Genomic DNA, 100,287 nt, shown 5'->3' on the forward strand with positions numbered 1-100,287 from the left:
CAGCGTTCAATCTGAGCCATGATCAAACTCTTCAGTTTAAAATCAATAGTACATATAGTGTACCAATCTTGGCTCATCAATTACTGACAAAAATTTGCTCAAATAAACTTCGAGTAATTTCTACCATCAATCAATGAAAATAATTTCGATCAATCAATCAGTAAAAATCCACACAAGTTGTTCTTCATAATCTCTTAATGATCTTCTTGTTGGTTCGTCACCAGCAAGCTAGGTCGGCTATATTACTCTTTATTTCTAAAGAGTCAACCGGTAATTCAAATTATTTTAAACTTATCAAATAAAACCTAACTTAATCAATTCAACCAAGTCATTGTTTTATCAGAAGTTTTAATCTTCATCACCGCCGATGGATGTGCATTCTACAGCATTTCACATCCGTTGCAACACCCTTTTCCATTTATTTTTAATTTTTCATTACGTTTGTTTATTTATTCTACTAAATCAGTGTGTTTTACTTAAAAAAGTGTTTTTAGCGTACAGAAAGCATGCAATACGCCACAGGCACCCATATGATAAACATTAAAATTGGCATAACACCGTGCACTTCTTCAGGTTTTCTATACAACCATTGAATAAATGGAATGGCGATACCAAATAATGTCGCCATCAATAGCACATCAACGAATCCACCTTTCAGCAGTTGCCACATCAAGACTGGCACACTCATCATTAAGCCAATTATCAATAAAACACAGTATTCGTATTTTCTGAGCTGCCATAGTGTGAATCCTTGAATGATCCAGAATCGCTCTGCATATTCAAAATTTGATTTTAAGTCCATTTTTATCACGCCTAGATTGAATAAACTCAGTGCAATATAGATGGCACACATCAATTGGAATAATTGTGAAGCAGTGAAATCAAGGCTCATGATGTTCCAACTATCCACCTGTGTGGCGAACCAATACAAAATCACGACCGCAGTAACCGAAATACCGATACTGACAATACGGTGGGTTAGAAATCTTTTATGAAATGCCTGACGAATAATGAGTTTATTTTGGTTGAGCCAGAGTGGGCTATATTTCTGTATCAGAAATAAGCTAGGTACTTGCAGCTTTATTGGTTTTAATTTTCTGCCGAGCAGCCAAAATTTTATTGCCGCTATACAGATGAAAGTAGACAACAGTACCGCAACGAGTTGAGCGTCCAATATCGCTAGGCTCAAAATGGGCAAATATGTCAAAAGACAGACTAAACCGAAATATTGATTCTGTTGTAAAAACAGCATTTGTATGATTAATAAATTAAAGATCCAAAGAAGCATCAATACACTCATACCAATGGAAGGCAAAAATTCATACTCTACCCAAACATATAGAAGCGCTAAAACAAATGGCAGTATCAGCAAGAAGCTTAAACTGCCTAAAAATTTGATTTCCACTGCAAATCGACTTTTGAGTGTGATGGGCAATAGCGCTAGATAGCGATACCCTTCTCCACCACTCAAAGCTTTACGCTGTATCGCACACCAAAATACATTTAAGGCAAGAAAGCCTGTCCAAATAAACACATTCGTGATTATTGATTTGCAATAAACCATATCAATAATGGGCTGCACTAAAGATAAGAGCAGTCCGAATAGCATTGGTCCGAGAATTAATGTGATTAAAATAAGTAAATGCTTTTGCCGTGCAACTGCGTCTGCTGTGGTCTTGACATAAAATGTCCATCGATATTTCAAAAGCGTTTTTATGATTGTTCGCTGCCCAACATGTCTTTGTTTATTCATGCCGCCTGCTCATTGGACTTTAGCCGATCTAGCTCGATGATTTTTGCTGCAAGACTGTCTCTAAATACTGGATCATGGCAAGACAATAGAATCAATTTCGATTGACTCTGCTGTAAAAGTATACTTGTTAATTCAGCCAAGGCATTTTGATCTAAGCCATTGCTCGGTTCATCCAAAATCAGTAAAGGTGCCGAAGTCATTAAGGCTGCGACCAATAAAAACTTTTTGGTTGTACCAAAAGACATTTCAGCAAACGGCGTGGCTAAATAGTTTTCTAAATTAAATTTTTCAATGAAGATTTGATACTGCTCATGTGCTATCCCTCGAATATCACACATTAAATTCAGAAACTCCTGCCCTTGTAAAAAATCATAAATAGGGCTTTTATCTGGCACATAGGCCACAAGTTTCTTGTATTCATTGTTGTGAGGGGCATATGGCTGATCATTAATCAAAATATTGCCTGTATCGAAATCCAATATCCCCGCAATCATCGCAAGTAAGGTGGACTTCCCTACTCCATTCTCAGCAACAACAGCGACAATTCCGAATTCGCTTAACTCTAAATTTAAATTTGAAAATATACGTTTTCCCGCAAAAGATTTGGACAGTTGCTGCAAACTCAAAGAAACCATCATGATGTTCCTGATTTATTATCTTAAGTTATTGATTTATTTTTAATCTATCTTCACATATCTTGGATCAGAATTAAATACCATCTTTAATCGACAAATTTAATTTTTTAAGTGTCATTCACTATCTAAATACGCCAAAATCATCTTCGATAATTCTACTTTAAGCTGCTGTTCTGTAATTAAAAAACTATTATTGCTCACATAGCGCATCATGGTAAATAAAGTACTGTTAATGATCACAAAAGAGCGATGTTTCAGCGTTTCAAAGTTCCAATGTGAATAATAACGATTAAATAAATACATCCCAACTTCAAAAAAATGCTTTTCCAAAACCTGAGAGGCATCTGAATGACTGTATTGATGCCAATGTTTCAAGATTTCAATGAAGAAGCCGCGATCAGCTTTCAACATATCAAAGCCAAACTGAATACAAAGTGGGATCACCTCATAAATACTGTGCAGCTCTTGCTCCACGACTATATTTTTTAGTGCTAACCCCAATTGTTCTGATTTTCTGAGCAGTAACTCTTCTACGATTTGTTCTTTATTTTCAAAATATTGATAAATTGACCCAACGCTCACGCCAGATTTTTCCGCAATTTTGGGCGTCGTCAGCTCCAGTAAACCTTGTTCTGCAATACACAACTGCGCAGCTTGCAAAATGTTTCCCACGATCATTTTCGCGCGTTGTTGTTGTGGTCTTTTTCTCATTCTATTGCTCTCCAATGCGATAGTGTTATGCGAATTGAATGCGAATAAATATTCATATTAGTGTGGTATGAAACAATAACATTGAAGATCAAAACATGACCACTCACTTCAATACCCGGCTGTCTTCATTTCAGGCCACGCAGCAATCTAATCTGCTGAGTTTTCTGCTGTCTCATTTGACGGGTCAAGCTGCACAGCCGAATTACCCTCAATATCTTGCCCTCAATAAAGCCCTGCAATGTAGTGATCCACAGATGGAAAAAGTGCTCACGTGGATGATGCAGAACCCTAAACAGCATCGTGAATATTTTGAAATCGCTTTATTTAAAGGTGTAGAGCAACTTCCCTTTTCTATTCCCGAACTCGAACATTTTTTTAAGCATGTTGAACAAATACCGCCCTGGCTAGAGCCAGAAAAAATACAGCAAGCCCTTGAGTTCACCCATCGCCTCGGGATTAACAATGGCTTTATTTTGCGCGACCTTTCACTCATGGTCGGTTATCTCTTCCCCGGTTTCAATCAGCCGCTCATGCTGACGGGTGCTTTAAATAAACAAGCCGGTACACGTCTGGCTGAAACCACTAAATGGTGGGTAGATATCACTGAAGAACGCGGACTCGAACGTTTGCATGCAGGATTTACATCGACGATTTATGTGCGTTTTATTCATGCTTTGGTACGGCATCAACTCCAAAAAGGCAAAGACTGGGATTTTGCAACGTGGGGGGCGCCGATGAATCAATTTGACTTGGCGATGACCAATCTTGCCTTTAGCAGTGTGGTGCTTTTGGGCATTCGCGCTTTAGGGATTTTCCCATCAAAACAAGAAACTGAAAGCTTTTTGCATTTTTGGCGCTATGTCGGCTGGTTGATGGGTATTGATGAAAAATGGTTAATTGAAAAAGAATCTGACGGTTGGAAACTGCTGTATTGGATGCAATTTGTACACCCCCAATCCGATGCAAGCAGTATGGCTCTCGGTGCCAGTCTTTCTAAAGAACCTTTTGAAAGACAGTACAAATACCTCCGACCGCTTCAGCAAAAACTGGCTTATCGACAACATCTGGAGCTGACACAATTTTTTATTGGCAAAAAACGCATGCATAAATTAGGGCTCAAACCCCAGTCCGCCGCATGGTTTGCCTATTATTTATTAGCTAGAAATCTCGTCCTGTATTCAGGTGCTAAGCATGTCCCGAGTTTAAATCAAAAATTACAGCAAAAAGGCCGTGCGATTCAAAAACTCGGTTTAGCACTGTATCAAAGTAAGGCCAAACAACTGGCAAGTATGCACCAATAAAAAAAGCAGAGCGATCGCTCTGCTTTTTGGATGACAAATGTCCGGACTTAGAACTTCATCGAAATACGTGCCCAATAATTGCGACCAATATTATTAAACTGTTGATCGGTCGCTAAACCTGTCCCTGCATCACCCAGTTTATTTAGATGTTCGGTATAGGTTTTATTCAGGAGATTATCTACACCCACAGATACATCTACACCCTCATCAATATGATAAGTACCATTTAAAGACAGTGTGCCAAAACCTGCACTTTCTTTCAGGTCATAACCCACGATATTGCCTTGGTGCGCACTAATACGATTTTGCCCATCAACCACACGCCAAAACGCTCCCAAAGTATAATTATCTTGGATATAACGTAAGTTGATACGTGCTTCTAAAGGTGAGATTTGCGGTAATGGCTTGCCATCTGTGGTGTTTTTACCCCACGCATACATTGCGCTAACATCGGCTTGAATATGATCGCTAAATTGATAGCCAATCCCCGCTTCAGCTCCCGCAATGGTGGCATCGACATTTTTCGCACCCGCACTAAAGGTTGAACCATGATCATGCTCACCTGTATTTGGATGATCGTGATAACTCATCAAAATAAAGTCTTGAATCAGTCCCGCATAGGCAGACGCCCATGAACTGAATGCGCCATGTTCATGTTGATAGCCCACATCTAACTGCAAGGTTTTTTCAGGCTCGACGCCATTAAAGGTGTTTGTTGTGCCTGCATTACCGTGTTTAGGACTAAATAACTCCCAATAATCAGGCATGCGTTCCACATAGCCTAGACCGATATAGGTTTTACCATTGTCATGTTCAGGGTGTTTATTTTCAAAACGAATAAAAGCACTTGGCAATGTTTCATTCAGCTCCGTGTTATAGCCACTCGCTTTCGAAGCGGCACGCTCATCTTTCACTTGCACTTGATCGAGACGAAGACCTGAAACCAACTTATTGTTGTCACTCAATTGATAACTGACTTCTCCAAAACCGCCATAGGACTGAAACTTCATATCTGTTTCACGTGCTTTGTCTTTATAGCTATTGCGCATCCCTTTGCGAATACTATGTTCATTGTTCTGTGTGTCAATGCCTGTGACAAAGTCAATCTTATCCCATTCATGTGTCACAGCCATACGTGCATTTAATGTTCTGCGAGCAACATTCGATGCCATTGGCATATTCATCATGCCACTTGGTTGAAACTCACGTAAGCTGAAGTTATCCATGACATGATCATTAAAACTATAGTTGACCTGTGCTTCGATTTTTTTAATCACCTCTGTGACATTTTTTTTCTCGACACGAAGGCCTAAGCTTTCACGGGCAAATTGCGAACCATCCATTGAACGGCCTGCGTATACCGCCTCACCATCGGCTTTACCTCCAGTAAGTTCTACCCATGTATCTTCGTTTGGCGTCCAACCAAGAGCCAAATCTGTATTCCACCGCTCCCAGTCTGACGGCACAGTATTACCATCTCCGTCTTGGTAGCTATCCGCAACAGAACGACTGGCATTCAAACGGACATATTTTTTCTCATCACCGACTGCCGCTTCGACATTGTGATCTAAACGACCATAAGAACCGATCATCACACTGGCTTGACCACGGTAGTTTTTATCAGCATCGAATTGTTCAGGTTTTCGTTCAAACAAGACTGTTGCAGCAGAACCTGTATTGGCATATTGAACCGTTTGAGGGCCTTTAATCACTGAAATTCGGTCATAACTTTCAGGGGAAATATAAGACGTTGGTGCATCCATACGACTTGGACACGCCCCGAGATTTTCTGTGCCATCGGTCAAAATTTTAATGCGTGAACCAAACATGCCACGGAAGGTTGGATCTGCATTGGTTCCCCCATTTTTAATGGCACTAAACCCCACAATGCTTTTTAAATAATCGGCCCCATCACTGGCAGGTATCGGTTGAATCGGCTGTTTGGGGTTGGCACGAACAATCAGGCCATTGGCATCATTCCCCTGATGTGACGTCACCACAATCGGTGCCAAAGTCTGAACGGCATTGGTTTCCGTCATCTCTACTGACATCTCGTCAGCCATCACCGTAGTTGAATAGCAGGTAACACAAATTGCAGCCGCAAGAGGCTGTAGAAAAAATTTAGGCTGAGCCATGTTTATCTCACAAAATACATAAATAAAGGCGTACCTGAGTCCTCAAAGACCCAAGTTTAAAAAACGTCGGATTTATGCAGCGAGTGGCGGGGCTCGACCTTGCGGAAGTAAAAAGAGTTGTTGAAGAACAAACCAGACATGCTTGAAAGCTTTTTGAAAAGCAATTAAACAAACTTGAATTCGATCAAGCACTTCTTTTACATCAAGTTCAGGGGGCAAAACCAAATTGCCATAGACTGTACAATACTGACATTGATGACTGGCATCATGTTCATGGGCAGTATGATCGACTTGAACTTGCTCAGCGTGAGCGGAAGATGAATGGTGTGAATGTGCGGTATGTTCAGCATGAACATTGGGAAGTAAAAGTGCACGCGTAATGGTTTCGCAGACCGGAGCAACTTGATATTGCTTGGGCAACAATGGCTGTAAAAAAACAGCAATCTGCAAAAAAACGGCTGCAAAGGACAGCAGCACTCCACTACGAAACAATACAGGCAAACCCTAACATTTGTCTGACGCAAGTATAACAAAGCCCAATCGAAATTGGGCTTGTCTCAGGTATTTTTTAACCGCGATCAATTAACGTTTAACTGCGACTTTATCTTTTTGACGTTGGCGAACCAACTTTTCCACTTTGTCACGTGCACGTTGACGTTTCAAAGGCGATAGATAGTCGACGAATAACTTACCATTTAAGTGATCCATTTCATGTTGGATACAAACTGCGAGAAGTCCGTCCGCTTCCACTTCAAATGATTGACCTTCAAGGTTAATTGCCTGAATTTTTACACGTGACGGGCGCTCAACTTTATCGTATATTTGAGGCACTGATAAACAGCCTTCTTCATAGGGCTGCGTCTCTTGCGTCAATGGCGTAATTTTGGGGTTAATAAACACCATGGGTTGATCTTTTTCTTCAGATAAATCCATGACTATCAGCTGAATATGGTGATCTACCTGTGTTGCTGCCAGGCCAATTCCCGGTGCTTCATACATAGTTTCAAACATGTCGGCTGCTAACTGACGAATTTCATCAGTAACTTCTTCGACTGGTTTTGCAATGGTACGAAGACGGGGATCGGGGAAACTTAAAATAGGTAATAAGGCCATACGACGTCCTCACTTATGCCATTGATCAAAAAACAAAATGAAGGAATGCTTCATCAAAAAATTGTGTGTAATATCGTTATTATAACGCAGTTACATACATAATTTTAGGAATTATGATAATGAAAAAGGTTTTGAAGGGCATGCCAACTTTTAGTGCCTTGGGGTTTAAAAAACAATTATTGGCACTTACAGTCTGTGTAAGTGTGGGGATGGGAATGGTCAGTGTTGCAGAAGCTGCCCCTGCTCGTAACGTCAATCCACCGTCATTGAAGGCAGGTGCGCCTCAAGTTTATGTGGTGAAAAAAGGCGATACGTTGTGGGATATTTCCAAGCGTTTCTTAAAAAATCCTGTGCGCTGGCCTGAAATCTGGGCGAGCAATAAACACGTGAAAAATCCACACTGGATTTTCCCAGGTGACCGCCTACTCATGTGTACCTACAATGGCCGCCCAATCATCGGCAAGGATGAAGGTGATGGCTGTGAAGGTATTATTCGTCGCTATACAGGTGGCACTAAACTTCAACCACAAGTTCGTGTTGAATCCCTAAATAGTGCGATTCCGGTTATTCCATTGGAATATATTAAGCAATGGCTTGAGCGCAGCATGATTGTTGCCGCTGATTCTGTTGAAGGTACACCTTACATTTTAGGTACAGCTGATCAACGTGTATTAGCTGCCAAAGGCCAAACAGTTTATGCACGCGGCCAAGGCATGCAAGTCGGTCAACGTTATGCTGTTTATCGTGAAGGCGAACCGTACATCTTTACCGATGCAAACGGCAAAAAATACAACGCAGGTTTAGAACTGACTCAAGTCGCTTCAGGTGTTGCCGTTCGTGGTGAAAATGACATTACCACTTTAGAACTGACCGATACTTATAATGCCGAAGTTCGTCGTGGTGATCGTGTTCTTCCTGAATATGACCCAATGCTGCCAACGCTGTTCTATCCAACCAATGCTGAAAATGTCACTGCTGGCGGTAGTGTTGTCCGTGTCATGGGTTCTATTGGTACCGCAGCGGTTCACAGTGTGGTGACGATAGACCGTGGTAGCTTGCAAGGCGTTCAATCTGGTCAAGTCTTTAGCGTGAACCAAAAAGGTGAAATCGTGACTGATCCAAAAACCAAAGAACGTGTTCAACTTCCAGGACAACGTATTGGTAACATCATGGTATTCAAAACATTTGATAACCTAAGCTATGCTTATGTACTTGAAAGCGAATTACCAATCAAAGTAGGTGCAACGATTCAGCCACCACTGATGGATGACTAAGACCAAATCCATAAAAATGAGGCTGTATTTCAGCCTCATTTTTTATTATCCAACAACGATATCACTGATCATTTTAAACCATAAAAAGAAGACAGATTCAAAGGTCTCATTATGCTCAACTCATTGACTGACTTGCATTTAGATTACATTCGCCTGTGGTTTGTGGTGCAACACTCACTTCGTAGTTTCTATAAAATTCAGCAGCACTATCCTGCCCTACACCACGCCCTTAAGCCTGATCAAATCACCACATGGCAAAAATTAGGACTGCATAAAAATCATTTACAGCGCTTTGAAGAATTTCATAGTCCAAGTGGACAGCTTAGCTTTGAAAAATGTCTCAAGGATATTCAACAATACAGTGACTTTGTACTGATTCCTGAAGACCTGAACTATCCTCAACAGCTGTTACCTTATAGCGACAAGCCGCCCATTCTATTTGGGCAAGGTAATGCCCAAGCCTTGATGCAACCCCAAATTGCGATTGTGGGTAGCCGCAAACCTAGTCCCCAAGGTCGACAAATTGCTTATGATTTTGCTTATTATCTAAGTGAGCAAGGGTTCTACATCAATAGCGGTTTAGCACAAGGAATTGATGAAGCGGCACATCGCGCTGCCATACAACACCACAGAACCATTGCCGTGATGGGTACAGGTTTAGATCAAACTTATCCGACCGCACATCAGAGTTTAAGACAAGAAATCATCCAACATGGGGGAACCGTAATCAGTGAGTTTCTTCCACACACGCCCCCATTGCAACACCATTTTCCACATCGAAATCGTATCGTCAGTGGGCTCAGTCTTGGTGTCATCGTGGCGGAAGCGGCATTAAAAAGTGGTTCACTGATCACGGCTCAACGCGCTGCCGAACAAGGCAAATCTATTTTTGCCATTCCAGGCCATATTTATAGTGAGTCACATCAAGGTTGCCATCAACTCATACGCGAAGGTGCAATTTTGATTGATCATCCACAACAGGTCATTGAAGACTTGGCATTGGCTACACAATGGCAATCGCAGGCTGCTAAAACCTTAACAACCACCGAAATAGCGACACCCGAAACAGCAATACCGGACACCCCGCCACCCGAACCTATCCCAGAACATTTAATTGCGCTGTATCGGCAGCTTGATTGGGTCGGCCAAGGCCTTGATCAATTGTCCATTCAACTCAAAATTGATACCGCGACATTGACCAGTCAACTGATGGAATTAGAGTTAATGGGCCATGCCACACAACAAGCCGGACACTACCTACGTTGTCGAATGGGTAAATTAGGTTCACAATAGTCCTTTGTCGAATCAGATAAGGTCTATAGAAATGATTACCACCTCTGTTGCAGAAGCAGCTTCCTGTCTTAAAAAAGGTCAGGTTCTCGCATATCCTACAGAGGCTGTTTGGGGATTGGGCTGTGATCCCTACAATGAGCAAGCCTTTCTCGAAATTTTGCGCTTAAAACAACGTCCCATTGAAAAAGGTGTGATTTTGTTGGCTGCCAATGTCGCTCAAGTTGAACACCTGCTCCAAGGCTTAACAGAAGATATGCGTCAGCAAGTCATTGCGACATGGACCAACCGTAAACCCAATGAACGTGCAACCACATGGTTATTACCGGCTGGCGACCATATTCCAACATGGATTAAAGGCAATCATCCAAAAGTCGCAGTCCGTGTGACGACCCACTCTTTATGTGTGGCTTTATGCCAAGCTTTTAATGGCTTTATTGTGTCTACCAGTGCCAATCCTGCGGGATTAACCCCTGCACGTTCCTTACAAGAAGCCAATCAGTATTTTACCAATGAACTCAATTACTTAAATGGTGATCTCGGTCTAAGCCAAGAACCAAGCAAAATTATTGATGCTGAAACAGGTGAAATCATCCGCGCATAAGCTCGGATGCCTCTCTACACCTGCCTTTCGGAAAAATACAGACAAAAAAAAGCTCAGCCATATAGGGATGGCTGAGCATAAAAAAGGATGTGTATAAAATCACATCCAGAGGGTCTTACAATCTCTGGGTAAATATCAAGTAATTATTTAAAATTAAGAATTACTTCATCATTTACGACAAAAGTATTATGTAATATTTTTTTAAATTTAACAAATAGATTTTTTATATAAATAAAACCACTGACAAGCACTTTATTTGTGATTTTATAACCACTTAGTCAAAATATGTATCTATTTTTGATTGATTTTTAAGACGAGCATTTGTTTTTTTAATTTAGTTTTACACTCAAAAATTCATTTTCAAAAGATTTACTCTATAAAAAAATAAGTTTGTTTGCTTATTTTTTAATCAATACTTCTCATAAATTTTCAACTTTTTACTAGATTTACTTACGCTGCGCCAAGATCACCCCGGTAATCGCCATCACTGTGCCGACGGTATGATAAAACATCCACTGCTCAGCCAACCAGAAATAGGCAATAATCGCGGTAAATACCGGCATCAAATTCATAAAAATACTGGTGCGATTCGGCCCGAGATGTTGCACAGCCAACATCCATACCAACGGTGCAATCAATGATGGAAAAATTGCCGCATAAAATACACTTGGCGCATTCGCAGGATTAATCGCATCAATGCCTAAATACAACACGAATGGCAAGTGATATAAAACGGCAAAGAAAATTTGTACATATAAACTCAACAGTAGCGGAAGTTTCAATTGCCATTTTTTTAAAAACACCCCATAAAAGGCATAGAAAAACACTGCGAAGATCATGAGGATATCGCCGAAATGTCCGCCCATATTCAGTAATTGACTGAAATCGCCTTGCGCAATGACAAACAATAGCCCCGTAAATGAAATCGCACAGCCCAAGATGGCATAGCGATTAGGCACATCTTTCAGTATGAAAAATGCAACGGCAATCGTAAAAACAGGGATAAAGGCATTGATGATGCCCATATTGGTCGCCGTCGTATAATGCGCAGCGGTATAGCCCAAGCCTTGATATAACACCATGCCAAAAGCACTCAGCACAGCCAATTGCTGCCAATGCTGCTTGATCAGCTGTCTTTGCTGCCAAACGGTTTTCAGCATAAAGGGGGTTAGGATCAAAAATGCAATAAACCATCGATAAAAACTGATACTGACTGGTGAAATATAATCAGTTACATAGCGGGTGACGGTAATATTTAACGACCATATAAATACTGCGATCAGAGGCAAACAAATTGCAAATTTCGCCCAACGCGCTTGAAGCAACATGTCTGACTCCTCAATAGATTGTGCAAAGATTGGTCTAGGTATTTTGAGTGATGTCTGTTTTAATTGAAATACATGATTTCAGACATTTATATTGTAGTTCAGACATCGACACCTAGGCATATATGACATCAGCACCGATTGAACAACAAATCGAGCTTTTTGAAGCGCACTACACCACATTAGATACGGTCTATCCGCACAGTTGTCTTTGGGGTGATTTTAATTTTTGTCTCGATGGTATTTTCGAATATGAGATACAAGGGCAACACCATCTCTCACCTGCCAGTTATGGGGTGTGGATTCCCCCACATACAGAACATTGCTCAGTCGCGATTGATGAGCAACCTATTCATTATGTGGCAATCCGACTGGCACCTGATCTCTGCATAAATTTCCCCAAGCAGACGGAAGTATTTAGCATCCAGCCTTTCTTTCGTTTGTTGGTGCAAGAAATTTTGGCCTTTCCTACAGAGCAACATACCACACCACCCTATCGACACCTACTACAGGTCTTATTCGACCAGTTAAAAACTGCACCCAAACATCAACATTATTTACCGCAAAGCCATGATGCGGTGTTAAAGCCGATCTTGGCGCAGCTTGCAGATGTAGATCATTTTAGTTTGAGCCTACAACGATGCTTATCCAATGTTGGTTTGAGTGGGCGTCAGTTACTGCGGCTGAGTCAGAACGAACTGCAAATGAGCCTTTCTGAATGGCGAAACCGTGCAAAAATTATTTATGCCATTCAACAACTCCGTGCTGGTCAGTCTATTAAAGCTCTCAGCTATGAATTGGGCTATCAACACAGCTCAAGCTTTATTGAGTTTTTTAAACGCTATACAGGAAAAACCCCAAACCAACACCGTGCCACTAGTTAAATGCCAAGCACTCAAGCAAGCATCAGCTCGAATTCTGCAAACTACTACAAAAATTATGCGAAAAGCCTATCGATAAAAGCTTGCTGTTCACCAGATTTCCCTTTAAAACAAGGATGAAAGGCACAACTTCAATTAGGAACGAATATGTCAGCTTCAGTTTACGATATCCCGGTAAAAACCATCCAAGGTGATGACACCACACTCAATCAATACCAAGGCAAGGTTTTATTATTGGTCAATGTGGCCTCTAAATGTGGGCTAACACCGCAATATGAAGGCCTAGAAAAACTCTATACAGAAAAGAAATCACAAGGTTTTGAAGTCTTAGGTTTTCCTGCCAATAACTTTTTAGAACAAGAACCTGGTTCTGAAGCGGAAATTCAAGAATTTTGCTCGATCAACTACAAGGTCGATTTCCCACTTTTTGCAAAAATTTCTGTTGCAGGCGCGGATAAACACCCACTTTATCAAACCTTAACCCAAGCCATTCCTGAACGCATTGGTGAAGGCCCATGGTGGGATGATTTAGTTGAATACGGTTTAACACCAAATCCAAAGCCTGAAGTGCTCTGGAACTTTGAAAAATTCCTCGTGAATAAACAAGGTGAAGTTGTGGCTCGATTTGCACCTGACATCAAGGCAGATGATGCACGTATTGTCGATGCCATTAATGCTGAATTAGCCAAATAATTCGCCAATATCTCAATCTCTCAGTTAAGATTATTTTGATTTTAACTGAGATTGATCATTTTAAATTATCACAATAATAGTTATCAATTATCACATAATGATAATTTGCATAGTTTATCCATTATTTTAACATTTCACATATACATTGTTCAAAGTTTCCCTGTAAATACTCATTATGATGAGTCTTATCAAATCACATCCAGCAGTAAACTGGTGAACTTATGAATACATTAATGAAAGCTATCGTTTTATCTATTTCGACAGCACTTGTTGCTGCTCCAGCAATGGCTGCACCGCAAAATAGCCAACAACATGCACCTGCGCATAATCAAAATACGAAAGCTCAACAGCACACTAAACAAAACACACCAGTAAAAAACCAAAGCCAGAACAAGAAAAAAGCCGTAAATCCTTCACATGATTGGCGTTCTGGACAAAAAGTACCTTCTGAATACCGTGGTCATAGCTACAAAGTAGACCATACCAAATACAAAAAATTGTCTAAACCAGGCAAAAACCAACAATGGATTAAAGTGAATGGCGACTACATTTTAATGAATGCCGTCAGCCACGCCATTATCAAAATCATTGCGGGTTAAACCCACCAAAACATCAAAAGAGGGCAAATGCCCTCTTTTTTTTGTTCAAGCGATTATTTTGTTATTGCTTTGCAACAATCTATTTTTAATCCACATTCTGCCCCTATATTCAAAGCATAGACTTAACACATAGTGATGATTGAATGAAAAAGCTCGTGCAGAATGCCCTTCTCCCTTTTGCCATTTTTAGTGGTGTTTTGGTGCTGATCGGTTGTGACCCTGCAACAGCACCTGAGCAAGACATTCAAACTACCACTGAAGAAGTTGAATTATCCAATACGGCTTCCTCTGAGCATCATGAAGCAACTGAAACAGAATCAGCGGCTCAGCAACAAAATCTAAAAAGCGGCAATATGTTTTACATTGTCCGTGATGTCGCCGACATGCAATTGAAAGCGGGCAGCTATGTTGAGCAATTGAAACAAACCCAAAGCGATATTGAAACGGCAGTCAATAGCCAAGACCCGATTCAACTACAAAAAGCAGCCGATCAGCTGCAACAACAATTGAAAGGTTTTAATCAGGCACTCAGTGGACTGAACCTAAAAAGTACTGAAATCAATGATATTCGCAGCAATTTACAAGCTGCCAATCAGCAAGTTTTGGCTTCACCCTTTTTAAATGGTCAAATGGATTTAACTCAAGTCGATATTCAGAAAATTAAAAATCAAATGGGTAATATCCAACTGGAGATGGTTAAACTTGCCAGCATGATCATTTCAGATCATTCAGCTCAAGAAAAAACATCAGAAAGCTAATTTTCTCTTAGCTCTAAACATGCAAGACAGACCTTTCAATCATACTGAATCGGTCTGTCTTGATTTTGCTCTATGTTATGTTGCCTGTGGGATTTTGCATTAAAGCCGCATATCAATCACGATACGGCCATCAATTTTACCTTTTTCCATACGATCAAAAATATCGTTGATATTTTCGAGCGGTTCAACATGAATATGTGCTCTGACTTTACCGCGCGCAGCGATATCTAGTGCTTCTTTTAAATCCAGACGTGTCCCAACAATTGAACCACGTACCGTAATTCCCTCCAGCACCATATTAAAGATCGACAAGTCAAAAGTTCCGGGTGGCAAACCATTTAAGACCATGGTACCTCCACGACGGACAATGGCAACAGCCTGCTCAAAGGCCTTCGGAGAAACCGCCGTCACCAAGACACCATGACAGCCTTCACCCGTTGCCTGCAACACTGCTTCTTTTACATCGGTTTTTAAGGCATTAATGCCGACATCGGCACCGAGATTTTTAGCCAATTCAAGTTTTGAGTCATCAACATCAATCGCTACGACATTAAAGCCCATTGTTTTGGCATATTGCACTGCCACATGACCTAGACCACCAATACCGGAAATGGCGACCCAATCCCCAGTTTTGGCCTCGGTCATTTTCAATCCTTTATAAACAGTGACACCAGCACATAGAATAGGTGAGATTTCTAATAGATCGACACCTTCAGGAATCACACCGACGTAATCACCATCTGCTAAGCAATATTCTGCAAAGCTGCCGTTGACTGAATAGCCTGAGTTCTGTTGTTGTTTACATAAGGTTTCCCAGCCCGCATAGCAATGATCACAATGCCCACACGCTGAATATAACCAAGGAATCCCGACGATATCACCAACTTTTAAATGTTCAATTCCTTCACCAATTTCAACTACTTCACCGACACCTTCATGTCCAGGGATAAAAGGTAAGGTTGGCTGAACAGGCCAATCGCCATGCATGGCATGTAAGTCGGTATGACAGACACCTGTCGCGATAATTTTGACCAAGACTTTGCCCGGCGTGACTTTAGGAATTTCGACTTGTTGTATTTGTAGTGGTTGATTAAATGCAGTCACTACGGCTGCTTTCATTGTTGCCATATTTATTCTCTCCATCTTATAAGTGTTGAGATTATTTTTTAAACAACCTAGCTCTACTATAGAGGAAGAATAAATTGGTCGGCGTGATGAATTTGTAAGCAATTCTCTCGGTTTGCTACTTCTTGTGATTCAGTACCTGATGATCGGTTGATCGACCACACATCACAAAGTGCCATGCTGTAAATTCACAATATTTTTTAATCTAAAACTTCCCACATAGTGTTAAGAACCGATATTCAAATATTTGAAACGCATAGAATTTTTAAGCATAGAAAATCTCCCAACCAGAAAATAAACAACTGCCTCTTTTTCCTATTTTAAGATTGAGCAAACTCATAGGTATTACAGTTTTTATCTTGTCCAAGTGCACGTTGCACATCTTGCTTAAAACGGGCTTGGGCAAAATGAAATTTGGCTGGCAGAAACAGGGTAATTCGAGTTTTGTCAGCTCCCATTCCCTCCACCAACATTTTATGTAGAAAAGCGCCATTTTCTGTACGCGCCATCAGCGTGCCCTGCTCTAAATGTTCTTCCAGTCGATTGTCAGTATACACATAAGCTTCTGCTGAGGTGAACGCCACACAGTGGTTATAGGCTTGTCTTAGGTTGCGAAAAGCGGATAAATAGGGAATTTCAAGTTCTGTACTGATGCCATTATCCACTGATTCCGCTACCAATGCGGCTTCAGTCGCGACATTCGGTGTGGTGACATATTGGCTTTGGCAGGCAAGCAGCGGCGTTGCCAGCAATAAGCAGAAACATAATCGAAGTGTATACATAAAAAGTCCTGACCTATTTTGTTGTTATTGGCAGTGCAAAAATTGTAGCAAAAGCCCGTAGCTGCTTTAATATGTAATATAAGGTCTACAGATTTTTTCATCCACTATGCAACTGATTATTTTCACCGGTGTACAAGCATCGGGTAAATCCACATTTTATATGTTGAATTTATATCACAGTCATTTGCGTATTAATCTTGATATGCTGAAAACCCGACATCGTGAAAATATAATTTTTGAAGCTGGTTTGGTGTCTAAAACCAAAATGGTAATTGATAACACCAACCCGACACGTATGGATCGTACGCGGTATATTCAACGTACGCGAGATGCTGGCTTTGATGTAATTGCTTATTATTTTGACACTGATTTGGCCAGTACTTTAGAACGTAATAGCTATAGAGAAGGTAAAGCCAATATTCCCGAAGTTGGAGTTCGAGCCACCTATAAGAAATTAGAAATTCCCTGCTATGAAGAAGGTTTTACTGAAATTTTTAAGCTTAAAATTATTGCAAATGGCGAGTTCTCAATCTTACCGATGAACCCATAACCGCATAAACCAGTTACTCAGCTTGTTGCTGCTGTTGCCATGTTTTAAACGCAGCTTGCATGGCTTGTCGTTCATACGGTTTCACCAAGCGACTTTCCAAAGAACTAAAATCACCTCTATAGGTTTCAGCCACCATCTCTTTTGCCAGTTCTTGAATACTGACACGACCACGATGCTCATATTGCTGCACTTCTTCATGCGTCAATTCCACATCCCAACAAGACACCACCGAACTCATATCGACCGCAATACTTAAATAATAGTGATCAAAGTCTTGGTAAAGTTCCCAAAAGTGAGGTTCAAAAGCGATGAGATTCATAAGGCAGTGTTAGGCAGTTGAATTGAATGAGAATAAATCAAAATATGAATAAAATATATGCAACTTTAGATTGATCAGTTTTTTCAAATACTTTAGGCATAAAAAAACCACCCTTTCGGGTGGCTCTTTCAATCTCAAACCGTGTCTTATTGAGCGCGGTTTTTGATTTTGCGGATGGTTTCCAACTGAGCAGCAGTTTCTGCAAGAGCAGCCAATGCAGCAGCAGCGTCCAAATCGCTCTTTTGATTTGCTAACAATTGTTCAGCTTGTTTACGAGCTTCAATAATTGCTGCTTCATCAAGGTTGTCAGCACGTACTGCAGTGTCTGCAAGTACTGTAACAACGTGCGGTTGAACTTCAAGTACACCACCTGATACATAGATCAATTCTTCTGTACCATTTTCAAGCAGAACGCGGATTGCGCCCGGCTTGAGCAAAGTTACTAGTGGTGCATGGCCAGGCATAATACCCAACTCACCGCCAGCACCTTTAGCAATTAGCATAGTTACAGTGCCTGAGTACAAAGACTCTTTAACACTTACAACGTCACATTGCATCGTTGACATGAGAATCTCCTAAATTAGGTAACTAATTAAAGTTTCTCAGCTTTAGCAATCACTTCGTCAATACCACCAACCATGTAGAACGCTTGTTCTGGGATGTGATCGTATTCACCAGCTAGAAGACCTTTAAAGCCACGAATCGTTTCTTTAAGCGGTACAAGTTTACCAGGCGCACCAGTAAACACTTCAGCTACGTGGAACGGTTGAGAGAAGAAACGTTGGATCTTACGTGCACGGTATACAGTAAGTTTGTCTTCTTCTGCCAATTCGTCCATACCAAGAATTGCGATAATGTCTTTCAATTCTTTGTAACGTTGAAGAACGTTTTGAACTGAACGAGCGATTTCGTAATGCTCAGTACCCACTACAAGTGGATCTAACTGACGTGAAGTAGAGTCAAGTGGATCGATCGCTGGGTAAATACCAGAAGATGCGATGTCACGGCTCAATACAACAGTCGCGTCCAAGTGAGCGAAGGTAGTCGCAGGCGATGGGTCAGTTAAGTCATCGGCAGGTACGTATACCGCTTGGATTGACGTAATAGAACCAGACTTAGTAGACGTAATACGTTCTTGAAGAACACCCATCTCTTCTGCAAGAGTCGGTTGGTAACCTACTGCAGATGGCATACGACCTAGAAGTGCTGATACTTCAGTACCCGCTAGTGTATAACGATAGATGTTGTCAACGAACAATAGAACGTCACGGCCTTTACCGTTTTCGTCTTTTTCGTCACGGAAGTACTCAGCCATAGTCAAACCAGTCAACGCTACGCGTAAACGGTTACCTGGTGGCTCATTCATCTGACCGTAGACCATTGCTACTTTGTCTAGAACGTTAGAGTCTTTCATTTCGTGATAGAAGTCGTTACCTTCACGAGTACGTTCACCAACACCAGCAAACACAGATAAACCTGAGTGAGCTTTCGCGATGTTGTTGATCAACTCCATCATGTTTACAGTTTTACCAACACCGGCACCACCGAACAGACCAACTTTACCACCTTTAGCGAACGGGCAAAGTAAGTCAATGACTTTAATACCAGTTTCTAAAAGGTCAGTAGAAGCCGCTTGTTCTGCATAAGAAGGCGCTTGACGGTGAATTGGTAAACGAGCTTCAGTACCAACAGGACCAGCTTCGTCGATAGGGCGACCAAGAACGTCCATGATACGACCTAAACATGCAGTACCTACAGGTACAGAGATAGGCGCGCCAGTGTTAGTTACAGTAAGACCACGCTTAAGGCCTTCAGTAGAACCCATTGCAATAGTACGAACTACGCCATCACCAAGTTGCTGCTGAACTTCTAATGTAGTTTCAGTACCATCAACATGGAGAGCGTCATAGATCTTAGGAACGCTGTTACGTTCAAACTCGACGTCGATAACCGCGCCGATGATCTGAATGATACGACCGCTACTCATTGCTGTCTCCTCAATTCAAACTAATAATGTTAAACGGCAGCGGCACCACCAACGATCTCAGAGATTTCCTGAGTAATCGCGGCTTGACGCAGCTTGTTATAAATAAGTTGTAGGCTCTTGATCAATTCACCCGCGTTATCAGTTGCAGCTTTCATTGCAACCATACGAGCAGACTGTTCACATGCGATGTTTTCAATCACACCTTGATAAACCATAGACTCAATGTAACGAACCAATAAACCATTTAACAGCTCTTCAGCTTCTGGTTCATAGATATAGTCCCAACCGTATTGACGGTTTAGACCTTCGCTTTCCTCAGCAGCTGCTAAAGGAACAAGCTGTTCGATTTTTTGGTTTTGAGTCATGGCGTTGACAAAGCCGTTTGACACTAGATAAATACGATCTAACTCGCCTTTATCAAACGCGTCTAACATCACCTGTACAGAACCAGTTAACTGTTCAAGACTCGGAGCATCACCTACGTTTGTAGTTGCACCAAGAACTTTACCGCCGTAGTTTTTAAAAAACGAAACCGCTTTTTGACCAATTAAAGCAAATTGAACTTCAATTGACTGCTCTTGTTGCTGTTGTACGTGTTTTACCACTTTTTTGAACAAGTTAATGTTCAAACCACCAGCAAGGCCACGATCTGAAGAAACAATGATATAGCCAACGCGCTTTACAGGACGTTCAACCATATAACGGTGTTTGTATTCAGGGTTCGCTTGTACCAAATGAGCAATTACACGGTGCATATTTTCGGCATACGGACGGCCTTGAGCCATGCGCTCTTGCGCACGACGCATCTTAGAAGCTGCTACCATCTGCATCGCGCGAGTAATTTTCTGCGTGCTTTTGATACTAGCTACTTTGGCGCGAATTTCTTTTAAATTTGCCATACGCTTAACCTAGTATTCGAAAGCCCTTTCGAGCTTCCGAAGGTTGATCCGTGAACCAAACCAAAACCAGATTCAACACAGTTGAATCTTAGTAAGTTTGAGTCGCTTTAAAGCTTTCAATACCTGCTTTGATTGCTGCTTCGATTTCTTTATCGTAAGCACCAGTCTCGTCAATTTTTTGCATTAACGCAGCATTTTCTGAACGGAAGTAAGAGATCAACGCAGCATCAAATGCAACGATTTTCTTCACTTCTACGTCAGCCATGTAGCCTTCGTTAGATGCATAAATTGAAACAGCTTGGTCAGCAATTGAGTATGGAGCATATTGTTTTTGCTTCATAAGCTCAGTTACACGTTGACCATGTTCAAGCTGTTTACGAGTTGCTTCGTCAAGGTCAGAAGCGAACTGAGCAAACGCAGCTAATTCACGGTATTGCGCAAGAGCGGTACGGATACCACCTGACAATTTTTTGATGATCTTAGTTTGAGCAGAACCACCAACACGTGATACAGAGATACCCGCGTTCACAGCAGGACGAATACCTGCGTTGAATAATGATGTTTCTAAGAAGATCTGACCGTCAGTAATCGAAATTACGTTTGTAGGTACGAATGCAGATACGTCACCGGCTTGAGTTTCAATAATCGGTAATGCAGTTAATGAACCAGTTTGGCCTTTAACTTCACCGTTAGTGAATTTCTCAACGTAGTCAGCAGATACACGTGAAGCACGTTCAAGTAAACGTGAGTGTAGATAGAATACGTCACCAGGATATGCTTCACGACCTGGTGGACGACGTAGAAGCAATGAAATTTGACGGTAAGCAACAGCTTGTTTAGACAAGTCATCATAAATGATAAGCGCGTCTTCACCGCGGTCACGGAAGTACTCACCCATTGTACAACCAGCATACGGAGCAAGATACTGCATCGCTGCAGGATCAGCTGCAGCAGCTGCTACAACAGTTGTGTACGCCATAGCGCCAGTTTCTTCTAGCTTGCGCACAACGTTAGCGATAGTCGATTGTTTTTGACCAATTGCTACGTATACACATTTAATGCCAGAATTTTTCTGAGCGATGATCGCATCGATCGCCATAGCTGTTTTACCAGTTTGACGGTCACCGATGATCAACTCACGTTGACCACGACCAACAGGGATCATTGTATCTACTGATTTATAACCAGTTTGTACAGGTTGATCCACTGATTGACGCCAAATTACGCCTGGTGCTACTTTTTCAACAGCATCAGTAAGTTTTGCGTCAATAGGGCCTTTACCATCAATTGGGTTACCAAGAGCATCTACTACACGGCCTAAAAGTTCTGGACCAACCGGAACTTCTAATACACGACCTGTGCAACGAGCTTTTTGACCTTCTTGAAGGCTTAAGTAGTTACCTAAGACAACGGCACCCACTGAATCCTGTTCTAGGTTCAGTGCCATACCAAATAAGCCGCCGTCGAATTCGATCATTTCACCGTACATTGCATCAGCAAGGCCGTGAATGCGCACAATACCGTCGGAAACCATAACAATGGTCCCTTCGTTCTTAGCGGTCGCGCTGGTGTCCAGATCGCCGATACGCTGTTTAATGAGCGCACTGATCTCGGATGGATTCAGTTGTTGCATTGCGCTATACCTCAATCTTTTTAAAGTTCAGTCTTCGAGCTGTTAAGCAAGAAGACGAGTCCGCATTTTTTCAAGCTTGTTAAGCGCAGAATCATCTATCACTTGGTCGCCTGCACGAATAACTACACCCGCGATTAACGCTGGGTTAACTTCTACAGAAACATTTACGGCAGCTTCGAATTTTTTCTCTAATGCATGCGCAAGTAATTGTTCTTGTACAGAAGTCAATGGGAATGCAGATTCAATCACTACATCCACAGTATTGTTATTCTGTGATTTGAGCTGTTCGTATTCTTCTGAAATTTCAGGAAGAAGTGCCAGACGGTCATTATCGGCAAGCAATGTCAAAAAGTTTGACACTGCTGCAGTCTGGTCTTCACCTAAAACTTTTGCGAAAACACTTACCTGCTCAGCAGGAGTAAGCTCAGGGCGATTTAGATAAGCTGAAAATGCTTCGTCTTGCACCGCAGCACTGAGCAAATTCAATGCATTTGACCAAGCGTCAGTTGCATTTTGCTCAGAAGCGTAAGCAAATGCTGCTTTAGCGTATGGGCGTGCCAACGTCAAGAGTTCAGCCATAATCCGCCTCTCTTAAAGTTTAGCAGCCAGCTGAGTCAGCATGGCATTGTGAGCTTCTGCGTCAACTTGCTGGTTCAGAATTTTTTCTGCGCCAGTAACTGCAAGAGCAGCAACTTGTTGACGTAATTCTTCGCGAGCAGCATTGATTTCAGTATCAACAGCTTCTTTAGCTTGTTGACGAATACGCTCACCTTCAGCCGCAGCTTGAGTACGCGCTTCTTCTACCAATTGCGCACCACGACGGTTCGCTTGTTCGATCAATTGAGCCGCTTGTGCTTTAGCCGCGTCTAATTCAGCTTTCACTTGTGCTTGCGCATCCGCAAGGTCAGCTTTTGCTTTTTCAGCAGCGTTTAAGCCATCAGCGATTTTACGCTGACGCTCACTAATCGCATTGATTAGTGGTGGCCATACAAACTTCATGCAGAATGCGACAAAAATCGCAAATGCAATCGCTTGGCCAATCAATGTGAGGTTGATATTCATTGCTATTCCTCAATAGTTTAATTTAGGAATTAAGCTGATTAACCTACAAATGGATTAGCGAAGATGAAGAACAAGCCAATACCAACACCGATCATAGGCACAGCATCAAGAAGACCTGCGATTAAGAACATACGAGTTTGAAGTTGTGGAGCCAATTCTGGTTGACGAGCAACAGCTTCTAAGAAACGGCCGCCTAGAAGACCAAAACCAATCGCAGTACCTAAAGCACCAAAAGCGATCAAGATAGCAGATGCAATTGCAACTAGACCTAAAGTGAGTTCCATGATAATTCCTCAGAGGTTAGGTTTATACCAAATTAAGTTAAAAAATTGTGTGCCCAACCACCCTTTGACAGTTGAGCAATACCATTAATGCTTTTCGCTAGCCATACTCATATATACGATAGTCAACATCATGAAAATGAATGCTTGTAACGTAATAACAAGAATATGGAAGATCGCCCAAGGCACAGACAACGCCCACTGGATCCAGAACGGTAGTAATGCGATCAAGATGAAGATCAACTCACCCGCATACATGTTACCGAACAGTCGAAGAGCCAATGAGATTGGACGTGCAATAAAAGTTACTAATTCAAGAATAATGTTTACTGGAATAAGTAATGCTTTTAAAACTGGGTTACTTGGGTTAAATGGGTTAAGTGCAAATTCTGCACCGAATCCGACAAGACCTTTCTCACGGATACTATAGAAAATAGTTAACGCAAATACTGATAATGCCATACCCAAGGTAATGTTAGGATCAGTAGATGGAACGATTTTGAAGTAAACGTGGTGAGGATCCATACCAAACACGTTAGCACCGATCAATTGAGCTGTATAAGGAATCCAGTCAACAGGGATCAAGTCCATCAAGTTCATGAGGAAAATCCACACGAAGATGGTCAACGCTAACGGCGCGATTAAGCGCGATTTGCCATGGAAAGTGTCACGGACACTTGAGTCAACGAACTCGATAATCATTTCGATTGCAGACTGGAACTTGGTCGGAACACCAGAGTTTGCAGCTTTCGCTACAACCCAGAACAACAAACAGAAAACAATACCAAGGCCAATAGACCAACCCATTGAATCCAAGTGAATAGCAGTGAACCCCATCTCTTGAGCTTCTTTAGCAGTCTCAGCTAACTTCCAAGTACCATCTGGCATTTTGCCATAGGTCAAGTTAGTCAAGTGATGCTGAATGTACTCGGTCGAAGTAAGGGCATGTTCTTCAGCAGCCATAAATCACACCTGGTCAATGTCAAAACTAATAGAGAAAACGAATATCGCGTGCTGCCTGATATCTCGTTACTCTCCAAAAAACTTTTCAATTTTTTGTTGTGTTTACACTCGTTTTTTTAAGCGTGTTGCCCAAAAAGGAGCGACCCACGACATACTTTGTACGAGCATAAAACCACAAAACAATGCCACCGCTGACAACGGCTTGACATTGATCAAAATCAAAATGAATCCAACAATCACGATTGCAAACTTGCCCATTAAGCCACGATACATGTTTGACAGCACCTGTTTAGAGGCACGGGCACCAGCCGCACGAAACGACTGCCATGAAAAGTAGCTACTTGCTAGCCAACATACCAACGCACCCAAAGCTGCACTATATGCTGTGATTGTGTCTTTAAGGACCCAACCAATCAGGGCTGAAACAGGAATCATTACTGCTTGTAAGATGACTAAAGCTTTCGCTAATCGTCGATCAATCATGCGACTAGTTCGACTCATTTTTGTTCACTCACAGCAATTCTGCTTGACAAGTTTAACTGATGATTATTTTTAATCGCAGGCATTATAGAGTTACACCCCTTAACTTGCAATCTTTTCCCGACCTTAGTCGTGTTTTTTTAAATTGGCAAACTGCTTTCAAACTAATCAATAGTTGTTTATTTTTTACTTTACTTTCGTGCATTTAGTGTGCATTTCAGGGTTTCATCAGCCAACATCTTCCATGCTGTTACAAAATCCCCTGCCCCACTCATCGTTTCGTCCACCGGCTGAAAGACGATGCCACCGAGCTTTTGATACTGATTTTGGCTGGCATGTGCTTCTGCAAGTAAGCATATTTTTGGCTGCGCGCGATGGTCTTTCAGGTATTTGATTTGTGCCAATGTCGGTGCGACATGTGGATCATCGGTCAACGCACCGGTAAATTTCAAATTCAGTGAGCGCTCAAGATATTGATAGGCATCGTGGTAAGACCAGTAAGGCTGAGCACGGCTCGACACATCTGTTTTTTGGGCTGTGATCAAGAGTTTCTGCGCAAATGCACGCGCATTAGCCCAATATTTTTCACGATGTTCTGGAAACTGTTGTGAACGTAAAGCAGCAATAAAAAAGCCGATTCGAACCGCATTGTTTGGTTCAAGCCAGACATGTGTATCGATTGTGCCTTTTAATGCATTGCCACGAACATCCCGCAAAGGCAACGCACTGATAATGCCTGAGTCTAAAATAGCGATACTTTTGCCACTTTCATCCAACATTTTTGCTAAAGGTGCTTCGTGTGCATGGCCTAACCATAAAACCAAGTTGGCATCTTGCACGGTTTTACGGTGTGCAGGCGTCAAGCTCACATCATGTCCAGATTGATGGTCAAGCAGTAGTTTGGGCTGCTCTACGCCCTTAAGTACATCCTTCGCGATTAAATAAATCGGTTGTGTAGAAACAACGAGACCTTGCGCCCAGCTCATCACACTGAATAAAGCCAAACTACAAAAAAGAAATACACGGGACATGGGGAGAGAGCACCATAAAATGAATAGTGTTATAATATAACAAAATCGTAAAAAAACCTACGTCTGTTCGTAAGTCCTTACGCTTCATGTTAAGATTTAAAGTCTTTTTCTTTATACAGTTTCGTACTCGAGGTTGGCTATGAGCGCATGTTCACACGAACATCATAATGCTTTGCATGGTGTACACGATCATCATAATGTCGAACAGCGCCTTGCTGAAGCTGAGAGTCTCTGTAGTGCGACGGGTGCTCGACTTACGCCCTTGCGTAAAGAAGTATTGGAACTGATCTTAAATGCAACGGGGCCAATGGGCGCTTATGACCTTTTGGCTAAAATCAAAAGTGAGTCTGACCGACCTGCAGCGCCACCGACGGTATACCGTACGCTGGATTTTCTGCTTGAAAAAGGTTTGATTCACCGTCTAACGTCGATTAATGCGTACATCCCGTGTTGTCATCCGCGCGAAGGACATCAAGCCGCATTCCTGATTTGCACCGATTGTAAAATAGTCAAAGAAGCATCTGCTCAAGGCTTGATGGCGCAACTCGATGAATTGTCTGCATCCGATGGCTTTACTGCACATCACAGTATTATTGAAATTTCAGGGATCTGTCAGCAGTGCCGCAGCAAACACTAAATATGAAGCCCATTGTGGCTTTAGAGCATGTTCATGTCCGAATCGATGAACGTGACATTTTAAAAAATGTAGATTTCGCCTTACACGAAAAAGAAATTGTCACCTTGATTGGTCCTAACGGTGCAGGCAAATCCACGCTCATCAAAGTGTTATTGGGTATTGTAAAACCTGTATCTGGTAAAGTGATCAGCATACAAAAATTAAAATTCTCATATGTGCCACAAAAATTTAATCCATCACACAGCTTACCGCTACGTGTGTGTGATTTATTGGCATTAGAAAAATGTGATGCCAGCATTAAGCAAGAAATTATTCGTGATACAGGCATTGCCAAGTTACAACAATCTAAAGTTCAGCAACTATCGGGCGGCGAACGTCAACGTGTATTGATTGCACGGGCTTTATTGCGTCAACCGAATGTATTGGTTCTGGATGAACCTATGCAAGGTCTAGATATCCAGTCTGAAGCGGAACTGTATGACTACGTGCGTAGCCTGCCTAAAAAATATGGCTGTGCAGTTTTGATGGTCTCTCATGATTTACAGTGGGTCATGCAAGGAACACATCGTGTGGTTTGCCTGAACAAACATATTTGTTGCAGTGGCTTGCCTGAAAATGTACAGCAACATCCTGAATATCAAGCGATCTTTGGAACAAATCGTGTGTTCTATCAACACCATCATGATCACTGTGCGCATGGCGATAGTGCAACGCCTTGCCAGCATGACTCTCGTCCCCATATTCACCCTGAACCGGAAGCATAATCCATGATGGAATGGCTACAACTCCTTTTGCCAGCATGGATCATGGGCACTTTGCTGGTGTTCCTGACTGCACCCCTCGGCTGCTTGATGCTTTGGCGTCGCATGTCTTTTTTTGCAGACACCATGGCGCATGGCACTTTACTCGGTGTCGCCATTGCCGGTGCGATGAGTCTACCGCTTTGGACAGGCGTTACATTGATTGCACTTTTATTAGTTGCAATCTTATGGGTGTTACACGATCCACGCTTGCCCAATGACGCCTTGCTCGCGCTATGTTCAGCAACACTCCTGTGCTCTGGCTTACTCTTCATACAACATTTGCCAAGTTTAAGACCTGAGTTACTCAGCTATTTATTTGGTGATTTACTCACCATTTCTTGGTCAGATTTGCCTGTCTTTGCAGTGGTGATCATTGTGGCACTGACAGTGCTGTATAAAAGTTGGCAATCGCAGATTCAGATTGCCATTGACCCCGACATTGCGGTCAGTGAAGGTGTCAGCGCTAAATGGCAACGTCTGATTTTTATGTTATTACTGGCATTATTTACCGTATTGGCTTTACGTGCTGTCGGCTCATTGCTGATGGGTGCATTGTTAGTGATTCCTGCATTAACCGCTCGTTTATTGGCAAATTCCCCGAAACAAATGGTGCTGTGGTCTTTCATCATTGCCCAAGTCGGTGTGACCGTGGGGTTATGGTCAAGTGCTGGTTTAAACACCTCTACAGGACTGACTATTGTATTAACCATGGCGCTGCTCTTTGCCCTGATTTTTATTATGCAAAAATTTAAGAAAGTGGCTTAAGTAGCAACGTTCATTGTTCAATTCGCGACATATCAAAAAAAAGCCATGCAGTTGCATGGCTTTTTTTGCACGTCAAATACAATGTTCAGAATCATCTCACTGGATTTATTGATGCACCAAACTCAATAAACTCGCAGCACAAGCAAATAATACCGCAAAAGCTCGATTCAAATATTTTTGTTGTTTGGGTGATTTTAACAACCGCAGCACTTTTGCAGCGAGACCGGTATACCCCGCCATGACAATCAAATCGATGCTAATCATTGTTGCAGCCATGATGACATATTGAATCCATTGGGGTTTGGATAAATCTAAAAACTGCGGCAAAACCGCCAACAAAAATACAATCGCTTTAGGGTTGCTCATATTGACCAAAAAGCCATGTACAACTAATTTTAAACGTGATTTATTTGGTAAATCTTGTTGGATTTCAATTGACTCTGTTGGCGCTGTCCACTGTAAATAAGCCAAATACAATAAATAGCCCACACCAAACCATTTCACGATCAGAAATGCCCATGGTGTCGTCGCAAATAAGAACCCTGCCCCAGCTGCAACAATGACTATCTGAACCAAAAGTGCCAATTGCAGGCCGATGGCATTCCAATACCCATGCTTAAACCCATAATTCAAACCACTCGACATAGACGCAATTGCACCTGCACCTGGGGAAACACTAATCACCCAACATGCCAACATATATGCAATCCAGATTTGATAGGACATCATTAGCTCAAGTTTGAAATGGGTCTGTATTATATGACATTTACTCTATTTTCATGACAATAATGCACGCTAAAAGGCCAAATGAAGGCTACACTCTCAGCGCTGCTTAAGGCACAATACACACAGCCACTCAGAAATTATAATTTTTAGGAGCCATGAATGTCTGCTCAATCTGTAATTTTGCCATTACCCTCAGATCATGCTCGTTTTATTGTTTTACGTTTAAAAGAGTTAACGATTAGCGAATTAAAAGAACAACTTGAAGACTTATTTAACACTCGTGATCGTCTGATTACCCAACATCCTAATGCACAGATTAAAACGGCTGTGGCTTTTGGACCAGAACTTTGGGCGCAACTTTACAGTCAAGCTCCGGCAGGCTTTAAACAACTTGATCCAATTCAAGGTTCATTTAACATGCCTGTAGTGCCAGCAGATGTGCTGATTCACATTGCGGCACAGCGTACAGATATTTGCTTTGCTTTAAGCCAAGCTTTCTTTGATGGCATTCAAGATAAAGTTGAGGTTTTAGATGAGCGTGTTTGCTTCCGTAATTTCGATGGCCGTGACTTAACTGGCTTTATTGATGGTACTGAAAACCCTCAATTTCCAGATGACCGTGCTGAAACAGCATTATTAGCAGAAGATGCGGGTATTTTTGCTGATGGTTCTTTTGTCTTTGCACAGCGTTATGCACATAACTTAGATAAATGGAAAAAGTTAAAGGTAGATGCTCAGGAACATGTCATTGGGCGCACCAAACTTGAATCGATTGAGTTAGATGAAAACGAACAACCTGAAAACTCACATGTATCACGTACAGTTGTTGAAGATGATGAAGGTGAAGAACTCGCAATTTTGCGTCATTCATTGCCTTATGGCGATGGCCGTGGCGATCAAGGCTTGTTCTTTGTGGCATATACCAATGATTTAAGCATTATCGACAGCATGCTGGTTCGCATGTTCGGTACGAGCGGTGACGGTATTCACGACCGCTTACTACATTTTGTAACGCCAATGGACGGAGCGTATTACTTTGCGCCGAGTGAAGAGTTGCTGGAAGAAATTTTAGAAGGGTAAATTTTGAAAATGCAAAGAGTAGATTTTCCTACTCTTTGCAACAAAATTTATTTATTCATAGTACTTAATTCTGCAGTGGAAAGACCAATATTTTCACACCCCTGCGTAGCTGAAACACATTTTAACGTATTACTTAAATCAACTTTAAAGACACTCGATTTACCACCTTGTGCATATTTTATATTTGCTAAATATGTAAAAATTCCTTTTTTAGAATTAAACGTAAATTGATCTCCTTGCAACAAATCCACCCCTTTACCATTAGCATTGTTATCTTCTGAAGCTAAAACAGGAACTGTTAAGAAATTGTTGCTATTAAAATTATAAACGAAAGTATTAACAATAAAGCTTCTAAAAGGCGTTTTTACATAATCAATATTAAAATCCTCTCGAACACGAAATGCCACAATATTTTTATCACGATATAAGATATTTATATCAACATTAGATTTTAATGGAACTGTTGACTTATAAACATCGAAGACTTTATTTTGATTAAAAATTTGTACTCCAAATTTTTTCAATGTGTACTTTCTCCCATTTTTATTTTTATCAACATCACCAAAATCAGTTAATCTTATTTTTTTATTAGTAGAAACTATACTATATGTTCCATATTTATCTATAAAATCGATAGGTGATTTTATTTGTATAGCTTCTTGAGTTGGATCATTCCAACTATTATTTATTTTTGCATATCCACATCCAAAAAAAGAATTAATAATTAAAAATAAGGAAATTTTTTTTATATATTTCATATTATGCCTTTTAGGGGTTAGTCGAACTAATAAGGTAAATTTGCATTAATAAAAGGTATTGGATCAATTCTCCCGGTTAAACCAATACCTAATAAAGGAGCACTCCTTGCTTCAAAATGTAAATGGGCGCCATTTGCTATAGTTGTCATCTTATTAGCATTACCTGTAGCACCCGACTTTCCAATAACCTCTCCAACATCTACTAGATTACTTGTATCTACATCACTAACTGACAAATGATTTTAAAAATTATCAGCTGTATGTTAAGACGTATGTTTGGCACCAGCGGCGATGGTATTCACGACCGTTTACTTCACTTTGTCACGCCTATGGATGGCGCGTATTACTTTGCGCCGAGTGAGGGGTTATTGGAAGAAGTGCTGGAAGGGTGATTAAATGAAGCCGACGAAAGTCGGCTTTTATATAATAACTACTTAAACTGATATATGATTTTTTTAGAATTTTGATAATACGTCATTATTGAATTATTATCTATTTCTACTCTATTGTTTAAATATATAAATTTTTCATCAACTAACTTATTATTTTTAACTTGCATAACTCTTAAATTTGGTCCACTTTCATCTTCAAAAGGTGAAATTATTAATTGAAATCGACCTCTATCTAGAACCATACTTGGTCCATCCGATAGGTTTACGAAGTCATACTTTTTAAACAGTTCTTTTGTTTCTATTAAATTTAGACCAGAGCACTCTTTTGTCTTTTTTGAAATACATTTCAAATGCACATCAGAATCATATTTTTTTGATACTATATTTTTTTCACTACCTATAATTTCAGGATCTTTTTTTATTTTTTTAAAACTATCATTTTCAAATATATAACATTCATTTTCAACATTTATATTATTATCATCACTAGCATAAGTAGTTCCAGAAATACAAATTTCATTTGAGGATTTAGAGAACTTAATTTCAGGATTTTCATTACTTAAAACTTCCAACCTAGAATCCACAAAATTACCAACTATTTGTTGCAAAGGGTATATTTTTCCTTTTGATGAATCTATGACAACAATTGCTTTTACATTTCTACTGTCACCTTTACCGGTATATCTATCTTCATTTAATATTATAAGTATTTTGTCATTTGAAAAATTAGCTGTGCTAGCTAATTTTTGATTATAAATTTTTATTTTTTCATTAGTACAAAAATTTACTTTAATTTTTTCTACATTACATGAACTAACATTCTCAGATTTTAGACTATCTTTAATAAATGATGATTCCTCTCTCGAATAAGAACAACTAGAATTTAATAATCCAAAAATTAAGAAAAGGAACAATTTGGTTAATTTCATTTTTAAAACCTATTTTGATGAATGATATGCTTTAATTTTTTCAAAAATTTCTTTTACCTTAGCTGTTGAATGTGAATTAGCTCTATTTGTACCAGATTGGTGATAGCCTACCGAACCATCAGAAATAACGCCAAATTTATTCTTACTACCTTTAGGTAAAGCTATTGAAGCCCATTCTCTAGAGGCATCTATCATAGCTTTTTCAACTGTTGAGCTACCACTGTGTATAAGATTGTAAATTTCAGTTCGTCCTCTTAATAAATGTTCCTTAAAAACTCTTTCCTGCATATTCGCATCGTAAAGTTCATCACCAGTGAGATTCATTCTCTTTCTTGCAGCGTCTAATGTTGATGGAATTGTTTGATATTTTCCGGTTGCAAATCTTCGCCTATTGTCTTGCCAACTATAGTTTTTTGAAGCTAGTAACAATTGATTAATTGTTTTTCCTGTAATTGTGCCTGGTAAATCATTCATTTTCCCATATTTGACTCTTTTCCCTTCAGGTGCTCCTGCATTCCAAGCCTCATAACTTCCTTCACCACTAGCAATTGCATTTCCCAACTCCACAACCAATTCATCAATTGTTTTATCAGAAGTTTTTAAATTATTACTTGTCGCAGTTAATACACCTGAACAACTTAAAATCGATACTAAATTTATTTTTTTTACTAATTCAACTAATGGACCACCATTCAATTCTGCGACACTCTTTTTGAAAAAAAGGTCATTAAAATATGGCTGAGAGAACCTCGTAACATCATAGTGCACCCAAGTTGTTGCTCCAGAACCGCCGTTATTAAAAACTTTAGGTTCAAGATATATTTTATCAGTTTGTCTTTGCTCTGAAGCTCCCATCTTAATTTCCATTATATTTTTTCTAATGAATTCCATATCTAATAATTCTTTGGTTCTTACTCCGTCCTTCTTTATATGTATATCTAGTGCTAGCCCCATATGGTTGACACTCGTTCTTTTATGCTGCTTATTATTTTCAATACATCTATATCCTGATTCGATGTATGCCACTTCTAATCCACTTGATTTAAATTCATTTTTTAAATAAAAGTTTAAAGATTTTAATATCCAAATTAGAGATCTATGTATTCCTGGATATTCATTAGCAACATTACTACCAGAAGTAACTCCTTTACGATTATTACCATAACCAGAACATTTCCCACATTTACATGAAGCTTTTGCCATAAATCCTGCAACTGGATATTCTGTATAGAACTTATCTAAAGCCAATAATAAGCTTCCACAAATTTTCCCCGTTTCAGGAACCCCCATATAATCCCTCTGAAACTGTTTGATACAAGCTTCAGTTAAAGGAGTAAATTTATCAGTAGGTAAAGCACCGCCAAAGCCAGCTAAACGGATATTAATTTCTCGTATTAATTCACTTTGCCCACTTGAAATACATTGAGGCGATGACTTGCATAAATTTGATGTATCAGATTTGGGAGTACCTCCATCCTGACTTCGGTCCTCTTTCATTTCAATTTTAATAACTTCAGTTAAAGCTTTTTTCCCATCCTCATACCATTCATTAAGCTTTTCCAATGCCTTATTTTTATAATCATCTAACTTAGATTCTGATGATTGATTAGCTTTCTTTTCATCATGTTTAGGTGGTGCTGATTTTTGAGACTTGGTCTTCTCTGGCTGCTTTTTAATCGGCTGCGGTTTCTTATCCTGACTGCTTTTATTGCCTGTTGCTGGCGTATTAACTGGCAATTTAATAATTTGGCCTATGCTAATTTTATTTTTATTTTCAAGGTTATTTAGAACGTCTAATGCCCTAACTGTAGTCTGATACTTTTGTGCAATCGAAGTTAAGGTGTCTCCTTTCTGAACTATATGCGTCTTGCGCTTATAACCACCTTGTTTACCATTATTTTCTAAAGTTTTTAAATCTATAAGCAATTTTGGACTAATTACCTTAACTAACATTCGATCTTTTGACAGAGTAAAAGATTTGACTTTTTTCATACCATCATCAAATAGATTTTTCACATATACATCTAAAACCGTTCCTTTGTCCCGCTGAATTTCATAAAAACAGCCCTTTGAATTAGTGATACCTTTTACAACATGCTGATCTGTTTTCTGATTTCTAACTTGATAGTGAATCTTAGGTATTGGGTTACCAAGAGCATCTAGAATTTGTACTGTTACTAAAGCTTTATTAGACATATTTTTATACCTTAATTATTATTTTGATCAATGAGTTCATCTACATCATAACCATCAATACTTAACCCCCATTCATCATCCATACCTACTAAGATTTGAAGCTTTGAAGGATCAGCCGTTGAAATCTTTCCAGTTCGACCATGCTCATCAATCCCACCGCTGATCACTGCGTTCGTCTCAGGTATAAAAGCTTTGAAACTAAGCTGGCTAAAATCACTCTGCCAAAATAAGTCATACACATCTAATCTATTACTATAAATCGAAGCATTCGGCAGCTGAGGCACTTCATAACTGACTTTACTTCCCCCCACAAAACAATGCTGCCCAGCCTTACTCTCAAATTTACCGCCTGTTGTAGAAAATATGCCATCGCCATTAATTTTTAACTGTGAACCGCCTGCCGTTAGCACAATCTCTTTCGGACTGGTCAATTCAATTTTATCTTCAGTGGAAATAAGCTTAATCACTTTACGGGCTATCGCCTCAATCGCATCATCCTGTGCCTGCAACTCTACTTTGCCCTTAGCCGCATAAGCACTTAGGCCTTTTTGCGCCGCAAATAGGCTTATTTTATCTTGCGCATGATGCACAATATTTTTTTGTGCACTCACATTCACTGAACCTTGTGCACTCTCAGCAATATCCTGCGATGCCTGCATGACAATATCTTCAGGTGTGGTCATTGCAATGCCGTTGGGTGAAGCCAATAACATTAAAGCTTGCCTAAACAGCTTGCCCTGTTCCTGCTGTTTTGGGTCTGAAGAACTTTCTAAATTTTGGCTATAGCTCTCCATAAAGCCTTTCACATGCGCTAAGGCCTTTGTTGGCGTAAAAATTTCTGGCTTGCCAAAGCCACCGCCAATGATCATTTCATCTGGATTGATCTTAATGTCTTCAACAATTTTGCCAATTTCTTTCAACGATTTCAGTGGATCATCTTTGAGCTGTTTTTTAATTTGCGCGACCCGATCCTTCAGCTGATCGGCACCATGTTCTTCAAGCTTTTCAATCACGCCCTTCAAGTTATCAAAAGCTTCCTCAGCATCTTCAAAATAGGCTTTGAACTGCTTCACCGTGCCTTTCACATCTTTAGTAATCGCGCCGATATCTTGAATAAAACCTTTGCAATTTTTTAAAGCATTCAGCGGATCTTCTGCCAAGTCATTTTTAAATAAACCGACTGTTGTGATTAAGGCTTCTGAAGTACTTTTAAGTTCTAAGGACTGAATCAGTTTTGGCAAACGACCTATAACATTCAACGCATCTGTTTGTTGCTTCACGGCAATACTGCTGAGCATTTTCATGCTTTCCTGACCTTGACTCAGCAACGCCTGCGCTTTGGCCGCTTCCAAGTGGTCCGCAATGGCATTTTCCTGCGCATAAGTACTAATCAACATGCCACGACCCGCTCGAACAGCGCCAAAGGCATCCGTGCGTAGTTCAAAACCTTCGCCACGACCATTGCTTTGTTCTTTATCTTTAGGATGACTCAGATTACCTAAATTCAGCTGTGTCGCTGCATGACTACTCTGTAATTGGGTACTGATTTGCCCAGTTGTGTCATCAAAGCGTAGTTGGTTAAAGCCTGCTCCCGCAACTTCTTGTGAACGGATACCACTGAGTTTTTTGGTTTCAGGAAGCTGACCTTTGAGGTCAAACATGGTCTGAGATCGCTCAGCCTCATGTATTCGTCCTACTACAAAGGGACGATCCACATCACCCTCAAAAAAGTCGATGACCACGATCTCACCAATACGAGGATGGAAACGTGCCCCATAACCTTCACCCGCCCATGGAGTCAGTACATCGACCCAAGCCGAGTCACTGTCATTATCATTACTCCCTGCTCCACCATCATGACTGTGATCATCACTGCGGGTGAACGTAAACCGAACTTTGATACGCCCCCAAGCATCGACATAAATACTTTCACCTTCTGGACCGACCACTTTAGCCCGCTGTGGAAACGCAGGTGGCCGGTGTAATAAAGGATCATATTCAGGCACCACAGAAATTTGCCGACGGACCACATACAGCTCATTGGCCTGCCGTTCATCCCCTAAAGATAGCCAACGGCTCGCGGCAAGTAACTTTTCTAATTGAACCAAAATATCTTTGGGTAAATTATTTTGGTTATAAAATGCTTTGCCCAATATGAGAAATTCACGATCTGTCGTTTGATGTTGATCGATTTCAGGATGATTTTCTAATTCAAACCAATACCCCACTTGCGCATCCCGCACACTACTGCTGGCGGTAAAATATTTGGCTTGAAGTTCCTGATATTGATTGAGTTGCCGATTCAACTGATCCAATTGCTGTGTATTTGAAGTGGTTGCCTGATCTGCACCTTTAAGGTCGGTTGTCCAAGCCGAACTCATGGTCCACGCCTGCTCTAAACTTAAGGTTTCATTGTGCTGTTGCTCACTCTGTGCATGGGCGCTTAAGAGCGGATTACTTTGGTCTTGTGCCAATTGTTGAGCTTGCCAACGCTGCGTCTGAATCGTGGTCGATTGTAAAAAACGTTCTGCCACAAAACTGGTGATCGTGTCCAAGCGTTCCGTGGCATGACTCCGATGAAAGCGAATTTTTTTCCGTTCCAAAGCACTATAAGCTTGATTCGTATCAATTAAACGCAGCTGCTGTGCTTGCATCGGTGCAGCCGAAAATGCGACAAATAACTCAGCTTCATCAATTAACCAATTGATCCCTTCACTACGCCACAGTCGAGTCAGAAATTCGTAGTCACTCTCATTGGCTTGCATAGTAAATGGCCGAACATCATAGTTTCGAGTCAATCCATCCATGTTGAGGCTCAAGCTCGCGGCAAATAATGCGCTTTTTTGCTGCCACTCAGTAAATAGCACTTCGGTAATTTCACGCACCGACTTATTCATAAATACACGGCTATTACGGCGCTTATGCCAAAGTGCTGTCGCATCTTCAATAATGAGTTTATATACCGTCAGCGAACCATCACTTTGACCTTGGCTAGCCCCCGTAATTACACCAGTCAGGCGACTGAGTTGTCCCAAATCTGTCACTTGATCGACAGCCACTCGGCCACCGATAAACTGCTTTAAAGCCAGATGAGCATTGGTCGAGAGACAAATAATTTCCGCACGAAAGCCTTGATTGATACGGTGTTGACCCTCAATCCGTTGAATAAAAACTTCTGTGTTTAATGATTCATTTGAAAAATGAATATGTAGCGCACGTTTCTGTACGCTAAAGCCAAAGTTTTCCACCATGGCGTGAATATTTTTAAGCATTGTTATAAGGAAAATATTTTTTATAAACTTCGCATTTTAGAAAATGATTATTTTTTCGTCCACCTTGTTTTGTAAGTAAATTGTTGAATTCTTCTTTTTGGCTTTTGCATCACTTTAGGATTCAAGAGAATAGGAACGTCAATACTGGATCAATTTTGCTGATCTAACTTTTCGCAGCCGCTGAGATGCTGCTACACTCAAAATGCAACCTATTAAAAATTTTAAGCTCCATGATCACAATTGAATCCAAACTACCTGCACAAGGTGTGACTATTTTTAGCGTCATGAGCGCAATGGCGCAGCGTCTAAATGCACTGAATTTATCTCAAGGTTTTCCTGATTTCCCTGCACCTCCTGCACTGTTAAATGCGCTAAGTGATGCGACGCAACAAGGTTGTAACCAATATGCACCCGGCGATGGACTGATGCATTTGCGTGAGCAATTGGTCCAACTGTTTGCCCAACGCGACCAATTAAATATTGACCCTCACACCGAAGTGATCATTACCCCGGGTGCAACCATTGGTATTTTTAGTGCCATTCAAGCCGTGGTTCATGCGGATGATGAAGTGATTATTTTTGATCCGAGCTATGACAGTTATGCGCCCAGTGTAAAATTGGTTGGGGCTCATCCCATTCACATTGCCTTAGAGACGCCACATTTTACTGTGGATTGGAATCGTGTTGCCGCTGTGATTAACGATAAAACCCGGATGATTATTGTCAATACACCGCATAATCCAACAGGTGCTGTTTGGGGGCGTGAGGACTGGCTCAACTTGATCGAACTGATTCGAGATAAAAATATTATTGTGCTATCGGATGAGGTCTATGAGCATTTAATTTTTGATGGTCGTCAGCATCTATCTGCTTTGTCATTTCCTGAGCTGCGTGAACGCAGTTTTGTCGTGGGCTCATTTGGTAAAACCTTTCACGTCACAGGTTGGAAAACCGGTTATTGCATTGCAGCGCCAGCCTTGATGCAAGTGTTTCGCCAAATCTATCAATTTGCAAATTTCTGCGGTGTTACGCCCGTACAAATGGCATTGGCTAACTTTATGGCAGAACATCCTGAGCACATTGCTGAATTGGCCGATTTTTACCAAGCCAAGCGTGACCGTTTCAATGCGGGCTTAAGCCACTCTAGATTTGAGTTGATTCCATCGGCAGGTACCTATTTCCAAAACCTTGATTACAGTGCCATACGCCCAGATTTAAGCGATGTGGAAATGTGTCAGTTGTTGGCAGAACAACATAAAATCGTGGCGATTCCTGTCTCGGCATTCTATCAAAAACCGCCGGAAAATTTACGATTATTACGTTTCTGTTTTGCCAAACAAGATGCCACCTTAGATCGAGCTGCAGAGATTCTCTCCGCGGTTTAAAGCCGTATCTGCCCAAACGTTTTTTTAAAACAGACATGTAGAAATAATGAAGCCTTGGTTACTCAAAAACTAAGGCTTTTTTGAATGCCAACATGATAGTGTTATCAGTAACTTAAAATCATAAAAAGCCGCGTCTAGGACCTGAGCATGTCAAAACAACAGTCCCTCGTTACTCAGCAAAATTTATGGAAAACGTTTTTAGTTTTTCTGGTGCCTTTGATCGCCACCAATATTTTGCAGAATTTATCTGGGACCATTAACACCGTTTTTGTCGGTCAGATGCTTGGGGTGCATGCCATTGCAGCGGTTGCGGTATTTTTCCCGATCTTGTTCTGTTTAATGGCTTTTGTGATTGGACTCTCGGCAGGTGCAACCGTGTTGATAGGGCAAGCTTGGGGCGCGCAGAATCTTGAAAAAGTTCGTACTGTGGTGGGTTCCACTCTGTTTATGACCTTGATTGGTGGCAGCATCATTGCCTTTTTAGGGGTGATATTTGCCAAGCCCATTTTATTGGCCTTAGGCACAGCCCCAGACGTGATGCATTTATCTTTGCCTTATGTGCAATGGATGCTTGCCGGTAGCCCACTGCTCTTTATTTATATTATTTATACCTCGATTTTGCGTGGGGTCGGTGACAGTACAACACCGCTGATTGCATCGGGTATGACCATTGGTTCAGGGCTGATCATTACACCAGTACTAATTGCAGGAAAATTTGGATTTCCAAGTTTAGGTATTATTGCCCCTGCCATTGCCAGTCATATCGGCTTTTTAATTGCCTTGGTGTTTTTATATTTCTATTTAAAAAGGAAAGATCACCCGCTCAAACTCGACTTCGAGTTGATTCGTCATATTCGCCATCAACATGATCTCAGCAAAATTATCTTAAAACTAGGCATTCCTACGGGTATTCAGATGGTCACGACCTCTGTGGCCGGTCTCGTGATTGTCGGTTTAGTGAACCGCCATGGGGCTGATGCCACTGCTGCATATGGCGCGGTCAATCAGGTTTTGAACTATATCCAATTCCCGGCCTTGTCCATCGCGATTGCGGCTTCTATTTTTGCAGCACAAGCCATCGGTTCAGGTCATTCTGAATTAATTAATCGTGTGAAACGTACGGCCATCGGGATGAATTTCATTATTACTGGTATCTTGGTGGCATTGGGCTATTTGTTCTCTAAATATTTAATGGCGCTGTTTATTACAGATCCTGAAGTTGTGGTTCTCGGTCAAGAATTGCTGTTCATTGTGCTTTGGTCGATTTTATTTTTTGGTGCCAGTGCGATTTTTGCTTCCATTATGCGGGCCAGTGGAACGGTGACCGTGCCGATGATTATTAATATTATGGCGATTATTTGCATTGAAGTGCCGTGTGCCTACCTATTTAGTGAATGGTGGGGCTTAAAAGGCATTTGGTATGCCTATGCTTTGGCTTTTGTCAGCTTATGTATTTTACAAGGGCTGTATTACCAACTGGTATGGAGACGAAAAACCATCAAAGTATTGCTATAAAGTTTGCTAATAGCGTTCAATGCCAATCCGCAGCTTTGCATTTTAATATGAAAAATCTTGTACAGATCCATGCATAAAGTTTGCCGTTAAACTGCTGTTTATTTTTCAACATTTGGTTTTATATCCTGTTGATTTATCTACACTTAAAATACAATATAATTAAAAGTTGCATATTTTCAAACAATTATGGTTTGGCATAGATTTTGTTCTTATTCCTTTTATCTTTTAAGAATAATTGGAATGAGAAATTATTATGTCTAAACGTCAAATAAAGCTTGGGGCTTTTATTCCAACCACCTCACAGCATGTCGCGGGTTGGCGCCACCCTGAATCTCGCCCACAAGATCATCTCAATATTGATTATGCAATTGAACTGGCAAAAACCGCAGAACGTGGTCTATTTGATGCCTACTTTCTTGCCGATGGTCTGTCTGTCCGTTGGAGTTCTGCTGTCGAAGGTGAGAAAGGTTTGGGCGATAAAGGCGTCGGCTTTGAACCCGTCACATTGTTTGCAGCCCTGTCTGCTGTGACGCAAAATATTGGCTTTATTGCCACAGCGTCCACGACTTATGAAGACCCCTACATTTTGGCGCGAAAATTCGCTTCTTTAGATCATATTTCTAAAGGTCGTGCTGCGTGGAATGTAGTAACGACAGCCTCTGCCGATGCCGCAAAAAACTTTAACATTCAGCAGCACCCTGAACCCAAAGAGCGTTACGAACGTGCCGATGAATTTATTGAGGTGACTCAAAAACTTTGGGACTCATGGGAGGATGATACCTTCCATTACAACAAAGAAACTGGGCAATTTTTTGATGCCCGAAAACAACATCAGCCCAATCATCAGGGCCAATACTATCAGGTACTGGGTGCTCTCAACGTCTCTCGCCCACCGCAAGGCTATCCCGTGATTGTACAAGCGGGACAGTCTGAAGATGGTCGTGAACTGGCCGCCAAATATGCCGAAGTGATTTTTACAGCACAGCAGAACTTAGCAGATGCGCAAGCCTTTTATCGTGATGTCAAAAACCGCTTAGTGAAATATGGCCGCCATGCAGATGACCTGAAAATTATGCCGGGGGTTTCGATTTTTGTTGCCAAGACAGCACAAGAAGCCCAAGAAAAATATGACTTTTTAAATAGTTTAATTCACCCAGAAGTGGGTTTAAGTTTATTGTCTGCTTTGGCAGGTGGCATTAATCTGGCCAAATTTGATCTAGATGCCCCTTTCCCGAAAATAGAAGATGCAGACATTAATTTCTCCAGTCGTCAGCAGATGATGATTGATATTGCCCGGAAGCACAATTTTAGTATTCGTCAGCTCTATCAATATATCGCTTCAGCCCGTGGACATTGGACCTTGATCGGCACGCCTGAACAAGTCGTAGACCAACTGCAGGAATGGTTTGAGAATGACGCTGCCGATGGTTTTAATATCCTACCGCCAACAACACCTGCGGGGTTAAATGACTTTGTCGATCTCATCGTTCCTGAACTGCAACGTCGTGGTCTATTCCGAACGGCTTATGAAGGCAAGACCTTACGAGAAAACTTAGGTTTAAAACGACCTGAAAACCAATATGTTTTAGAAAAAAGACATACCTCCCAAGCCTCATAAACCAACGTTTAATAAAACTGAAAAACAAATGCCTCAACAGGGGCATTTTTATGGACTGATATTGATCCAACTTAAGCGATGATCATACTGACCTATATTTGATAAGCCTAAAAAAAGCCCTGAATTCAGGGCTTTGAAAAGTTTAGGTGATGGTCAATTCAGACTTACCATGCAAATTTATAATCGGCAAATCGGTGAGATAAAGGTTCAAGCAACTGATCTTTTACTGGATCACTAAAGTCAGTCAAAATGTCATTTTTAATATTGGTCAGACGGACATCTTCGCGTTTACGCGGATGGGCTAAATGAATATCTACAATACGTTTAATTCGTCCCGGATGCGGCTGCATGACCACTACCCGATCACCCAAAAATACCGCTTCTTCGACATCATGGGTGACAATAATCATGGTGATTTTTTCACTTTGCCAGATTCGCTGTAATTCATCCTGTAAATTTTGCCGCGTCAATGCATCGAGTGCGCCAAAGGGTTCATCGAGTAATAAAATCTGTGGTCGATTCACCAAACTCCGGGCAATCGCCACACGTTGATTCATCCCACCAGACAACTGCGAAGGATAAGCATCTTTAAATTGGGTTAATTTGACCAACTCCAGATGCTCATCAATCAATACATCTTCTTCTGCACGGCTAAACTGACTTTTATGCAAGGCAATCCGTACATTTTCTCTTACCGTCAACCATGGAAACAGGCGATGATCTTGAAACACGATACCACGTTCCAAACTCGTGCCCTGTATAGGCTGACCATCAACCAAAATCTGGCCCTGAAACTGACGCTCTAGACCAACCAACAACCGTAATAATGTGGATTTTCCGCAGCCACTACTTCCCACAATACTGATGAACTCACCCGGCTGAATATTCAGGTTAATGTCCTCAAGTACGGTTAAGTCTTCTTGCTTTTGTGTGGGATAATGTTTCGTTAGCTGCTGAATAGAAACCGAACCAGCTTGTTCTACGCTCATATCATTATTCTCTATTTGTGCTGACAAACTTTGCTGGACTAAACCTTAGAGTTTAGCCAGTGACACTTCCGTCGATTTAATTAACACCACTACCTCTGAACCTACTTTTAAGTCTAAATCCTTCACCGAACGCGTCGTGATCACGGACGTAAAAAAGCCCGCTTTGGTTTCCACATCAATTTCTGAAACCACTGGACCTTCTACGATTTCATTAATCACGCCTTTGAATTGGTTTCGCACATTTACTGAAGTAATCGCCATTTTAATTATGCCTTTTGTTATTTAGAGAGCTTTACTATAAAACAGTTCAATCACTTGCTATATCTTGATTTATCCTTTAGTTATCCCGATTTTATTTATCTTAAAATCAGATAAATAATCCACGCATGAATTTATCGGTGAAACTGATATTTAAATATCGAATTATTATTTATCTTTTATTTTTAAATCTTTCATCATGATCTGTATTTTCAACAACTATAAGAAACGATATGTCTATTTTGACCCAACCTGCAGTGCCCTCTGCACTGAAACATAAACGGGCAACAGCGACGGTCTTTGCAGACCCGTTATCGCAAGCGTTGTTGTCTCGAATTGAACAAATTGCACCAAGTGAGGCCAATGCACTCATCATTGGTGATACAGGCACAGGAAAAGAGTTGGTTGCACGCCAAATCCACCAATTGAGCCATCGTGCCAGAGGTCCATTTATCGCGGTGAACTGTGGTGCCTTTACCGAATCCTTGGTCGAAAGCGAATTATTTGGACATGAAAAAGGAGCCTTTACAGGGGCAATTAACAGCCGTGTCGGTTGGTTTGAAGCAGCCCATAATGGCACCTTATTTTTAGATGAAATTGGTGATCTGTCCTTGCCTATGCAAGTCAAATTACTCCGTGTTTTACAAGAAAGAGAGATCGTTCGAGTCGGCTCCCTCAAGTCCATTCCGATTAATGTCCGAATCATAGCCGCAACCAATGTCGATTTAGAGCATGCCGTACAGGACGGTCGTTTTAGGGAAGATTTATTCTACCGCTTACATGTGGCGTTACTACGCATTCCACGTCTCTCAGAGCGTCGTGGTGACATTTTGCCTTTGGTTAAACACTTCATTCAGGTCTATCAAACCAATCCACATGACACACCATTACGCCTCAGCCAACTGGCTCTCAAAAAACTCAGTTTACATAGCTGGCCGGGCAATATTCGCGAATTAGAAAATACCATTCAACATGCGATTTTAGTCAGTGAAAAAGGCGTAATTGAACCGGAAGATATTAGTTTTTCGAGTATTCAAAGTACATCGTCGTTTTCACGTGCAGAACCGTTTAACTTACAAAATGCCACCTCGGCTGTAGCCAATATCAAGGATATTCAAGATGCTGGACAGTTACTTGAGCAGACCTTTTTACAAATTTTTCAAGCCGCAAATCAACTCAAGCAAGACAATATTAATGAGCTGATTGAAGAAAAATTTATCCGAAGTGCGTATCAACACTGTCAATACAATCAAGTGCATACGGCTCGTTTGCTTGGAGTGACAAGGAACGTGATTCGCACTCGCCTAATTAAATATGGCTTATTATAAATAAGTCATATTTTTATTTACTCCACATTAAAATAATAATCCCAAAAACTGATACATAAATATTCATCTACATCATTCTTTATTCATTGCATTATTTTAAATATAAAAAATCAGTAATAAAAAACCTCGGTATATCCCGAGGTTTTTATTTATTTTTCCATTTTGTCTAGATTATTCCACGGGGTTTCGTTTCCACGCTGTAAAGTATTTTTCTAGTCCAATCAAGAAATAGTTAAAGGATAAGCCTACGAGGGTAATGACTAATATGCCCACAAACATTTGTGGAATTTCAAAGCTAAATTGCGAATAAATAATCAGATATCCCAGACCTGCTTTGGCACCAAACATTTCTACTGCAACTAAGGCCAAAATAGAAATTGCCCCTGCCAGACGGATACCGACAAAAATCGTGGGTACGGATGCAGGCAGAATCACTTTTCGGAACAATTGATAGGGTTTTAGGCCCATGGTTCGTGCCGATTTAATCAGTAAAGGATCGACTGTTTGTACGCCTGTAATGGTGTTCAATAAAATCGGCCATGTGCATGCATACACTAACAGACTGATTTTTGAGGTTTCACCAATGCCTAAAAATAAGATGAACAGCGGCATTAATGCTAGTGCTGTGGTATTTCGAAACAGTTCTAACAATGGATTTAAGGTTTCAGCCACGAGCTTGTACCAACCGATGATGAGACCCAAAGGAATAGCGATCGCTAGGGCCAAAATGAAACCAATAATGGAACGCTTTATACTGGCAAAGAAATGGATGCCTAATTGCCCGCTTTGATATAGCTGCCATGTGGTTTCCAACACCACAGATAACGGCGGTAAAAAGGCTGGATTGACCACACCACTACGCGGCAGAATCTCCCACAGCAGGAAAAAAGCCACGATGGCAATGGTGCGTTTAAATACCGTGTTTAACCAAGTGAACTGTAGTCGGGGTTTAATGTCGTTATACGATTGAGTATAACTGATGGCTTGTTTAGTCGATGACATAAATAAATCCTCTGAATATTTTAGTTATGTGCAAGCTGTTTATGTTTTTCGAGGGCTTGCGCTTTAATCACTTCTTCACTGAGCAATGACCAAATTTTGTGGCGAATTCGGCCATATTCAGGCAATGAACGGACATCTTCACTCGAGCTGCGCAGGCTTTGCGGAATTTCAATCACTTCCTTAATCCGCCCCGGTCTTGAGGTCATAATCGCCACGCGCTGACTCAGATAAATCGCTTCATCAATACTGTGAGTAATAAAAACGATGGTTTTTTTCGAGCTTTTCCAAATATTGATCAGCTCAGCTTGTAAAGTTTCTCGGGTTTGCGCATCTAGGGCTGCAAAAGGTTCATCCATCAATAAAATTTCTGGTTCATAAGCTAAACTTCTGGCAATCGCAACCCGCTGCTTCATGCCGCCCGAAAGTTCATTTGGATAATGCTTTTCAAAGCCACTGAGACCCACAAGCTGCAAATAGTATTCGGCTTTTTCACGGCGTTCTTTTTTTGCTACGCCTTTGGCTTCTAGACCAAATTCAATATTTTCCAGTGCGGTTAACCATGGATAGAGCGCATATTGCTGGAACACAATGCCACGGTCTAAACCCGGTTGAGTAATCTGCTTGCCACTCAGTAAAATCTGCCCTGCAGACGGTTTGGTTAAACCCGCAATTAAGTCTAATAATGTAGATTTTCCACAGCCACTTGGCCCCACGATTGAAACAAATTCACCCGGCTGAATATCCAAAGTGACATTTTCTACGGCAACAAATTCAGGCTTATAGTTTTTACTGCCGACATGGTTTTGTGCAGGAAATACCTTACGCACGTGATCTAAATGTAATGCACTGGTCATTGTTATATTCCTTTTGATTTTTGGTCTTTCGCATAGGGATTAAATTCATTGCTATAGATGCGACTGACCTCAATTTGATTCGGTTTTAATTTGTGTTCTTTTTCTAAGGCACTCACCCATGGGGCAAAATCCTGATCTTTTTGCACACCACCCACTTCGTGGACACCTGTGCCTGTGTAATATGGAATCAGTGCTGTATTTTCATTGCGTTGACGTTTTTCAATAATGCTTTCCATACGGGCAATGATTTGCTCTTTCGGCGTGTTGTGTAGCCATTCCTGAGCTTTGGCCACGCCACTGACAAAAGTACGAGCCAACTCAGGATGCGCTTGAATAAACTCTCCACGCATCGAAAAACTGCCTGCGGTAAAGGGCCCGTATAAATCAATATCTTTAAAGATGCTACGTACACCACCATGTTTTAAGGCCCGTTTTTCCAAAATGCCTGAGAACACCGCAATATCAATTTGACCATTCCGTAGAGCTTGTTCTGAGCTCACTGGTGGCAACATAATCAGCTCAACTTGTCGGATTTCATCGTCAGTTAAGCCATGACGAGCCAAATAGTCTTTCACCACAAAGTCATAATGTGCCCCGTAGGCATTCACTGCGACTTTCTTGCCAATAAAGTCTCGTGGGCCACGTATAGGACTATTTTCTAGCACGTAGAAACCCACGTTTTGTTCAGCATCACTGCCATAAGAAGCCACTACGGGAACGACATCTAGACCCGCGGCAATAACTTTCACCACAGCGCCATTAAAGGCTCCAGCGAAATCAACATCTCCTGCCACCAAGGTGAGTAAATCTTGTGGCCCACCTTGTACTGTGCCGACATAACTGAGTTTAATGTCGCCTAAATAGCCCAAGTCTTGTGCCAACTCAGGCAAAGACACCAGTCCCGGATAGCTTTGATAGCGTAGTTCTTTTAAAGCCATTTGCTGAGGTTCATCCACTTGCTGCGTGCTGCAACCAACCAAGGCTGTGCCACCGACCAAGGCAGCTAAAAATAGGCTACGCCAGAGATGGGGAATGTTATGGATTGTCATTTTTTTCATTGTTATGTTCTCCTATCCAACCTGCTGCCAAGCTAAAACTTTACGCTCAACCCAAGTCAGTACCGTATTGAGCAACACGCCCACAGCACCAATCAGCAACATGCCAAAAATAATCAGTTCGACATCAAAAGCCTGACGCCCTTGAATCACGATATTGCCCAGACCATTGCCATAGTTCGCCAATAAAAATTCAGAGCCAATAGTGGCAAGCCATGCGAAAATCAGCCCAAGTTGTAAACCGACAAAAATCTGCGCCGAAGCACCGGGTAATATCAATTTACGAAACGCGTATGTCTTTGGAAATTGGTAGACTTCGGCCACTTCACGATATTTATGCGAAATACTGCTCACACCTTCAAAGGTGTGTAGCGCCACGGGATAAAACACAGATAAGGTAATAAACAGCACTTTGGCGCCGTGTCCCTCACCTAAAAAGGTCGAAATTAGTGGCAACCATGCAAACAGCGAAATTTGACGCAATACATGAAAGCTCGGTGCAAATAACCAATTCGAAAGGCGTGAACTCGCGATCAAGATCCCAAACAACACACCTGCTATCGCACCTATGCCATAGCCAATAAAATTTCGTGCCAAACTTTCGCCGAAGCCTGTCAAAAAGCTCGGTTGTTGGAGCACGGTCACAGCTTTTTGCAGCACGAGCCATGGACTAGGAATCAACTTTGGATCGACCCAGTTTTGCTGTGAAGCCACTGCCCACAGTGCGATAAATGCCACAGGTAGAACGAGTGCTTTTGCTGTTTTAACTAAGACTTGGTGCGCTACCCCGTGTAATGAAAGAATGCTCATGAGTTGCCTCCTACTCGGGTTGCATGAAAGCGTGCCGTTTTTTCTAACCAAGCCAGCAAGGTATCTAAGACATAGCCCGTAATACCAATCAGGATGATCGCCATGAAGATTAAGTCCATCTGCATTAGCTGACGTCCCCACACCATGAGATAACCAATTCCTTCACTACTTGCTAATAACTCGACAAAAACCAATGCCAACCACGCCTGCATAATGCCTTGACGTAAACCACTGATCACACTGGGTAGTGCAGCTGGGAAAATCACTTCTTTGAGTTTCTGCCAATTGCTGTATTGGTAAACCTCTGCCACTTCCATCAAACTATTCTGCACATGAGTAATGCCCTTATAGGTTGCAATCAACAGCGGTGGTAACACAGCCAATGAAATAGCGGCAATCTTCAAAGCCTCATCGATGCCTAAGAAAATCATCAATAATGGAATCCAGCCAACTATGGGAAATTGCGCAACAAGATTCACCGTCGGAAAAATAAAGTCCCGACTACGTTTGGCCAATCCCAACACAGTACCAAGCAAAATCCCGACACTGGCACCAAGCAAGACACTCCATAAAATACGTTTGGCACTGATGGCAAAATGAAAACTCAATTCACCGCTTTGCCATAATTCAACTATGCTTTGCCACACCAAATTCGGTGCAGGTAAAATTTGCTCTGGCAACCAATGTTTGAGTGTTGCCACATACCACAAACCGAACAATAAAACTGGCATCAGGAGTCCACACGCCACTTGCAAAGTTAGTTTTAAATAGGTCTTAAAAAAATCCAACGCACTTCGGTCACTTTGCAAGGGAACCGAATGTGCAGATACATCCGTAAGGCTCATAATTCTTGTCCTTTTACGCTCTGTTCTGAGACATCAGGTTTTAAAAATTGAATAAATTCATGATCTTTGCTGATCAAAATAATCAGACCAATAAACACCAGCCCGATTGGTAAAAATAAATTTTGTAGTCCAACCTGTGCGCCAAATACGGCGCCTATCAAGCCACCCAACAGCCCACCCGAAGGTCCGACGAGGGCTAAAATTGGAGAAATCTTAGCCATCGCAGTTTGCTCACCGACTCGGGCGAAAGACATAAAATTGGCGATATGCAACATACCGAGTCCAAGTCCAAACATGACCGAAGCAGGCCACATCAACAGCGTGATTTTGGTTAAGGCTAAAATCAGTAATGCCGTTGCCATCAGGCTTAGGCCAATCAAATAAAACTTTTGATAACCCATCAGCTCAGCCAAACCGCCCATGCTAAATAGCGATCCCACAAAGACGATGCCTTGTACGGTCAGCAGCATCACCGCCATTGGCTCCGAAAGTGCAAAACTTTGGATAGCAATCACCACAATGAAAAAGCCAAAGTAGTTATTTGCCACGCTGCTCAAAAATTCCAATATGCAGACAATCCGCAGCGAGGCATGGGTTTTGATGAGTGCCAAAGGCGCCACAATATCTCGCCATTGAAAATGCGGGCGATTCGTCGCTTGCGGAGTACTACGTTGAAAGCACCACGGAGCCAACAGCAAGGTGCCTAAAAAAAGCAAAGACACCACATAAAAACTTCCGCCATAGCCGAAATGCTCGACCAACAACACGCTCAATGCAGGCGCAATCAGGAAATATCCCATCATGTGCGAACCGCGAAACCAACCCGCACGGACTGGACCTAAACGTTTTAAGTTGCTCAAAAAAACGGTATTGATCGAAACAAAGCGCATGGGTAAGACAAAACTTACTAAGGCTGTGACTGCAAAGAGATACCATGCACCAGCTTTGAGTGGCGTTAAGCTATAGACCACAGCGCCCAACACACTGCCGATGCAGAATATTTTCAAAGACCCAAAGCGCTGTACCAACACGCCAATCGGCAATGCCATGATCAAAATGCCAAAATTTTGCGCTGCAGAAATTAGCCCCAATTGCAATTCGGTGGCTTCTAAATGCACGGCATACAAGGAAATTAATACCCGTGCTACACCCACACCCAGTCCAGCCAAAATCGTAAGCAGCACAAAACTGCTCATAAATTTGGTGGTTAATGGACTGGCAATCACATTGCTTTCAATCGGACGACTCATGGCTGCGACTTACTTCGGTTGACCTTGAGCATTAAATTGGCGCCAGTAACCCTCTAACTTCAGCTCTTTCAAGGCATTATTCAGATACTTCGGCTCATACCATGTTTTGGTATCCACATCACGACGGATTAAACGAGCGTCTTTGGCAATTTTTAAAGCACTGTCAATTTGTGAACGGTGGAACTCGTCTAATAGCGGTGTAGTACGGTCTTTTAAATTCCAGCCATCCCACGTTTTTTGATAATCCACCAACGGAATGCCACTTTGTGCCCAAAGTTTATATTGCGCACTACGATTAGCTTCTTGAGAACTCCACTGCGCTTGTTTAATCAGTGTCGTCACGACACGTTGCACCACCTCTGGATATTGTTTTTCAAAACTTTCTGTCACCCAAAAGTGCGCAATCGGTGCAACTTTGGGATCTTTAATTTCTAGTAATGTTTTCGCCACACCACGCGCTTGCAAACTAAACGGTGAAGTAATCGTGGCATCAATATCACCTGTCGCCAACGCAGTACGCGCCGAATAGGCATCTTGCGAAATCACTCGTAAATCGCGCTCAGTTAAATTGTATTTTGCTAATACACGGTTAAAGACGATCTGACCATTGGTGCCTTTAAAGACGGAGAATTTTTTGCCTTTTAGATCTGCAAAGGATTTAGCATTTGATCCGGCAGGCACCACCACATAGGTAGGACCAAAACGCCCTGTCGAGAACAACACTTTGGTTTTTAATCCCGTTGAACGTCCAACCAATGAGGGCAAATCGCCATGCAATGCAAAGTCCACTTTGCCATTGGCTAAAGCTTCGTTGGTTGCAGGGCCTGCTCCTGGGAAAAAGAGCCAATTCACCTTAATGCCATCTTTTTTAAATTCTTGTTCGAGCACACCTCGTAAATGTGCTGTAGCTACAAAACTACCGCCCACTTTGGGTTTACCCCCCTCACCCGCAGCTGATACTGAAATGCGAATTTCTTTGGGATTGGCAGCATGCAATTGAACGCTTAAACCAAGTGCTGAAAGTGCCAAGAATGTGGCTGCGATTTTTTTAGAGATAATTTTCATTTTAAATGTTCCTTAATGGTTTAAATATTTGAATTAAAAGGTGTACTGAACCTGAGCTTGCAGCTCATTGGTGTCTTTTTGATTTGCCGTTTCGACATCAAACAGATAGTGATTCAGCTGTAATTGGAATTTTGTGGTTTGCGCAAAAAATAGGTTTAAACCCAAAGAGTGAATGTCATATTCACCAATACGACCGCTCGCGGTATCGAGATAGCTTGCGTTGTTTTTATTCGGGTTATAGCGGTCAAAACGGTAATAACCTTGGACTGACTTCGGCCAGAAATCATCAAATTTGGCGTTGGATTTAATACTGTTGTAGAACTGATCACCCAAGGTGTAGAAAGCGGTAAAAGTATGTCCTTCCGCTTTGGCTTCTTTGATGTCTTGGGCTACGGTGTCGACATAATCGGTCTTGCCTTGCAGATATTCATAGGTCACACCAAATGGTGCGTGGTTATAATAAATATCGAAACCCAAACGATCACGTTTCGCAGCATTATCAGTGATTCCGCCGGCTGAAATTTTCGATTCGCCTTTGATATAAGAGGCACCAAACTTCAACTCACGGAAAATGCTGGCGTAGTCCACTGGCAAGGTAAAAGCCACACGACCGATATAATCTTTGCCATTGTTGTCATCTGCCTTATTACTGGCGTTCCCATTGGTCAACCCTAAGGCATACTCAAATAGCGGCGCACGGTAGTTCGATGCAAAGTCGACAAAAGGTTTGGCATCTCCACGGACGATAAATCCATTTTGACGGTTAAACAGTCCTAGAAAGGTCGAAGCTGCAGCGGTATTAATGGTCGGACGCAAATCTTCAGGAGACTGCACATCTAGACCAAAGGGCAATAACTGCTGACCGAGCGTAAAGTTGAGTTTGGCAGTTTCAGGGCCCGCATTGGTGGCAAAAGCGTTATAGCGAACAAAGGCATCTAGTAAGTTAAAGTTACTGTTATTGGTGCCATCATTGCGTTTGCCATAACCAAAGGACAATTGATAGTCGAGGTTTTTGCCTTCGTTATAATCACGGAATAAATTCCCGCGTACACCGATCAGCGCAGTCCCAATATCAAATGTCGATTTGGTTGAACCCAACACACCCGTTTCATCGAGCGCACTGGCACGTAGTTGAACTGTGCCATACAGGGTTGTATCACGAGTCGATTTGGTGGTTTGACGTTCATATTGACGTGACTGATCGTACTTATAGTTTTCAATATCTGCACGTAAGCCGTCGATATCTTCGGATGTTGCTGCGGTCACTTCTGAAACCTGCGTTTCACCTTCAACATCAGCGGCGTTGCTCGGATCTTCTGTCGTCAACGCGGCCGTTTCTACGACTTTACTTTTGGTCGTCCCAGATTCCACTGCATTTAAGCGTTTTTGCAAACTCTCAATTTGTTGTTTTAAGCTGCTCAGTTCTTGCTGAAGTGCTTCATCCGATGCAAAACTCAGCGGACTGGTTGCGGATAAAATCAGTCCGACCGCAACGGTTAATGTGGTTTTTTTCATGATTTGGTTTCACTAACATTTTTCCCAAAGCGCAAAATCCCCCAACCCCATGCAAGGTGCATGAAGTGAATGTACTGCGTGGGTTTTTAAAAATTAATCTGAGTGGTCGTAGGTTTTATTCAACTTATGCACGACCGAAACTCGAAGACAGCTTTTAGAATTTAAGCGCGCATCATCGCGAGTGTCATAGCACAACAACATGCCTGTTGCAGGACACGAAAAACAGAAAGATATCGATGCGTAAAAGTACTCATAAATGTTCCATACAGTGGTGAGTTTTGTTCACTCCAATATGGCAACAACTGTGCCAACATTTTAAGTATTTATTTTTTAAAGTTTTATTATTCAAACCCGATAGATTCTGTTGGTTTTGACGCCAAAAAACTGTTGGTTATTCAACAGTTGCTTATTTCAAATCATCAGATATCTCCATTTTTATATCTCATTTTATGAAATAAGCAATACGCCTTGGGCTTTCCTTTGGGCATAAAAAAAACCCACTGACGTGGGCTCTTTTCAATCGATTATAATTACCGCTTATTGACCAAATTTAGTCGCCATCGCTGTTAATTTTTGATAGCCCGTCGGTAGAAAACGTTGAATTAAATCAATCGCTTTTGCATCATTACCAATCAATAAACGACGCTTATCTTTTTGTACTGCTTCAATGATTTGACGAGCCGCTTCTTCAGGTGGACAGCGCAAGAATTTATTAAAGGACTGTGCCGATTTTTGCGGGTTCATGCCTAAACTTTTCAGGCTATCATTCATTTTTGCGGCATTGGCAATATTGGTACGAATCCCGCCCGGATGAACACATAGCGCACTCACGCCACAGTTTTCAATATCCAATTCTTGGCGTAAAGATTCGGTAAAGCCACGTACTGCAAATTTAGTGGCATTATATGCCGACTGTGTTGGCTGTGCCGTTAAGCCAAACAAGCTGGAAATATTGATGATATGACCTTCACCACTTTGCTTAATATACGGTAAAAACTCCTTGGTGCCATAAACCACACCCCAGAAGTTAATATTGACAATCCACTCCAGCTCTTCGTAGCTTGCGCCTTCAACGGTCGTGCCCAATGCCACACCCGCATTGTTAAAAATCATATTCACCGAACCATGATCTTTAACGGTCTGTGCTGCCCATGCTTTCATTGCCGCAAGGTCTGACACATCGAGTTTTTGCGTGGTTACACGTACATTGCTGGCTTTCACTAAGTCTACGGTTGCCGCAAGACCCTGCTCATTCACATCGCTTAAAGACAGATGACAGCCTTGTTTCGCCAAAAGCACTGCCAATTGCTGACCAATACCTGAACCTGCACCTGTAATGGCAGCCACTTTATTTTTGAAGTTTTTCATTGTGATTCCTTATTCCTTTATGCTGCCGCTTGGCTTTATCACAGCGTGATCTCATTTGCCAATGTGTGCAGTTCGTCGACTTAATATAGTTTTGACAATACATATTGTCAATGTCATCTTAGGACGTGCTAAGCTGTTGAAATCGCCAATGCTTAAACATAGGTTTAAACTGAAATTATTGCTAAAATAAGACAAAATTCTGCTTTAGTTCAGCGTATATTTTCATGACAGATGCAACAAATCACACAGAACAACAACAGGCAAAAAATGTGAAGGAACGTCAATTTAAAGGGCTTTCTCTCAGTGAACGTAAGCAAGCGCGACGTGAAAAACTGATTGAAGCCGGTATAGAAGCCTATGGAACACATGGCTTTTTTTCAGTGACTGTGAAAGATATTTGTTTGGAAGCCAAGCTGACCGAACGCTATTTTTATGAATCATTTAAGAAAAGTGAGCAACTGTTCCAGACCATCTTTTTAAAATTAATCGATGAACTGCAACAAAACGTGATGCAAGCCATCATGCAAGCATCAACCGATTCTAAAAAAATGATTGAAGCGGGTTTAACTGCCCTACTGTTAACTTTAAAAAATAATCCCCGTATGGCGCGCATCATTTACATCGATGCCATGTTGGTACAAGAGCTACATAACCAAGCCACAATTCATGAAACCATGATGCGCTTTGACCGTATGATTCATGCCTTTGTCATGCTCATGATGCCGAATATTGATCGTTCAGAACGTGAAATTTCGATGGTCGCAACTGGTCTCAATGGTTATGTCACCCAAATCGCGATTCGTTGGGTCATGAGTGGTTATAAACAGCCGATTGATGAGGTTTTATCGTCATGTAGCGTGGTCTTTTTGGCCTTGTTAGATGCTTTTTCTGAAAAACCCAGTAAATAAATTTTGGCCTCAACACTGATCTTTACAATTTTTTTTTGAATGATTTTTTTGTGACAACAGCATGATGCAAAGCCCATGTTGTTGAATATTTCAGGATTTAAATTGTCACAATTTCTTTCTAAACCCCAATGAAAGATCATTTTTGCAATGATACTGTCATAATTAATCTTTGTAATAAGCCTGTCATAAATATAAAACGGTCTACCGTTTACATAAAATAGGGTATTGCGCTGTGAAAGATGACTATATTTTAATCGTCGACGACGAACTCCCGATTCGGGAAATGATCCATACTTCACTGGATATGGCTGGTTTTCAATGTCAGCAAGCTGAAGATGCCAAACAAGCGCACCAAATGATTGTAGATCAGCGTCCTGCACTGGTTTTATTGGATTGGATGATGCCTGGTGGCGTGAGTGGTGTAGACCTATGTCGTCGTTTAAAACGCGATGAAAATTTGTCAGAAATTCCAGTCATCATGCTCACTGCACGTGGTGAAGAAGACCATAAAGTCCAAGGTCTAGACGCGGGCGCAGATGACTACATGACCAAACCCTTTTCCACCCGTGAGTTGGTGTCACGGATTAAAGCGGTGCTGCGTCGCTCAAATGCACTGGGTGGTGAAAAAACCATTGATGCCAATGGCTTAATCCTCGATCCAGTCAGCCAACGTGTCAGCTTTGGCAACACCATTTTAGATATGGGACCAACTGAATATCGTCTATTGGCCTTTTTCATGACTCATCCTGAACGTGCCTATACCCGTGCTCAATTATTAGATCAGGTTTGGGGTGGAAACGTGTATATTGAGGACCGTACCATTGACGTGCATATTCGTCGTTTGCGTAAAGTTCTTGAACCTTTCCAAGCCGATCGTTATGTCCAAACTGTTCGTGGTACAGGTTACCGTTTCTCTACCCGTGCAGACGCTGTGATGGGTTAGTCATTTTAGGTCTTTAATTTTCTATGTACGAACCGTATCCCGTCCCTGAACTTGCCAGTGAACATAAAAAATTCCGTTACAGCAGTTTATGGACTTTTGCCAAGCAGGATTTAAGACTGCTGGCATTTTTCCTGCTCATTGCTGCACTCATCGGCTTTGGTATCGGGTACTTATGGATCTGCATCTTAATTGCCTTTGCAGTGTTCTTTGCATTGCAAATGCGTTCACTGTACTTGGTCAACGAATGGATTTCAAACCGTCCCTATGATGTCCCGCCGAATTTAGACGGCATTTGGGGGGCTTTGCTCTTTAATGTATACCGTGCGCAGCGCCAAGAACGCATCGTACAAGCTGAAATGGTCGGCCTAATTGACCGCGCTCAATCTTCCTTGGTGGCACTTGCTGAAGCGGTGGTATTGATTGATGAATTACACCAAATCGAATGGTGGAACCCTGCCGCAGAAAAGCTTTTGGGGATTCAACAGCTCGATCAAGGGCGCAATATTTTAAGTATTTTAAGACAGCCCAGTTTTATCGAATACTTTACCAATATCGATTTAGCCCCCGATGGTTTGAAAATGAAATCATCGGTACTTGAAGACCATTATGTGCAAGTGAAATTGACCCGTTTTGGTCGCGAAAGTCGATTACTGGTGGCCTATGACGTCACACGTATGCATAACCTTGAGCAAATGCGTAAAGACTTTGTCGATAATATTTCACATGAGCTACGCACACCGCTCACGGTTTTAAGTGGTTATATCGAAACCTTTACCGATCAGGAAGATTTAAATCCACGCTGGAAACGCGCATTCGATCAAATGCAGTCTCAAACCCGCCGTATGAATGCTTTGGTTAATGACTTGTTATTATTATCTCGTCTGGAAAATGATAAAAAAGTTGCTAAAAATCAAATCATTGAAATGCCCAGCCTAATGAACCAACTATATGACGATGCACATGCTTACAATGTGGATTATGGACATACACTGAATCTCGATATTGATAGTCACTGTGACCTGATCGGATCAGATATGGAATTGGCGAGTGCCTTTAGTAACCTCATCACCAATGCAATTAAATACACCCCGAAAGGCGGTACTGTGACCATTGGTTGGCATGATGATGGTACGAATGGTTATTTTACCGTTGAAGATACGGGTATCGGGATTGACCCGAAACACTTACCCCGTTTAACGGAACGGTTTTACCGTGTGGACAGCGCACGTAGTCGCCAAACGGGAGGAACAGGTTTAGGTCTTGCCATCGTGAAACACGTTTTGATGCAACATCAGGCACACCTTGAAATTGAGTCCAAAGAAAACCGTGGTTCGCTGTTTAAAGTCGTCTTCCCTAAAGAACGCTTGTATCATGTGAGCTAAGCGGAATCATCCTGCCGGTCTTGCTGTGCTTCCAACAGTTGTTCTTGTTGTTTGGCACGGCGATATGCAGGACGCTGTTGCATCCGTTGTAAGAAAGCCTGAATTTGTGGATATCGCCCTTGCGTTCGGGTCATGACGGCTTCTAATGGAAACGTCATCTGAATATCCGCAAAGCTAAACGGTCCCGCAAAATATTCATTTTCCGCTAAATGGTTTTCTAAAAACTCGATATTTTCTTTTAAGCGAGGTCGTACAAAACCTTTTTTGACCCCATCACAAATGCGATTAGCTACGGGTTTGATGACCCAAGGTACATGTCGTGGCACATTGCTCATGACCAACTGCATCACCAACAACGGCATTAGAGAACCTTCGGCATAATGCATCCAAAAGCGATATTGTTGTTTTGAATGTTCCGCCTTGGCTGCAAAAAAATCATGCCGATCATACTTCTCTTGTAAATACTCCAAGATCGCTGCAGATTCTACCAAGACCAGTCCATCATCCTGCAATATGGGCGACTTCCCTAAAGGATGGATGGCTTTAAGCTCAGGGGGAGCAGACAAATTTGGCTGGCGCAGATAAAACTGAACCTGATAATCCAGTCCTAATTCCTGCATTGCCCATAAAATACGAAATGAACGAGATTTTTCTAGATGATGTAGCACCCGCATGGGTTCATCTCCTATTAAGGTGTTTACTGTTGCCGTTGCGACGATACCCATAATGACTCCCTCATGGTTATGCCGCACCATTTTCACCACAGGTACGGCTGTTCATTTTTATTTTTAAGTTAACGTGATGGACGCATTTTATCAGGGAAAGCCGGTGCTTCTAGTCGTGGACCATCATAGTCTGGAATAGAGCCAAAGCGTTCGTCCTGATTAATCCACTGCTCACGGGCAATATTCAATTCTTCTTGTGTGCGCCCCACAAAATTCCACCACAGCAGAATCGGTGATTCAAAAGGTTCACCTCCTAATAATAAAACACGGCCACCTGCATGTAGGTCAATTTTGACTTGGGTTAAGCCCGGCTCAAGTACCACCATATTGTCTTCATTTAGCTCGTGACCATTGATACTGGCAGTCCCTTCGAGGGCCATAAAGCCATATTCAAATTTTGGATTGAGCGGCAAGACGGTACTTTGACTTTCCGAACTACGCAGATCGACACCCAATAATTCACTATGTACTTTTACCGGCGATTTAGTCTGTAAAAATTCACCGACCAAGACCGTCAATTCAATCCCGTCTTGTGTCACCACAGGCAATTCTGGGTAATGGTCAAACTGGGGCGCCATATTGATTTTGTCATCTGGCAATGCAATCCAAAGCTGCGCAGCATGCATTTGTGTTTCAGACTCTGGAGCAACCTCAGTATGCGAAATACCATAACCCGCTGTCATGAGATTGACTTGTTTGGGCTGAATTAACTGATGTGTGCCCAAACTGTCGGTATGCATCATGGTGCCATCAATCATCCATGTAAATGTTTGCAAACCAATATGTGGATGCGGCCCAACATCTAAGCCATCACCTTGAGGAAAATGCACTGGACCGGCATGGTCAAGGAAACACCATGCACCAATCATCCGTTTATGCCGACTCGGTAAAGCACGTTTTATCACTGTGCCTTGACCAATTTCAGCACGGCGCAGTGGAAATTCTTGAATGAACTGATTGACGTATTTTTCACAATCGTCGGAATGAGATATTTCTGTGTAATTGCTATTGGTCATATTCTTACCCTAAATTTGGCTAAGCCGATGCAAGGACTATCGGCTAGACCTATGCATTTTTTTCCATTATATCTGCATTAACTCAATCTTCTTCAGCTGTCATTAATACGCTGAATCACAGAGATAGGACAATCGTTTTTTTGTTGCCTAATATGACATATAGCATAACAGTTATCGATGCTTCTTTAGACAAACCCAATGCAAAATTACTTGTTAAAATCACGTGAAATGTAAATCTAAGTAACACAAATTAACACTCACTTTTAACCAAACAATACCAAATAATTCACAAATCATTGAAATAACGTGTTTAATTTTAAATAAGAATAATATAGATTATTTTAGTTACATAAATTTACATACAAACCATGCTCACCTGTCGGTAATCTTGCATGATTAATGAGTATAAGAAAGAATCACGTGCACTGATCCAAAAAGCCTTGAAAGGAACCTTTGTTCGTGTTCCTGCTCAATTTCGTCAAGAATTTTTCCACTACCATCGTCGTCAACTTTTTAAATTCTTTTTCCAAGTCAACATCGTTGCACAATTGGCCTATCTCTCTTATGCCATAGCGGATTGGTTTATGTTGCCCGATGTGGGTTTGCTCGCGATAAGCTTAAAAACAGCCTATACCTTACTGATGATGGGCATCACATGGGGCATTTATACATATAGTAAGAGCATTTTACTCTTTGACTTGATGCTTCCCCTATCGATCGTTGGTGCTTCTGCGCTGTGGTTTAGCCTACTCAATTTATCCAATAGCCCCGATGTGCCGATCTATTTATATGCATCTTTGGTTTTTATTGTGTTAGCCAATTTATGTGTGCAAATCCGCTTTAAGGCTGCTGTGCTCATTTCTCTATGTATCAGTCTTATTTTACTGATTGGGGTGTATTTCGCCATTTCTGGCAATATCCATCAACTGCAACTGTTTATATTGATCTATTCGCCCGTGTTGTTATTTAGTTTGTATATCAGTTGGAATTCAACGCAAAAATCCAGAATTGTATTTTTACACAGTAAACTCGATCAGTTGAACCGTGAAGCGCTCAATATTATGGCGCATACCGACGTGCTGACCGGCTTAAACAATCGCCGTCAATTTATTCAACTTGCCAATTATCATATTCATCATCAGTCCAAACCGTTACAGCCACTTTCATTACTGATTTTTGATGTCGACAAATTTAAAAATATTAATGATCAGTTTGGGCACTATATTGGTGATCATGTTTTACAACATATTGCCGAAACATGCCGACATACTTTACGTAGCCAAGACATCATTGCCCGCTTCGGTGGTGAAGAATTTATTATTCTTTTACCGCAGACACACTTGCGTCAGGCTCAAGATATTGCCGAACGTCTACGACGGGTAATAGCCGATAATTATTTAGAACTTGATACACTACAAAAACTTAAATTTACCGTTTCAATTGGTGTTGCCGAATTTGGTCAAAAAAACCGAGATTTACAAAGTGTAATTCGCATGGCCGATCAGGCACTTTACCAAGCAAAATCTGCAGGACGCAATCAAATATCAACTTATAAAACAGCAAGTTAATAATATATTTTGTAACATTCATCAGACGATTTTTTATCATTCATTCGAAAAATCCCTAGTTTCAGGTAGATATTTTTGTGTGTTTTTTGTTCATAATTTGTCCTAAGCCATTTATGGAGAAGGGACATGTCTGTTGATGTACGAATGAGTTCTCGGACTAATTCGTCTGCTCAGGAAGTTCGTAAAAATCATACTCATACTTTGAAACTTTCTGAGTGTGATCTTGCCAATCGTGCCGAGATTGAACAAGCCATTGCAGATCCCTTTGCACGTATTCCTACGCAGTTTAGAAACTATTTTCTACAACATCAGTATGCCCATCAGTTACCTTATTTGCGTCAAGTAAACTACATGGCGCAGATTACGTTTCTTCTTTATTTTTTTGCTGACATTTTTATTATCCCTGACATGTTCTTTTGGTCAGGTCTTTCTCGAGTGGCCATGATTGTTGCTGCCTTATTGGTCAGCTTTTATCTGTTTAAATACAAAAAAGATATTCGTGTGCTCGACATGATCTTACCGATTGGGACAGTCTGTAGCACCGCGATTTGGATTGGCTTATTACTGGCTTCAAATAGCCCAATGGTCTCGTCCTATATCTATGGTGCGTCGATCTTTATTTTAATTGCCAATGTCTGCGTACAAACACAATTTAAGCCCGCCTTGTATTGTTCGGGCCTCATTTCGCTATTGGTGTATTTTGCGGTGAGTCAGCTTTTATCATGGCAAGAAGCACTGATTTTTGTGGTGGTGTCTATTCCTGTTTGGATGATCAGCCTGCATATGAGTTGGAACAATACGCTCAATGCACGTCGTCATTTTTTACGTACCCTGCTTGATGACTGGAATATGCATACGCTGAAAAATCTAGCGCATACAGATGAGCTCACCCAGTTATATAACCGTCGTCAGTTTGTTCAGTTGGCTGAGCATCGCATCCATGAATGGCCAACGCCTGCAAGTACTTGCTTATTGATGTTTGATGTCGATCATTTTAAACATATTAATGATAATTACGGGCATGATGTTGGTGATCAGGTACTGCAATGTATCGCTGAAACCACCCGCAAAGAAATGCGCCAAAAAGATGTCTTGGCTCGTTTTGGTGGTGAAGAATTTATTGTGCTTCTGTCTGAAACGCAAATACAGGATGCAATGTTAATCGCAGAACGTATTCGTTTAACGCTTCAAAATCAATCTTTGCTGAATGTCGCAAATCACCCGATCCAATTTACCGTTTCCATTGGTGTTTCACAGCTTAAATCACATAAACAAAATTTAACTGAACTGATTAAGCAAGCTGATATTGCGCTGTATCAGGCAAAAGAAAATGGCCGTAACCGTGTAGAGCGCTATGATTCAAGCATGAAACCCGAACGTAAATCGACAAAGTCTTGGCAAAGCTTTACCCATAAAGCAAAGCCTAAAGCTGAACCGAATAATGAAAGCGATCGTAGTTGGTCGATTGTTTATAAATAGAATTTTGAGATATAAAAAAAGGACGCTGAAGCGTCCTTTAAGTTTATTTAAAAACTATCTTCATCAAAACGGTCTTGATCTATTTTATAAATATGGAAACTTCTTTCAATTTGAATACCCAAGCCAAATTCAATCATGAGAGATGTAAGCTTGTCACCATCAATTAAAACAATGCCTGATTTCTTTGCTGACTCAATTGCTTCTTTACTAAAACAAGAAGTAGTAATAAATACGCCCTTTTTCGCCACTTGATCAGCCAAAGCTCCCTTAAACTGTTGAATGTCAGGGCGCCCCACCGTATTTTCCCAACGTTTAGCTTGAATATATATTTTATCTAAACCTAAACGATCTTCACTGATAATACCGTCAATGCCACCATCACTGGTTTTACCTATTGCTTGGGCTGCGTCTTGATGTGAACCGCCATAACCCATTATTACCAACAAATCGACAACTAATTGCTCAAAGAATTTGGGTGAATTACTTTTAATTTTATTTAATAGCTCATCTTTAATTGTTTGATTAAGCTCCGTTGATGATTGTTCGATTATTTCTGCAGGCGTCAAATGTTCTGTTTGAATAGATGTAGCATGCTCTTCTTTTAGAACTAGATTTTGAATATTTTTATTATGGTTAGAACCAATTTTATAATCAGAAAACCCTTCAAACTGCATCAAATACTGATTAGTTATATTTGATAAGCTAGAAAAATCAATAGACCAACCTAAAGTACTTAATTCGCAAAGACCACGTGATGGTTGTTGTATCAAACCTGCTTTAACCAAATATGTTTTCGCCCAGCCAACACGATCATAAAATACTGTTTTTGTACCACTAGATAGCCTTAAATTTAAATCAGCTTCAGATAACCCAGATCTTTCAGCTAAAATTTTTGTGGCAGAACTTAATTTTATTGCCTCTTTTTGTTCTGCTAAAAGTTTCATTAATGGAAGCATCAACTGATCGTATGTAGGCAATGACATTTAACTTGCTCTTTTTAAAATAGTATTTTTCATAATTATAAACAAAAAAAAGGACGCTGAAGCGTCCTTTTTTTATTAGAAATATTTAGGTTTCCCTAAATAGCCGCGAGCATAGCTCTTGGCGTAAAACTGGCACGAAGCAGTGCTTCGTAAAACCCCAGTCTGGCGCAGGCATAGCCTTTGCCGTAATTTAGGCAAGAAACGTTGTTTCTTGAAATCCCTCACTGCCGCGAGCGTAGCTCTTGGCGTAATTTAGGCAAGAAGCTTCGCTTCTTGAAATCCCTAAATTACTCCCATTCAATCGTAGCAGGTGGTTTAGACGATACGTCATAAACAACACGAGAAACTTCTGCAATTTCGTTCATGATACGTGTAGAAATCTTGTCTACAAGATCATAAGGAAGGTGTGCAAAACGTGCAGTCATAAAGTCCACAGTTTCTACAGCACGAAGCGCGATTACCCATGCATAACGGCGGCCATCACCTACGACACCCACAGATTTCACAGGTTGGAATACGGCAAATGCTTGTGCAGTTTTGTCATACCAGCCGCTTGCGCGAAGTTCTTGCATGAAGATGTCATCTGCTAGACGAAGAATGTCAGCATATTCTTTTTTCACTTCACCAAGGATACGTACACCTAGACCTGGGCCTGGGAATGGATGACGGTAAAGCATTTCAAATGGAAGACCTAAAGTTGTACCTAAACGGCGTACTTCGTCTTTGAATAAATCACGGATTGGCTCAACCAATTCGAATGCTAAATCTTCAGGTAAACCACCCACGTTGTGGTGTGATTTAATCACGTGTGCTTTACCTTGTTTGCTTGCTGCAGATTCAATTACGTCTGGGTAAATGGTACCTTGAGCAAGGAAGTTCACACCGTCAAGCTTACGTGCTTCTTCAGCAAACACTTCAATGAATTCACGACCGATGATTTTACGTTTTTTCTCTGGATCAACTTCACCAGCAAGCGCTGTTAAGAAGCGATTTTCAGCGTCGGCACGAATCACGCGAATACCCATGTTTTTCGCAAACATGTCCATCACTTGCTCGCCTTCGTTCAAACGAAGTAAACCGTTATCTACGAATACACAAGTCAATTGGTCGCCAATCGCACGGTGTAAAAGTGCAGCTACAACAGATGAATCGACACCGCCTGAAAGACCCAAGAGAACTTTTTGATCACCAATTTGCTCACGAAGTTGTTCTACGCGAAGATCGATGATGTTTTCTGAGTTCCACAAGTTACGGCAACCACATACGCCATGTACGAAGTTAGACAATAACTCAGCACCTTTCGCAGTGTGTGTCACTTCTGGGTGGAATTGGATACCGTAGAAACGACGTTTTTCATCAGAAACCATCGCCACTGGGCAGCTTGGTGTGCTTGCAGTGATTTGGAAACCTTCAGGAATTTGAGTCACTTTATCGCCATGACTCATCCACACTTTTAATTGGTCTTTGGTATCTTCAAGATCACCAATTAAAGCATCACGGACTTTAATATCAACTTCTGCATAACCAAATTCATGCACAGTACCTGGCTCAACTTTACCGCCAAGTTGTTCTGACATGGTTTGTAGACCATAGCAAATACCTAAAACAGGTACACCAAGTTCAAATACAACTTGTGGTGCGCGCGGACTACCTTCTTCATGAACACTTTCTGGACCACCTGAAAGAATGATCCCGTTTGGGTTAAATGCACGAATGTCTTCTTCAGACATATCAAATGCGTACATTTCTGAATAAACACCAGCTTCACGTACACGACGTGCAATAAGCTGACTATATTGAGAACCGAAATCCAAAATCAGGATACGGTCTTCAGTAATTTGGGTATTGGTAGTCATGGCAAACAACTATGCAGGCAACGAATATAAGCGCCGTATTCTAACATTTTTCTTGGACTTTCGCACACTATTCGGACAGGGGCAAAAACCACAAGCCAAACGATGTTTTTTACAACACATTTCAGGGCTTTATTGATTTACTTTAAATCAGCGATAGACATGAAAAAAGCGGCAGAACGCCGCTTTGATGGATGCTCGGACTCATGACCGCTTTATTTTGATTTTTCGATCCAATGATCAAAACTGAATTTACCAGCACCATGCAGCATGAGAAATAATAAGCCGCCAGACATCGCCAAGTTTTTCATAAAGTTAATGCCATCTTCTGCACCACCATGGAATAAAAATGCAGTGATTAAACTAAATACGGTTAGACCCAGTGCCGCAAAACGCGCTTGAAAACCAAACAATAAAGCTAAGCCACCACCCAACTCGACTAAAATGGTGATCGGAAGTAGCCCTGCCGGTACACCCATTGACTCCATATAACCTGCGGTTGCAGTGTAAGCGGTAATTTTGCCCCAACCTGCCACAATAAAAATATAAGCCATCAAAATACGTGCAACCAGACTGATCACTGCATTGATTTGCGGCTGTTGACTCAGATTTTTCACTATAAGATTTGGATTAAACATACTGAAACCTATTTTTAATACTGTTCAAAAGATGTGCTTAGATTAGGTCGTTTCTTATTCTCTTTAAATATGCTTTTATAATATTCATCATTCCATATATAGAACGATTTTACTGATAATTAATTACGTTTTAATACTGACTTTGCTGCCCCAGACTGATAGCATCAGACCACTATTTTACGCATATAAGCCCCATGGAACTGATTGATTTTATACTACATGTTGATGACCATTTACTCGAGTTCATTACCAATTATGGCGTATGGATTTATGCAATTCTGTTCCTGATTATTTTTGTTGAAACCGGTTTAGTGGTCATGCCCTTTTTACCGGGTGATAGTCTTCTGTTTGCAGCAGGCGCGCTCGCTGCGTCAACAGGTGCCATGGATCCATGGGTTTTGGTGATTTTGCTGTTTATCGCTGCGGTCTTGGGCGACACGCTGAATTACCATATTGGTAAATATATTGGCCCACGTGTCTTTGAAATTGAATCACGCTTCATTAACCGTCAACATTTGGTCAATACGCAAAAATTCTTTGAAAAACACGGTGGTAAAACCATTATTTTTGCCCGCTTTATTCCTTTTGCACGAACCTTCGCGCCTTTTGTCGCAGGTGCAGGCAGCATGAACTATAAGTACTTCCTGACTTTTAACATGATTGGTGCGATTTGTTGGGTTGGCTCATTTATCACTTTGGGTTATTTATTTGGCAATATGCCCATCGTGAAAGATAACTTCACCCATCTGATCTTCGGCATCATTATTATTAGTATTTTACCGGGCGTGATTGGTTTTATTCGAGCAAAATTAAAGAAATAAACCGATGTGGTGAACACCTTTAAGCAAAAAAGCGTAAAACCACGGGAAACATACATAAAATCAGCATCAGGGCCGATCCTTTATACAGAAGATCGGCCTTAATTTTTTGGGTCTTACCGGCCAAAATCGTCCGTCCAAATGACATCCAAAACAATGCAACTGGTAGCAAAACCACGCTAAATACAGCGAAAACCAAAATAAAATTTAATGGGCTAGCCCAAGTTTCAATTGGGAAAATACCTGCAGCAAAAAGCAACGCTTTAGGATTTTTTAACGAGGAAATAAATAATTCACGTGGTTGAATTGAAGGATGTTTTTGATTGTACTGATGTAAATGCGTCGATTTCCACAAATGAAAAGCCAACCATAAAACATAGGCAATACTGAGAAAATGTAGCAAGTGAATTAAATTCGGCCACACTGGAGCGCTTAAATGAATAATCAACGCCCACAAATTAATGGCATAGAAATAGCCCAATAATTCTGCAGGAATCAGCATGCACGTCTTTGCAATGCCTTGTTGATGTGCAGAGCTTGCCATTAGTGCATTGCTAGGTCCCGGCGTCATCATCACCGCAATCATTGCCAATACAAAAAGCCAACTCTCAATCATAAATACCCAGACAATGTTTCAAAGCGCACACCTTAGCCGAAATGAATTTAAAAAAACAAGTACGCGCTAGGTCAGTTTTATCCTTGTACAAGTCAATGCACTCACGCTGAATGTTCAAGACCAGAAGGAAGTATTGAAATACACCAATAATATTTAATTTAATTTTTTCATAGATTTAAATATTTTATTGGCTCTAAACAGTGCAGTTTATTTGGCTCAAAAAAAATGCCAGTAGACGCCTCACCTACTGACAAATTTTATTACACTTTTCTCATAGCACAGGCCTAAGCCTCAGCTCATGATCCGCTTATGATTTTGCTGCGGTAGCCGAATTTGCGCGAACGATAATCGGACAACCTTTAAATTTTGCTGCCTGTACAATCGCTTCTTGCTCACCTAGAACGCGTGAAAGTTCGGTACGTTTGGTATTTGAAGATTGTCCCATATTGACCGAAATACTCGGACCAATGCCCCAACCTCCACGGCTGCCCCAGCCACCACCAAGGCCTACACCCACACCAACGCCTGTACGCTTCGGTGTTTCTACACCATTTTGAATATAGTCGTGGATTCGGTTGTATTCGCTTTGCAATTGTTGGCAACTCAAAGACTGATACTGTGTAGGTGAAACATAGCTTGGTTTTGGCGTACTTGCACATGCACCCAATACAACAGCAGTGAAAGCAACTAGACCACATTTAAGTGCATTCATACTTTTCTCGATACTACTTTTGCTCAATTTCATTGAACAATGATTGATAGGCTTGCGTCAATTTATGATCTGCAGCCAAATGGATTAAAGGTTGATTTTTATGATGAGATTCTTTCATCAGCACCGAAGGCGGTAACATGCTGTCCAATACAGGAAGTCCTTCATCTTTGAGTTGTTGTACAACTTCGCGCGGCAACTTCGCCTGTGCCTGAAATTGATTGACCACAATGCCTTCAATTTCTAAATGATCATTATGATCATCCTGCGTTTCTAACACATTTTCGATCAGGGTCTGTAAGGCACGTTTTGAAAACACATCGCAGTCAAATGGAATCAGCACGCGATCTGCCGCAATCAACGCAGATAAGGTAAAAAAGTTAAAGGCCGGCGGTGTATCAATAAACACTCGATCATATTGACCGCTCATCTGCTGCAAAGCATCGCGGAGTTTGTAAATTTTATGCTTAGATTCTAAGGCATGTGCCAACGCGCCTAAATTTGGACTGGCAGGAATCACATCTAAGCGTGGATAAGGTGATGCATGCACATAGCTTTCCAAACCTTTGGCACGACCTTTCAAAATCGAACCGATGGCATTTCCCAACAAACCTTTACTTTGTTGTGTCCCCAAGACTTCTTCAAAATAATTTTCAATATTGGGTTCAAGTGCAGGCTTATCTGCCGAATACGTCGCATCATCCCCCAACAAATATTGACTTGAATTGGCTTGAGGGTCGAGGTCAATCACCAAAGTTTTTAAACCTTGGTGCGCGCTTATCGCCGCTAAATTGACCGTAATACTCGATTTCCCCACACCACCTTTTTGGTTAAATACCACACGCGTACGCATTCAAAACCCTCTAATCTTTGTTTTTCTACTCAAGCCTTGAAATCGGCCATGTGGATAAGCCATTTATCCAAAAACTGGTTTGATTATAACCAATGTAATGATGAAAATAAGTGCAATAGCTGCAATAAATAAGCCCGCACGGCGCTGAACCAATAAAATACTGTCATCTTTTTTATACGCTTTAGATAAAGAAGACAGCAGCACCAAAAACAGCACAACTTTGGCATAGAACCATGGCTGCACATCAAAGTTCTTCATAAACAATAAGATAATTCCAGTCACGGCAATTAATGTCATTGAGCCATGTTGCAAAGCAACAAAAAACTTCCGCCCTGCCGGATTGGGTAAATTGCCCTGCGTCCCTTTAAACAGCGTAAAAGCACGAATGAAAATGGCAGCACAGCCTAGACCCACGCCACACATATGAATGATTTTAATGATTAATTGCGTTTCCATGGCTCACCTTAAGATGACTTAGGTGCATGCGCACATTCAGGGCTAGTGGTGTCTTGACCTTTCCATTCTTCGGGTAAAAAAGCATGAATGGCCAAGGCATGAATTTGCCCCGGACTAAGTAAATCACCTGCTGCGGCATAGACTTTTTGATGACGTTGCACCAAACGTAAGCCTGCAAAAGCCTCACTCACAATCACCGCTTTAAAATGCGACTCTTTACCTGGGAAATAACCACCATGACCTGCGGACTCATTCACCACTTCAAGATGTGTAGGCGCTAATGTCTGTAGACGCTCAATTAATTGCTGTTCTAAACTCAAAACGGCTCTCCCAAATTCAAAAAAGGTTCAACTGGTCTTAGTATAGCCTGTATTTGTTCAAGTTCTTGTGTCGCAAAGTTGCTGAAAACCATCTGAATTGCATGATTTCACCAAAATGGAAGCCTTCGACCTGCAAAAATCTTCCAATTTTCAAACAAATTGTTTTTATTTTATGCAAACGATGCACAGTTTTTCATAAAGTTATTGACCTGAAAAATCCTTAATGTATTATACGTGGCTATGCGGGAATAGCTCAGTTGGTAGAGCATAACCTTGCCAAGGTTGGGGTCGGGAGTTCGAGTCTCCTTTCCCGCTCAAAATTTTTTCATTCGGTTTTTTATTTAAAAAATTGGATAGACTCCGCGGGAATAGCTCAGTTGGTAGAGCATAACCTTGCCAAGGTTGGGGTCGGGAGTTCGAGTCTCCTTTCCCGCTCCAAATTTTTTTCGATTCAGTTTTTTAGTAAAAAAACAGGATAGACTCCGCGGGAATAGCTCAGTTGGTAGAGCATAACCTTGCCAAGGTTGGGGTCGGGAGTTCGAGTCTCCTTTCCCGCTCCAAATTCAAAAAGCCCTCATCGAAAGATGGGGGCTTTTTTATCTATCGCTTACACCAATCAAAATCAATCTATATTTATTCAGTATGTGGAACATGGTTTGAGTCAGGTTCCACAAATATGAATAAAAATTAAAATTGCGTTAATAGGTCACACGGACATAATCACGATATTCAGGTTTCCAGAAATTCGCTTCAATCGCATGTTCTAGTACTTCAACGCTGACATTTGGCGCAACACCATCAGCAATCGCAGCCAACGCGACTTTCAATGCAATTTTCTTCGAAATATCCTGTAAATAATCCAAACTTGGCAATAAATCCGCATTTGGATCTGCCAATTTTGGTGAACAGTCTGCCAACGCCGTACTAGATGCCATCAGCATATTTTCCGTCACACGTTTCGCCCCAGATGCAATCACACCGAGACCAATCCCCGGGAAAATATAGGAATTATTACACTGTGAAATCTGATGAATCTTGCCATGATAATTCACTGGTGCAAATGGACTGCCAGTCGCAATCAGGGCCTTACCTTTGGTCCACTCGATAATATCTGCAGGCACCGCTTCGACACGCGATGTTGGATTAGACAGTGGCAACACAATAGGCTGTTCACAATTCGCAGCCATCGTTTCAATGACCCCTTGGCTAAACAGTCCCGGTTGTCCCGAAACGCCAATCAATACAGTCGGTTTAGCATGTGTAACTACATCCAATAGCGAAATGACTGAATCTGCATTTGCCCAATGAGCAACGTTATCCGGTGCTTGCGCAAGTTTGCGTTGGAAATCTAAAAGATTCGGCTGATTTTCAGTAATTAAACCAAAGCGATCGACCATAAACACCCGCGCACGCGCTTGAGCATCGGTTAAACCTTCCGCCACCATTTGCTTGATGATCTGTTCTGCAATCCCGCAACCTGCTGAACCTGCACCTAAGAATGTGACGATTTGATCTTTGAGCTGTTTGCCTGCTGCACGTGATGCCGCAATTAAACTTCCGACAGACACCGCTGCTGTTCCTTGAATATCATCATTAAAGCAGCAAATTTTATCGCGATATTTTTCCAATAAAGGCATCGCATTTTTTTGTGCAAAGTCTTCAAATTGAATCAGCGCTTTTGGCCAACGTTGTTGAATGGCTTTAATCACGTCATCGACAAATTGATAATATTCTTCACCGCTGATACGAGGCTGACTCCATCCCATATAAATCGGGTCATTCAACAGCTGTTGGTTATTGGTTCCGACATCTAAAGTAATCGGCAATGTATAAGCTGGACTGATCCCACCACATGCGGTGTACAGCGACAACTTACCAATTGGAATCCCCATCCCGCCAATGCCTTGGTCACCAAGACCAAGAATACGTTCACCGTCCGTAATAACGATCACTTTCACGTTCTTTTTATTCACGTTATGAATAATTTGGTCGATATGATCACGATCAGGATATGAAATAAAAATCCCACGATGACGACGGTAAATATCTGAAAAGCGCTGACAAGCTTCACCCACTGTTGGTGTATAGATGATCGGCATCATCTCACTAAGGTGGTTTTCAATTAAGTGATAGAACAATGTTTCATTGGTGTCTTGAATATTGCGTAGGTAAATATGCTTATTGATATCACTATTAAATGCACAATATTGCTGATAAGAACGCTGACTTTGCTCTTCAATGCTTTCTGTGACATGTGGAATTAAACCGTGCAAATTAAAGCTCTTACGTTCATCTTCATTAAACGCAGAACCCTTATTTAAAAGTGGGAGTTCTAAAAGTGTATTTCCGGCATAAGGAATATATAAAGGTCGTTTCGTTTTCAAATTTTCACTGGGCATTATTTAACTCGTTTAATTAATCTTTTGTTTCGCACTGCAAAAAGCGAAATGCACAAAAGTGACTATCTCGTTATTTGTTATAGCCTATCCTGATTCGAGCGCTTTGGGGCATTTAGTAAATTGATACTACTTTAAGCAAGATTTTATAATCTGATAACTCGATCATACATCTAGTCACAACAACGCCTATTTTGGCTTAAATGTATACGACTTTTAGCGAATCTTAGAAAATAACAAAAATAATTAATGATTAAATTTCAATTGATTAAATAAATTCAAAACAAAGCCTTAATTTTGGTAGGTCTTTGGTAGGTGTGAATTTAAAACATCCCTCGCAATACTCAGTTTAGGTGAGTATCACCCATAACAACTCAAAATGATGGTAGAAGGAATCGCACCATGGCTTTTAAAAATATTGCAGATCAAACAAACGGTTTTTACATCCCTTGTGTTTCACTTTTTGGTCCCGGCTGCGCTAAAGAAATTGGCGCAAAGGCGCAAAATCTTGGCGCAAAGAAAGCGCTTATCGTGACCGATGCCGGTCTTTACAAATTTGGTGTAGCAGATACGATTGCCGCATATTTAACTGAAGCTGGCGTAGAAAGTCACATCTTTCCGGGCGCAGAACCCAACCCAACTGACACCAACGTGCATAGCGGTGTAGATGCCTACAATGACAATGGCTGTGATTTTATTGTCTCTCTCGGTGGCGGCTCTTCTCATGACTGTGCCAAAGGCATTGGCTTAGTCACTGCCGGTGGTGGTCATATTCGTGACTATGAAGGCATCGATAAAAGTACAGTTCCAATGACTCCACTCATTGCGATTAATACCACCGCAGGTACGGCATCAGAAATGACCCGTTTCTGTATTATTACCAATACCGACACCCACGTTAAAATGGCCATTGTCGATTGGCGTTGTACCCCACTTATCGCTATTGATGACCCGAAACTGATGATTGCGAAACCTGCGGCGCTCACTGCAGCAACCGGTATGGATGCATTAACACATGCGGTCGAAGCTTATGTTTCTACAGCAGCCAATCCTATTACCGATGCTTGTGCTGAAAAAGCCATTGCAATGATCAGTGAATGGCTCAGCCCTGCCGTCGCCAATGGCGAAAACCTAGAAGCACGTGATGCGATGAGCTATGCACAGTACTTAGCAGGGATGGCATTTAACAATGCATCTTTAGGTTATGTCCACGCGATGGCTCACCAACTTGGCGGCTTCTACAACTTGCCACATGGCGTATGTAATGCCGTGCTGCTACCACACGTTTGCGAATTTAACCTGATCGCCTGCCCTGACCGATATGCACGTATCGCGCAGCTCATGGGTGTGCCAACCGACGGTTTAACGGTGACTGAAGCGGCTTATGCAGCGATTGCAGCAATCCGTGAACTCTCTGCTTCGATTGGCATTCCATCGAGCCTTTCTGAACTCGGTGTGAAAGAACAAGACCTCAGCATCATGTCTGAAAATGCGCAAAAAGATGCCTGCATGCTGACCAACCCACGTAAAGCGACTCATGCTCAAGTGGTTGATATTTTCAAGGCAGCGCTTAAAGCCAATGCTTCTGTCGTCGACTTCAAAGCAGCAGTTTAAGTTAAGTCCAAAAGGTCTTCATGTTTAAGTGACCTAAGTGCCTACATTACCCTTTGAGTTTAGTGATGTAGGCTCAACTGAATCCATTTCACGTTTTATTTCAGGGAAGCGACTCTAGATTGGTCGTTTTCATACTGAGGTCACTCTTTTTTAGTTCGCATAACAGCATCGATTATTCATTTGACAAAAGCTTATGGCTCATCAAGGATAAAGCATAATGTCCAATAATATTGATGAGTATAATAATGAGCCATTCACATATTCAGTATCAGCCTGACATTTTGGGCGCAGGCTATGAACAAGCCACGCTGACCTTCCCGGATGATTATGAAGGTCCAGTGGTTGCCACACTGGTTCGCAAAAAAGCCACGGCTCCTACCTCCAAAGCGGTGCTCTATATCCATGGTTTTATCGATTATTTTTTCCAAACCGAAATGGCGGAACGCTTCAATCAGCACGGTTTCGACTTTTATGCCTTAGATTTAAGAAAATATGGTCGCTCAATCCGCCCGCATCAAAAATACTATAATGTGCATGCACTGTCTGAATACGATGCCGAAATAGATCAAGCCCTAAAGATCATTGCTGATGAAGGTCATGATGCCTTGCTGCTCTGTGGTCATTCTACTGGTGGCTTAACCACCACTTTGTATGCAGCCCATCATCCAAATCATCCTTTAATTCAAGCCCTTTGGGTTAATAGCCCATTTTATGATTTCAACATGAATCCGGTGAAACGCGCACTGGGTATTCCACAGCTGAGTAAATTGGCAAAAACCTTTCCCAATTTAAAATTCCCAAGTGAACTGAATAAATGGTACACCGCCAGCTTACACCATGAACTCAAGGGTGAATGGGACTTCAATTTAGACTGGAAAAAGACCCGCTATCCAATGGTGTATTTAAGTTTTGTACGGACAATTTATGAAGCTCAAAAGGAAATTCATCAAGGTGTGACGATTGATGTACCGGTATTAGTGATGCACTCGCATCAAACTAAAAATCCCAAAAAATGGGGTAAAGCAGCGCAGACCAGTGATGTGATTTTGGGTGTAAAAGATATCCAAAAATATGCCAAGAAAATTCAAGGCGATGTCACCATTCAAAGCATTCACAATGGCTTGCATGATTTAGTACTTTCGGAAAAAACCGCGCGAGAACAAGTCTATACCCAGCTCTTTCAATGGCTGGCCAATAAAGGCCTTTAATAGCCTGAATCACATTGCAAATTAATGTTTTAGTTTCAACAAAGTCTGATGTACGGGATGTGATCTCGGCATCAGCTCAATCAGGCGTTCAACCGCATCGATAGCTTCAGGGAAACGCGCGACATGTTTGAGTAGAACATCCGTTTCTTTGGCATTAAAAATCGCTTGGCTCAATCGTGACTCAAGACAATCACGCCATGCCCCTAAAAATGGGCTTTCAGTTTTAGCCAAGAAAACCCCTGAACACAGTTTTAAGGCCGAATCGAGATAACCTGCATCTAAAGCTTGCTCAGCTTGCAAAAAATCGGCTTCGACTTGTGCCAATAACCGATAGGGACGTGAGCCTAACATGCCGCCCAAAATATCGCGTAGCTGCGACATTTCCGCTTTTAAAGTCCCAACACTCACCTTTCGTTCACCATATAAGGCTTGATGCAAAGTATCTAAGGTCATGCCTTGCGGACATAGCGCCAAGATGGTCAAAATTTCTATTTGCCGCGGGGTCAGCACCATCACTTTGCCATTAAATAACACTTTCGGCACAGCAAAGGCCCGAATATACAAATGCTGTTTTTGAAAATCGAGTAAAGCCGATTGAATAATCGAAGCGCAGCGTTCAGCCGCAAGTAGCCCTAAACTATTGTGGTTTTTCCACACGGTGGATAAATCAACCACGCCCAAAATTTGCTGCGTATGTGGATCGATAATTGGTGCTGCATAGCAGACCCATTCATGTACTGATGGCATGTAATGTTCATTTGAAAACACACAACTCGACTGTTGGGTTTTTAAAGACAACGCTAATGCATTGGTGCCGACCAATTCTTCGCGCCATTGCCCACCTGCAATAAAATGCACACTTTCCGCAGCACTTTGCATTTGCCGACTCGACGCACTCCAAATAATCGTGCTACCCACATCACCCACAGCAAGTACCATCGATGACTGTTCGGCAATGTGTTTTAAATCTTCGGCACAATGTTGCAACGCGTGATGCAATGCCGACTGCTGTTGACTCTGAGGACTTAAATTCACCAAAGGCGCAGCACTCCGGTTTTCCGGAATTTCCGCCTGCGCCGATCGCTGCCAAGAGCTTGCAATGCTCTCATTCAATTGCGAAGTTTGCTGCTTTGACAGACTCATGCCCTGCCTTAACCGTTCGACATTCTGTCGTTTTTCAGATAAATCCTTCTGTATCATCATTCATTATTCTCACAACAATTCATGACTAAAAATCCGTTTCCCGGCTTTTGTTTTTAAGACTGAAAAAAAATATTGTAAACCTTCTTGTCTCCAACCTTTTTCCAACCTTATACAGGCTATGCTAATCAAATAATGTACAAAAGTACCTTATACCAAAGCTGTAGATTGCCACAGATGGGCAGCCCAACAAGATCATAATAAACAAGCAAAGGAAAATTCATATGCGTTATGTCGATCCTAATCAACCCGGTTCAAAAGTTCAGTTTAAAGCTCAGTATGAAAACCTGATTGGTGGCCAATGGGTCGCGCCAGTGAAAGGTGAATACTTTGAAAATATCTCCCCTGTAGACGGTAAAGTTTTTACCAAAGTGCCACGTTCTTCTGCTGAAGATATCGAATTGGCTTTGGATGCAGCGCATAAAGCCAAAGCCCAATGGAACGCCTCTTCCCCAACCACACGCTCAAATATTTTATTAAAAATTGCCGATCGACTTGAAGAAAACCTAGAGCTCCTTGCAGTTGCAGAAACATGGGACAACGGTAAACCGATTCGTGAAACCTTAGCCGCTGATATTCCACTTTGTATCGATCACTTCCGTTATTTTGCCGGCTGTATCCGTGCCCAAGAAGGCGGCATTTCTGAAATTGATGAAAATACTATTGCTTACCATTTCCATGAACCACTTGGTGTGGTCGGTCAAATTATTCCGTGGAATTTCCCAATCTTGATGGCGGCTTGGAAACTTGCTCCAGCATTGGCTGCGGGAAACTGCATCGTGTTGAAACCTGCGGAGCAAACGCCTGTCAGCATCTTGGTCTTGGCTGAACTCATTCAAGATCTACTCCCACCGGGCGTGCTGAATATTGTGAATGGTTATGGTGTTGAAGTCGGTCGTCCATTGGCGACCAATCCACGCATCTCAAAAATCGCCTTCACCGGTTCAACCGCTGTCGGTCAAATGATCATGCAATATGCGACTGAAAATATCATTCCTGTGACTTTAGAACTTGGTGGAAAATCACCAAATATCTTCTTTGAAGACATCATGGACAAAGATGATGAGTTCTTAGATAAAACACTCGAAGGTTTTGCCATGTTTGCGCTCAACCAAGGTGAAATTTGTACATGTCCTTCACGTGCATTGGTACAAGAAAGCATTGCAGATCGATTCTTGGAAATGGCGGTTGAGCGTGTCAAACGTATTAAGACGGGTCATCCACTCGATACCGATACCATGATTGGTGCACAGGCATCGCAAGAGCAGCAAGACAAAATTTTAGGCTGTATCGCGACAGGTAAAAATGAAGGTGCACAGCTCATTACTGGTGGTGACCCACGAAATGAAGTCGGTACAGGTTTCTATATTGAGCCAACGATTTTTAAAGGCACCAATGACATGAAGATTTTCCAAGAAGAAATCTTCGGCCCTGTGCTTTCAGTAGCAACCTTTAAAGACTTTGATGATGCCATTAAAATTGCCAATGACACGATTTATGGTCTAGGTGCAGGGGTTTGGTCGCGTTCAGCGCATACTTCATATCGTGCGGGTCGTGCTATTCAGGCGGGCCGTGTATGGACCAACTGTTATCATATCTACCCTGCACACGCAGCATTCGGTGGCTACAAAAAATCAGGGATCGGCCGGGAAAACCACAAAATGATGCTTGATCATTATCAACAAACCAAAAACTTGTTGGTGAGCTATGACACCAAACCAATGGGCTTCTTCTAAGCAGCGTTGAACAATACATGAGATAAAAAGCGAACTTCGGTTCGCTTTTTTGTTAGAAGCCTCTTCAATGAATTCATTAAAATTTCTTTTAAAAAGCTGCAAATTTTCTTATGCTTGCTAAACAAATAACTTTATTAATTAAAAATATTTAAATAGCTATGAAATATTGTGTCTCCTGTGGAGAAAAAGCATTAGTACAACATCACTTTTGTAGTGCCTGTGGTCATTCATTTGGTGATCAAGTGTCAGACAAACCTAAGCAAGCACGTTATCCCGCATTTGTGCCCAACCAAGATGATATTTCGACCTATGAACATCATCTCAAATACTTAAACAAATTAAGCTCTTTCCAAAGCAAAGTATTCTATCTTTTCTTCTTTGGTGCTTTCGCGGTCATGTTTTTTACTTTCACAAGTGTATTTTCAGGTTGGGCGTCTGTTTCCAAAGCATTTGAATCTATATGGCTATTTCCTTTTTGTATCATCAGTTGTATTGCCATAAAATTTACAAGTTTGGACTATTGGCTTGCTAAACAAATTTATGGTCGAAATTATCGTTATAAAGACAATGGATTAAGACTCGTTTACCAAGAGCTACCAAGCGCTAAAAATCATAAAGATGAATTTATCTGTATTTTTTGCGGCAATAAACGATTCTTTCGTAAAGGTATTTATGCAAGCGATTCATGCACCGTAAATTGCACCAAATGTCAGCATTATTTATATACGGAATAAAGCTTAAGTTTTTTAAGTTAGTACCCCAAAAATAAGACTCAATACAAATGAAAGCTGAGTAAAAGTAGATGTAAGTAAGACAATCAGCCATGATCCATTCTATAATTTTACTTACATCTACAATAACTTCTGCATTCCCGTCCTAAAACTGGTGCTCATATTCAGTAGCATTCACTCAAGTATTCGTCCAATTAGGCTGATCGTGATGAAGCCTGTAAAGCCGCCTCAACAAAATGTAAATGATCAACACCCCAATATAACTCATCATCGACAAACCAACTTGGCGCCCCAAACACACCTCGTGCAATGGCTTCTTCGGTAATAACTTTAAGCTCAGACTTTACTTTTTCATCTTCAAGCCATGATTTAACCTGCGCTACCTCCAATCCAAGCTCTTGCATCAATTGAATTAATTTATTGAGATCATTTAAATTGCGTGGCTGACCAAACATCGCGTTAAAAATACCCGTCAGTACATTGAGAAATACTTCAGGCTGAAATAATTGGACTGCGGTAATCAAACGCATCAACTGCAAAGTATTGATTGGAAAATACGGATTCATTTGCACGGGAATCTGCCATAGATCTGACCAGCGCTTAAGATCCCGCATGGAATAGCGTGCCTTGGCAGGCACAGCCATCGGACTACTGTTGCCAGTAGCTTTAAACACTCCACCAAGAAGCATCGGCTTCCAGATCAGCTCGGCTTGATACTGCTGTGCAATCTGTTGAATGCGATGAAAACCGATATAACTATATGGGCTGCCGACATCAAAATAAAATTCAATGACTTTCATGTTTTTCGTCCTTTTTTTGCTTATTTTCCTAACTGATGTTACGCACGTAAAAGTAACATCGTATTTTTTAAATGATTTTTAAGCCGATTTGACGGAGTCTTACATCCAGGGTTTAAATAAAGGGATTAGCCTTCGGCTGGAGGTACTTTTGTTTCGGCAAAAGTACCCAAAACCATTGTCATCCGCAAAACTCGTTCACTAGCGTCTAATTATTCAAAGTATCGCAAAAACATTTTTGAATAGATGTAGTCCTGTCTCAAACACTTGCGGATGACCTTACCGCGTATCGTTCTTTCATTTGAATCAAATTACGCTTACCAGCGTTCCATCCACGGTCGCAGATCTAATTCATGCGTCCATGCATCTCGTGGTTGCTGTGAGAGATGCCAATAATTTTCTGCAATATGTACGGGATTTAAAATACCATCTTGCGCTTTTTTTGCGTACAAATCGGGAAAAGTCTCTTTAATAAAGTCGGTATCAATCGCCCCATCAACCACCACATGCGCCACATGAATATTTCTAGGCCCAAGTTCACGCGCCATGCTTTGTGCCAAGGCACGAAGCGCATGTTTTGCGCCAGCAAAAGCGGCAAAGCCTGCGGCACCACGAACCCCAGCCGTCGCACCCGTAAAAATAATTGTGCCAGATTCACGGCTCACCATGCGTTTTGCCACTTCCCGACCCGTTAAAAATGCCGAGAAACATGCCATTTCCCAAATCTTGAAATATTTACGTGCGGTTTCTTCCAAAATACTACATGGCACATTGGCACCAATATTAAAGACCATGACCTCAATCGGGCCAATGTTTGATTCAATGTGCTCGATGAGTTCAATCACTTGCTCTTCTTTTCGAGCATCCGAACCAAAGCCAAAAGCAGTCCCTCCCTGCGCTTGAATTTCAACAATTAAGGGCTGTAATTTGTCGACATTACGCCGCGTCATACACGCAGTATAGCCACCACGAGCAAAGCGTTTGGCAATTTCACCGCCGGTGGCATCTCCTGCACCAATGATCAATGCCACACCTTTGACAGGCTTAGATATATGATTATTTTCCATGACGATCTCCTCGTGCTGGATAGTTTTTATATTCCATGTGCGATCAATTTTATTGAATAACGATCGTTACTATAACGAATACTATGTTATGGTTAATTTATCGTCAATATTATTTTCAAGGGGGTTGCAGATGCGTTACAAACCCGAATACAAACAACAAAAACGACAAGAACTACTCAACATTACGGGACAAATTGCGAAAAAAAATGGCTTTGCTGCAACAGGTGTTGACGGCTTAATGAAAGCTGCAGGTGTAACTAGTGGCGCATTCTATTCACATTTTTCGTCAAAACAGGATTTACTCAAAGCATTGGTTGAATATGAATTGCAGCAAAGCTTTAACATGTGGCAAAGCAACCCGCATCACAATGCAGCCGACTGGATTAATTTTGAGTTAGACCGTTACTTAACCCCTTCCCACCTTGAACATCCTGAACAAGGCTGTGTTTTGCCGACACTTGCGACCGAAGTAGCTCGTGCAGATGACACGATTAAACAGGCCTATGAAAAGGAATTACTGCGCGGTCATGCTTTATTTAGCGCACATTTGGCGAGTGAAGAAAAAGCTTGGGCCATGATGTCCCAATTGGTCGGTGCGGTTTTAATTGCACGGGCAATGCATGATCCCGAATTACAAAAAAGCATTTTGCAGGCCAATAAAATGATCATTCAAGATTATTTAGCTGCTCACTCAGCTGCATAAGTGACAATTATTTTATGTGATCCTTCATGTAGTTATGCGATTAAACGCTTCCGACAAACTGTCAGCTTCCTTTGGCTTAATTATTCAATATCCGTATAAGGTTGCCAATTTTTATGCTTTTCAATCGCTTAAAGATTGGGCATAAATGGCACAATTCAAATAAAGTCCTCTTTTCAAGGTTCTGACGACTGTGTATAACAATGAGCCATTAAAGGAAAATGATAAGCATAGGCAAAGAACGCAAAAAAACGTTAGACTATGCAACAATCAATGCAAGTAAATGTCATTCGAGACAAACAAAAAGGTGAAGATTGATGCCGCTTAATACTGTTGAAGAGCTCGTAGCTGATATTCGTGCAGGAAAAATGGTCATCCTGATGGATGATGAAGATCGTGAAAATGAAGGCGACCTTGTTATCGCTGCGACCCACGTACGCCCTGAAGATATCAACTTCATGATTACGCATGCGCGTGGTCTTGTGTGCTTAACGCTCAGCAAAGAGCGTTGCCAACAGTTAAATTTACCACTCATGGTTGATGCCAATGGTGCACAGCACGGTACAAACTTCACATTGTCGATTGAAGCAGCAAATGGCATTTCAACAGGCATCTCACCTGCTGAACGTGCGCACACCATTCAAACAGCGGTGGCTGCACATGCTAAACCGGCTGATATCGTACAGCCAGGCCATATTTTCCCGCTGATGGCACAGCCTGGTGGTGTCCTTCACCGTGCCGGTCATACTGAAGCAGGCTGTGATTTATCGCGTTTAGCCGGCCTAGAACCCGCATCTGTGATTTGTGAAATCATCAATGAAGACGGCACTATGGCGCGTCGCCCAGACCTTGAAGTGTTTGCTGAAAAGCATGGCTTAAAAATGGGGACCATTGCAGATCTGATTCACTACCGCATGACCAATGAACAAACTGTTGAGCGCATTGATCAACAAACCTTAGATACAGAATACGGTACATTTGAATTGTTCCGTTACCGTGAAATTGGTAATCCAGACATTCATTTAGCCCTTGTGAAAGGCGAACCAAAACAAGGTGTAACCACTGTACGCGTACACGGTTTCAATCCAGTTCGCGACTTACTAAAACTGAATAAACAAGATGGCGCTCCGGCGTGGAATCTCGATAAAGCACTGAAAGAAATCGCATCCAGCGATCGTGGTGTTTTAGTATGGATTGGTCAGCGTCATTTACAGGACTTAGGCCCTGCTTTAGAAAATTTAACTGCACCGAAAAATGTTAAATCCAATGCGGCACTGTCTCAGCAGTATCAAACCATTGGTGTCGGTGCACAAATTTTACGTGATTTAGGCGTGGAAAAAATGAAGCTACTCAGCTCTCCACTACGCTTTAATGCACTATCAGGTTTTAACTTAGAAGTGGTGGAATACATCACCGCAAATCAAACATCAGAGAAATAATCGAGGTTGCTATGGCAGTTCGCCGTATTGAAGGTATGTTACATCTCGCGAACGAAGACCGTTATGCGATTTTAGTTGGTCGTTTTAATAGCTTTGTTGTTGAACATTTGCTAGAAGGTGCCGTTGATACATTGAAACGTCATGGCGTATCAGAGGATAATATCACTGTTGTTCATGCACCGGGTGCTTGGGAACTTCCTGTGGTTGCAAAGAAACTTGCAGCTTCAGATCGTTTCGATGCCATCATCGCGCTTGGCGCAGTGATTCGTGGTAGCACGCCTCACTTCGATTTTGTTGCTGGCGAATGTGCCAAAGGTTTAGGCGTTGTTGGCCTAGACACTGGCTTACCAGTAATTAATGGTGTATTGACTACGGATAGTATTGAACAAGCGATTGAACGCTCAGGTACAAAAGCAGGCAATAAAGGTAGTGAAGCTGCCTTGACTGCTATTGAAATGGTTAACTTGTTAAAGGCTATTTAACGCTATGTCGCAAACACTTCAAGCAACTTATGCAGCAAAACGTAAAGCACGTCGCTTTGCTGTACAAGGAATTTATGAATGGCAAATGAGCCGTAATCCTGTCCATGAGATTGAAGCACGTACACGTGTGGATAATGCCATGCACAAGGTCGACCTCGGCTATTACCACGAGTTATTGACCGAGGTTGTTGCCAATCATGAAGCATTGGATGCGCTTTTAATCCCTGTACTCGATCGTGACGTAGACGCTTTAGATGGTGTTGAACTTGCAACACTTCGTCTTGGTGCATATGAACTCAAAGAACATCTTGAGATTCCATATCGCGTCGTGTTAGATGAAGCGATCGAGTTAGCTAAACATTTTGGCGGTGCAGACAGCCACAAATACATCAATGGTGTATTGGATCGTTTAGCGACTACATTGCGTGCAGCAGAAAAACAACAAGCTAATTAATTTTTTAAGTAGTACGTTGTATGGCTGAGTTCTCGATCATTGATACCTATTTTAATCGACAGAATATCAATTCTGTCGATTTAGGGGTCGGTGATGACTCAGCCTTGCTCACCCCTCCTCCACAGCAACAATTGGTCATCTGTGCCGATACACTGGTTGCTGGGCGTCACTTCCCCCTCGACACAAACCCACATGCCATCGGCTGGAAATCTGTTGCCGTCAATCTCTCTGATATTGCCGCAATGGGTGCCAAACCACACAGTATTTTATTGGCCTTGAGCTTACCCCAAATTGATCATGACTGGCTCAAAGGCTTTAGTCAGGGTTTATATGATTGTTGCGATCAATTTGGTGTGAGTTTAATTGGTGGTGATACCACTCAAAGTCCACATTTAACGATTTCAGTCACAGCCCTCGGCTGGGTAGAATCAGGACAGGCTGTCCCACGTTCAGGCGCCAAAATTGGTGATTATATCTGCGTCAGCGGACAAGTCGGTGATGCTGCATTTGGCTTAAAACATTTGGGCCACCAATTACAAAAGCGCTTGGACTATCCAATGCCACGTTGCTTACTGGGCCAACAGCTAAAAGGCTTAGCCAACAGTATGATTGATGTCTCTGATGGGCTCGCACAAGATTTAGGACATATCCTCGCTGCTTCACACGTCGGTGCAGAAATTGAATTAGATCAACTTCCTATCGATCACGATGTAAAACAATTACAACAAGAAAAGCAGTGGCAATACGCCCTCGCGGGTGGAGATGACTATGAGTTATGCTTTACAATAAGTCCGCAGAATTATAAAAAGCTTCTGCAACTAGAATTAGATGTAAACATTAGTAAAATCGGTCAAATCACCCCAAATTTGGGAATCCGTTATAACAATCACGGTGTTGACCAAGTCATAAAATTTAAGGGATACCAGCATTTTGCATAAGCCAGCCATTAACTTTAAATCCATGTCTTGGTTTAACCGAGTCATCGCCTTTTGTGGCGTGGGATTTGGCTCGGGTCTTGCACCCAAAGCACCGGGTACCTTTGGCTCTGCTTTTGCTTTGTTGTTTATTCCAGGTTGGCTTGCAATCGGCTTTTTCAACTCCATTATAGTCATGATCCTCATGTCGATTATTGGGATCTATATTTGTGGTCAAACCGCCAAAGTCATGGGTGTCCATGACGATGGCCGCATCGTATGGGATGAATTTGCCGGTCAGTCCATTACCTTCCTCCCGATTTTATATCTTGGGCAAATGAGCTGGACTTGGGCATTGATTGGTTTTGCTTTATTCCGTTTATTTGATGTCTGGAAACCGTGGCCAATTCGTGTCATTGACCGTCAAGTCGGTGGTGGCTTTGGCATCATGTTCGACGACATCATTGCAGGTCTTTGGGCCGCGCTTTGCATCTGTATTTATTTTTATATTTTGTCTATGTAATAGAAACACCTAGGATTAAACATGTCTACTAGCGTTATTATTCTTGCTGCAGGTAAAGGGACACGTATGCGTTCTCGTTTACCCAAAGTATTACAACCACTCGCAGGACAACCCCTACTTGGCCATGTCATCAACACGGCGAAAAAACTAAATGCAGAAGAAATAATTACCATTTATGGGCATGGCGGTGAATTGGTTCAAAACGCGTTTGCACATGAAAATGTCAAATGGGTTGAACAAGCAGAACAATTGGGTACAGGCCATGCAGTCAAAGTGACTCTGCCTGTCCTAGCAAAAACCGGTATTTCTTTGATTCTCTCGGGTGATGTACCTTGCATCACTGAAGCAACATTACAAAAACTACTCAATGCATCTACTCAAACAGGTATTGGCTTAGTAACCCTAACGGTTAATGATGCGACAGGTTATGGTCGTATTGTACGTGAAAATGGCAAAATTCAAGCCATTGTTGAACACAAAGATGCCTCTGAAGAACAACGTAAAATCAAAGAATTTAATACCGGTATTTATGCCGTAAGTAATGCAAAATTGCACGAATGGTTGCCAAAATTAAGCAACAACAATGCGCAAGGTGAATATTACCTGACCGATATCGTTGCTATGGCAATTGCTGACGGTCTCGAAGTGGCATCTGTTGAGCCAGAACGCGCTTTCGAAGTGGAAGGTGTCAATGACCGTGTACAGTTAGCTGCACTTGAACGTGAATTTCAAGTATTCCAAGCTAAACAACTGATGCAACAAGGCGTTCACCTGATTGATCCTGCACGTTTCGACTTACGTGGTACATTGACTGTTGGTCAAGATGTCCGTATCGATATCAACGTGATTATTGAAGGTGATGTTGAACTCGGTGACAATGTCGAAATCGGCGCTGGTTGTGTAATAAAAAACACGCAAATTGCCGCTGGCACCAAAGTTCAACCGTATAGTGTATTTGACAGTGCTATTGTGGGTGAAAATACGCAAATTGGCCCATTCTCACGTTTACGCCCAGGTGCCAAACTTGCCAATGAAGTACATATCGGCAATTTTGTTGAAATAAAAAATTCAAGCATTGGCTTAGGCTCTAAAGCCAATCACTTCACCTACTTAGGTGATGCTGAAGTGGGTGCTGGATCAAATATTGGTGCGGGAACCATTACCTGTAACTATGATGGCGCCAATAAATTTAAAACCATCATTGGTGACAATGCCTTTATTGGCTCAAACAGCTCATTGGTTGCCCCTGTACACATTGCCAATGGTGCAACTGTCGGGGCTGGATCAACCATTACTCGTGACGTAGCAGAAAACAGCCTTGCGGTAGAACGTTCTAAGCAATTTGCCAAAGAAAACTATCAACGTCCACAAAAATTGAAGAAATAAGAGGATTAAATTATGTGCGGTATTGTCGGTGGCGTTGCAGAACGTAGTATTACCAATATTTTAATTGAAGGCTTAAAGCGTCTTGAATATCGTGGCTATGACTCTGCAGGTTTAGCGCTGATTAATAAAGGCCACGTTCTACGTGAACGTCGCGTAGGTAAAGTTGCAAATCTTGAACAAGCCGTTGAAGAAGCAGATATCGCAGGTTCGGTCGGTATTGCACATACGCGCTGGGCAACCCATGGTAAACCGACTGAAAATAATGCCCATCCGCATATTTCAGGTAATGTTGCTGTTGTTCATAACGGCATTATTGAAAACTATCAAGAACTTAAAGATGATCTTGAAGCGCTTGGTTATGTTTTTACCTCACAAACAGATACAGAAGTTGTTGCACATTTAGTCAATGACGCTTTAAAAAGCACCCCGAGTCTTTTAGAAGCGGTTAAAAGTGTGGTGCCTCAACTCAAAGGTGCTTATGCACTGGGTATCGTACATACCGACCATCCTGATGAATTAATCACGGTGCGTGAAGGTTCACCTCTCGTGATTGGTGTCGGTATTGGCGAGAACTTTATTAGCTCGGATCAATTGGCACTTTTACCAATTACCAACCGTTTTATCTACCTTGAAGAAGGTGATATTGCACGTTTAACTCGTAATACTATTGAAGTATTCGTCGATGGTAAATTAGTGAATCGTCCAATCAAAGAGCTTGATGCGACTGTCAGCAATGCTTCAAAAGGTGAATATAAACACTATATGCTCAAAGAAATTTATGAGCAGCCTGAAGCGATTAAGCAAACGATTTCACAAGCATTAAATGGTAATGCGCTTCGTGATGATTTCCTTGCCAATGCAGCTCAAGATTTCAGCCAAATTCAACAAGTGCAAATCATCGCTTGTGGTACCAGCTACCATGCCGGCATGATTGCCAAATATTGGTTTGAACAACTGATTGACGTGCCTTGCCAAGTCGAAATTGCCAGTGAATTCCGTTATCGCTCGCCTGTGATTGTGAATAACACCCTGTATGTGTGTATTTCTCAATCAGGTGAGACGGCTGATACTTTAGCTGCACTGCGTGATACGCAAAAACGTGCAGCAGCGAAAAGCTTGAATATCACCACCATGACCATTTGCAACGTGGCAACCTCGTCGATGGTACGTGAAACCAACTACAGTTTGTTGACACTCGCAGGCCCTGAAATTGGTGTTGCTTCGACTAAAGCCTTTACCACACAGCTTGCGGCATTGATGCTATTGGTATTGAAAATTGGTCAAATTAAGCAAAGCATTTCAACTGACCGTGTTTCTGAAATTATTGCAGCGCTTTGGCATACACCAAAAGTGATTTTAGATACTTTACAAAATAATGCTGAGATTCTACGTCTATCAGAATTATTTGTTGAAAAAAATCACTGCCTATTCTTGGGTCGTGGAACTGAGTTCCCTATCGCCCTTGAAGGTGCTTTGAAACTTAAAGAGATTTCATATATCCACGCAGAAGGCTATGCGGCTGGTGAGTTAAAACATGGACCATTGGCACTGGTTGATAATGATATGCCTGTAGTGATTCTTGCTCCACAAGATGACATGTTGGATAAACTCAAATCGAATATGGAAGAAGTGCAAGCGCGTGGTGGTGAGTTGTTTGTTTTTGCAGATGAAAATAGCGGGATCAAAGCGAAAGATCGTCAACACGTGGTTTATGTGCCAAGTGTGAATGAAATCTTGGCACCGATTGTGTATAGCATTCCAGTACAACTGCTCTCATACCATGTTGCAGTGCTGCGTGGAACAGATGTCGATCAGCCACGTAACTTAGCGAAGTCTGTGACGGTGGAATAATACCCCGATGTAAAAAAGGAGCCTCATGGCTCCTTTTTTATGTTCATAAAATAAAAATATTAATTTACCTGAATTTCTTTGCCACGTTGATAACCATCAACATAATGCTCAAGCTGAGTAAGTGCCCATTGAATATCATCGTCTACTGCAGTTAACTGATTTAAACGTTCAAATACAACAAGTAACTCATCTAAAGGATACTGCTTTTCAAATGAACGTAAAATTCGGCTGTGTTCAGTAATTTCGGTATCTTCTTGATCGATCAATAGCTCTTCATAGAGTTTTTCACCCGGACGTAAACCTGAATATTCAATTGCAATATCACCGTTCATACTGCCCTCTTCACGCACTTTTAAACCACTTAAAGCAATCATTTGGCGTGCTAGATCTTGAATACGCACAGGCTCACCCATGTCTAATAAAAATACATCACCGCCCGTACCCAAAGCACCCGCTTGAATCACTAACTGTGATGCTTCAGGAATAGTCATAAAGTAACGCGTCACATCTGGATGCGTCACAGTAATTGGGCCACCTTTGGCAATTTGCTGCTTAAATAATGGCACGACCGAACCTGATGAACCGAGTACATTACCAAAACGCACAATACTAATTTGCGTTTTTTGTTGTGCCGCTGCCATAGCCTGACAATAGAGCTCTGCCATACGTTTGGATGCACCCATCACATTGGTTGGACGCACAGCTTTATCGGTGGAAATGAGTACAAAAGTTTCTACGCCTTTTTTAACCGCAGCATTTACGCTAAATGCCGTACCTACTGAGTTATTTTGTAAACCTGCAATAGGGTTACATTCCACTAAAGGTACATGTTTATAGGCCGCTGCATGATAAACCGTCTGAACGGCATACTGCTCAATAATACGTTCTAATTTGGCTTGATCAAGCACAGAGCCTAAAACCGGAATAATCTCAATTTGGGTATTTAAACCTAATTCTTTGTCGATACTATATAGCGCAAATTCAGTTAATTCATAGATAATTAACTGTTTAGGCTGGTTTTTAATAATTTGACGACACAGTTCTGAACCGATAGAACCACCCGCGCCTGTGACCATCACCACTTTATTTTTAATATTCTTAGTCAGCAAATGCTGTACTGGTGGCACAGGATCACGACCAAGTAAATCAATAATATCCACTTCTTGAATATCAGAGATACGAATTTCACCATCTACCAATTTGGTTAAACCTGGAATTTCGGTAATTTTGATATGTGCTGGTTCTAAAAATTTTACAATTTCACTTTTACGCACCCGACTAACCGAAGGCAGTGCAATTAAAATTTCATCAATATTTTGTTTTTCAAACTGTGCTAAAGCATCTTTAGGCGCATAAACACGTAAACCACCAATCATTTGACGTGCTAAAGACGGTTTATCATCTAAGAAAAATACGGCCGTATGCTCATCAGAACGCTGTAGAGTTGCGGCAACTTGCTGACCTGCATAGCCTGCACCGTAAATAGCCACACGTTTACGCAAGGTATTGCTATGCGTATAAGCGCGCACCAAAAAGCGAATGACACCCCGGCTCAACCAAATCCAAGCAAACATCATAAAACCAAACATCAATGGAATTGAAGTTGGAATAAAAGCATGGCTTAGGTAAGCTAAAACAAATAAGCTAATCACTGCTAAACCCGTAGCCAAGGCTAAACGGGTAATAAATGCTTCGTTAAAGCTCCGTACAATAAAACGATAAATACCACAGATAGCCAAAGCAGACACTGCAAGTCCACTTACCCAAACTGAACCAAAAGCAAGGTTAGGTACGACTTCTGCCCCTAAGTTAAACGCTCTTAATGCATAACATAGCCAAATTAATACTGGAAAAATAGCTAAATCTAATAAAATTAAAAATAATTGTTTTGCTAAGCGTGGCGATTCTACCAAACGAATAATGATGGACTTCACAGAATTTTTCTACTCAATGCGGTGCATAAAAATTATAAGTCTTGCAACTTATGGATATAGCAAAATTTTAAATTAGGTCAGGTCTTACCTGACCCTATTTTTATATTGGATTTAGATACGAGCAATCACTTCATGAATTGCAGCTACGGTTTTATCCATACTGTCAGTGCTTAAAGTTGGATGTACCAAGAACATTAAACTGCTTTCACCCAATTGTTGTGCATTGGCTAAACGCTGGGCTGGACGCCATGGTGTATCATCAAAAGCATGTTCTAAATACACTTCTGAGCATGAACCACTAAAGCATGGCACACCCAGTGCATTGATTTCCGCCATAATACGATCACGCGACCAACCTTGTGGCAAGTGTTCAATATTCACTTGAACATAGCATTTATATGCTGCATGTTCATACTGCTCTGAAGGCTGATGCACCGTAAAATATGGGCTATCGGCAAATGCTGCATAGATGGTTTGCATATTGGCATTACGCTGAGCTGTCCATTCTGGCATTTGCTTTAACTGTAAACGACCAATCACCGCTTGCATTTCCATCATGCGCCAGTTGGTCCCAAACGAATCATGCAACCAACGGAAACCCGGTGGGTGTTGTTTGTTGTAAATGCTGTCAAAGTTTTTACCATGGTCTTTATATGACCACATTTTTTTCCACAGGCTTTCATCATTAGTGGTGACCATGCCACCCTCGCCACCCGTGGTCATAATTTTGTCTTGGCAAAATGACCATGCTGCAATATGACCAATAGAACCCGCAGATTTACCTTTGTATTTAGCACCATGCGCTTGGGCACAGTCTTCAATTACATAAAGACCTTTTTCTTGCGCCAATTGCATAATTGGATCCATATCACACATCCAGCCTGCCAAATGCACACAAATAATGGCTTTGGTATTTGGGGTCAGTACCGCTTCAATGGTACGGGCAGAAATGTTTTGTGAATCGAGCTCTACATCTGCAAAAATTGGGTTTGCACCTGCTGTCACAATGGAGCTGGCAGATGCCAAAAAGGTCCGCGAGGTGACAATCACGTCATCACCTGCACCAATATTCAGAGCTTTTAAGGCCACATCCAGTGCAACTGTACCATTGGCAAGTGCCACAGCATATTGAGTCCCTGCAAAGCGGGCAAATTCTTTTTCAAATTCACGACATTCCTGCCCGGTCCAGTAGTTGACTTTATTCGACAATAGAACCTGGGAAACCGCATTCGCTTCTTCCTGAGTAAAACTTGGCCATGGTTCAAATGCAGTGTTTAACATGATGTTTCCTGAATTTTTAAAATTGAAAAGCTTATTTTTTCTCTAAAATCCGTGCCGGATTGCCAATTACCGTTACGCCCGGTGGGACGCTTTTTGTGACTACTGCGCCCATACCAACCACAGCACCTTTGCCAATCACTAATGGTTTGTCTGGTGTACCCTGTTTGATTACGGCACCTGTACCTATATAGGCATGGTCTTCAATATGAATATTACCGTTACATTTTACACCAGGTGCAAAAGTGACATAGTCGCCAATCACGCAATCATGGGCGACATAACTATAAATATTGGCATGAAAAAATTTTCCAATTTTAATATTGGATGTCAGACAAGTGAAAGGGCAAAGTAAACTACCTTCACCAATCTGAACTTCATCTAAAATAACTGTATTACTTGCATGAATATTCAAATGTTGAATTTGATCTTCAGTTAAACGTTTCACCAGTTTTTCACGAACTTGGCTATTTGCTATTGCAATCGTTACTGCCTTTTTTTGGTCAGGATACTTTAAGAAATCTTCATAACTTAGGACCTGATATCCATTTAAACTAGTACCTGCCCCACTATCATCAATAAATACAAATTGTTGTTTCTCTAATGTGGGATATTGTTGTCTAGCCAAAGGCATGACTTCTTTCCCAAAACCACTTGCACCATATACACCAATATAAGAAATCATGAATTTGAATCCTTTTCTGAACCTGTAAATTTAGACATTGTGGCTTCACCTGCTTCATTAATATCATCTTTGGCAAGTACTTTTTTTACCGTTTTCAGCATAATTTTAAAATCTAACCAGATCGATTGATTTTCTACATACCACGTATCGAGTTTAAATTTTTCTTCCCAACTAATAGCATTACGACCATTGACCTGTGCATGCCCTGTCATGCCTGGGCGTACTAAATGGCGTTTGGCTTGTTCGGAATTATAAAGTGGTAGGTATTCTATCAACAGTGGGCGTGGCCCAACAATACTCATATCGCCTTTAATTACGTTCCACAGCTCTGGCATTTCATCCAGACTGGTTGAACGCAACATTTTGCCAAAAGGTGTTAAACGCTCACTATCAGGCAAGGGATTGCCATTAGCATCCACAGCATCTTTCATGGTGCGGAACTTGATCATTTCAAAAGGCTTGCCATGTAAACCGGGACGCACCTGGCGAAACAAGACCGGAGAGCCCAGATTTTTTTTCACTTTGTAAGCAATAAATGCATATAGTGGCAAAAGAATAATAAAGGCTGTAGAGGCAATAATAATATCGAATAGCCGTTTCAACATAAATCAGTCCACAAGAATTTTTTTATAGAAGTCAAAAACATCTTTAGATGTTTTTTTAACATCCAAAGTTTGTTTGAGTTGTTTTGCTCCTTCTTGAGCCATATTAGAAGCACGTTGAGGATTTGATAACGCTTCTAATATGGCTTCGGCCAAAGCCTTAGGATTTTCTTTTGGAACTAACCAACCAGTAATATTAGGTTTAACAATATCAGGAAATCCACCAATATTCGTTGCAATAGTTGGTACCTCCATTAAAAGAGACTCACCTGCCCCTCCAAGATTTTCTGAATGTGATGGATGTACGACTATATTAAAATCAGGATATAAATTTGGTACATCTTTGCGTGTCCCTAAAAATATAATTTTATCACCTAGTTTTTTCTTTCCGTATTCAACAATAGTTTTAAAATACTCATCTGCACCTACCCAAGGGCCACCTACAATAACACACTTAACATTTGGGTTTGATGCTACAACAATTTCCATCGCATCTATTAGATCCTCATGGCCTTTTAATCCTCGTGCTTGACCTAGCCATTTTTTAGGAGCATAAGCATAGGCTACCATTCCAACAATTTTAGTCGATTCAGAAATCCCTAACTCTTCTCTTAAGGTACCTTTATCTTTCTTTTTATAAGTAGATACATCTGTTCCATAAAAAGTGGTCATTAAACGATTTTTATTAATATTTTCAGACAAATAAATTTGTTCAGACAACTTACAAGTGGGTATCCAATAATCGTATTTATTAGCCATTTTTATATCTAATAAACGTGTAAATTTTTTCTCTAAATGTAATGGGCCTGCAACCTGAAAAACTTTCTTTATACTTAAACCTATCATGGCTAGACGCATAAATAATGTATTACCAACAAAGTGAGAATGAACAATATCTGGGTTTATATCAGATAATAGTTGACGAAATTTATATATATTACTCAGAAGTAAATTTGGCTTTTTAACCAATGAAGCAAAGTCAATATTTAAAATGTGTACTTTTGCACCCTTTTCTATATATGCTGTCGCTAATCCAAGATTATCTGGCAAAATAACTTCAACATCACAGCCCAGATAGATAAGCTGCTCTATTTGTTTTAATGCCCATGTAGCTCCAGAGGTTGTTTTAATAAGATGTAAAACTTTCATAAATCTATCTACTATTTTTCAAGGCCAAGTATAAATTTTTACGACGCTCTTGTAGAGTATCAGCTTGAAATTCTTTTGCTTTGGACATATTAAGAATTGATATTTCCTCTATATTATCTAAATTATAAATAAGAGATATCTTGTTAGATAATTCTAGATCATCCTCATTCACAAATATCCAATCACTAGGTAATAATTCTGGAATCCCCCCGACATTGCTGCCTATGGCAGGTAAACCTTTAGACATAGCTTCAATTAAAGCACGTGGTAAACCTTCTGTTCTCGATGGCATAAGAAAAAGATCTACCTTTTCCATTAACTCAAATATGTCTTCACGTGCAATTTTACCATGAAAAATAAATGTATTTTCCATTCCTCTAGTATTTATAAGATTCTGTAAATGACCTCTATACTGGCCATCACCTACTATGTTAACTTCGATATTTTTCTTAAAGTCAAGTCTATCAATAGCTTTAATAGCTATATCAAAACCTTTATACATTTGCTCCAATGATCCAACCATTAGAATTCTAAAATTATTTTTATTAATAGAAGTCCGAATATTTTTTTCACTAAATACATTATTATTTAAGGTGATACTAGAATAATACGTAGTAAAAGCTTTGACATTTGCAGGGTATCTCTGTTGCATAGTATATTGTGTAACATAAGAAACAGCTAAAGCTTTTTGTACTATTATCTTTGTTAAACAGGTAAAAATTAAGCGTAAAATTCTAGAAAGCCTTCCACCTACTCCTGAAGAAAAAACATCATAGGGATCACCAACTAGCTCTACAGCAAATTTTTTTCTAAAAAGGTAGCAAAATATGCCAGCAATAATTGAAACTATTCCAGGCAATCTTAAAATATTATTTTGACTCTTCAAAACATTAAATAAAATAAAAAATAACACCAAAGGTAAATATATTATGCTTTGGAGGAGTCCATGGTAGTAAGGAAATTTTTTAAATCTGACATTCTTATTATCCAATCTTTTATAACCATCAGGTAAAAGAGCACTATCAGATATTTTTTTAACACGTGCTACAACATAGATCGTAGAGAAAACCTGAAAATATCTTTCCCAATAAGAATCATCATATACCAATGAGTAGTAACTATTATCAAAGTAGATAAATCTTTCCTCAAGATAGATATTAACTGAGCTCAAGAGCAACTCCAGAGTTTTTATAAATTATTATAGAATAACCTAAAATTTGAATTAATCCAACACACATAAATAATAAACAACCTCCAAAAACACCTCCAAAATAGTTTATAAAAATTCCAGAGAAAATTATTAAAAATATAACACTGAAAAAGTTTATAAAAAATATTCCACGATACTTTTTGTAAGAAGATGCAACAAATGATAAAATCTGACCTATATAAATTGATAAAAATAATAGGTTACATAATAGAAAATCTTTAAGAGTAAAATTCAACTTTAAATAATCAATAAAAATGTAATTGTAGAATTTTGAAACCAGCAGAAACAAAGCCATTAAAACAACTAAAAGTATTAAAATCATTAAAAATATAATAATTAAAATTTTATTTAAGTTCATTTCCTTAACATAAGGTTGTATAACCTGCCCCATGGAAATAGCTACCAGATTAATTCCTATAGACAAAGATGTTACAATTGTAAAAACACCTAATTCTTCTGAGCTAAAAGCACCTAAGTAATATTTAGGAATATGGTAAACCAATCCAGCAATAAGTGCCGAATATATCATAAATTTCATATTTCCATATATTTCATATATGTTTTTAAAATTTTGCTCTAAGTTTTTTAAACTTTCTAAAATTTTCTTAAAGAAAGAAAAATCAGAATCAAAAAAAATAAAAAATAAAAAATAAAAAATAATTAATATTAAAAAACTATAGTATATATCAAAAAACCTAACACAGAAAAACATTATAAAAATACCAATACATGATTTTATCGCATTAGAAAAACCTATAAAATAAACCTTCTTATTTCTATTATAAAAAGAATAGGAAATATCAGATAAACCCTCTATAAATTTAACAAAAAATATTATAATTAAAAAATAATTATTTATGTATAAAGATAAAAGCAAAATAGGTATTATAAAAATTGAGCTTAGTATAATTCTAGATGAATAAAAATCATATTGACTATATTTTATATGTTCATAAGTAACTATATAAGTTCTATAGGATTGAAATATGAATATATATAAGGGAGTAACAATTGATAAAGCTAATGAATATTCACCTAAAACCTCAAAGCCATAATTTCTAGTAATAAAAAATATTATTAAAAAATTCAAAATCGAATATATTGCTAAACCGACTGTTAAGATAAATGTAGAAGATACTAAATATTTAATCATAATCTTGATTTTCTTAAATTCTTATTTAAACATAACAAAAATACAAATAATGGAATAAACCAATTTTTGAAAATTTGAAAAACAATATTATCAAAATCATAAAAAAGTAGGTAGATAGGTATAAAAAATAGTAATGGAGAGAATAACGCTAAAGCACTATTTTTAAATAAATACATAAGCTTCAAAGTTATAAAATGAATTACTCCATACAGAAAAAATATAGGAAATATAAGATAATAACCAAAATTTAACAATGATTCGCCCAATAATCCATAAATCCGACTAGAGGAGTATGAACTATCAGCTTCAAAACCATATTGGGCTTGAGTTCCAAGTTGTCTTTTTGACAAAAAATTATTTCTAGTATCTCCAGGCAATAATAATGATAATCCATATAAATAAGTTTGAGGACTATAGGAGGGAGAATATTCTTTTGCATCAATACTAGAAATTATCTTAGCTTGTACATCAGTACGTCCTAAATCACCCAATAAAAAATGTAAAGTTTTATTATCTTTTGATTCTATATAAGCACTTTCAGTACCTGTCGTGAAGAAATTTTCAAGCCCCTGTATCCCCCCATACTTATAATTACTAAACAGTATATTAAACAACCAACCAAAAATTAGTAATATTATAATTTTTCTAAAATCTATAGATTTTATAAATATACTATATATAATCAAGAAGTTAATTATTTGAAATATTACTGCAATACGACTTCCTCTAGCTCCAGAAAATATAATAGCAACCATAGTAAATAGTAAAAAATAACGCCAAAATACTTTAGACTCTCTGATCTTTAAATGAGCTATGATGAACCATGATAAAATCAAAGGTGTACTTTCAATCAGCATGTATTCTAATAGAGATGCACCACTTGTTTCTTCTAAAATTTCTGAATAAAAATAATTACCAGTCCCAATTAAATAAAGTAAATAAGAAGTAGATATTAAAATATATAATATACTTACTTTTTTTAATAAAAACCAATTAATAGTTTTATTAGTATTTATATTAATTTTAAATCTAGAAGCAATCAATAAACCAAATATTATAAAAACGACATTAAATATATTTATAAAGTTTAATTTATTTATGCTGCCTATAAAATCATCGTAATATAGATCTATACTTATGGGACCATAGAGTATATGTAAGAATGGAGCAACCAGCAAATAGAAAGAAATATATCCAAATTGGAATATAAAATACTTCTTTTCCTTCATTAAATTAAAACCAAAGAAAAAATATAATGCTAACATTATGAAAAGTGTTAGCATTAACATATATGATATCATTTACCTAAATACCAATTAATTGCTAAATTTACGCCTTCTAAAATTACAAATTTTGGCTCGTAGCCTAATAAATTTTTAATTTTAGTAATACTTGCCTGAGAGTGACGCACATCCCCAGCTCTAAAGTCACGATAAACAGGTTGTTTTGAATAGTTCACACCATTTGCATTTAATGACGCTTTAATGGCATTAAATAAATCATTTAAAGTGGTACGATCGCCCACTGCCACGTTATACACTTCATTTTTTGCTTCATCAGATGCAGTAGCAGCTAAAATATTAGCTTGCACCGTATTTTCAATAAAACAGAAATCACGGCTGGTTTCACCATCGCCATTAATAAATACATCATCACCCGCAATCATAGCTGCTGTCCATTTTGGAATCACGGCAGCATAGGCACCATTTGGATCTTGGCGCTGACCAAATACATTAAAATAACGTAAACCAATGGCTTTAAAACCGTAAGTACGGGCAAACACATCGGCATACAATTCATTTACATACTTGGTTACGGCATACGGTGACAATGGATTACCGATGTTCTCTTCAACTTTTGGCAATGCCGGATGATCACCATAGGTTGAACTACTGGCTGCATACGTAAAACTTGTAACGTTTGCATCACGCGCTGCAGTCAGCATATTTAAAAAACCACTAATATTAGTGGCATTGGTGGTGATCGGGTCGGCAATAGAACGTGGTACAGAACCAAGAGCCGCTTGGTGTAGCACATAGTCCACACCTTGGCAGGCATTTTGACAATCTGCAAACTCACGAATATCGCCTTCAATAAAACGGAATTTTGCCCATTGCTCAGCAGTGACTAAGCTTTGCACTTCGTCTAAATTATGTTGATGCCCTGTTGCAAAGTTATCTAAACCCACAACCGTTTGATTGAGTTTTAATAAGGTTTCTAAAAGATTAGAGCCAATAAAACCAGCCACCCCTGTCACTAACCAAGTTTTAGGCTGTTGCTGTAATTGCTCACATACGCTTTGATATTGGCTCATTCTTTATATTCCTTAATTCAAATTATAAACGGATGTCAGATTCAGATTGGTCGAGTACATATTTTAGGTCATATAAAATATGCTCAGCTTTACCTAATGCACGAATTTCTGCGGCACCCATCGCTTTAAACTGATCATGTGCAACTGCTAAAATCACCGCATCATACTGACCTTGCTCTAACTGCTGTACTGGCGTGATGTTATATTCATGCTCAGCTTCTGCAGCATCTACCCAAGGATCATAGACGTCAGCTTGAATATGGTATTCTTGCAATTCCTGCACAATATCAATAATTTTCGTATTACGAATATCTGGGCAGTTCTCTTTAAAACTCAAACCAAGCACTAAAACTTTAGCGCCTTCAACTTGAATTTTTTTCTTAATCATGCCTTTAACCAGCTGAGTGACCACATAAGCCCCCATCGCATCGTTTAAACGACGACCGGCTAAAATAATTTCTGGGTGGTAACCAATGGCTTGTGCTTTATGGGTTAAGTAATACGGGTCTACACCAATACAGTGACCACCCACCAATCCCGGACGGAAAGGCAAGAAGTTCCATTTAGTACCCGCTGCTTTTAATACCGCTTCGGTATCAATGCCCATTTTATTAAAGATCACCGCCAATTCGTTAATTAAGGCAATGTTTACATCACGCTGGGTGTTTTCAATGACTTTAGCGGCTTCTGCCACTTTAATGCTGGCTGCTTTATGTGTGCCTGCTTCAATAATTAAGTTATAAGCTTGATCAACAAAGTCAGCCACTTCAGGGGTAGAACCTGAGGTGATTTTTAAAATATTGGTGACGCGGTGTAGTTTATCGCCCGGGTTAATACGCTCAGGGCTATAGCCTGCAAAGAAATCTTGATTGAATATTAAGCCTGAGTTTTTCTCTAAAACAGGAATACAGACTTCTTCAGTTGCACCTGGATATACCGTTGATTCGTACACCACGATATCACCCTTTTTCAACACTTTTGCAATGCTTTCGGAAGCTTTAACCAATGGAGTTAAATCCGGCTGCTTAAATTCATCGATCGGGGTTGGCACTGTCACAATAAAGAAATTACAGTCTGCTAACTGCTCTAAGTTCGTGGTATAGCTTAAATGCGTTGCTTGCTTTAATTCTTCTGGTGAAACTTCTAAAGTATAATCTTGTCCGCTCTGTAGCTCATCAATACGCTTTTGATGAATATCAAAACCCACTACAGGTACTTTTTTACCAAATTCAACAGCTAGTGGTAAACCCACATAGCCCAATCCAATTACAGCAATTTTTAGTTCCGAGAGTTGCAACATTCCAGAGCCTTATAATTTATGATTTAATCATGTGAAAAACGCCTCATAATATAGCAGAAATCGCCCTTATATTTTTCGGGAATTATTATTTTTCGTAATCGAAAATTATAACTGCAAAATTAAACGTTTATTTTTTAACCAATATATTAGGGTCTGTTGACATTTGTTGATTAGATCTCTTTCATAAATCAAAAAACGATCTTCTTTTTGGTTAATATTTGCACTCCGGATTTCTTAGCATTCGTGCATAATCTGCGGATGAAATACATCGATTCAAACAAGCTTTCTGATCCTCAGT

The 100,287-nt window shown here is 40.7% G+C and carries 95 protein-coding genes, 3 tRNA genes and 2 pseudogenes; 39 read left to right on the forward strand and 61 right to left on the reverse strand.

Translation table 11 applies throughout. The annotated features are described in order from the left end of the window. Window positions 1-490 precede the first annotated feature (490 nt). The 3 genes from FTV38_RS07975 to FTV38_RS07985 form a co-directional block, all read right to left on the reverse strand. A complete protein-coding gene (locus FTV38_RS07975; protein ID WP_180022156.1) occupies window positions 491-1,753 on the reverse strand; it encodes a hypothetical protein in 1,263 nt (420 codons plus the stop codon). Continuing rightward, on the reverse strand, window positions 1,750-2,391 hold the full coding sequence (locus tag FTV38_RS07980) for an ABC transporter ATP-binding protein (RefSeq protein ID WP_180022157.1): 642 nt from the start codon (window positions 2,389-2,391) through the stop codon (window positions 1,750-1,752). The genes FTV38_RS07975 and FTV38_RS07980 overlap by 4 nt, the downstream gene beginning before the upstream one ends. 111 nt (window positions 2,392-2,502) lie before the next feature. Then, window positions 2,503-3,099, reverse strand: a complete 597-nt coding sequence (locus FTV38_RS07985; protein ID WP_180005328.1) for a TetR/AcrR family transcriptional regulator — start codon at window positions 3,097-3,099, stop codon at window positions 2,503-2,505. Between the two features lie 95 nt (window positions 3,100-3,194). On the opposite strand from FTV38_RS07985, the gene FTV38_RS07990 reads away from it, so the two are divergent. After that, window positions 3,195-4,400 (forward strand): oxygenase MpaB family protein, encoded by a 1,206-nt coding sequence (locus FTV38_RS07990; RefSeq protein ID WP_180022158.1) that lies wholly within the window; start codon window positions 3,195-3,197, stop codon window positions 4,398-4,400. 47 nt (window positions 4,401-4,447) lie between these two features. On the opposite strand, the gene FTV38_RS07995 is transcribed toward FTV38_RS07990, so the two are convergent. The 3 genes from FTV38_RS07995 to def all read right to left on the reverse strand — a co-directional run bounded on the left by FTV38_RS07995 (window position 4,448) and on the right by def (window position 7,648). Next, window positions 4,448-6,535, reverse strand: a complete 2,088-nt coding sequence (locus FTV38_RS07995; protein ID WP_180022159.1) for a TonB-dependent copper receptor — start codon at window positions 6,533-6,535, stop codon at window positions 4,448-4,450. A gap of 72 nt (window positions 6,536-6,607) precedes the next feature. Next, window positions 6,608-7,027, reverse strand: a complete 420-nt coding sequence (locus tag FTV38_RS08000; protein ID WP_180022160.1) for a DUF2946 family protein — start codon at window positions 7,025-7,027, stop codon at window positions 6,608-6,610. Between the two features lie 90 nt (window positions 7,028-7,117). After that, on the reverse strand, window positions 7,118-7,648 hold the full coding sequence (gene def / locus FTV38_RS08005) for a peptide deformylase (RefSeq protein WP_078191459.1): 531 nt from the start codon (window positions 7,646-7,648) through the stop codon (window positions 7,118-7,120). Between the two features lie 119 nt (window positions 7,649-7,767). Between def and FTV38_RS08010 the strand changes: the two genes are divergently transcribed. The 3 genes from FTV38_RS08010 to FTV38_RS08020 all read left to right on the forward strand — a co-directional run bounded on the left by FTV38_RS08010 (window position 7,768) and on the right by FTV38_RS08020 (window position 10,816). Next, entirely contained in the window at window positions 7,768-8,922 is a 1,155-nt protein-coding gene (locus FTV38_RS08010; RefSeq protein ID WP_180022161.1) for a LysM peptidoglycan-binding domain-containing protein, read from the forward strand. Between the two features lie 111 nt (window positions 8,923-9,033). Continuing rightward, a complete protein-coding gene (gene dprA / locus FTV38_RS08015) occupies window positions 9,034-10,215 on the forward strand; it encodes a DNA-processing protein DprA (RefSeq protein WP_180022162.1) in 1,182 nt (393 codons plus the stop codon). Between the two features lie 31 nt (window positions 10,216-10,246). Continuing rightward, complete coding sequence (locus FTV38_RS08020) at window positions 10,247-10,816, forward strand: L-threonylcarbamoyladenylate synthase (protein WP_180022163.1); 570 nt, start codon at window positions 10,247-10,249, stop codon at window positions 10,814-10,816. 446 nt (window positions 10,817-11,262) lie between these two features. Here FTV38_RS08020 and FTV38_RS08025 read toward each other — a convergent pair whose 3' ends face one another. Next, the gene (locus tag FTV38_RS08025) at window positions 11,263-12,144 is read right to left on the reverse strand and encodes a DMT family transporter (protein WP_180022164.1); all 882 of its coding nucleotides are present in this window, start codon (window positions 12,142-12,144) and stop codon (window positions 11,263-11,265) included. Window positions 12,145-12,266: 122 nt separating this feature from the next. Between FTV38_RS08025 and FTV38_RS08030 the strand changes: the two genes are divergently transcribed. From FTV38_RS08030 to FTV38_RS08045, 4 genes are all read left to right on the forward strand, one after another. Continuing rightward, window positions 12,267-13,025 (forward strand): helix-turn-helix transcriptional regulator, encoded by a 759-nt coding sequence (locus tag FTV38_RS08030; RefSeq protein WP_180022165.1) that lies wholly within the window; start codon window positions 12,267-12,269, stop codon window positions 13,023-13,025. 144 nt (window positions 13,026-13,169) lie between these two features. Then, window positions 13,170-13,715, forward strand: coding sequence for a glutathione peroxidase (locus FTV38_RS08035; protein WP_111885877.1), 546 nt, complete (start codon window positions 13,170-13,172; stop codon window positions 13,713-13,715). Window positions 13,716-13,936: 221 nt separating this feature from the next. Further along, window positions 13,937-14,314, forward strand: coding sequence for an RcnB family protein (locus FTV38_RS08040; RefSeq protein WP_078191466.1), 378 nt, complete (start codon window positions 13,937-13,939; stop codon window positions 14,312-14,314). A 143-nt stretch (window positions 14,315-14,457) separates the two neighbouring features. Beyond that, window positions 14,458-15,072 (forward strand): hypothetical protein, encoded by a 615-nt coding sequence (locus FTV38_RS08045; RefSeq protein ID WP_180022166.1) that lies wholly within the window; start codon window positions 14,458-14,460, stop codon window positions 15,070-15,072. Between the two features lie 99 nt (window positions 15,073-15,171). Here FTV38_RS08045 and adhP read toward each other — a convergent pair whose 3' ends face one another. Both adhP and FTV38_RS08055 read right to left on the reverse strand, forming a co-directional pair. Further along, a complete protein-coding gene (gene adhP, locus FTV38_RS08050; protein WP_180022167.1) occupies window positions 15,172-16,200 on the reverse strand; it encodes an alcohol dehydrogenase AdhP in 1,029 nt (342 codons plus the stop codon). A gap of 317 nt (window positions 16,201-16,517) precedes the next feature. Then, window positions 16,518-16,979: a hypothetical protein gene (locus FTV38_RS08055; protein WP_180022168.1), complete on the reverse strand. Its 462-nt coding sequence runs from the start codon at window positions 16,977-16,979 to the stop codon at window positions 16,518-16,520. A 106-nt stretch (window positions 16,980-17,085) separates the two neighbouring features. On the opposite strand from FTV38_RS08055, the gene FTV38_RS08060 reads away from it, so the two are divergent. Beyond that, on the forward strand, window positions 17,086-17,529 hold the full coding sequence (locus FTV38_RS08060; protein ID WP_180022169.1) for an AAA family ATPase: 444 nt from the start codon (window positions 17,086-17,088) through the stop codon (window positions 17,527-17,529). A gap of 13 nt (window positions 17,530-17,542) precedes the next feature. Here the strand turns inward: FTV38_RS08060 and FTV38_RS08065 are convergent, their stop codons facing one another. The 11 genes from FTV38_RS08065 to FTV38_RS08115 all read right to left on the reverse strand — a co-directional run bounded on the left by FTV38_RS08065 (window position 17,543) and on the right by FTV38_RS08115 (window position 26,184). After that, on the reverse strand, window positions 17,543-17,848 hold the full coding sequence (locus tag FTV38_RS08065) for a hypothetical protein (protein WP_180022170.1): 306 nt from the start codon (window positions 17,846-17,848) through the stop codon (window positions 17,543-17,545). Between the two features lie 146 nt (window positions 17,849-17,994). After that, window positions 17,995-18,414: a F0F1 ATP synthase subunit epsilon gene (locus FTV38_RS08070; RefSeq protein WP_180022171.1), complete on the reverse strand. Its 420-nt coding sequence runs from the start codon at window positions 18,412-18,414 to the stop codon at window positions 17,995-17,997. 26 nt (window positions 18,415-18,440) lie between these two features. Continuing rightward, on the reverse strand, window positions 18,441-19,835 hold the full coding sequence (gene atpD, locus FTV38_RS08075; RefSeq protein WP_078191473.1) for a F0F1 ATP synthase subunit beta: 1,395 nt from the start codon (window positions 19,833-19,835) through the stop codon (window positions 18,441-18,443). A gap of 29 nt (window positions 19,836-19,864) precedes the next feature. After that, complete coding sequence (atpG, locus tag FTV38_RS08080; protein WP_078191474.1) at window positions 19,865-20,734, reverse strand: F0F1 ATP synthase subunit gamma; 870 nt, start codon at window positions 20,732-20,734, stop codon at window positions 19,865-19,867. A gap of 88 nt (window positions 20,735-20,822) precedes the next feature. Then, window positions 20,823-22,367 (reverse strand): F0F1 ATP synthase subunit alpha, encoded by a 1,545-nt coding sequence (gene atpA, locus FTV38_RS08085; RefSeq protein WP_078191475.1) that lies wholly within the window; start codon window positions 22,365-22,367, stop codon window positions 20,823-20,825. A 42-nt stretch (window positions 22,368-22,409) separates the two neighbouring features. Further along, window positions 22,410-22,946, reverse strand: coding sequence for a F0F1 ATP synthase subunit delta (locus tag FTV38_RS08090; RefSeq protein ID WP_078191476.1), 537 nt, complete (start codon window positions 22,944-22,946; stop codon window positions 22,410-22,412). A gap of 12 nt (window positions 22,947-22,958) precedes the next feature. Continuing rightward, on the reverse strand, window positions 22,959-23,429 hold the full coding sequence (locus FTV38_RS08095; RefSeq protein ID WP_078191477.1) for a F0F1 ATP synthase subunit B: 471 nt from the start codon (window positions 23,427-23,429) through the stop codon (window positions 22,959-22,961). 38 nt (window positions 23,430-23,467) lie between these two features. Then, window positions 23,468-23,713 (reverse strand): F0F1 ATP synthase subunit C, encoded by a 246-nt coding sequence (gene atpE / locus FTV38_RS08100; RefSeq protein ID WP_000424060.1) that lies wholly within the window; start codon window positions 23,711-23,713, stop codon window positions 23,468-23,470. An 84-nt stretch (window positions 23,714-23,797) separates the two neighbouring features. After that, the gene (gene atpB / locus FTV38_RS08105; protein WP_078191478.1) at window positions 23,798-24,673 is read right to left on the reverse strand and encodes a F0F1 ATP synthase subunit A; all 876 of its coding nucleotides are present in this window, start codon (window positions 24,671-24,673) and stop codon (window positions 23,798-23,800) included. A 102-nt stretch (window positions 24,674-24,775) separates the two neighbouring features. After that, entirely contained in the window at window positions 24,776-25,174 is a 399-nt protein-coding gene (locus FTV38_RS08110) for an ATP synthase subunit I (RefSeq protein ID WP_078194025.1), read from the reverse strand. A 170-nt stretch (window positions 25,175-25,344) separates the two neighbouring features. Beyond that, on the reverse strand, window positions 25,345-26,184 hold the full coding sequence (locus tag FTV38_RS08115) for a metal ABC transporter solute-binding protein, Zn/Mn family (RefSeq protein ID WP_180022172.1): 840 nt from the start codon (window positions 26,182-26,184) through the stop codon (window positions 25,345-25,347). Window positions 26,185-26,323: 139 nt separating this feature from the next. Between FTV38_RS08115 and FTV38_RS08120 the strand changes: the two genes are divergently transcribed. Genes FTV38_RS08120 through znuB form a run of 3 tightly spaced genes read left to right on the forward strand, consistent with a single transcriptional unit; the run spans window position 26,324 to window position 28,389 of the window. Further along, a complete protein-coding gene (locus FTV38_RS08120; RefSeq protein WP_078191481.1) occupies window positions 26,324-26,821 on the forward strand; it encodes a transcriptional repressor in 498 nt (165 codons plus the stop codon). Window positions 26,822-26,823: 2 nt separating this feature from the next. Next, entirely contained in the window at window positions 26,824-27,585 is a 762-nt protein-coding gene (gene znuC, locus FTV38_RS08125; RefSeq protein ID WP_373683934.1) for a zinc ABC transporter ATP-binding protein ZnuC, read from the forward strand. A 3-nt stretch (window positions 27,586-27,588) separates the two neighbouring features. Continuing rightward, window positions 27,589-28,389, forward strand: coding sequence for a zinc ABC transporter permease subunit ZnuB (znuB, locus tag FTV38_RS08130; RefSeq protein ID WP_078191483.1), 801 nt, complete (start codon window positions 27,589-27,591; stop codon window positions 28,387-28,389). A gap of 105 nt (window positions 28,390-28,494) precedes the next feature. Here the strand turns inward: znuB and FTV38_RS08135 are convergent, their stop codons facing one another. Continuing rightward, complete coding sequence (locus tag FTV38_RS08135) at window positions 28,495-29,115, reverse strand: LysE family transporter (protein WP_180005346.1); 621 nt, start codon at window positions 29,113-29,115, stop codon at window positions 28,495-28,497. A 159-nt stretch (window positions 29,116-29,274) separates the two neighbouring features. Here FTV38_RS08135 and FTV38_RS08140 point away from each other — a divergent pair, with 159 nt between their 5' ends. Beyond that, window positions 29,275-30,195 (forward strand): Dyp-type peroxidase, encoded by a 921-nt coding sequence (locus FTV38_RS08140; protein WP_180022173.1) that lies wholly within the window; start codon window positions 29,275-29,277, stop codon window positions 30,193-30,195. A 47-nt stretch (window positions 30,196-30,242) separates the two neighbouring features. On the opposite strand, the gene FTV38_RS08145 is transcribed toward FTV38_RS08140, so the two are convergent. Both FTV38_RS08145 and FTV38_RS18050 read right to left on the reverse strand, forming a co-directional pair. After that, on the reverse strand, window positions 30,243-30,953 hold the full coding sequence (locus FTV38_RS08145; protein ID WP_180022174.1) for a hypothetical protein: 711 nt from the start codon (window positions 30,951-30,953) through the stop codon (window positions 30,243-30,245). 26 nt (window positions 30,954-30,979) lie between these two features. After that, a pseudogene (locus tag FTV38_RS18050) lies at window positions 30,980-31,192 on the reverse strand (transglycosylase); the annotation flags it as partial. A 3-nt stretch (window positions 31,193-31,195) separates the two neighbouring features. On the opposite strand from FTV38_RS18050, the pseudogene FTV38_RS08150 reads away from it, so the two are divergent. Then, window positions 31,196-31,345, forward strand: a pseudogene (locus tag FTV38_RS08150) (peroxidase); the annotation flags it as partial. 38 nt (window positions 31,346-31,383) lie between these two features. Here FTV38_RS08150 and FTV38_RS08155 read toward each other — a convergent pair. From FTV38_RS08155 to FTV38_RS08165, 3 genes are read right to left on the reverse strand one after another with little or no spacing between them, the layout of a single operon-like run. Then, on the reverse strand, window positions 31,384-32,274 hold the full coding sequence (locus FTV38_RS08155) for a hypothetical protein (RefSeq protein ID WP_180022175.1): 891 nt from the start codon (window positions 32,272-32,274) through the stop codon (window positions 31,384-31,386). A 9-nt stretch (window positions 32,275-32,283) separates the two neighbouring features. Continuing rightward, window positions 32,284-34,470, reverse strand: coding sequence for a LysM peptidoglycan-binding domain-containing protein (locus tag FTV38_RS08160; RefSeq protein WP_120364777.1), 2,187 nt, complete (start codon window positions 34,468-34,470; stop codon window positions 32,284-32,286). 11 nt (window positions 34,471-34,481) lie between these two features. Then, window positions 34,482-37,742, reverse strand: coding sequence for a type VI secretion system Vgr family protein (locus FTV38_RS08165; RefSeq protein WP_180022176.1), 3,261 nt, complete (start codon window positions 37,740-37,742; stop codon window positions 34,482-34,484). Between the two features lie 230 nt (window positions 37,743-37,972). On the opposite strand from FTV38_RS08165, the gene FTV38_RS08170 reads away from it, so the two are divergent. The 3 genes from FTV38_RS08170 to FTV38_RS08180 all read left to right on the forward strand — a co-directional run bounded on the left by FTV38_RS08170 (window position 37,973) and on the right by FTV38_RS08180 (window position 42,260). After that, window positions 37,973-39,127 (forward strand): methionine aminotransferase, encoded by a 1,155-nt coding sequence (locus FTV38_RS08170; protein WP_180022177.1) that lies wholly within the window; start codon window positions 37,973-37,975, stop codon window positions 39,125-39,127. A gap of 147 nt (window positions 39,128-39,274) precedes the next feature. Then, window positions 39,275-40,642: an MATE family efflux transporter gene (locus FTV38_RS08175; protein WP_180022178.1), complete on the forward strand. Its 1,368-nt coding sequence runs from the start codon at window positions 39,275-39,277 to the stop codon at window positions 40,640-40,642. 253 nt (window positions 40,643-40,895) lie between these two features. After that, window positions 40,896-42,260 (forward strand): LLM class flavin-dependent oxidoreductase, encoded by a 1,365-nt coding sequence (locus FTV38_RS08180; RefSeq protein WP_180022179.1) that lies wholly within the window; start codon window positions 40,896-40,898, stop codon window positions 42,258-42,260. A gap of 164 nt (window positions 42,261-42,424) precedes the next feature. On the opposite strand, the gene FTV38_RS08185 is transcribed toward FTV38_RS08180, so the two are convergent. Both FTV38_RS08185 and FTV38_RS08190 read right to left on the reverse strand, forming a co-directional pair. After that, window positions 42,425-43,249: an ABC transporter ATP-binding protein gene (locus tag FTV38_RS08185; RefSeq protein WP_078191493.1), complete on the reverse strand. Its 825-nt coding sequence runs from the start codon at window positions 43,247-43,249 to the stop codon at window positions 42,425-42,427. Window positions 43,250-43,294: 45 nt separating this feature from the next. After that, window positions 43,295-43,510 carry a molybdopterin-binding protein gene (locus FTV38_RS08190; RefSeq protein WP_067765474.1) on the reverse strand — a complete coding sequence of 72 codons (216 nt, stop codon included), beginning with the start codon at window positions 43,508-43,510 and terminating at the stop codon, window positions 43,295-43,297. Window positions 43,511-43,740: 230 nt separating this feature from the next. On the opposite strand from FTV38_RS08190, the gene FTV38_RS08195 reads away from it, so the two are divergent. Beyond that, window positions 43,741-44,835, forward strand: coding sequence for a sigma-54-dependent Fis family transcriptional regulator (locus tag FTV38_RS08195; protein ID WP_180022180.1), 1,095 nt, complete (start codon window positions 43,741-43,743; stop codon window positions 44,833-44,835). Window positions 44,836-45,006: 171 nt separating this feature from the next. Here FTV38_RS08195 and FTV38_RS08200 read toward each other — a convergent pair whose 3' ends face one another. The 9 genes from FTV38_RS08200 to FTV38_RS08240 form a co-directional block, all read right to left on the reverse strand. Continuing rightward, entirely contained in the window at window positions 45,007-45,837 is an 831-nt protein-coding gene (locus tag FTV38_RS08200) for an ABC transporter permease (RefSeq protein WP_111885796.1), read from the reverse strand. Between the two features lie 20 nt (window positions 45,838-45,857). Then, window positions 45,858-46,691, reverse strand: a complete 834-nt coding sequence (locus tag FTV38_RS08205) for an ABC transporter ATP-binding protein (RefSeq protein WP_078191496.1) — start codon at window positions 46,689-46,691, stop codon at window positions 45,858-45,860. Window positions 46,692-46,693: 2 nt separating this feature from the next. Then, entirely contained in the window at window positions 46,694-47,749 is a 1,056-nt protein-coding gene (locus tag FTV38_RS08210) for an ABC transporter substrate-binding protein (RefSeq protein WP_257228749.1), read from the reverse strand. Window positions 47,750-47,761: 12 nt separating this feature from the next. After that, complete coding sequence (locus tag FTV38_RS08215) at window positions 47,762-48,556, reverse strand: ABC transporter permease (RefSeq protein WP_180022181.1); 795 nt, start codon at window positions 48,554-48,556, stop codon at window positions 47,762-47,764. Then, the gene (locus tag FTV38_RS08220; RefSeq protein ID WP_180022182.1) at window positions 48,553-49,401 is read right to left on the reverse strand and encodes an ABC transporter permease; all 849 of its coding nucleotides are present in this window, start codon (window positions 49,399-49,401) and stop codon (window positions 48,553-48,555) included. Before FTV38_RS08220 ends, FTV38_RS08215 begins: the two co-directional genes overlap by 4 nt. Further along, a complete protein-coding gene (locus FTV38_RS08225) occupies window positions 49,398-50,651 on the reverse strand; it encodes an MFS transporter (RefSeq protein ID WP_180022183.1) in 1,254 nt (417 codons plus the stop codon). Before FTV38_RS08225 ends, FTV38_RS08220 begins: the two co-directional genes overlap by 4 nt. 9 nt (window positions 50,652-50,660) lie before the next feature. Continuing rightward, window positions 50,661-51,716, reverse strand: coding sequence for an ABC transporter substrate-binding protein (locus FTV38_RS08230; protein ID WP_180022184.1), 1,056 nt, complete (start codon window positions 51,714-51,716; stop codon window positions 50,661-50,663). A 33-nt stretch (window positions 51,717-51,749) separates the two neighbouring features. Then, window positions 51,750-53,231, reverse strand: coding sequence for a carbohydrate porin (locus FTV38_RS08235; RefSeq protein ID WP_180022185.1), 1,482 nt, complete (start codon window positions 53,229-53,231; stop codon window positions 51,750-51,752). 537 nt (window positions 53,232-53,768) lie between these two features. Beyond that, window positions 53,769-54,599, reverse strand: coding sequence for an SDR family oxidoreductase (locus tag FTV38_RS08240; protein ID WP_180022186.1), 831 nt, complete (start codon window positions 54,597-54,599; stop codon window positions 53,769-53,771). Window positions 54,600-54,823: 224 nt separating this feature from the next. Here FTV38_RS08240 and FTV38_RS08245 point away from each other — a divergent pair, with 224 nt between their 5' ends. From FTV38_RS08245 to phoR, 3 genes are all read left to right on the forward strand, one after another. After that, on the forward strand, window positions 54,824-55,507 hold the full coding sequence (locus FTV38_RS08245; protein ID WP_078191503.1) for a TetR/AcrR family transcriptional regulator: 684 nt from the start codon (window positions 54,824-54,826) through the stop codon (window positions 55,505-55,507). Window positions 55,508-55,739: 232 nt separating this feature from the next. Then, entirely contained in the window at window positions 55,740-56,450 is a 711-nt protein-coding gene (gene phoB / locus FTV38_RS08250; RefSeq protein WP_078191504.1) for a phosphate regulon transcriptional regulator PhoB, read from the forward strand. A 23-nt stretch (window positions 56,451-56,473) separates the two neighbouring features. Then, entirely contained in the window at window positions 56,474-57,832 is a 1,359-nt protein-coding gene (gene phoR / locus FTV38_RS08255) for a phosphate regulon sensor histidine kinase PhoR (protein ID WP_180022187.1), read from the forward strand. Here phoR and FTV38_RS08260 read toward each other — a convergent pair. Next, on the reverse strand, window positions 57,829-58,506 hold the full coding sequence (locus FTV38_RS08260) for a glutathione S-transferase family protein (RefSeq protein WP_180022216.1): 678 nt from the start codon (window positions 58,504-58,506) through the stop codon (window positions 57,829-57,831). The genes phoR and FTV38_RS08260 overlap by 4 nt on opposite strands. Window positions 58,507-58,625: 119 nt before the next feature. Then, window positions 58,626-59,573, reverse strand: coding sequence for a pirin family protein (locus FTV38_RS08265; protein WP_180022188.1), 948 nt, complete (start codon window positions 59,571-59,573; stop codon window positions 58,626-58,628). A gap of 392 nt (window positions 59,574-59,965) precedes the next feature. On the opposite strand from FTV38_RS08265, the gene FTV38_RS08270 reads away from it, so the two are divergent. Then, on the forward strand, window positions 59,966-61,141 hold the full coding sequence (locus tag FTV38_RS08270; protein ID WP_180022189.1) for a GGDEF domain-containing protein: 1,176 nt from the start codon (window positions 59,966-59,968) through the stop codon (window positions 61,139-61,141). Window positions 61,142-61,285: 144 nt separating this feature from the next. Further along, complete coding sequence (locus FTV38_RS08275) at window positions 61,286-62,620, forward strand: GGDEF domain-containing protein (protein WP_180022217.1); 1,335 nt, start codon at window positions 61,286-61,288, stop codon at window positions 62,618-62,620. 47 nt (window positions 62,621-62,667) lie between these two features. Here the strand turns inward: FTV38_RS08275 and FTV38_RS08280 are convergent, their stop codons facing one another. The 3 genes from FTV38_RS08280 to FTV38_RS08290 form a co-directional block, all read right to left on the reverse strand. Continuing rightward, a complete protein-coding gene (locus FTV38_RS08280; protein WP_180022190.1) occupies window positions 62,668-63,603 on the reverse strand; it encodes a restriction endonuclease in 936 nt (311 codons plus the stop codon). A gap of 287 nt (window positions 63,604-63,890) precedes the next feature. Then, window positions 63,891-65,459 (reverse strand): glutamine-hydrolyzing GMP synthase, encoded by a 1,569-nt coding sequence (gene guaA / locus FTV38_RS08285; RefSeq protein WP_078194056.1) that lies wholly within the window; start codon window positions 65,457-65,459, stop codon window positions 63,891-63,893. 212 nt (window positions 65,460-65,671) lie between these two features. Further along, window positions 65,672-66,094, reverse strand: coding sequence for a DoxX family protein (locus tag FTV38_RS08290; RefSeq protein ID WP_180022191.1), 423 nt, complete (start codon window positions 66,092-66,094; stop codon window positions 65,672-65,674). 194 nt (window positions 66,095-66,288) lie between these two features. On the opposite strand from FTV38_RS08290, the gene FTV38_RS08295 reads away from it, so the two are divergent. Continuing rightward, window positions 66,289-66,915, forward strand: a complete 627-nt coding sequence (locus FTV38_RS08295; RefSeq protein ID WP_180003550.1) for a DedA family protein — start codon at window positions 66,289-66,291, stop codon at window positions 66,913-66,915. Window positions 66,916-66,934: 19 nt separating this feature from the next. On the opposite strand, the gene FTV38_RS08300 is transcribed toward FTV38_RS08295, so the two are convergent. The 5 genes from FTV38_RS08300 to FTV38_RS08320 form a co-directional block, all read right to left on the reverse strand. After that, window positions 66,935-67,528: a LysE family translocator gene (locus tag FTV38_RS08300; protein WP_168378830.1), complete on the reverse strand. Its 594-nt coding sequence runs from the start codon at window positions 67,526-67,528 to the stop codon at window positions 66,935-66,937. Window positions 67,529-67,835: 307 nt separating this feature from the next. Beyond that, a complete protein-coding gene (locus FTV38_RS08305; protein ID WP_078191516.1) occupies window positions 67,836-68,240 on the reverse strand; it encodes a hypothetical protein in 405 nt (134 codons plus the stop codon). A gap of 13 nt (window positions 68,241-68,253) precedes the next feature. Beyond that, window positions 68,254-69,090, reverse strand: coding sequence for a ParA family protein (locus tag FTV38_RS08310; protein WP_180003554.1), 837 nt, complete (start codon window positions 69,088-69,090; stop codon window positions 68,254-68,256). A gap of 63 nt (window positions 69,091-69,153) precedes the next feature. Continuing rightward, a complete protein-coding gene (locus FTV38_RS08315; RefSeq protein WP_180022192.1) occupies window positions 69,154-69,546 on the reverse strand; it encodes a SirB2 family protein in 393 nt (130 codons plus the stop codon). Window positions 69,547-69,554: 8 nt separating this feature from the next. Next, a complete protein-coding gene (locus FTV38_RS08320; RefSeq protein WP_078191519.1) occupies window positions 69,555-69,866 on the reverse strand; it encodes a BolA family transcriptional regulator in 312 nt (103 codons plus the stop codon). A gap of 242 nt (window positions 69,867-70,108) precedes the next feature. Here FTV38_RS08320 and FTV38_RS08325 point away from each other — a divergent pair. The 3 genes from FTV38_RS08325 to FTV38_RS08335 all read left to right on the forward strand — a co-directional run bounded on the left by FTV38_RS08325 (window position 70,109) and on the right by FTV38_RS08335 (window position 70,426). Then, window positions 70,109-70,181 (forward strand) — tRNA-Gly (locus tag FTV38_RS08325). A gap of 47 nt (window positions 70,182-70,228) precedes the next feature. Then, window positions 70,229-70,304: transfer RNA gene (locus tag FTV38_RS08330), tRNA-Gly, on the forward strand. A 46-nt stretch (window positions 70,305-70,350) separates the two neighbouring features. Further along, window positions 70,351-70,426 (forward strand) — tRNA-Gly (locus tag FTV38_RS08335). Window positions 70,427-70,564: 138 nt separating this feature from the next. On the opposite strand, the gene FTV38_RS08340 is transcribed toward FTV38_RS08335, so the two are convergent. After that, a complete protein-coding gene (locus tag FTV38_RS08340; RefSeq protein WP_180022193.1) occupies window positions 70,565-72,265 on the reverse strand; it encodes an NAD-dependent malic enzyme in 1,701 nt (566 codons plus the stop codon). 399 nt (window positions 72,266-72,664) lie between these two features. Here FTV38_RS08340 and FTV38_RS08345 point away from each other — a divergent pair, with 399 nt between their 5' ends. Further along, window positions 72,665-73,876: an iron-containing alcohol dehydrogenase gene (locus FTV38_RS08345; protein WP_180022194.1), complete on the forward strand. Its 1,212-nt coding sequence runs from the start codon at window positions 72,665-72,667 to the stop codon at window positions 73,874-73,876. 245 nt (window positions 73,877-74,121) lie between these two features. After that, the gene (locus FTV38_RS08350) at window positions 74,122-75,084 is read left to right on the forward strand and encodes an alpha/beta hydrolase (RefSeq protein WP_180022195.1); all 963 of its coding nucleotides are present in this window, start codon (window positions 74,122-74,124) and stop codon (window positions 75,082-75,084) included. 21 nt (window positions 75,085-75,105) lie between these two features. Here FTV38_RS08350 and FTV38_RS08355 read toward each other — a convergent pair whose 3' ends face one another. Continuing rightward, entirely contained in the window at window positions 75,106-76,287 is a 1,182-nt protein-coding gene (locus FTV38_RS08355; RefSeq protein ID WP_180022196.1) for a transcriptional regulator, read from the reverse strand. A 221-nt stretch (window positions 76,288-76,508) separates the two neighbouring features. Here FTV38_RS08355 and FTV38_RS08360 point away from each other — a divergent pair, with 221 nt between their 5' ends. Both FTV38_RS08360 and FTV38_RS08365 read left to right on the forward strand, forming a co-directional pair. Continuing rightward, entirely contained in the window at window positions 76,509-78,020 is a 1,512-nt protein-coding gene (locus FTV38_RS08360; protein WP_078194071.1) for an aldehyde dehydrogenase family protein, read from the forward strand. Between the two features lie 158 nt (window positions 78,021-78,178). Continuing rightward, on the forward strand, window positions 78,179-78,754 hold the full coding sequence (locus tag FTV38_RS08365; RefSeq protein WP_180022197.1) for a hypothetical protein: 576 nt from the start codon (window positions 78,179-78,181) through the stop codon (window positions 78,752-78,754). 191 nt (window positions 78,755-78,945) lie between these two features. Here the strand turns inward: FTV38_RS08365 and FTV38_RS08370 are convergent, their stop codons facing one another. Next, window positions 78,946-79,551 (reverse strand): 2-hydroxychromene-2-carboxylate isomerase, encoded by a 606-nt coding sequence (locus tag FTV38_RS08370; protein ID WP_180022198.1) that lies wholly within the window; start codon window positions 79,549-79,551, stop codon window positions 78,946-78,948. 314 nt (window positions 79,552-79,865) lie between these two features. Continuing rightward, a complete protein-coding gene (locus tag FTV38_RS08375; protein ID WP_180022199.1) occupies window positions 79,866-80,615 on the reverse strand; it encodes an SDR family oxidoreductase in 750 nt (249 codons plus the stop codon). A gap of 130 nt (window positions 80,616-80,745) precedes the next feature. Here FTV38_RS08375 and FTV38_RS08380 point away from each other — a divergent pair, with 130 nt between their 5' ends. The 8 genes from FTV38_RS08380 to glmS all read left to right on the forward strand — a co-directional run bounded on the left by FTV38_RS08380 (window position 80,746) and on the right by glmS (window position 88,364). Further along, window positions 80,746-81,318 (forward strand): TetR/AcrR family transcriptional regulator, encoded by a 573-nt coding sequence (locus FTV38_RS08380; RefSeq protein ID WP_180022200.1) that lies wholly within the window; start codon window positions 80,746-80,748, stop codon window positions 81,316-81,318. Window positions 81,319-81,632: 314 nt separating this feature from the next. Beyond that, a complete protein-coding gene (gene ribBA, locus FTV38_RS08385) occupies window positions 81,633-82,754 on the forward strand; it encodes a bifunctional 3,4-dihydroxy-2-butanone-4-phosphate synthase/GTP cyclohydrolase II (RefSeq protein WP_111885508.1) in 1,122 nt (373 codons plus the stop codon). A gap of 11 nt (window positions 82,755-82,765) precedes the next feature. Next, window positions 82,766-83,236, forward strand: coding sequence for a 6,7-dimethyl-8-ribityllumazine synthase (gene ribE / locus FTV38_RS08390; RefSeq protein ID WP_067765591.1), 471 nt, complete (start codon window positions 82,766-82,768; stop codon window positions 83,234-83,236). A 4-nt stretch (window positions 83,237-83,240) separates the two neighbouring features. Beyond that, window positions 83,241-83,690 carry a transcription antitermination factor NusB gene (gene nusB / locus FTV38_RS08395; protein WP_180022201.1) on the forward strand — a complete coding sequence of 150 codons (450 nt, stop codon included), beginning with the start codon at window positions 83,241-83,243 and terminating at the stop codon, window positions 83,688-83,690. 20 nt (window positions 83,691-83,710) lie between these two features. Further along, window positions 83,711-84,628, forward strand: a complete 918-nt coding sequence (thiL, locus tag FTV38_RS08400; RefSeq protein WP_180022202.1) for a thiamine-phosphate kinase — start codon at window positions 83,711-83,713, stop codon at window positions 84,626-84,628. 22 nt (window positions 84,629-84,650) lie between these two features. After that, on the forward strand, window positions 84,651-85,127 hold the full coding sequence (locus tag FTV38_RS08405; protein WP_180003656.1) for a phosphatidylglycerophosphatase A: 477 nt from the start codon (window positions 84,651-84,653) through the stop codon (window positions 85,125-85,127). Window positions 85,128-85,148: 21 nt separating this feature from the next. After that, the gene (glmU, locus tag FTV38_RS08410) at window positions 85,149-86,513 is read left to right on the forward strand and encodes a bifunctional UDP-N-acetylglucosamine diphosphorylase/glucosamine-1-phosphate N-acetyltransferase GlmU (RefSeq protein ID WP_180022203.1); all 1,365 of its coding nucleotides are present in this window, start codon (window positions 85,149-85,151) and stop codon (window positions 86,511-86,513) included. Window positions 86,514-86,525: 12 nt separating this feature from the next. Then, window positions 86,526-88,364: a glutamine--fructose-6-phosphate transaminase (isomerizing) gene (gene glmS, locus FTV38_RS08415; RefSeq protein WP_180022204.1), complete on the forward strand. Its 1,839-nt coding sequence runs from the start codon at window positions 86,526-86,528 to the stop codon at window positions 88,362-88,364. A gap of 59 nt (window positions 88,365-88,423) precedes the next feature. Here glmS and FTV38_RS08420 read toward each other — a convergent pair whose 3' ends face one another. The 10 genes from FTV38_RS08420 to tviB form a co-directional block, all read right to left on the reverse strand. Beyond that, window positions 88,424-90,298 (reverse strand): nucleoside-diphosphate sugar epimerase/dehydratase, encoded by a 1,875-nt coding sequence (locus tag FTV38_RS08420; RefSeq protein WP_180022205.1) that lies wholly within the window; start codon window positions 90,296-90,298, stop codon window positions 88,424-88,426. A gap of 111 nt (window positions 90,299-90,409) precedes the next feature. Continuing rightward, window positions 90,410-91,579, reverse strand: a complete 1,170-nt coding sequence (locus tag FTV38_RS08425) for a DegT/DnrJ/EryC1/StrS aminotransferase family protein (protein WP_180022206.1) — start codon at window positions 91,577-91,579, stop codon at window positions 90,410-90,412. A gap of 31 nt (window positions 91,580-91,610) precedes the next feature. Continuing rightward, entirely contained in the window at window positions 91,611-92,261 is a 651-nt protein-coding gene (locus FTV38_RS08430) for an acetyltransferase (RefSeq protein WP_104499742.1), read from the reverse strand. Further along, on the reverse strand, window positions 92,258-92,866 hold the full coding sequence (locus tag FTV38_RS08435) for a sugar transferase (RefSeq protein ID WP_180022207.1): 609 nt from the start codon (window positions 92,864-92,866) through the stop codon (window positions 92,258-92,260). The genes FTV38_RS08430 and FTV38_RS08435 overlap by 4 nt, the downstream gene beginning before the upstream one ends. Window positions 92,867-92,869: 3 nt before the next feature. Next, complete coding sequence (locus FTV38_RS08440) at window positions 92,870-94,012, reverse strand: glycosyltransferase (RefSeq protein ID WP_180022208.1); 1,143 nt, start codon at window positions 94,010-94,012, stop codon at window positions 92,870-92,872. Between the two features lie 4 nt (window positions 94,013-94,016). Continuing rightward, window positions 94,017-95,183, reverse strand: coding sequence for a glycosyltransferase (locus FTV38_RS08445; RefSeq protein ID WP_180022209.1), 1,167 nt, complete (start codon window positions 95,181-95,183; stop codon window positions 94,017-94,019). Further along, complete coding sequence (locus FTV38_RS08450; RefSeq protein ID WP_180022210.1) at window positions 95,170-96,375, reverse strand: hypothetical protein; 1,206 nt, start codon at window positions 96,373-96,375, stop codon at window positions 95,170-95,172. Before FTV38_RS08450 ends, FTV38_RS08445 begins: the two co-directional genes overlap by 14 nt. Next, window positions 96,372-97,664, reverse strand: a complete 1,293-nt coding sequence (locus tag FTV38_RS08455; RefSeq protein ID WP_180022211.1) for an O-antigen polymerase — start codon at window positions 97,662-97,664, stop codon at window positions 96,372-96,374. Before FTV38_RS08455 ends, FTV38_RS08450 begins: the two co-directional genes overlap by 4 nt. Before the next feature lie 8 nt (window positions 97,665-97,672). Beyond that, complete coding sequence (locus FTV38_RS08460; protein WP_180022212.1) at window positions 97,673-98,689, reverse strand: NAD-dependent epimerase/dehydratase family protein; 1,017 nt, start codon at window positions 98,687-98,689, stop codon at window positions 97,673-97,675. 22 nt (window positions 98,690-98,711) lie between these two features. Further along, the gene (tviB, locus tag FTV38_RS08465) at window positions 98,712-99,989 is read right to left on the reverse strand and encodes a Vi polysaccharide biosynthesis UDP-N-acetylglucosamine C-6 dehydrogenase TviB (RefSeq protein ID WP_180022213.1); all 1,278 of its coding nucleotides are present in this window, start codon (window positions 99,987-99,989) and stop codon (window positions 98,712-98,714) included. Window positions 99,990-100,287: the final 298 nt, after the last annotated feature.

Source organism: Acinetobacter sp. YH16044, assembly GCF_013417145.1.
Taxonomy (GTDB): Bacteria; Pseudomonadota; Gammaproteobacteria; order Pseudomonadales; family Moraxellaceae; genus Acinetobacter; species Acinetobacter amyesii.

Bases quoted from the DNA above. Each gene is read 5' to 3' on its own strand.
- FTV38_RS08175 (WP_180022178.1), top strand. From the start codon at position 39,275: ATGTCAAAACAACAGTCCCTCGTTACTCAGCAAAATTTATGGAAAACG.
- FTV38_RS08355 (WP_180022196.1), bottom strand. From the start codon at position 76,287: ATGATGATACAGAAGGATTTATCTGAAAAACGACAGAATGTCGAACGG.
- atpD (WP_078191473.1), bottom strand. From the start codon at position 19,835: ATGAGTAGCGGTCGTATCATTCAGATCATCGGCGCGGTTATCGACGTC.
- ribE (WP_067765591.1), top strand. From the start codon at position 82,766: ATGGCAGTTCGCCGTATTGAAGGTATGTTACATCTCGCGAACGAAGAC.
- FTV38_RS08220 (WP_180022182.1), bottom strand. From the start codon at position 49,401: ATGAGCCTTACGGATGTATCTGCACATTCGGTTCCCTTGCAAAGTGAC.
- FTV38_RS08340 (WP_180022193.1), bottom strand. From the start codon at position 72,265: ATGCCCAGTGAAAATTTGAAAACGAAACGACCTTTATATATTCCTTAT.
- atpB (WP_078191478.1), bottom strand. From the start codon at position 24,673: ATGGCTGCTGAAGAACATGCCCTTACTTCGACCGAGTACATTCAGCAT.
- FTV38_RS08230 (WP_180022184.1), bottom strand. From the start codon at position 51,716: ATGAAAATTATCTCTAAAAAAATCGCAGCCACATTCTTGGCACTTTCA.
- FTV38_RS08245 (WP_078191503.1), top strand. From the start codon at position 54,824: ATGACAGATGCAACAAATCACACAGAACAACAACAGGCAAAAAATGTG.
- thiL (WP_180022202.1), top strand. From the start codon at position 83,711: ATGGCTGAGTTCTCGATCATTGATACCTATTTTAATCGACAGAATATC.
- tviB (WP_180022213.1), bottom strand. From the start codon at position 99,989: ATGTTGCAACTCTCGGAACTAAAAATTGCTGTAATTGGATTGGGCTAT.
- FTV38_RS08145 (WP_180022174.1), bottom strand. From the start codon at position 30,953: ATGAAATATATAAAAAAAATTTCCTTATTTTTAATTATTAATTCTTTT.
- FTV38_RS08365 (WP_180022197.1), top strand. From the start codon at position 78,179: ATGAAATATTGTGTCTCCTGTGGAGAAAAAGCATTAGTACAACATCAC.
- FTV38_RS08235 (WP_180022185.1), bottom strand. From the start codon at position 53,231: ATGAAAAAAACCACATTAACCGTTGCGGTCGGACTGATTTTATCCGCA.
- FTV38_RS08185 (WP_078191493.1), bottom strand. From the start codon at position 43,249: ATGAGCGTAGAACAAGCTGGTTCGGTTTCTATTCAGCAGCTAACGAAA.
- FTV38_RS08295 (WP_180003550.1), top strand. From the start codon at position 66,289: ATGGAACTGATTGATTTTATACTACATGTTGATGACCATTTACTCGAG.
- FTV38_RS08430 (WP_104499742.1), bottom strand. From the start codon at position 92,261: ATGATTTCTTATATTGGTGTATATGGTGCAAGTGGTTTTGGGAAAGAA.
- FTV38_RS08455 (WP_180022211.1), bottom strand. From the start codon at position 97,664: ATGTTAATGCTAACACTTTTCATAATGTTAGCATTATATTTTTTCTTT.
- FTV38_RS08375 (WP_180022199.1), bottom strand. From the start codon at position 80,615: ATGGAAAATAATCATATATCTAAGCCTGTCAAAGGTGTGGCATTGATC.
- FTV38_RS08425 (WP_180022206.1), bottom strand. From the start codon at position 91,579: ATGTTAAACACTGCATTTGAACCATGGCCAAGTTTTACTCAGGAAGAA.
- atpE (WP_000424060.1), bottom strand. From the start codon at position 23,713: ATGGAACTCACTTTAGGTCTAGTTGCAATTGCATCTGCTATCTTGATC.
- FTV38_RS08170 (WP_180022177.1), top strand. From the start codon at position 37,973: ATGATCACAATTGAATCCAAACTACCTGCACAAGGTGTGACTATTTTT.
- dprA (WP_180022162.1), top strand. From the start codon at position 9,034: ATGCTCAACTCATTGACTGACTTGCATTTAGATTACATTCGCCTGTGG.
- FTV38_RS08435 (WP_180022207.1), bottom strand. From the start codon at position 92,866: ATGTTGAAACGGCTATTCGATATTATTATTGCCTCTACAGCCTTTATT.
- FTV38_RS08045 (WP_180022166.1), top strand. From the start codon at position 14,458: ATGAAAAAGCTCGTGCAGAATGCCCTTCTCCCTTTTGCCATTTTTAGT.
- FTV38_RS08370 (WP_180022198.1), bottom strand. From the start codon at position 79,551: ATGAAAGTCATTGAATTTTATTTTGATGTCGGCAGCCCATATAGTTAT.
- atpA (WP_078191475.1), bottom strand. From the start codon at position 22,367: ATGCAACAACTGAATCCATCCGAGATCAGTGCGCTCATTAAACAGCGT.
- ribBA (WP_111885508.1), top strand. From the start codon at position 81,633: ATGCCGCTTAATACTGTTGAAGAGCTCGTAGCTGATATTCGTGCAGGA.
- FTV38_RS08020 (WP_180022163.1), top strand. From the start codon at position 10,247: ATGATTACCACCTCTGTTGCAGAAGCAGCTTCCTGTCTTAAAAAAGGT.
- def (WP_078191459.1), bottom strand. From the start codon at position 7,648: ATGGCCTTATTACCTATTTTAAGTTTCCCCGATCCCCGTCTTCGTACC.
- FTV38_RS08440 (WP_180022208.1), bottom strand. From the start codon at position 94,012: ATGAAAGTTTTACATCTTATTAAAACAACCTCTGGAGCTACATGGGCA.
- FTV38_RS07980 (WP_180022157.1), bottom strand. From the start codon at position 2,391: ATGATGGTTTCTTTGAGTTTGCAGCAACTGTCCAAATCTTTTGCGGGA.
- FTV38_RS08010 (WP_180022161.1), top strand. From the start codon at position 7,768: ATGAAAAAGGTTTTGAAGGGCATGCCAACTTTTAGTGCCTTGGGGTTT.
- FTV38_RS08460 (WP_180022212.1), bottom strand. From the start codon at position 98,689: ATGAGCCAATATCAAAGCGTATGTGAGCAATTACAGCAACAGCCTAAA.
- adhP (WP_180022167.1), bottom strand. From the start codon at position 16,200: ATGGCAACAATGAAAGCAGCCGTAGTGACTGCATTTAATCAACCACTA.
- FTV38_RS08115 (WP_180022172.1), bottom strand. From the start codon at position 26,184: ATGTCCCGTGTATTTCTTTTTTGTAGTTTGGCTTTATTCAGTGTGATG.
- FTV38_RS08060 (WP_180022169.1), top strand. From the start codon at position 17,086: ATGCAACTGATTATTTTCACCGGTGTACAAGCATCGGGTAAATCCACA.
- FTV38_RS08205 (WP_078191496.1), bottom strand. From the start codon at position 46,691: ATGACCAGTGCATTACATTTAGATCACGTGCGTAAGGTATTTCCTGCA.
- FTV38_RS08200 (WP_111885796.1), bottom strand. From the start codon at position 45,837: ATGTCATCGACTAAACAAGCCATCAGTTATACTCAATCGTATAACGAC.
- FTV38_RS08225 (WP_180022183.1), bottom strand. From the start codon at position 50,651: ATGAGTCGTCCGATTGAAAGCAATGTGATTGCCAGTCCATTAACCACC.
- FTV38_RS08180 (WP_180022179.1), top strand. From the start codon at position 40,896: ATGTCTAAACGTCAAATAAAGCTTGGGGCTTTTATTCCAACCACCTCA.
- FTV38_RS08270 (WP_180022189.1), top strand. From the start codon at position 59,966: ATGATTAATGAGTATAAGAAAGAATCACGTGCACTGATCCAAAAAGCC.
- FTV38_RS08275 (WP_180022217.1), top strand. From the start codon at position 61,286: ATGAGTTCTCGGACTAATTCGTCTGCTCAGGAAGTTCGTAAAAATCAT.
- FTV38_RS08070 (WP_180022171.1), bottom strand. From the start codon at position 18,414: ATGTCAACGATGCAATGTGACGTTGTAAGTGTTAAAGAGTCTTTGTAC.
- FTV38_RS08280 (WP_180022190.1), bottom strand. From the start codon at position 63,603: ATGTCATTGCCTACATACGATCAGTTGATGCTTCCATTAATGAAACTT.
- FTV38_RS08155 (WP_180022175.1), bottom strand. From the start codon at position 32,274: ATGAAATTAACCAAATTGTTCCTTTTCTTAATTTTTGGATTATTAAAT.
- FTV38_RS08195 (WP_180022180.1), top strand. From the start codon at position 43,741: ATGTCTATTTTGACCCAACCTGCAGTGCCCTCTGCACTGAAACATAAA.
- FTV38_RS07990 (WP_180022158.1), top strand. From the start codon at position 3,195: ATGACCACTCACTTCAATACCCGGCTGTCTTCATTTCAGGCCACGCAG.
- znuB (WP_078191483.1), top strand. From the start codon at position 27,589: ATGATGGAATGGCTACAACTCCTTTTGCCAGCATGGATCATGGGCACT.
- znuC (WP_373683934.1), top strand. From the start codon at position 26,824: ATGAAGCCCATTGTGGCTTTAGAGCATGTTCATGTCCGAATCGATGAA.
- glmU (WP_180022203.1), top strand. From the start codon at position 85,149: ATGTCTACTAGCGTTATTATTCTTGCTGCAGGTAAAGGGACACGTATG.
- atpG (WP_078191474.1), bottom strand. From the start codon at position 20,734: ATGGCAAATTTAAAAGAAATTCGCGCCAAAGTAGCTAGTATCAAAAGC.
- FTV38_RS08140 (WP_180022173.1), top strand. From the start codon at position 29,275: ATGTCTGCTCAATCTGTAATTTTGCCATTACCCTCAGATCATGCTCGT.
- FTV38_RS08120 (WP_078191481.1), top strand. From the start codon at position 26,324: ATGAGCGCATGTTCACACGAACATCATAATGCTTTGCATGGTGTACAC.
- FTV38_RS08190 (WP_067765474.1), bottom strand. From the start codon at position 43,510: ATGGCGATTACTTCAGTAAATGTGCGAAACCAATTCAAAGGCGTGATT.
- FTV38_RS08300 (WP_168378830.1), bottom strand. From the start codon at position 67,528: ATGATTGAGAGTTGGCTTTTTGTATTGGCAATGATTGCGGTGATGATG.
- FTV38_RS07985 (WP_180005328.1), bottom strand. From the start codon at position 3,099: ATGAGAAAAAGACCACAACAACAACGCGCGAAAATGATCGTGGGAAAC.
- FTV38_RS08405 (WP_180003656.1), top strand. From the start codon at position 84,651: ATGTCTTGGTTTAACCGAGTCATCGCCTTTTGTGGCGTGGGATTTGGC.
- FTV38_RS08055 (WP_180022168.1), bottom strand. From the start codon at position 16,979: ATGTATACACTTCGATTATGTTTCTGCTTATTGCTGGCAACGCCGCTG.
- FTV38_RS08310 (WP_180003554.1), bottom strand. From the start codon at position 69,090: ATGCGTACGCGTGTGGTATTTAACCAAAAAGGTGGTGTGGGGAAATCG.
- FTV38_RS08380 (WP_180022200.1), top strand. From the start codon at position 80,746: ATGCGTTACAAACCCGAATACAAACAACAAAAACGACAAGAACTACTC.
- glmS (WP_180022204.1), top strand. From the start codon at position 86,526: ATGTGCGGTATTGTCGGTGGCGTTGCAGAACGTAGTATTACCAATATT.
- FTV38_RS08315 (WP_180022192.1), bottom strand. From the start codon at position 69,546: ATGGAAACGCAATTAATCATTAAAATCATTCATATGTGTGGCGTGGGT.
- FTV38_RS08090 (WP_078191476.1), bottom strand. From the start codon at position 22,946: ATGGCTGAACTCTTGACGTTGGCACGCCCATACGCTAAAGCAGCATTT.
- FTV38_RS08240 (WP_180022186.1), bottom strand. From the start codon at position 54,599: ATGAAAAACTTCAAAAATAAAGTGGCTGCCATTACAGGTGCAGGTTCA.
- FTV38_RS07995 (WP_180022159.1), bottom strand. From the start codon at position 6,535: ATGGCTCAGCCTAAATTTTTTCTACAGCCTCTTGCGGCTGCAATTTGT.
- guaA (WP_078194056.1), bottom strand. From the start codon at position 65,459: ATGACTACCAATACCCAAATTACTGAAGACCGTATCCTGATTTTGGAT.
- FTV38_RS08040 (WP_078191466.1), top strand. From the start codon at position 13,937: ATGAATACATTAATGAAAGCTATCGTTTTATCTATTTCGACAGCACTT.
- FTV38_RS08265 (WP_180022188.1), bottom strand. From the start codon at position 59,573: ATGACCAATAGCAATTACACAGAAATATCTCATTCCGACGATTGTGAA.
- FTV38_RS08215 (WP_180022181.1), bottom strand. From the start codon at position 48,556: ATGAGCATTCTTTCATTACACGGGGTAGCGCACCAAGTCTTAGTTAAA.
- FTV38_RS08030 (WP_180022165.1), top strand. From the start codon at position 12,267: ATGACATCAGCACCGATTGAACAACAAATCGAGCTTTTTGAAGCGCAC.
- FTV38_RS08025 (WP_180022164.1), bottom strand. From the start codon at position 12,144: ATGTTGCTTCAAGCGCGTTGGGCGAAATTTGCAATTTGTTTGCCTCTG.
- FTV38_RS08110 (WP_078194025.1), bottom strand. From the start codon at position 25,174: ATGAGTCGAACTAGTCGCATGATTGATCGACGATTAGCGAAAGCTTTA.
- FTV38_RS08290 (WP_180022191.1), bottom strand. From the start codon at position 66,094: ATGTTTAATCCAAATCTTATAGTGAAAAATCTGAGTCAACAGCCGCAA.
- FTV38_RS08360 (WP_078194071.1), top strand. From the start codon at position 76,509: ATGCGTTATGTCGATCCTAATCAACCCGGTTCAAAAGTTCAGTTTAAA.
- FTV38_RS08350 (WP_180022195.1), top strand. From the start codon at position 74,122: ATGAGCCATTCACATATTCAGTATCAGCCTGACATTTTGGGCGCAGGC.
- FTV38_RS08160 (WP_120364777.1), bottom strand. From the start codon at position 34,470: ATGTCTAATAAAGCTTTAGTAACAGTACAAATTCTAGATGCTCTTGGT.
- FTV38_RS08135 (WP_180005346.1), bottom strand. From the start codon at position 29,115: ATGTCCTATCAAATCTGGATTGCATATATGTTGGCATGTTGGGTGATT.
- phoR (WP_180022187.1), top strand. From the start codon at position 56,474: ATGTACGAACCGTATCCCGTCCCTGAACTTGCCAGTGAACATAAAAAA.
- nusB (WP_180022201.1), top strand. From the start codon at position 83,241: ATGTCGCAAACACTTCAAGCAACTTATGCAGCAAAACGTAAAGCACGT.
- FTV38_RS08345 (WP_180022194.1), top strand. From the start codon at position 72,665: ATGGCTTTTAAAAATATTGCAGATCAAACAAACGGTTTTTACATCCCT.
- FTV38_RS08165 (WP_180022176.1), bottom strand. From the start codon at position 37,742: ATGCTTAAAAATATTCACGCCATGGTGGAAAACTTTGGCTTTAGCGTA.
- FTV38_RS08095 (WP_078191477.1), bottom strand. From the start codon at position 23,429: ATGAATATCAACCTCACATTGATTGGCCAAGCGATTGCATTTGCGATT.
- FTV38_RS08305 (WP_078191516.1), bottom strand. From the start codon at position 68,240: ATGAATGCACTTAAATGTGGTCTAGTTGCTTTCACTGCTGTTGTATTG.
- FTV38_RS08065 (WP_180022170.1), bottom strand. From the start codon at position 17,848: ATGAATCTCATCGCTTTTGAACCTCACTTTTGGGAACTTTACCAAGAC.
- FTV38_RS08450 (WP_180022210.1), bottom strand. From the start codon at position 96,375: ATGATTAAATATTTAGTATCTTCTACATTTATCTTAACAGTCGGTTTA.
- FTV38_RS08035 (WP_111885877.1), top strand. From the start codon at position 13,170: ATGTCAGCTTCAGTTTACGATATCCCGGTAAAAACCATCCAAGGTGAT.
- FTV38_RS08260 (WP_180022216.1), bottom strand. From the start codon at position 58,506: ATGCGGGTGCTACATCATCTAGAAAAATCTCGTTCATTTCGTATTTTA.
- FTV38_RS07975 (WP_180022156.1), bottom strand. From the start codon at position 1,753: ATGAATAAACAAAGACATGTTGGGCAGCGAACAATCATAAAAACGCTT.
- FTV38_RS08210 (WP_257228749.1), bottom strand. From the start codon at position 47,749: ATGAAAAAAATGACAATCCATAACATTCCCCATCTCTGGCGTAGCCTA.